Raw genomic sequence first — 115,343 nt, 5'->3', positions numbered from 1 at the left:
AACCTCGACCGCGCCGGCGGTCGGGCCCTGGGCGTGGTGCTGAACCGTGTGCCGACCAAGGGACCGGGCGCCGCGTACTACGGCTACCAGTACTCCGGGGACTACTACGGCTCAGCGAGCGAAGAGTCTGAGCTGCCGGAGGTTCTGCCGGAGCCGCTGTCTCCTGGCGCGGACGAGACGGCACTGCATCCCGATCCCGCACGGCGTGCGTCAGGAGAATGATCGAGCACGGTCCGCTCCCGCGGGCCGGCGAGGGCTGAGCAGGGCACTAGGGCATCCCCTGGTGCACCTGCTCGCCGCGTTGTTGGTCGTCGCCCTGGTGCAGGCCTTCTTCGTCAAGATCTACCAGGTTCCGAGCGTCTCCATGGAGAACACGCTCCTCCCCGGTGATCGGCTGCTCGTCAATCGCCTTGCGTACACGAGCGAGGATCCGCAGGTCGGTGACATCGTGGTATTCGAGCGGCCGGATGAGTGGCGGGGCGACGCTCCGCAACGGGGGACGCTGCGCACCGTCGTCGGCTGGTTCGGCGACATCTTCGGATTCGGCCCGTCCAATAGCGATGCCCTGGTCAAGCGCGTCATAGCGGGGCCGGGGGACACCGTCTCGTGTTGCAGCACGGAGGGAAGTCTCGAGCGCAACGGTCAGCCGATCGAAGAGGACTATCTCGGAAGCGATCTTCCCTTCGAGCCGGGGATCCTCGACTGCGAAGACGGGGAACGATCGCAGCGCTGCTTTGCGCCGCTCACGATCCCGGACGACAACTATCTGATGCTGGGCGACAATCGCGCCAACTCCAGCGACGGGATCAGCCTGTGCCGAGGCGGCGAGGCCGATGACTCGTCGGGCTGCGCGCGCTTGGTGTCGCGCGAGGACATCGTCGGCGAAGTGTTCTTCGTGGTGCTGCCGCTGAGCCGGTGGGGCGCTCCGCAATAGCCGACTGCGATCAGGGCGCGATCACCTCGGCGAGCGCGTCGTCTTGCAGCGCCGTCAGGAACTGACGGACATCGCCGTCGACCTGATGGGGCTCGAGCCCGACGTGAGCCGCCACGGCGTCGACGAGCTTGGACGCCGTTATTCCCCGTGCAGCGGCGAGGATCTCCCAGATGACCGCCGCGGAGTCTTCGAGGGCTACGGGTGCCGGATGGAACAGGTCGGAAAGGGACAAGGCGACGAACCGTTCGCCTGAGTTCGTGACCGCCACGTCGTCACGAACGCGCCAGGCCGGCTCCGTCTCGAGCACGCCCTCGTCGAGAAGCCCTCGGACGGCATCGGAGACCGCGGCTGTCGCGTCCACTCCGTCGGGCGTCCCGTAGGCCGACTCGGCGGCCGCCGTGAGCTGGTCGAGATCCGACCCGTTGGCCGCCAGCCAGAGCGCCGGTCCGATGCCGGCGATCACCCTGAAGGTGGCACCGGCAGGGAGGTCGGGTTGAAGGAGAGCGACGCGGTGGGGGTCGTCGAAGGTCAGCGCGTCGAGGTACGCGCCCCGGTAGTGTCCTGAGACCGATGAAACCGGCGTGGCGTGGAAGCCGGCCGCCGGCAGCGCGACCGGTTTGGCGGCCTGGAACAGTGGCGCGAGCGCGGCGGCCAAGGATCCGGCCTCGCGGTAGGTGATTCGCCGGATGCCGCCCGTGGCGTCGGCGTGAGCCTGAATCCGCCGTAGGGGGTCGGGCAGGTCGGCGATGTAGCTGGTCTGTGCGACGAGCTCCTCCAGCACGTCTCCGAGGTCGCACTGCTCGACAATCGGCTCGGCGGGCCCGTCGGTCCGGCGGTCAAGAAGAACCAGCGCTGCCAGCCTGAGTGGTGCCTGGGGGAGGGGATTCAGTGATAGTTCGGCGGGCGAGCGCTGGGCCTTGACGCAGCCCGCGTCCTCGATCACCGACAACGGCTTGCGGTAGGCGACGACCGTGCCGTCGAGTTCGATCCCGACCGTTTCATCGGAGACGTATCCGTACTCACGAGCCAACGTGCGCGCGGCCGTCGTCTTTCCCTGGCCCGACGGGCCGATGAGCGCCACGACGTTTCCGTTCGAGTCGGCGACGCCGGCGGCGTGCAGCATCCAGAGCGGTCCTCGACGGGCCTCCAGCGCCGCAAAGGTGACGTGCTGCGATAGCACCGACAGCGCGTCCTCGAGCGGGATATTCGAGAGCACCGGCACCGTCAGGTGTGCGACCGGCAGCGGATCTCCTGCCTCGGACCTGGCTCCCGACCACACACGCTCCACCTCTGCCGCGCTCTTCGCGGAGAGGCCCGACGTGTCGATCCGCACAGCGCACCCCAGCGCGTTGAAGAGAGGAGCATCGGTCACGGGGGCAGTCTAGCGGTACCCCCGTGGGTGTCGCCGGTCATCTGCCGACTCGGGGTGCCCGGTCGCGGGGAAAAGGTAGTTCGTGCGGGGTTGGGTGATGATGCTCACGATGGCGATGCCGAGCAGCGCTCCGGAAGTGTTGGCGAGCACATCTATCACTTCCTTCGAACGCGGAAGGAAGAGGCCTTGAATCTGCTCGATGGTGAGCGAGACGAAGAACGCCAGCACCACCCAGACCCATCGGCGGACCCAAGGCCATAGCAAGAGCGCCAGGATCGTCGGCACGGCGAAGAGAACGATGTTGAGGCCCGCCTCGTACCACGTGGGCGTGACGCTCTTCGGAATCCCGAGCCGTTGGCCTGCCCAATGGAACCAGGTCACCACTCGCCACAGCAGGTTGCCGACAGGCAGCAGGACAAGGCCGAAGAGCCCAACGACCGAGATGGCAAGGAGGGCATAGACAAGGTGGCGTCGGCGAAGCCAGGTCATCAGAGGCGATTCCTCGTGTGTGGAACAAGCGACGGGTCGATCCTCGTGGTCTCATCGAAGGAGGCCCCGCCATATCGTCTTTCCCTGGGGTCTGGAAATCACCGACAGCCTATCAGCCGACCCAACCAGCGCCTCGGACGAAAGGCGCCGTCGTAGCCGTTCGAGAGCGGCGGGGCCGCTGGGACCACCCCGACCGTTTCGCCGACGACGGGGTACGGCAGACTTCGCCCATGCGTTGGTTGGCATTGGTGGGTGGAGTCCTGGTTCAGATCGTGCTCGGTGGCGTGTACGCCTGGAGTCTTTTCGGGCGCGCGCTGCAGGCGCCGGAGGCGATGGGACTCAGCCACGTGCTGGCCGCCGTGCCGTTCGAGACGGCCATCGGGATGATCTTCGTCGGGGCATCCATCGGCGGCCGGCTGCAGGATCGCAGCAGTCCGCGGGTGGTCGCCTTGTGCGGCACAGCGATCTACGGGGCGGGCATCCTGCTCGCCTCGCTGGCCCGCGATGCCGGCGACTATTGGCTGCTCGTCGTCGGATACGGCCTTGTCGGAGGCTTCGGCCTTGGCATGGCCTACATCGTTCCGGTCGCGCTGCTGCAGAAGTGGTTTCCGCAGCGTGCTGCTGTGGTCACCGGCCTGGCCGTCGGCGGTTTCGGTTTCGGCGCGACGATCACCTCGCCCGTTGCCCAGCACCTCATCGACCGCGCACCGGAGACTCCGGCCGGCGCGTTCGCCGTTCTCGGAGTCGGCTATCTGGTCGCCGGGCTGCTTGGGTCCGCAATGCTGATCAGCCCGCCGGCCTCAGCCGCAAGGCAGGCGCGCGAGGGCGACTTCACCGCACCGCAAGCGCTGCGCACACCGCAGTGGTATCTCCTCACCGGCATCCTGACCGTCGCCGTGATCGCCGGCATCGCCCTGATCTCGATGATGGCCGGTGCCGCGGTGGACGTGGCGGGTCTGAGTGCGGGGGCGGCCGCCGGTGCCGTCGGAATCCTGGCCCTGTTCAATGGCGGAGGTCGAATCATCTGGGCCGCCGTGGCGCAGCGGGTCGGTCAGCTGCCCGTGCTGACGGCGATCCTCGCCATCGAAGGCGTCGCGCTGCTGGTGCTGCCCCACACCACGGGCGTGTGGTTCCTGGTTCTCTCGGCCCTGGTCTACCTCTGCTACGGCGGTGCGTTCGGGACCATGCCGTCGACGGCCGGCCGCTTCTTCGGACTCACCCATGCGGGCGCGATCTATGGCCTGATGCTGGTGGGCTGGAGCCTCGGCGGCGTCGTCGGCCCGCTGCTGGCGTCGTCGTTGGTCGGGGAGGTGGGCAACTACACCCTGGCCTTCAGCGTGATCGGGGCCCTCGCCGTGGCCGGCGTCGTCCTTCCGCTGGTCACTCGAGCCCCCCGGACGCCCACCGCATAGAACGCGCGGTGAGGCGGTTATCCCTCTGATAGGGCTTTCGGCGTATTGCCGATCGGCCCAACTTTCCGCCACAATATATGGATAATCGGCTATCCCCACCTAGACGAAGGTCTAGGTGGGGATAGCCGATCGGCATAACCGGTGGTTATCCCATAAGGCGAGTATTGGCTTTTCTTTGGGTGAATGAATTCACAGTCGGCATTCTTTCTTCCGGTGGCTGTTCTGTTCGTCGACTATTTATCCTGAATATGGAAAAAAAGGGTTGTGGTGGGCGCTGGTCGCCGTCGGCCTGGTCGGCACGTATCGCTACCAGGTCCCAGATAGTGCCGTTGACAAGGTGTTTTAGTGTGTATGGCCGAGCTGAGGTAGGCGTCTTGCCCTGTGTGGTGAGCGCTTCTGAGCTGGTGAAGCAGCGCCCGACCGCCCGTCGAAACGCCGCCTCGTGGGTATTCGGATGACCTTGGGTCGCTGGCCCCCACGTCGCTTTGTAGTAGTCCGCAGTGTTCGCAAGCACGATTTATTCCGAGCCGTGGTTAATAAAAACCGGACGTTGCACAATTCATTTATCTCAATATGCTGAGCGTCATGAAGTCTTTTGGGGAGTTTTCATGGGGTAGCCGGATCCTTCGGGTCCTGGCGGTCGTTCTTCTAGCCTTTTCGCTGCTGCCGGCGCAGCAGGCCGCTGCGGCGCCCAAGGCGCCGCAGAAGGTCGCGGCCGTCTCGGTGAGCAAGGATGCCCTCGCACTCACCTGGAGCGCGGTCGCGGGGGCGACCAGCTACAAGGTCTCCTACTCCACCTCCTCGTCGATGAAGAGCGCAAAGTCCGTCACGTCGAAGTCGGCCTCGGCTGAGCTGAAGAAGCTGAAGTCGAAGACCACCTACTACGTGACCGTGGTGGCGAACACGAAGAAGGGCAAGAGCGCCACGTCGAAGAAGCTCAAGCTGAAGACGGCGTCCACCAGCGCCGCGAACACCCACCTTTCCCCTGCTGGGCTCAAGGTCACGAGCACCAAGGCTGAGGAAGCGAAGATCAGCTGGACGTCGCGGGGCTCCGGCCTGACCTACCACGTGTCGGTCGCCACGAAGAGCTCCTTCTCGGGCGCGAAGAGCTACTACGTGAAGGGCACCAGCACCACGGTCAAGAAGCTCAAGGGCGATGCCACCCACTACGTGCGGGTTCGGGTCGTCTCCGCCAAGAAGGCGGCGCTCAGCGGGTACTCGTCGTCGGTCAAGGTGAAGGTCAAGGCTGCGGCCAAGCCGAAGCCCGCCCCCGAGGTGAAGGCGCCGGTGGTGCAGGCTCCCGTGGTTCAGGGCCCCGAGGTGATGAGCCCGCCGGTGGACTCCGAGGTGAAGCCCTCCACCCCCGACTCCGTGGGCAACGGTGGCCCCGCTGAGATCACCGTCGCCTCCTACAACGTCGGATCGAAGACCCGTGACGCCGACACCCATCCGTGGGAGCAGCGTCGCGACGCCGTCGCCAGCACCATCAAGAGCCAGGCCCCCGACGTGATCGGCCTGCAGGAGGCCTCTCAGGGCAAGTTCGAGGGCGTGGACCTCAGCCAGGCCGAGGATCTGGTGAACCGGATGGGCTCGCCGTACAAGCTGGCCAACACGGCTCGGTACAACTGCGAGAACGCCAAGTCCCCGTACATGTGCGTGCCGATGTACCGCGGCGCCTCCAACAGCCAGAAGATCGCCTACAACAGCGACACCGTCGAGGTGCTGGGCAAGGGCTCCGTGAAGACCGTCAGCCTGAAGACCCGCTTCGAGGAGGAGCGCTACGTTGAGTGGGCCCTGTTCCGTCACCTCGATTCGGGCAAGCAGTTCTTCTTCGTCAACGTTCACCTGGATCCCGACAAGGATAAGAACACCATCGACATCCGCAAGAAGCAGATGGATCAGATCCTCGCCATGATCGCGGAGAAGAACCCCGGCAAGCTGCCGACCTACATCGTCGGTGACTTCAACTCCCACAAGTGGACCGAGGGAGGCAACCTGCCTTACGACCGGATGCTCTCCTCGGGCTACGTGGACCCGCTGGGCAACTCCTACATGTCCACCAAGACCACCGAGGGCGCCACGGTCAAGAACCGCATCAACACCCAGTTCTCCAGCTTCAACGGTTGGGACCGTATCGCTCCGCAGAAGGCGTTCGTCAACGGCATCTACCTCGACTACATCTTCACCAGCAAGGGCATCGAGGTTCCCGAGTGGGAGACCGTCGTGAACGTCGACAAGAACGGCCGGTTCGTCGGCACGATCCCGTCGGATCACAACATGCTGAGGGCGACCACCGTCATCAAGTAGGCAATCCTCTGCGACCCAGCGGATAAGGGGCGGACGTTCGAACGTCCGCCCCTTCGCCATGCCGCGGTTTGTCGCCCACGGCCTCCCTTTGGGGATAGCGTGGAGTATGGATAAGCCGGAGTTGAGGTTCGCCGTCGCGATGAAGGGCGGAGTCAGTCTGGCGGTCTGGATCGGCGGCGCCTGCCGGGAGCTGACGCTCCTCACCGCGGCCGATCCCGCCTATCGGGAGCTCACCTCGCACCTCGCAGGAGTGAAGGTCGACGTGATCTCCGGCAGCAGCGCGGGCGGACTGAACGGGGTGCTGCTCGCTCAGACCGAGGCCTATGGCGCCGCGTTCGATCACCGCACCCGCAACACCTGGCTCAAACTGGCCGATCTCGGCGCGCTGGCGCGGAAGACCTCTGACGAGGTGCCGTTGTCCCTGCTGCGCGGGGATCACGCCTTCTATCCGCTTCTCGCCGAACAGATGCGCGTTCTGGCGCCGGATGGAGATGGGGGTGGGCACGGCAGGGTGCGCTTGCTCGTCACCACCACGCGCGTGCACGAACGACCGCGGGAGCTGTATCCGACGGTAGGGCCGCCGGTGCACGCGGCGTCCTCCGTCGCGTGGTTCTCCTTCACGTCGCCGATGGGCGGCCCGGCCGCCCAGAGCCATCACATCACGGCCGAGCCGGATTCGATGCGGCGCCTCGCCTACGCCGCGCGGTGCACGTCGTCCTTCCCTGGTGCTTTCGAGCCGGGGAGGATCGATGTCGGTGCCGGGGCGACGCCCTACCCGAGCATGGCGGGCTGCTGTTCCGAGACGGGGGCCGACGACGACGGCCGGGGCACCGTCGAGGTGATGGATGGCGGGGTGCTCGACAACATCCCGATCGCCTGGGCGCTGCGCGGCATCGCCGCCCAGCCGGCATCCGGCCCCGTCGACCGATGGCTGCTCTATCTCGACCCCAGTCCCAGCAGCGACCCGATCCGTCGCGAGCGCACCCCTGCGGAGATGCTGGCGAGCGCCTCGCCTGTGGGTTTCATGCAGCTGATCTCGAGGGCGAAGAAGGTGATGGGAAGCGTCGAGTCGCTTCTCGACGACGGCGCGGAGCTCGCCGCGGCTGGTCGCGCCACACGTGCGGCGGAGGCCGCTCTTCGCGTGGCGACCAGCGTCGGGCCGGCCGATCTCGATGCGGCGTGGCAACGCATCGACGAGTACGCGCTGGAGAACGGCCGAGCGGAGGCCGCCCACGTGCGGAGGCTTCTCCTGAACCCCGAGGGCGTCGCGTCCGGAGACCCACTGCCGGTCCCGCCCCCACTCGCGGGGAACGGACGGGAGAGGATCCCGGCTTTCCTGCGGGCGGCGACCGACGATCAGCACCTGGTGCTCGGCAGGCCGACGGGTGGCTGGGCCTCGTTGGCGGACGTGGGTGCGCTGGCGACCACGCCGCTCGTCGCCGCGCGGGCTCTGACGGTGTTGTTGCGCAGCATCCAGGATGTCGAGGCCGCCGCCGACGACGATGGCCCCGGTTTCCGGGCCGCCAGGCTTCGGCTCTACGCGGTGCGCGACGTGGTGGAGCATGTGGTGGCGCTTCGGGATCGTCATCTGCTCCTCGCCGCGGAGGAGACCACGTCCTTGACCCAAGCCCATGCCCTCGCCACACAGCGGGTGGCGCGCGATCTCTGCCACGCGGTGGACGGCTGTCCGCCGCGGGATCTTCTCGATACGCAATGGTGGCGCGGCCTGCTGGCCCGGCTGCCCAGCAGGGCCGTGGCCGGCAGCCTTGACGCCCCCACATCGGAGGCCCCCTATGGAATCCTCTGGGACGGCGTGCTCGCCTGCCAGGAGAGCGTGATCGCGGTGGCGGTGATGCGCGACCTGGTGGCCGCGACCGCTCACTGGAACGCCGACGTGCTGGGGGCCAGCGAGGTGCTGACCGGGGCGTCGCGTCCCGATCCGTTGTCCAGCCCCAGCGACCCGGCCTTTGCGGTGATCTCTGCCGCCGCGCCGTCGCCGTTGGCGGGCATGTTCTGGGACGATGCTGCGACGCTCGAGCCCGATGACCTGCCGGGTCGGAAGCTCTGCGGCAACGAACTGTTCAACTTCGGCGGATTCCTGTCCGCGCGGTGGCGGCACCACGACTGGATCTGGGGACGGCTCGACGCGATCCCCACAATCATGGCGGCTCTGCATCACAAGCGCCCCGATGCCGACGACCCGTTCGCCGTCGAGGACGGCCGACGGGTGTTCCGTGACGGGTTCGGCGTCTCCCTCGGCGACGAGCTCTGGGTCGCGACCGGTCTGGAGGCGCTCTGGGCAGAGGGTGCGAGCCCGCGCAGGTGTCGCATCGCCGTCTGGGCGGCTCGGCGTCAGCTGGAGATCCTGCGCGAGGAGCGGGCGTTTCGCGTCGATACCGACGAGCCTCCGGCCGACCTGGACTTCGGGCCGGTCGATGCACCTCCGGCGGTGGGCGGCGACACCGCGGACGCGTGGCTGGACCAGACCCGGCGGATGGCGGAGCTGGGAGCCGAGAACCCGATTCATCTTCTGAGCCGCCCGTCCTTGCGCCGCACGCTGTTGCGCTTGGGGCTCGGCGCGTTCCGCGGCCTGACCGGGCTCAAGCCCGTCGATCAGGGGCCGCCGAGCAACCCGGCGCCGCCGTCGGTGAAGACGACAGGGGTGTGGGCGTTCGTGCTGCGCGCGCTGGTGGGCCCGTTCGTCGTGCCGCCGCTGTTGTTCAGCCTGACCTCGCCGGTCCTGGCGCTGGTGGCGACGGTGTTGAGCTACGTCAGTCTGAGCTTCGCGGTGGGAAACTGGGCGACGCCCGTCCATCTGTTGTTCATCCCTGCGCTGGTGCTGGCGGTGGTCGGGATCGTGTTGCGCGGCTATCGGAGCCGACTCACGGCCTTGGCAAAGGGGGTGCAGCGCGCCGCTTGGATCTCGGCCGTCGGTTTCGTCGGGCTGTGGCTGCTCATCCGGGCGGCTCGGCCCGACCTCAGCACGCTCGGGGACGCCGGTCCCTGGGTGGCCGGGCTGCTGGCCACCGTCGCGTTCCTTGCCACTCAGGTCGACGCCGCCGTCGACGCGCTGTCGGGGACGCAGCGAGGGGGAGCCAAGCAGGCCAAGACGCTCGCGGTGCTCTTCAGTGGGGCGCTCGTGACCGGTCTCGCCGTCGCGCTCCTCGCCCTGGTGGGAGCCCCGGCTCTGATCGTCCTGTACGCGGGTCTCGGATCAGCCCTGCTGACGCTCTACTACTGGACCGGTCTCGGCGTCGCCCCGCCGATCGCATACCCGGTTCCGGGAGGCTCGAGAGCTGCGCTCTGAGCACGGACCCGTCTTCGCGGTACGGTGCGGTATGGCCGACATCATGTTGCAGGTACCTGGGCAGGAGCCCCGCGAGGTCAAGCTCAGCAGTCCGGACAAGGTGCTGTGGCCCGCGCACGGCGACGAGGATCCCCTCACCAAGCGCGAGCTGGCGGACTACCTCCTGAGCGTCGCGGAGCCCTTCCTGCGGTTGTCGGGGGACAGGCCGATGACGCTGCAGCGCTTCCCCGACGGGATCGAGGGTGAGGAGTTCTTCTCCAAGCGCCCGCCGCGAGGGGCGCCGTCGTTCCTGCGCACGGTGATGTGCACCTATCCGTCGCGACGACGTCACGACCAGCTGGTCTTCGACGAGCCCGCCGCGCTCGCCTGGGCCGCCCAGATGGGTACCATCACCTTCCACCCGTGGCCCGTGCGCACCGCCGATGTGAACAATCCCGACGAGCTGCGCATCGACCTCGACCCGCAGCCCGGCCGCGACTTCAGCGACGCCGTCACCGCCGCCGTGGCGCTGCGCACGCTCATGGCCGAGCTGGGGCTGACGGCCTTCGCGAAGACCTCCGGCAACCGCGGGGTGCACGTCTACGCCCGGATCCGGCCCACGCACGAGTTCCAGGACGTGCGGCACGCGGTGATCGGCATCGCGCGCGAGCTGGAGCGCCGGCTGCCGGAACTGGTCACCACCTCGTGGTGGAAGGAGGAGCGCGGCGAGCGGGTGTTCGTCGACTTCAACCAGGCCAACCGCGACCGCACCATCGCCGCCGCCTACTCGCCCCGTCCGCTGCCGGGGGCGCCCGTCTCCACACCGCTCACGTGGGAAGAGCTGGCCGACGCCGACCCCCGCCGCTTCACCATCCGCACGGTGCCGACGCTGCTGGCTGAGAGGCCCTGCCCGTGGGCGGAGATGGACGCCGAGCCCGGCGAGATCGGGGCCGCCCTCGCCCTGTGGGAGGCCGATCTGGAGCGCGGCCTGGGAGAGCTGAACTTCCCGCCCGACTATCCCAAGATGCCCAACGAGCCGCCACGGGTGCCGCCCAGCAAACGAAAGGCCGACCGCGCCGAAGACGACTACATGGCACCCAAGGCCGAGCGCGACGCCGAATGGGGCACCGCGATCGCCCCGCCCTTCGGCCCGATGCTGGCCAAGGCCGTGAAGAAGCTGCCTGCCGGCGACTACTTGTTCGAGCCCAAGTGGGACGGCTTCCGCGCCATCGTCTGGCGCTCCGGCGACCAGGTGGAGATCGGCTCGCGCAACACCCGCCCCATGACCCGTTACTTCCCGGAACTGGTGGAGGCCATCGTCGCCAACTTCCCCGACCACTCCGCCATCGACGGCGAGATCGTGATGATCGACCCCGAGACCGGAGACCGGCTGAACTTCGACGCGCTGCAGCAGCGCATCCATCCGGCGGCCTCCCGGATCAAGAAGCTCTCCACCGAGATGCCGGCGAGCTTCGTCGCCTTCGACCTGCTCGCCCTGGGTCAGACAAACTACGCGGAGAAACCGTTCCGTGAGCGCCGGGCCGCGCTGGAGGAGGCGCTCCGCGACGCCAAGCCGCCGGTCTTCCTCACCCAGGCCACCTCCGACGAGGACGAGGCCATGCGGTGGTTCGACAGCTTCGAGGGTGCCGGGCTCGACGGGGTGATCGCCAAACCCCTCGATGAGCCGTACGCCGAGGACAAGCGCGTGATGTACAAGCTCAAGCACGAACGCACAGCGGATTGCGTCGTCGCCGGCTACCGGCTGTACAAGGACGAGACGGACGCCATCGGCTCGCTGCTGCTGGGCCTCTACGACGAGGACGGGCAGCTCAACTCCGTCGGCGTGATCGGAGCCTTCCCGATGGCGCGGCGGCGCGAGTTGTTCGAGGAATTGCAGCCCTTGGTCATGGAACTCGACGAGCACCCCTGGGCTGGGCAGGCGGAGCAGCGCACGCCCACGTCGTCGGCCCATTCCCGCTGGAACGCCAAGAAGGATCTCTCCTTCGTGCCGCTGCGCCCGGAACGCGTCGTCGAGGTGCGCTACGACCACATGGAGGGCATCCGCTTCCGCCACACCGCGCAGTTCGTGCGCTGGCGCCCCGACCGGGAACCGGCGAGTTGCACCTACGCCCAGCTGGAGGAACCGCTGAGCTACGACTTGGCGGAAGTCCTCTCCATCCACGCTCGTTGAGGTGCGGTGCCACCTCACGGGTCTTCGAGGTGCGGTGTCACCTCACGGTCTTCGAGGTGCGGTGTCACCTCACGGTCTTTGAGGTGCGGTGTCACCTCACGGGTCTTCGAGGTGCGGTGTCACCTCAGGGGTCTTCGAGGTGCGGTGTCACCTCACGGTCTTTGAGGTGCGGTGCCACCTCACGGTCTTTGAGGTGCGAGCGCCAGCGAGCCTCGAAAAGACCCAGCCGGCGGCCGAGTGACAGACCCAGCCGCATCTCGCGTCCGCTCTCCTCGAGGCTCAGGCTTGGGGCTCGTCCCTCGCCCTGAGCCTTCGCACCTCGAAGAGCGTGGGGGAGGTGCTGCGTTAGCGGCAGTGGCAGCGTTCTGCCTCGGGGACGCCGGCGAGCGCGTCCTCGATGTGCTCTCCACAGCCTTGCCAGGTGGGCTTGCCGCAGGTGTTACAGGTAACTCGGCTGCACATGTGATCTCCTTCTGCGTGCGGTGTTCCGATGAGTAAAGCGTAGTTGTAGGGATCAGGTGCTAGCGGCCGAACAGGCGCGCGAAGATGCCGCCGCTGGGCTTGGCCGCGTCGATCTGGGCCTGGGTGTGCTTTCCTCCGCACCAGTTTGCGGCAGGCACGCCCGCCTTGACCATGGCGACGTGCTGGCCGCAACCGGCCCAAGTGGTCTTGCCACAGATACGGCAGTTGACGGCTCGGCACATGGGGTGACTCCTCGTGGGTACGGGTGGGTAGGGCGATGCTGTTGAGCATACCCCAGGGGGTATATGTGTGCAAGCGGCGGGCTTCAAGAGGTCCACGCGGTATCCTGAACGGAGGACACGCGAGAGGAGACTCACCCATGAGCCAACCCCAGGATCCGCAGGGGCAGTCGAACGAGGAGTTCGAAGGGTCGGCCAGCCCGTCCTTCGAGGCGCCCGCAGCCAGCCCCAGCGAGCCGTCGTACGGGGCACAGGGCGGGTACGGCGTGCCGTCCGACTACCAGCCCACCGGTGATCCCTACGGCCAGACTCCTCTCGGCTCGCCTCAGCAGCAGCCTTACGGTCAGCCTGCCTACGGTCAGCCTGCGTATGGTCAGGATCCCTACGCGACGCCCGACCCGTCCGCCTACGGTCAGCCCGGCTACGGCCAGGATTCCTATGCCGCGTCGGGGCAGCCCGGCTATGGTCAGGATCCGTACGCTGCGTCGGGGCAGTCCGGCTACGGCCAGCCCGGCTATGGCCAGCCGGGGTACGGCATGGCTCCCAACTACGGCCCCCAGGGCTACTACGGTGGCGCGCTGGCCGAACATCCGCAGGCTCAGACCGTGCTGATCCTCGGTATCGTGGGCATCTTCGTCCCTGTCCTGTCGTTCATCGCGTGGTACATGGGAGGCAAGGCCAAGAAGGAGATCGAGGCTGGTACGCCTTACTCCTGGTCGGGCGGATTGAAGATCGGCTACCTGATCGGCTTGATCGTCAGCATCATCACGCTCGTGAGCATCGTGCTGATGGTTCTGCTGGTGGTCCTCGCGCTCATGGTCGGCCCCTAACCCCGACACTCTGGACGAGTAAAAAGGGAGCGCCCGAATCGGGCGCTCCCTTTTGCGTGTCCGTGTGACGCTCAGGAGAAGAGCTGACGCAGCACCTGGATGACGCCACCTTCGGTGTTCGACGGCGCGGTGTGCCCAGCCGCCTCGAGAACGTCCGGATGGGCGTTGGCCATGGCGTAGGAGTACGGAGTGGTGCTCATCATGCGCAGGTCGTTCAGGAAGTCGCCGAAGACGATGGTCTGGTCGGGGCGGATGCCGTGGCGCTTCTGGAGCTCGCTCACTCCGACCGCCTTGTCGGCGTCCGGATTCATCACGTCCACCCACTGCCAGCTCGAGACCAGCGTCCGGTTGGGCATCGCGTCGCGGATGATCGTCTCCGCGATCTCGTCCACCACCCCGTCGAGCGCGAGGAAGGCGACCTTCAGCGGCTGGCCGTCCAGCTCGAGCAGGCTCTCGACGCTTTCCAGCTTGGCGTAGTAGGGCTCCGCTCCGTACCGGAAGCAGGTGTTGCCCCGCTCGACGTAGGCGCTGTCCTCGCCGCACCAGACCAGGCCGATGTCGTAGTGCTCATCGAGCGCGTGGGCGGTGTGGATCAGTCGCACCGAGGTGTCGCGATCGAGCGGAGTGGTGCTCACAACCTCGCCGTTCTCGACGACGATCGCCCCGTTCTCCGCGATGTAGACCGTTCCGGGCGCGCGCTCCTCGAACATCCGGGCCAACGCAGCCTGCTGACGGCCGCTCGCCACGGCGAACAAGATGCCTCGCTCGCGGCACTGGTCCAGCATTCCCCACAGCTCGTCGGGAATCACGCTGTCGTCGTCGAGGAGGGTGCCGTCCATGTCGCAGACGATGAGGCGGGGATCCGAGGGCAGCGAGAATCTGGGTTCGTGAAGCATCGCAGAACAGTGTAGTGACCGTCGCTGGAACGTGATGCCCAGGCCCTAGCGGACGAAGACGGGGTTCCAGCGGGTGGAGCGGGCCTCGTCGAGGGTGTAGCCGCCGCCGTCGAAGGCGCGGATCTTCGAGACGGAGCGCACTCGATTGCGCACCAGCCAGGCCGCCATCGTCCCGCGAGCGCGTTTGGCGTGGAAGGAGACCACCCGCGGCACGCCGTCGGGGCCGCGATCCTCGAACCGTGGCGTGACGACGGGCACGCCGAGGCGCTCGGTGCGCACGGCGGTGAAGTATTCGGTGGAGGCCAGGTTGACCAGCACTTCGGGGCCGGGGGAGACGGTGAGGTCTTCCTTGAGGAGATCGGTGATGGTCTCGCCCCACCACTCGTACAGATTCTTGCCGCGGGGGGTGACAAGACGCGTGCCCATCTCCAGGCGGTGCGGCTGGATCAGGTCCAGCGGGCGCAGCAGGCCGTAGAGGCCCGAGAGGATGCGCACGGTCTTGCCGGCTTCGGTGAGGTCGCGGGCGTCCAGGCTGCGGGCGTCGAGGCCCTGGTAGACGTCACCGTTGAAGGCGAACACGGCCTGGCGCGAGTTACGCCGCGTGTGCTCGGGGTTGAAGCTGCGATAGCGCGTCGCGTTGAGGTGGGCCAGGTCGTCGGAGATCCCCATCAGAGCTTTGATCTCCTCCGGGGACTTCTCCGCCATGACCTCGATCAGCTGCTGAGACCCGTCCAGCAGCCGTGGCTGGCTGTGCTTGGGAGTGGGAACCCGGGTCTCGAAGTCCAGTGATTTCGCGGGAGACAAGACGACAAGCATGCCTGCCATCGTAGTGGGCTCACGCTCTTTGAGGTGCGAAGGCTCAGGGCGAGGAACGAGCCCCAAAGCCGTAGCCTCGAAAAGGGCGCGACTTGTGGCTGGGACTGTTCTTCGGCCGTCGGCTGGCTCTTTTCGAGGCTCGGCCGCGGGCGGCCTCGCACCTCAAAGAGCGTCATCGGTGCTTCGCGCTCGCCTTGATTGTCGAGGGTCAAAGAGCGTCGACGTGATCAGCCGAGTTGGAGGAGATGCCGGGGGCGCCGTCGTGGATGATCTTGCCGGGGTTCAGGTTGTTGCCCGGGTCGACGCCCTCGAACAGCTTGCGCTGGATGAACACGCCCGCGGGGGAGATGTCCTGGTCGAGCCAGGGGCTGTGCTCCTCGCCGACGCCGTGGTGGTGCGACACCGTCGCATGGTTGTCCATGAACGCCTGCTGGATGGCTCGTTTCACCGCGTCGTAGGTGATCAGGTTCTCCTCGGAGTCGTCCTTGATGGCGAACGTGAAGTACTGGCAGGCGCCCGAGTGGTAGCTGTGGCTGAGGTGACAGAACACCACACCATTGACGCCGCGCTCCTGCATCGCCTTGTGCGCGGCGGCCACGACGTTGGTGTGCAGCTCGGCCGCATAGGCCCAGGGCGTGGTGGTCTCCGACACGTCGGCGACGATGCCCCGGTCGAGCATGAAGTCGCGGATGTAGGGGGTGTCGTACTTCTTCTGGTCGTACAGCGTGCCCGGGCCCTTGCCGACGCCGATGCCGTTGTTGGCCTTGACGATCTTGGCCACCAGGCCCTTCTCGTAGCGCACGTGGTTGGTGGAGCCCTCGTAGCCGACGAACGACAGGCAGATGTTCTCCAGATCCCAGCCCTTCGACTCCATCAGCTTCTGGATCGCCTTGGAGGCCATCGAGCTGATCTTCGACGACTGCTTGCCGTTGGCCATGATGTACTGCGTCTCCAGCGCGTCCGAGACGCGCGCCATCATGACGCTGGCGTCGGACTCGACGATCTGCTGGCAGGCCTTCAGGCCGTCCTCGTAGGTGGCGAAGAAGTAGGCCTGGAGCTCGCGCACCTCGGGAATGCGGTGCACGTTGACCCACGCCTTGGTGATGATGCCGAGGCGCCCCTCGGAGCCCAGCACCATCTCGCGCACGCTCGGGCCCGACGAGTACGACGGCAGCGGGCGCAGTTCCAGCACCTGGCCGGGCATCACCATGGTGAGGCCGCGGGTGATGTCGGCGATGTCGCCGTACTTATCCGACTGCATGCCGGAGCTGCGGGTGGCGATCCAGCCGCCCAGCGTCGACCAGACGAAGGAGTCGGGGTGATGGCCCATGGTCCAGCCGCGGGCGTTGAGCTGAGTCTCCATGTCGGGGCCGAAGACGCCGGCCTCGATCAGAGCCAGGCCGGAGGTCTCGTCGATCTCCAGCAGGTTGCGCATCCGGCCGAGGTTCACCGAGACCACCTGACGGGTCTCGCCAGGCTCAGCCTCCAGCGCGGCGACGATGTTCGAACCGCCGCCGAACGGGATCAGTACGCCGTCGGCCGCGACGACCGCGTCGACCAGCTTGATCACCTCGTCCTCGGTGCCGGGGTAGACCACGACATCGGGCACGCGTCCCAGCTCGCCGCGACGCACGCGCACCAGGTCGCGCACGCCCTTGCCGAAGGCGTGCACCACGCGGGTCTCGTCGTCGGTCTGGACGAAGCGTTCACCGAGGATGGCGTTCAGTTCCGCGCGCAGGCCATCACTCAGCTGGGAGGCAGGAACCTCGAGGGAGCTGAACGGCGGCACCGTGACGGTGGGCTTGGTGATGTCGACGCCGACCTTCTCCAGCACGAACTTGGGGAACTTGGGCTTGTCCTCGTAGTGGTAGGCCTTGCCTTCCTCGCCCCAGCCCCACCATTTCTGCTGCTTCACGCCGTCGATCATCGGGTTTCCTCTTCTTCTGCGTCGGTGCGGGTCTTCTGGGAGCGCGCCGTGCGCTCGATCGCGCTGGTGCGCGCGTACTCCGCCAAGGTCTTCTTGCCGTAGGCGCGGGCTGTCGTGTCGTGCAGCTCGAGCACCTGGCGGCGCATCCGCTCGTTGAACTCGTGGGCGATCTCGCCGGGGAACGGGGTGAGCGGCCGGCCGAACACGACGTGCACCTCCGGTCGGCCCCTCGGCAGGTGCTTCTGCTTCGACGGCCACGCCTCGTAGGCGCCGACCAGCGCCACCGGCAGCGCCGGCACCCCGCGCGAGATGCACAGCGACGCGACGCCCGGCACGAAGGGGCCCATGGCGCCATTGCGGGAGCGCGTGCCCTCGGGGAAGATCAGCAGCGGCACGCCGTCCTCGAGGAGGGTGGCGGACAGGCCGCGCTGCCCCTTGCCGCCCTTGCCGCGGTCGACCGGGAAGCCGTTGATGAACAGCGACATCGCGCCCGACTTCCACCACTTGTCGAAGAAGAAATCGGCGGCGGCCCCGGTGGCCACGAACTTGGACAGCCGGTTGGGCAGCGAGCAGAGGATCAGCGGCGTATCGAGGTGCGACGAATGGTTGCTGAAGACGATGAACGGCGCCTCGACGGTGTCGAGATTGCCCAGCCCGTGCACGTGCACCCGCAACAGCCGCTGCAGGGTGGGCTTGAGCAGCAGGATCTGGGCGGTCTGGCGCGTAGCGGCGCTGGCCTGCGACGTGTAGTGCTTGCGCAGCTTCTGATCGTCGCGGGGCTTGGGTTCCCGCCGCGGCCTCTCCGTGCTGGGCTTGTCGGCCCACCGCTTCTCGACGTCTTTGGCCATCCCCGCTACTTCTTCTTCCGGGAGGCGCTGAGCGCCCGCGAGAAGGCGCGGATGAGGCCGCGTGGGGCATGGACGGACAGGAAGTAGGCGATCTTCCACCTCACCGTCGGCACGGAGACGTATCGTCCCTTCTCGGCATCGGCCAGCGCGCCCTTGACCAGGGTCTCCGGGGAGATCCAGACGATGCCCGGCAGCGAGCTGGCCTTGATGCCCGCGCGCTGGTGGAACTCCGTGCGCACCCAGCCGGGGCAGAGCGCGGTGACGGTGACCCCCTTGTCGCGCAGTTCCAGCCCGAGCCCGTTGGAATAGGTGGTGCACCAGGCCTTCACGGCCGAGTAGTTGCCGGTGTAGATGGTGCCGGCGGTGGACGAGACGTTGATGATCCGGCCTTCGCCGCGCTTCGACATCGCGCGCCCGGCGGCGCCGCCGAGGATCAGCACCGCCAGGCACATCACGTCGAGGGCCTTGGCGTGCAGATCGATGTCGTGGGGGTCCAGCAAGGTGCTGTGCAGACCGAAGCCGGCGTTGTTCACCAGGAGGTCGACGGGGCGGTCGGGATCCTCGACGCGCTGGGCCACCTCCAGCACCTGCGTTCGGTCGGCCAGGTCGGCGGGGAGCACCTCGACGTCGATCCCGTACTCGGCCCGCAGCTCATCGGCGACGCCCTGCAGGCGCTGCTCGTCGCGGGCCACCAGCACCAAATCGGTACCTCTGGAGGCGAGCTCGCGGGCGAAAGCATGCCCGATGCCTGAAGTGCCACCAGTGATCAACGCGGTTGCCATGGGGACTACCGTATCCCTTCGTCGTGCTCCTATAAACCTGTCCACCGATCGCCGACGACCGGTTGGCAGAACTGGACAGCCCGACGCGATCCCCGTTGTGAGTCGGACACAAGGCAGCGTACCGGGCGAGACGGTGCCCCGGTGTATGCCTTAGTGTCGTGCCCGGAAAGGCATGACATGAACTTACGCACCATCCCCCTGTTGGCTTGGATCGGCATGGCCATCGTGCTGGGCATCCTGGTCGGCCCGATCGTGCCGGAATGGCTCGGCAACGTATCGATGACCTACAACTCGATCTTCTCCGGCCTCCTCAGCTTCGTGGTGCCGCTGATCATCCTGGGCCTCGTGATGCCGGCCATCGCGGAGCTCGGCCGTGGCGCCGGCAAATGGCTGGGCATCACCGGCGCGCTCGCCTATGGATCGACGATCCTCGCCGGCCTGCTCGCCTTCTTCGTGAGCACCTGGATCTTCACCCCTGCCTTGCGGGGCACCCAGCTCGCGGCCCTCGGTGAGGGCGATGGATCCGGTTTGACGCCCTACTTTTCGGTGGCATCGTCGCCCACCGGTTCGGCGACCGAGATCGTTCTCGCTCCTGCGATCGACGTGATGTCGGCGCTGATCCTGGCCATCATCCTCGGCATCGGGCTGACCGCCATCCCCAACTCGGTGATGCTGAAGGCGGCACAGGAGTTCCGCACCATCATCGAAGGCGTGATCCGCGCCATCATCGTGCCCGCGCTGCCGATCTTCATCTTCGGTATCTTCCTCGACCTTTCCCGCAGCGGCGAGGCGGTGACCGTGCTCAGCACCTTCCTCGTCGTGGTGATCACCTCCTTCGCGCTCACCCTCGTCGTGCTGATCGTGCAGTACGTGGTGGCTGGAGCCATCGGCGGAGTGAACCCGCTCAAGGCGCTGTGGCGGATGAAGGACGCGTATGCGACGGCGCTCGGCACCTCCTCCTCGGCGGCCACCATCCCGGTGACCCTTGCGTCGGCCAAGAAGAACGGCGTCAGCGAGTCGGTGGCGGGCTTCGTGGTTCCGCTGTGCGCCACCATCCACCTGTCGGGGTCGATGGTGAAGATCACCTGCTTCTCGGTGGCGATCCTGCTGCTGGGCGGCGGGAACGTGTCGTTCGGAGCCTATTTCCCCTTCATCCTGATGCTCGGCGTGATGATGATCGCTGCCCCGGGCGTGCCCGGTGGAGCGATCGCCGCGGCCGCCGGCCTGCTGGTGCAGATGCTCGGCTTCGGTGAGCTGGAGATCGGTCTGATGTTCGCCACCTACATCGCGCTGGACAGCTTCGGCACCGCCACCAACGTCACCGGCGACGGCGCCATCGCGATCATCATGAACAAGCTCACCAAGGGCAAGCTCGCCTTGAAGTCGGACGAGGAACCGACCGCGGTTCCCGCCTGATAGGGCTCCCGGCGCCCTCAGGGACCGGGGTGGGATTCCTGCCCGATTCCGCGCACAACTCGGCCCCTGACACCAGGTGTCAGGGGCCGAGTGCTTGTTGTATCAGGCGCCGATGACGCGGAGGGTCTCCCGTGCCATGGCGAGCTCCTCGTTGGTGGGCACCACCAGGGCGGCCATCGTCGAGTCCTCGGTGGAGATGCGGCGGGGCTGCTTGGAACGGACCTTGTTGGCCTCGGTGTCGATCTTCACGCCGAAGAACGCCAGCCGGTTGACCACGGCCTCGCGGATGAAGCCCGCGTTCTCGCCGACGCCGGCGGTGAAGATCACCGCGTCGCAGCCGCCGAGCACCGCGATGTAGGAACCGATGTAGGTGAGCAGGCGGTGCACGTAGACGTCGCGCGCGGCGGCGGCCACCTCGTTGCCCTCGGCGATCTGGGCCTCCACGTCGCGCATGTCGGTGTAATCGCAGAGGCCGAGCATGCCCGACTTCTTGTTCAGGATCGTGTCGATCTCACCGGCGGAGTAGCCGTAGGTGCTCAGGTAGCGATGCAGACCGGGGTCGACGTCGCCGGAGCGCGTGCCCATCACCAGACCCTGCAGCGGGGTGAGGCCCATGGAGGTCTCCACCGCCACGCCGCCGTCGATCGCGGAGATCGATGCGCCGTTGCCGAGATGGCAGACGATCAGCTTGAGGTCGGCGATGTCGCGGCCAAGGAACTTCGCGGCCTCGGCGGACACGTACTGGTGCGAGGTACCGTGGAAGCCGTACTTGCGGATGGAGTACTTCTCGGCGATCTCGCGGTCGATCGCGTAGGTGTAGGCCTCGGCCGGAAGCTGGGCGAAGAAGGCGGTGTCGAAGATGCCGACGTGCGGCACGTGCGGCAGCACCTCCTGCGCGGCGTTGATGCCGGCGATGGCCGGCGGGTTGTGCAGGGGCGCCAAGGTGGACAGCTTGCGCAGTTCCTCGATGACGGCCTCGTCGATCAGCACCGACTCCACGAAGGAGGAGCCGCCGTGCACGGTGCGGTGACCGACCGCCCGCACATCGTCGAGGCTGGGGCCATGGGTCCGGAACATCTCGACCACCTTGGCCACGGCCTCGGTGTGATTGGCGAACGGCTGCTCGACCTGGAACTCTTCGCCGCCCACCTCATGGGTGATCGTCGACTCGCCCAGCCCGATGCGCTGCACGATGCCGACGGCCAGTGGGCTGACGTGCTCCGGGTCGAGGAGCTGGTACTTGATCGACGAGGAGCCGCAGTTGAGCAGCAGGATGGGCTGGGACACGAGGAATCGCTCTCCTTGTTCGGTGGGATGCGAAAGGCTCAGAGGGTCTGGGCCTGGATCGCGGTGATGGTGATGGTGGAGACGATGTCGTCGACCAGCGCGCCGCGCGACAGGTCGTTGACGGCCTTGTTGAGGCCCTGCAGCATCGGGCCGACGGCCACGGCGCCGGAGTGGCGCTGGACGGCCTTGTAGGTGTTGTTGCCCGTGTTGAGGTCGGGGAAGATGAACACCGTCGCCTTGCCGGCCACCTCGGAGTTGGGCATCTTCTGCCTCGCGACATCCACGTCCACTGCGGCGTCGAACTGGATGGGGCCCTCCACCTTCAGGTGCGGAGCCTTCTCACGAACGATGGCGGTGGCCTCGCGGACCTTGTCGACATCGGCGCCGAAGCCCGAGTTACCCGTCGAGTAGCTCAGCATGGCGACCCGTGGCTCGATGCCGAAGGTCTCCGCCGTCTGGGCGGAGGCGATCGCGATGTCGGCCAGCTGGGCCGGGTTGGGATCGGGATTGACGGCGCAGTCGGCGTAGACCAGCACGCGATCGCTCATGCACATCAGGAACGAGCCCGACACGACGGAGACGCCGGGCTGGGTCTTGATGAACTCCAGCGACGGCCGGATCGTGTTGGCGGTGGTGTTGATCGCGCCGGAGACCATGCCGTCGGCCATGCCCAGGTGCACCATCATGGTGCCGAAGTAGGACAGATCGGCCATCCGCTCGGTGGCCTGCTCGACGGTGACCCCCTTGTGCGAGCGCAGACGCGCGTACTCGTCGGCGAAGCGGGCGAGCAACTCGGGATCCTTGGGGTTGACCACCTCGGCCGTCGACAGGTTGAGGCCCAGCTCTGCCGCGCGACGAGCGATGTGCGGGGCGTCGCCCAGCAGCGTGATGTCGGCGACGCCGCGGTTGAGCACCACGGCCGCGGCCTCCAGCACCCGGTCGTCGGTGGCCTCGGGCAACACGATGCGACGACGGTCGCCGCGCGCCTGCTGCATGATCTGATGCTCGAACATGGTGGGCGTGCGGATCTCGGTGCCGCCAAGATCGATGGCGGACAGCAGCGCGTCCTGATCGACGTAGCTGGAGAACAGCGCCCGGGAGACCTCGATCTTGCGCGCGGAGCCCGTCGAGGTGCCGAAGAGCGTCTGCAGGGTGACGGCGGTGGTGAACGTGTCGAGCGCGGTGCGGGCCACCGGCAGGTCGACCTCGGCGTCGCGGAACAGCACGTCCATCGAGTTGGGGATGTCGAAGCCCCCGGTGAGCACGATGCTGGCGAGCGGTCCGTATTCGGGCGAGCGGTGCGCCATCACGAGGCCCGGCAGCAGATCCAGCCGGTCGGCCGGCATGATCACGGTGGACTCGCGCTTCAGGTAGGGCAGCAGGTTGGGCAGCGTCATGGCGCCAACGATGGTGTGCAGCGACTCGTTCTTGCCGAAGTCCTCGTTGCCCAGCCAATGGCGCGCACCGACGGCCTGGAACTGCTGCTCGATGGACGGCGCGCTCAGCACCTTGTCCTCGGGGATCACGGAGATCGGTACGTCGCGCAGCGCGCGCAGCACCTCGGCGATCTCCTCGCGGCCGCCGGGGTCGGCATGCGTCGCGATGAGCGAGATCACGCGGTTGCTGCGGGCCTCGAACGTCTTCGCGGCGGCGTCGACGAGGCGGCCGACCTCCGCGGGGGAGCGTCCGTCAGCGTTGCAGACGTAGAGCACCGGGCTGTTCAGGTTGGCGGCGATCAGCGCGTTGCGATCGAGCTCGGAAGCCGAGGCGATGTCCTCGAAGTCGGACCCCACCACCACGATGGCGTCGTACTTCTGCTTCAGTTCCGAGTACTTCGCGACGATGGTGTCGATCGCGGCCCCGGCATCGGCCAAGAAGTCGTGGTAGGTGACGCCCAGCGCACTGGACAGGTCTTGGCGCACACCCTTCAAGCTGAGCAGGGCGGAGGTCACCTGGTCTTGGTCGAGGGACTCGACCAGCGGGCGGAACACACCGACCGACCTGACTTGGCGAGAAAACAGATCAACGACGCCCAACGCGATCGACGACTTGGAGACCCGCCGCTCCGATGAGGCAATATAAACGCTCTTGGTCACAGGGGCAGCCTACAATGCCGGACCTCCTTGTGGACGGCAGTCCAACGACTTGCTGTGGCCGTCCTCGGGATCGATTACCGAGTGGAGTCTTCGGCGTCGGCCGGGGCCTGGAGCACCTCGGCGCGCTGCCAGCCGCCGCGTTGCTCGTAGCCGGCCTCGTTCAGATCCTCGGCCAGCTGATCGATCAGCAGATTCTCGTCGGCGATCAGGCCGGAGCGGTACGACGCCCGGGAGATCAGATTGGCCGAGACCGGCGAGGTGGTGAGCTGGAAGAACACGATCAGCACCATGATGCCGAGCGTCCACCAGGTGCGCAGCGCGAACTCGATGCCGAGCACGATGCAGATCAAGCCCAGCACCTGGGGCTTGGTGATCGCGTGCATCTTGCTCAGGGTGTCGGGGAACCGGACCAGCGCGACCCCCGCACCGAGACACAGCAGGGCGCCCACCAGCACCAGGATCGCCCCGATGAGGTCGAAGATCTCGTTCATCACTGCCCCCTCTTGCGGTCGTTCTGCAGGCGGTCGTATTGGCGTCGCTGCACAAGGCGGTCGGAGACCATCCGGGAGATGCCCACGGCCCCCGTGAAGCCGAACATGCTGAGCAGCAGCAGGATGCCGAGCTCGGTGTCGGAGCGGGTGCCGATGATCCAGATGCCGACGGAGGCGATGACCACCGCCACCATCAGGTCGGCGGCGATGCTGCGATCGAGCTGGCTGGGGCCGGCGACGATGCGCCAGATGGCGATCAGGGCGGTGGCGAACAAGGCGGCACCGGCGATGCCGAGGATGATCATCACGGCGAGGCTCACTGCTCCACCTCCCAGTCGTCGGCGGTCTCGTCGGCGCGAGAGGCCGCGAGGCACTTCGCCTCGAACTCGGCCAGCTCCGTCTTGGAGGCGAAGGTGCGCATCACCCGTCGCTCGACGCCGGTGGTCATGGCCTGCACGACGCCGGTCGGGTCGTGCGGATCCATGCCGATCACGTGCAGGTACAGTCTGCGCTTCTTGCGCACCACCTCGACCACGACGGTGCCGGGCACCAGCGAGATCAACGTTGCCACCTGCACTTGGTAGAGGTCGTTGTCGGAGTGGAGATCGACGCGCACGATGCCGGCGCGCAGATCGATCTTCTTCGGCAGCACCATCAGCAGCACCCGGAACGACGAGACCGCCAGGTCGGCGAGCAGGTGTCCGAGCAGCACCAGGAAGTTCAGGGGGCTGAAGCGCCCAGTCCAGAAGATGGGCGGCAGCGGGAAGATCACGGTGACCAGCCAGCCGAGCGCCGCCCCGCCGAGGAAGACCGCGGGACTGAGGCTCGCCCACAGGCAACACCAGATGATGCCCGAGACGATCATGCTCATGGGGCGCGCTCGGAGGCGCCGGCGGACCTTGATCCGACGAGACGGCTCGGCCCCCAGCACGGGGCTGTCGGTGGTGGGGATCTCGCTCATCGCAGCTCCTCCGGAAGGACCGCCGACACGTAGGCATCGCCGTGCAGATACTCGGCGGCGCGCTCGGCGTAGGCGTACAGCGGGCCGGCGAACACCGTCAGGGCGAGGCCGAAGACGACCAGCGCGGTGGTCGCGCCCACCATGAGCGGCGGCATCGGCCGGGTGTCGGCGTCGTCCTCGTCGTCGGCGTCCTTCTCGGCGAACTCGTAGTCCACCTCGTTGACCGCGGTGTCGAGGTCTTTCAGCTCCGACGGGGGAACGCCCCAGAACGCGCGGTTCCACACCTTGGCCATGGCGATCAGGGTGAGCAGGCTGGTGATGATGCCACCCACCATGGTCACCCACACCAGAGGGCCGCCGAAGTCGGCGCCCGCCTGGAGCAGGCCCAGCTTGCCGATGAAGCCGGACAGCGGCGGGATGCCGGCCAGATTCATGGCCGGCACGAAGAACAGCAGCGCCAGCACCGGTGCGGTCTTCAGCAGGCCGCCCAGCCCCTCCAGCGACGAGGTGCCGCCGCGTCGCTCGATGAGGCCGGTGACAAGGAACAGCGTCGCCTGGATGGTGATGTGGTGAGCCGTGTAGAAGATCGTGGCGGCCAGGCCCATCTGGCTGCCGATGGAGATGCCGAAGACCATGTAGCCCAGGTGGGACACCAGGGTGAAGGACAGCATTCGTTTGATCTCCACCTGCGCCACCGCGCCGAGGATGCCGATCACCATGGTGAGCAGCGAGGCCACCATCAGCAGCCCCGTCAGCGGGGACTCGGGGAAGAGGAGCGTCTGCGTGCGGATGATCGCGTAGATGCCCACCTTGGTGAGCAGGCCCGCGAACACGGCCGTCACGGGGGCGGGTGCCGTCGGATAGGAGTCGGGCAGCCAGCTCGACAGCGGGAAGATCGCCGCCTTGATGGAGAACACCATCAGCAGCAGCACCTGGAGCAGCAGCTGCACGGGCTCGGTGAGATCGCCGAGCCGCAACGACAGCTGCGCCAGGTTGATCGTGCCCGTCGCCGAGTAGATCGACGCCAGCGCCAGCAGGAACAGCGACGAGCTCAGCAGGTTCACCACCATGTAGGTGGTGCCGGCGCGGACCCGGTCGGCGGTGCCGCCCAGGGTCAGCAGCACGTAGGAGGCGAACAGGAGGATCTCGAAGCCCACGAACAGGTTGAACAGGTCGCCGGCGAGGAAGGCATTGGAGACGCCGGCGATCAGCAGCAGGAAGGTGGGGTGGAAGATCGAGACGGGGGTCTCGCGCTTCAGCTCGTCGTCGTCCTGGCCGGTGGAGAACACCAGAACCGCCAGCGCTACGACGGAGGCCACCAGCAGCATCAGGGCGCTCAGCCGATCGACCACCAGGGCGATGCCCAACGGGGCGTCCCAGCCGGCCACCCATAGCGTCATCACGTCGTGGTGGTCGGTGTACCAGACGAAGACCGCCGCGATCGCCACCACCGCGGTGAGGGAGAGCACCGAGATCGCGCGCTGCAACCGAGGACGGCGGGGCAGGGCGAGCGCCACCGCCGCACCGAAGATCGACAGCAGCATGGGGAGGGGGAGCAGGTTCGTCATTCGCTCACCACATCCTCGCCCTCGTCGGAGAACTTCGTTTCTTCATAGGATTCGGAGGCCTCGTCGGCCTCGGCCAGGTGGCGGATGCGCGCGTCCTCCACGTCGTCGGCCACCTCGTCGTGCCCATGCAGCTGGAAGCTGCGATAGGCCAGCGTCAGCACGAAGGCCGTGACAGCCAACGTGATCACGATCGCCGTCAGCACCATCGCCTGGGGCAAGGGATCGGACATGTCCCCGGGATCGGTCTTGCCGAGGATCGGGGAGCCGCCACGGGCGCCGCTGGCGATCAGGAACAGCACGTTGACGCCGTTGCTGGTGAGGATCACGCCGATCAGGATGCGGGTCAGCGACCGCTCGAGGAGCAGGTAGATGCCGCACGCGACCAGGACGCCGGCCGCGATGGCGAGGGTCAGGTTGGCGCTCATCGGCGGCCTCCCGGAAGGGCCTTGGCCGAGTTGATCAGGGGCAGCGGGGCGCGCTGCTCGCTGGCCTGCACGTCGATGCCGGAGCCGAGGCTGCGCGCCACGTCCAGCAGCATGCCGACCACCACGAGATAGACGCCGACATCGAAGACGGTGGAGCTCACCAGGTGCAGTTCCCCGAACAGCGGCCAGGTGCTGCCCCACGGCGTCGTCCAGGTGTCCGGGCCGGGGATGTCCAGGTGCCACTCGTAGGTTTGCAGGATCACCCCTCCGAAGAACACCGGCACCACGGCCGTGCCGATCGTCAGCAGGAGGCCGGAGCCCAGCAGGCGACCGGCGTCGAAGGGAGCGGCCTCGTCGAGCTCGTGCCGGCCGGCGGCGAGATAGCGGATCATCAGCGCCATGCCCGCCACCAGGCCACCTGCGAACCCGCCGCCCGGCGCGTTGTGCCCGGCCAGGAGCAGGTAGAACGACACCAGCACCAGGATCGGGAACAGGATGCGGGTGGCCACCTCGAACACCAGGGAACGCACGATCGGCGACAGGGTTTGCCCGCCGCGCAGCCACACCCCCGGGGAACTATCGGCCTGCTGCTCCTGATCCCTGGCGCGTAGGGCTTCGCGGGTGCGAGTCACCTTCCCGGAGCGAGTCTGGATGAAGATCAGCGACGCGACGCCCGTCGCCGCGATCACCAGCACACTGATCTCGCCGAAGGTGTCCCAGGCGCGGATGTCGACCAAGGCCACGTTGACGATGTTCTTGCCATAGCCGAACTCGTAGGCGGCCGTCTTCCAGCCCTCGGAGATGGGCTCGGCGATCCGGGCCCCGGAAGCCACCAGCGCGACGAGCGTGACGGTGAGGCCGGCGGCGGCCGCCACCAGCACCCGCCACCAGCGCGTCGAGGTGAGCGGACGGTTGGTGAAGTAGCGCGGCAGCCTGCGGATCACCAGCACGAAGATGATGAGTGAGACCGTCTCGACGAGCACCTGGGTGAGCGCCAGGTCGGGCGCGCCGGCGATCACGAAGAGCATCGCCAACCCGTATCCCGTGACGCCGGTGAGCAGCACCGCGCGGATCCGGCCGCGCGACTTGGCCGCGGTGAAGGCGGCCGCCATGATCACGATCGCCACCAGCACCTGGGCGGGGGAGTCGGCGGGCCGGTACTGCGGCCACACCCGGATGCGGAGCATCGCGTAGGTGGCCAGCGTGATCAGCGTCACCAGGATGGTGCCGAGGTAGATCGGCAGCGAGCCCCGCTGGGTGCGCGCGGTGGTCTCGACGGCGAGCCGGTCGAGCCCGCGCATGGAGCGGTGGTACATCTCCTCGGCCGCCATCACGTCGGGGAAGGAGGCCTGGGTGCGGGCGATGATGTCGCGGGCGAGGAACAGCCCGATGCCGAGGCCCAGCGCGGTGAGCGACATCACCAGGGGCCAGGTCACGCCGTGCCAGAGGGCCAGGCCGTGGGGCTTGTAGCCCGTGGGAATGGTGGCGGCATAGGGCAACAGCAGATCGGTGAGCTGATGGCCGAGGAAGCCGCCGCCCAGGCTGGCCAGCGTGATCACCGATGGGATGGCCACCATGCCGCGCGCCGGCCGGTGCCAGCTCAGCACCGGACCGCCGTCCTTGGGGGCGAACGCCCCCCCACCACCAGCGCAGGCTGTAGGCGACCGTGAGCATCGCGCCGAACACCAGAGCGAAGGCCAAGGCCGTCGCCCCCAGAGGGGTGATCGTGCCGACGTCGCCCTCCACGAGCAGCACGATCGCCTCGAAGGCCGACTCCTTGGTCACGAAGCCGATCAGCGGCGGCACGCCCGCCATCGAGAGCGCGGCGAGGCCGCCGACGATGGCCAGCCACGGGGCGCGGTAGCCCACCCCGTTCAGCTCCTTGAGGTTCCTGGTGCCGGCCGAATGGTCGATGATGCCGACGCACATGAACAGCGTCGACTTGAACAGCGCGTGCGCCACGACCGTGGCCAGGCCCGCGAGTGCGCCGGCCTTGGTGCCCATGCCGAGCAGCAGCACCATGAAGCCCAATTGGGAGACGGTGCCGTAGGCGAGCAGCAGTTTCAGATCCACCTGACGCAGCGCGCGCCAGCCGCCGACCAGCATGGTGGCGGTGCCCAGCAGCAGCACCGTCGGGCGGAAGTAGGGCACCGTCGCGAACGCGGGTGCCAGCACCGCGACGAGGTAGACGCCAGCCTTCACCATGGCGGCGGCGTGCAGGTAGGCGGAGATGGGCGTCGGTGCGGCCATCGCGCCCGGCAGCCAGAAGTGGAACGGGACGAGAGCCGACTTGCTGAGCGCGCCCACCAGCATCAGCAGCGCGCCAGCGGTGGCGAGCGCTCCGGAGGGTGGGTCGAGCAGCAGCTCGGACAGCGAGTAGGTGCCGGACGTCTCACCCAGTGCGACGATGCCCAGCAGCATCGCCAGGCCGCCGGTGGTGGTGACGATCAACGCCGTCTGGGCCGCACCGCGGTTGGCGCGACGGGTGGGGTCGTGGCCGATCAAGATGTAGGAGAAGACTGTCGTCAACTCCCAGAAGACGAACAAGGCCACCAAGTTGTCGGCGGTCACCAGGCCCACCATGGTGCCCGCGAAGAGGGTCAGGATGGACGCGCTGCGGGTGTGCATCTCGTCGGAGAAATACCAGCGGCAGTACAACAGCACCGCGACGCCGATCCAGGTGACGATCAACCCCAACACCCATTGCACCAGCCCGATGCGCACGTCCAGCGAGACGCCCAGCGCTGGAATCCACTCGACTCTGTCGACGTAAGCCTGCCCCGACGTGATCGTCGAGGTGAGAGTGAGGAGCCAGATCCCGGTGGCCAGAGGGGCCAGCGACAGAACGAAGTAGGCGCGCGCTCCCAGCCAGCGAACAAGAAGGGGCGTCAAGACGCCCAAGATCGCATGGAACGAGATCAGGGCGAAAAGCACGCGCAAAGGCCCTTCCTGTAGGCGGGTCTGGTGGCGCGCCCTAGTTTAGCGGGTGGGCACGACCGTCGTGTTACGGATGGGGTTCGACCACCGCCATCGTGCTCTTCGAGGTGCACCCACCCACGCTCTTCGAGGTGCGAGGCCGTTCGCGGCCGAGCCTCGAGGAGAGCGTGACGGCGCTTGAGGGCTTGTGGTCGGGGACTCTGGTCACGTCCGTCGTGTTCCGGATGGGGTCTGCTCCCGCCCGGCCGCCTCACGGCGCTTCGCGCGTGCTGGACGGCTTTTACGCCCACCACACCCACTCGCAGACCCCATCCTCCACACGACTACGCGTTCGGCTGCCGGTCGCTCTCCTCGAGGCTGCGGCTTCGGGGCTCGTCCGGGTGCTGAGGAGCGAGGTACGAGCGTCTCGAAGTACGCCCCAGCGCCTCCGCACCTCGAAGAGCGTGAAGGCGGACCCCATCCTCCACACAACTTGGCTCTTCGGCTGCCGGTCGCTCTCCTCGAGGCTCCGCTGCGCTCCGCACCTCGAAGAGCGTCATGTGGTCGCGGTCAGGTGGCGGATTTGCGGAGGGCTTCCGGCTGCCAGATGCACGTCGGGTCGGAGGCAAGGGGGTCTCCTGCCATGGCGTAGGCGCGGGCACGAGAGCCGCCGCAGATCCAGTTGAACTCGCATTTTCCGCATTTGCCGGAGTAGCCGGCGGGGTCGCGCAGCGACTTCATCATCGGCGCCTCCGCGTAGATCTCGTGGAAGGGCTGCTCCTTCACCGAGCCGCAGCGCACCGGAAGGAAGCCCGACGGGTAGACGTCGCCGATGTGGTCGACGAAGGCGAAGCCGCGCCCGGAGTTCACTCCGATCGGCGGACGCGGTGGGCGGCGCTCGGTGACCTCTCCCAGCAACTCGTCGGTGGTGCGCATCAGCCAGTCGTGCAGTTCGCCCGTCTTCGGCATGGGCTTCCCAGCGGCGCGGGCGTCGTCGCGCTGGATGGCCACGCGGCGGTAGTTGGGGGCCTCGGTGACCTTGACGGCGATCCGGTCAGAGACGTCGTGCAGCCAGTGCAGCACGTCCTCCATCTCCTCGGGGTTGAGGGGCTCGAGGTTGGAGCCGCGCCCCATCGGCACCAGGAACAGCAGGTACCACATCCACGCGCCCATCTCCTTGACCGTCTTCAGGATGTAGGGCAGCTCGTGCAGGTTGTTCTTGCAGATGGTGGTGTTCACCTGAAAGCGGAAGCCGTGCTTGACCACGAGCTTCGCGGCCTCCATCGAATCGGCGAAGGTGCCGTCGATGCCGCGGAAGGAGTCGTGGGTCTCGGGGGTGGCGCCGTCGAGGGAGATCGAGAAGGCGTTGACGCCGGCCTCGCGCACCGAGGCGAGGCGCTCGTCGGTGAGCAGTGGTGTCACCGACGGGGACAGCGCGATAGGCAGTCCGACCGACTTGCCGTAGGCGATCAATTCCTCCAGGTCGGGGCGCTCGAAGGCGTCGCCGCCGGAGAGGATCACGATGGGACGTGGGGTGCCGTAGGCGGCGAAGTCGTCGAGCAGCGCCTTGCCCTGCTCGGTGGTGAGCTGGCGCGGATCGGCCTTGGTGAACGCGTCGGCGCGGCAGTGCTTGCAGGCCAACTGGCACGCACGGGTGACCTCCCAGACGATGACGTGGGGTCGCTCGCCCGGATCGTGATGCAGAGTGCGCACGACGCCCTTGCGCGCGGTGTGCGGGTGACCGCCCGGATGTCCTCCGGGGTGCCCGCCAGGATGACCACCGGGATGTCCCCCCGGATGCCCGCCAGGGTGCCCCGTCGTGGGGTCGGCGGCTCCGGGATGCGTGGTCGGCTGTGCTGTCATGCCATTGATCCTACGACTTGTCGTAATTCCACCGACGGCACCCCCTGCCTAGTCCTTTCCCTTCTTATCCGTGCACAAATCTGCGTATACGCGAAGGCCTCGCGATATACGGGAGGCCTCAACGCAGGTGCAGATGTGTGCACGTATGCCCAGCGAATGGGCGGGTGGGCACGGAGGGCACTAGGGTCTGAGTGAGAGCTCCCGCCAGTGGGTGACACCTACTGCGGCGCACTGGATGGCGACCTGGCTTCGTTATCGAACTCACTGGCATGTCCAATGGCAGTTTCGTTCTCTGCCTTGCCATGTCATCCATCCAGTACGTCCTCGCTACGGCCCCACCCACTGGCGGGAGCTCTAACAGGATGAAGGGGTACTTGGTGAAGGGCATCACTGTTTTTTCGGGCTCGGCGCATCCGGGGTTCGCGGACGAGATCTGCGCGAAGCTGGGGGTGCCCCGTAGTCCGGTGGCCATCTCGCGGTTCAGCAACGACTGTCTGCAGGCGCAACTGCTGGCCAACTGCCGCCAATCGGATGTTTACATCGTGCAACCGCTGATGCCGCCCACGCAGGAGCACCTGATGGAGCTGTTGCTGATGGTCGACGCGGCTCGCGGGGCGTCGGCCGGCCAGATCACGGCGGTGATCCCGCACTACGCGTATGCGCGCTCGGACAAGAAGGACGCCTCGCGGATCTCCCTGGGCGGGCGTCTGGTGGCGGACCTCCTGTCGACCGCCGGCGTACACCGGGTGCTCACCATGAACCTGCATGCGCCGCAGGTGCACGGCTTCTTCTCGGTGCCGGTGGATCACCTGACGGCGCTGGGCGTGATCGCCGACCACTATCGCAAGCGCGACCTCACCAACCACGTTGTCGTCTCGCCCGATCTTGGCAACGCGAAGCAGGCGACGCTGCTGGCGCGCCTGCTGAACCTGCCCGTCGCGGCGGGTTCCAAGCAGCGCCTAGGCGACGACAAAGTGGTGATCGACAACATCGTCGGCGACGTTCAGGGCAAGAAGGCCATCGTGCTCGACGACGAGATCGCCACCGGTGGCTCGATCCTGGAGATCGTCAACCGGCTGCAGGACTTCGGCTGCGTCGGCACCTCCGTCGCCTGCACCCACGGGCTGTTCACCGGCAACGCGGTGGAGCGGCTCACCGGCAGCGACGCGATCTCCGAAGTGGTGGCCACCAACACGGTTCCCGCCCCCGAGAAGTTCCCTGGCCTGACGGTGCTGTCCGTGGCCGGGCTTTTCGCGGGTGCCATCGATCGCATCCACCGTGGCAAGTCCGTCGCCAAGCTGTTCAAAGGCGTCGATCCCGCCTATTCCGAGCCCCCGGTGCCGGAGGGGCTTTTCTAGTCCCCAGCCCCCGTCCGATTCGAGAGCTACTCCGGCACCGAGTTGCGGAAGACGGCCCGGAACTGGGCTCGGAAGTTGGCCGCCGGGCTGAGCGGCCAGCGGTGCATCACGTACTCCGTGGCCGCGTCGACGGTGAGCTGGCGGCTGCTGTTGCCGAGCCGTGCCCAGAGTTCGGGCGTCGCGGACTTGTTGGGACGGAAATAGGTAGGCGTCGGGCCCGGTGGAGCGGTGACGCGGCAGACATCGGCCGGGGTGCCGTCGGACGAGGGCAGCGTCGTGAACTCGACCTGCACCAGAGCCGCGACGTGCTGGCCGAGGGTGTTGGAGAGCAGGTCGCGCAACCAGAGCTCGTAGCGATCGGCGTCGGGGGCCTTCATCGTGGCGAAGTCCGGCTCGAGGCCCAGGGGTGTGCCGTCGTCGTCGACGCCGATCAGCAGGGTGCCGCCGTCGGTGTTGAGGAAGGCGCACACGGTCTTGGCGATGACCTGCTCCATCCGGTCGTCCTTCTTACCGGTGTGCAGGTTGACGCGTGCGGTGGACTTGAACTCGACGCGGTCGGACTCTCCGGCCTTCAGCAGTTCCGGGACGGAGCCGCGCTGCGGGCGTTGGAAGTGCGTCACGAGCGCGCCGTAGAGCGCGATGCCCAGCAGCGACATGCCCAGCGAGGTCAGCAGTGTCAGCGCGCTCCACAAGGGTGACGTCGTGCCGGTCCAGCTCAGCAGCAACAGGCCCACCGCCATCCCCATCAGACTGATGACGATCGACGTGGAGCCGCGCAGTCGTGCCCGACCGCGCAGGATCCGGTGGGCGACCAGGCTGAGGCCCCAGGCGACGAGCAGTGAGATCAGCAGGAAGACCGCGACGGTTTGGAGAGGGGCGTCCGGTAGCGCTGGTGGGTTCATCGCGGTCCTCGGGATCGGAGAGTAAAGATCGACACCATGATATCATTGCCCCACCCCGGTGTCGCCGCGGCGAGGGCGGTAGATAGGCTCTGGAGTGACTTCCCAGTGTCGGGAGAGGTCGACGACGATCGTCGACCGAACTGCAGCTGACAAGCCTTTTTAAACAAGATTCTGCTTCCGAAATGGATGAGGTGCTTTCCGTGACCGTCACCACTTCTCGTGCCCTTCTCGAAACCGGCAACCTAGCGGGCGTCGAGGCCCTGCGCGCCGTTCTCGGCACCGAGGCGGTGAGCACGCGCGAACTCGACAGGATCGCCCTGGCGGTGGACGCGTCGCACTACCTGCGCGCTCCCGATGCGGTGATGCGGGCGACGTCGGTGAACGATGTGGCCACCGCCATGCTGATCTCCTCCCAGCTCGGCTGGCCGCTCACGCTGCGCTCCGGAGGTACCAGCCTGTCGGGCCAGGTGCTCTCGGAAGGGCTCACCGTCGACGTGCGGCGCCACTTCCGCAGCCTCGAGGTGCTCGACGACGGCGCCCGCGTGCGGGTGCAGCCCGGCATGACCATCCGGCAGGTGAACGTCGCGTTGGCCAGGCATCGCACCAAGCTGGGCCCAGACCCGGCCTCCGAGATCGCATGCACCGTCGGCGGCATGATCGCCAACAACTCCTCGGGCATGACCTGCGGCACGGTGGCCAACGCCTATCGCACCATCGAGTCGATGGTGATCGTGCTGCCCAGCGGCACCGTCGTGGACACCGCCTCGCCCACCGCCGACGTCGACCTGCGCGCCAACGAGCCGCACCTGGTGGAGGTGCTGGAGCGGCTGCGCGAGGAACTGCGTCGCGAACACCACGAGGCCGACATCCGGCGCCGCTACGCCATCAAGAACACCATGGGCTACGGCCTCAACTCGTTCCTCGACTTCGACACCCCGGTCAAGATCCTCGAGCACCTGATGATCGGCTCCGAGGGCACGCTGGGCTTTGTCGCGGAGGCCACCTTCCGGACGGTGAAGGTGCCGGCCCGCACCGCGACTGGCCTGCTGCTGTTCGAGAGCCTCGCTGCGGCCACGACGGCGCTGCCCGCGTTGGTCTACTCGGGCGCGGACGTCGTCGAGCTGATCGACGCCGCCTCCATCCGTGCCATGGGCGAGGATGCCAGAGGCGTGCTGCCCGAGGGCTTTCAGCCCGCCAACGAGGCCTCGCTGCTCGTCGAGTACCAGGCCGACGACGCCGACGGCATCGCCGAGCGGATCCAGACCGGAAACGACGTCTTCGCTGGCCTGGGTGGCCTGGCGTCGTCGCCGGAACTCACCGAGGAAGCGGCGCGCCGCGCCCAGATGTGGGTGATGCGCAAGGGCCTTTACACCAAGGTGGCGCGCAACCGTCCGAAGGGCACGGCCGCGCTGCTCGAGGACGTCGCGGTGCCGATGGAGCAGCTGGGCGGCGTGTGCTCCGAGCTGCACACCTTGTTCGATGCGCACGGCTACGAGGACGCCGTCATCTTCGGTCACGCCAAGGACGGCAACATCCACTTCCTGGTGACCGAGGACTTCGCCGGGCCCGAGTCGCTGAAGCGCTACGACGACTTCACCGAGGACATGGTGGAGCTGGTGCTGAACAACGAGGGCACGCTGAAGGCCGAGCACGGCACCGGCCGGATCATGGCGCCGTTCGTGCAGCGCCAGTACGGCGACGAGCTGTACCAGGCGATGTGGGACGTGAAGAACGCCTGCGATCCCCAGCGCATCCTCAATCCCGGGGCGGTGCTCACCGAGGATCCGCAGCAGCACCTCAGGCACATCAAACCCACGGCGCCCGTGCGCGCGGTGCTCGACGACTGCGTCGAGTGCGGCTACTGCGAGCCCGTCTGCCCCAGCCAGCACCTCACCACCACGCCGCGTCAGCGCATCGTTGTGCAGCGCGCCATCGCCGCGGCCGAGGCGGCGGGGGAGAAGGAACTGGCGGCGTCGCTGAAGAGGCAGGAGGTCTACGACGTGATCCAGACCTGCGCGGTCGACGGCATGTGCTCGACGGCGTGCCCGGTGCAGATCAACACCGGAGACCTGGTGCGCGATCTCCGTCGCGAGAACCAGAACGCGGTCCTGGATGCGGGCTGGAACGTCGCCGCGAAGCACTGGGACACCGTGCTGACGGTGGCGTCGGTGGGGATGAGCGTCACCGAGAAGGTGCCGACGCCGCTGGTGCGCGGTGCGCTGGGCGTCGCCCGGGCGGTAGTGGGCACCGATGTGGTGCCGACGCTGTCCAAGGAATTGCCCGGCGGCGGGCCCGTGCGCCGGCCGGCGCCCGCGGGCGCGGCGGATGCGATCTTCCTGCCGGCGTGCGTCGGCACCATGTTCGGCTCGCAGCACGCCTGCGGCACCGGCGTGGCCGGCGCGGTGCGCCAACTGGCCGAGCGCGCGGGACTGGTGCTCAGCACTCCCGCGGGCGTGTCCGAACTGTGCTGCGGCACCCCGTGGAAGTCGAAGGGCCTGGCCAAGGGCTACGACACCATGAAGACGAAGCTGGTCGCCTGGGTGCGGGAGCACACCCGGGACGGCGCGCTGCCGCTGGTCTGCGACAACGTCTCCTGCACCGAGGGCATCATCGTCGCGCTGAAGAACGCCGGCGTGACGGGAATCCGGGTGCTGGATGCCACCGAATGGGTGGCCGAGCACGTCGCACCGCGGCTGCCTCGGGTATCCAAGGCGCACAAGGCCGTGGTGCATCCCACCTGTTCGTCGACGCAGCTCGGGGTCAACGACGCGCTGTTGTTCCTTGCCGGTTTGGTGGCCGATGAGGCGGTCGTGCCCGACGGATGGCGCTGCTGCGCCTTCGCCGGAGATCGGGGTCTGCTGCACGAGGAGCTCACCGCCACGTCGACGCGCGACGAGGCCGCCTCTGCCCGTCGTGAGGACGCCGAGCTGTACCTCAGCTGCAACCGGACCTGCGAGTTGGGCATGACCCGAGCCACGGGAAAGGTCTACACCCACGTGTTGGAGGAGTTGGCCGCTCGCGTCTTAGGAAAGTCGTAGTCAGGTGCGTAAGGTCGTCCTTATTCGACCCCGCTCGCATGGTGAGACAACGCGTCTGAGATGATGTGTTCAAGCGGGCAGGTAGCGTCCACTACCGGCTCGACAAGGGAAGATCGGCGGTATCCCGGTTTCTTCGCCGATCAGCCCGATGGGAAGAGAACCCGCACCACGCAACGGCGCGAAGGTGCGGGCTCTTTCATGTCCCCTCCAGGCTCTTCGAGGTGCGACGAAGGAGCCTCGAGGAGAGCGAGCGCGACTTTTGGCTGGAAGTGTTCTTCGGCTGCCGGTCGCTCTTTTCGAGGCTACGGCTTCGGGGCTCGTCCGGGTGCTGAGGAGCGAGGTACGAGCGTCTCGAAGTGCGCCCAACGCCTCCGCACCTCAAAGAGCGTGGGGGAGGTGCGGGCTTTTTCGTGGTTACTCGCCGGCGAGGGCGGAGACCCAATCGGGGGTTTCGGCGAGGCCGGTGGCGGGTACTTCGGCGTCGGCGTCGGGGATGGTGCAGTCCGGCTTCACGCCGGGCTCCGGGCCGAACTCGCGACCGTCGAAGACGACATCCTTGACGAAGTCGTAGTAGGCGTCGTGCTCGCCGGTGTCGTAGGGGTTGTCGAGGGCGCAGCGGCCGACGTAGTAGCCGACGGCGTCGGCGAAGGTCTCGGAGTCGTTGTCCGCGTAGCTGCTGAACTTGCCCTCAGCTCGGTAGAGCTTCTTGAAGTCTTGCCAGTAGGCCGGGTTGGAGTGCCGATCGGAGTTCCACACGTGGGCGAACTCATGGGCAACCAGACGCACCAGGCGACCCTCGTCGCCGGCGTCCAGCGCGCGCTGGAACTTGCTGAAGTCGAGGGAGACGTGGTTGCCCTTGGAGAGGCTCCAGTCACCCCAGGCGTAGCCCGAGATGGCGGCGGCGTTGACGCCGACGTTGCCGTCGACCTTCTTCTGCAGCGTCTTGCGGTAGTCCGTGCACTCGACGGCGTCGAAGGTCTCCCACAGGATCTTGATCGAGTGGAGGTTCTTCTTTGTCCACTGATCGCCGGTCAGTTCGAAGCCGAAGTTCTTGGTGAACGCCTTCTTGATCTTCGCGATCGAGGCGTCCTCGGGCCACTCATGCGTCGAAGCGCAGGGTGCGGGAATGCCTTCAAGCGGGGCAACAGGTTCGGGCGCCGTGGGAAGGGCGTGGGCGCTGCTAGCGAACCCGGCGATGGCAAGACCGGCCAGAACGGCCGACAAGAGCTTGCGCACAGGGGGGACTCCAATCGGGGTGGCACTGTCGAGGGGGGAGTGCCGCAGATAAGAATCTCTTAGGAATCTCAGAAATGCAAATCGGTTATCCACAGGAACGCGACCGAGCTCGACAAGGTCCGGAAGAGCGGTGAACGGGGGCGTGGTTCACGGCTCGGATGGTGGAAAACGGAAGCGTACGCGGAGGATTACAGTTGCCCTCATGACCCTCTTTGACGTCCGACGCACCGCTACGCCCACCTCCGACGAAGACCGTCGCAAGGCTCTGGCTGATCCGGCCTTCGGGAGGTACTACGTAGACCACATGGCGATCGTCGACTACACGGAGGGCCTCGGGTGGCAGAACCCCCGGATCGAGCCCATGGCCGACTTCGCGATGCATCCCGCCGCGGCCGTGCTGCACTACGGGCAGGAGATCTTCGAGGGGCTTAAGGCCTATCGTCGCGACGACGACAGCGTCTGGCTGTTCCGTCCCGAGAAGAACGCGGCGCGCTTCGTCCGCTCGGCCCAGCGACTGGGGATGGCACCGCTGCCGGAGGAGACCTTCCTCGCCGCCGTCACTCAGCTGGTGGAGCTGGAGGCCGCCTGGGTGCCGTCGGGGGAGCAGGAGCAGAGCCTCTACATCCGCCCGTTCCAGATCGCCTCCGAGCCGTACCTCGGCGTGCGCGAGGCCAACAACTACCGCTTCGCCGTCATCGCCTCGCCCGCCGGCCCGTACTACTCCGATGCCATGAAGCTGTGGGTCACCCCCAACTTCACCCGTTCCGCCCCCGGCGGAACCGGCACCGCCAAGTGCGGCGGCAACTACGCCGCCAGCCTGATCGCCGCCCAGGAGGCCTACGAGCACGGCTGCGGCCAGGTGCTCTGGACCGACGGTGCGGAGCACAAGTGGCTGGAGGAGTGCGGCACCATGAACGTCGCCATGGTCACCTCCGACGACGAACTGCTCACCCCCGCGCTGGGCACCATTCTCGACGGCGTCACCCGCGACTCGATCCTGAAGCTGGCCCCCGACCACGGCCTCACCGCCGTCGAGCGAGCGATCTCCGTCGACGAACTGCTGGCCGGTCTGGCCAGTGGCTATATCAAGGAGGTGTTCGCCTGCGGCACCGCCGCGGTGGTCACCCCCATCGTCGGCTTCAACACCCCGGATCGCGGCGAGTACGTCGTCGGCAACGGCGCGGTGGGCCCGATGACCCAGGAGATCCGCGCGCACCTGGTCGACATCCAGTTCGGCCGCGCGGAGGACAAGCACGGCTGGACGGTGAAGGTCGCCTGAGGATTAGCCCTTGGCGAGGGCATCCTTCATGGATTCCGGTCCCCAGGACAGGATCTGGGCGCCGTCGGCTGCGTCGAGCAGGACGGCGTTGCCGTGCCCTATCCAGAGCCGGCAGCCCTTCCGCGGGTCCGCGGCGACGGTGTAGCCCGCCTCTTCGGCGCTGTCGGTGATCGCGTCGAGGACGACATGAGGGTCATCCTCGGCGAACATCACGGCGGCTTCGGTGGCACCGGTGATGTCGAGGTCGTCCGGTAGCCGGATGCCGGTGGGAACGAGAACCTTCTGCGCGCCCACTGTCGTCCATTCGACGCTGACCCCTTCGCGCACGAAGTCGGGCGTGGGCGACGGGGAGGCGAGATAGGCGCCGCCCGGACTGGCCGGAGGAACGTTGTCGCCCCGGGGTGCGCACCCGACGACGCCCGCCGCAGCGCACACGACGGCCGCGGCGCCAGCGAGAGGTTTCCAAGCCATGCCGCCAGCCTAGAAACCTCGTTCAAGCCCTCCGGAACACGACGATCTGGATCACGGCTCCCGACCACCAATGGTTCCTGCGGATTCTCGCGTTGGGTCTTTTCGAGGCTCGGCCGCGGACGGCCTCGCACCTCAAAGACCGTGATGGTGACGCCCTCTGAGGTGCGGAGGCGCTGGGCGAGGAACACATGACGCTCTTCGAGGGGCTCGGCCGCGGGTGGCCTCGTACCTCGAGGAGCGTGGTCAGAGGGTCAGGCCGGCGAAGATGTCGGTGGCGGGGCCGTCGGAGGGTGGGAACGGGGTGCCCCAGCCGAGCTGGTAGGCGTCGCCGGCTCCGTCGAGCTCCTGGACGATCTGGTAGAACTGCCAGAACTCGCCCTCGGTGGACACCTGGCTGCGGTAGCTGAACAGGGCGTTCCGGGCCCGGTCGAGGTAGCCGTCGATGGGCACTACCGCCACGATCTCATCCGCCTTCGGGCCGAAGGAGTCCTCGTCGCGCTCCTCGTCCGCCCAGAGCGTGAGCCCGCGCTCCTTGGCGATCGCGAAAGCCTTCGCCCACAGCGGGGTGTTGTGCGAGATGTAGAGCAGCCGACTGGCCTGCCACGGTTCCCCCAACTCGGGACGGTGCACGGGAGAGGCGGCCAGCATCATGGCGTAGACGGTCACCCGATGCGCCTGGATGTGATCGGGATGCCCGTAGTTACCGCGCTCGTCGTAGGTGACGATCACCTGGGGGCGGCGGTCGCGGATGACCTCCACCAGGTGGTTGGCGGCCTCCAGCAGATCCGCGTGCCAGAAGGCACCCTCCGGGATCTCCGACGGGGCGATCGCGTTGCCGAACTCGTCGCGGCCCATGCCGGTGTCGTGGTAGTGGCCGATGCCGCCGAGGTAGACGTGGTCGGTGAGGCCGATGTAGGCCATCGCGTCGACGATCTCCCGGCTGCGGTGCTGCCCCAGCTCGTAGGGGGAGTAGTGCTGCCACTCGGGCACCAGGATCTCGCCCATCTCACCCAGCGTGCAGGTGACCAGCGTCACCTGGGCGCCCTCATCGAGGTAGCGGGCCATGGTCACGCTCGACTGGCTCGACTCGTCGTCGGGATGGGCATGCACGAGTAACAGGCGACGATCATTCACGCCGACAACATTAGGTGCGCTGTCAAGGCGCTTCGTCTCTCTGGGTCGGCGGGTTCCGTGCACAGATCTGCGTATCTGCGAAGGCCTCGCTATAGAGAAGGTCTCGACGCATACGCAGATCTATGCACGGAAGGCAAAGGGTGTGTCGGCGCACGGCACCGGGCAGCCGAAAGCCATGCCACTATTGAGCCCATGGAAATCCGCGCTCTCGAGGAGAGCTCCTGGGGCACGGCCGAATGGCCGCTCGGGGCTCATCCGCACCACGACGGGGTGACTTTCGCCGTATACGCACCCGACGCCACCCGGATCCAGCTCGACATCTACGAGCAGGCCCTCGGCACCGATCCCGTCGCCAGCTACCTGCCGGCGAAGGGCGACGACGGCATCTGGCGTGCCCGGCTCCAGGGCCTCCAGCTGGGCACCATGTACACCTACCGGGCGTGGGGCACGAACTGGACCTACGACGAGGACTGGGAGCCGGGCTCCGAGCTGGGCTTCGTCGCCGACCTCGATGAGGACGGCAACCGCTTCAATCCCAACAAGTCGCTCTTCGACCCGTACGCGCGCGAGATCAGCCACAACGTCTACTCCGACGAGCTGTTCGACTTCGACGTCGACGACGGCGTGTTCGGCACCGGCGGCGACGACTACCACGGTCGTCCGCGCCGTCTCACCGACACCGGCCCCTATGTGCCGAAGGGCATCATCGTCGCCGAACCGCTGCCGCGGAAGCCCCGGCTGGCCCTGCCGCCGCAGGACGCCACCATCTACGAGGTGCAGACCCAGCAGCTCTCCGGCCACCCGTCGACGGCGCGGCTCTCGGAGCTGCTGGCCGACGAGCCTGGCTTCGAGGGTGTGGTGGACATTCCCGAGGAGTACCGGGGCACCTACCGCGGCGCCGGCATGATGGCTCCGTACCTCAAGGGCCTGGGCTTCAACACGGTCGAGTTGCTGCCGGTGCACGAGACCAACACGTCGGAGTCGGCGCGCGCGGGCAAGACCAACTCCTGGGGGTACATGACGCTGGGCTTCTTCGCGCCCAATCGCTCGTACTCGTCGGACACCTCGCCCGGCGGACCCACCCGCGAGTTCCGCGAGATGGTGGACGCGTTCCACGAGCACGGCATCGAGGTGTACCTCGACGTGGTCTACAACCACACGGCCGAGGGCGGCAACTGGAACGGCGACGTGAACACCACCGGGTTCACCAGCCTCGGCGGCTTTGCGACGGCCACCTACTACTCGATGACCTCCGGCCATCTGCTCGTCGACGGCGCCACCGGCACCTCCAACCAGCTTAACTACTCCTCCGAGGCCGCCCGGCGACTGGTGATGGACTCGCTCGAGTACTGGACCACCGACATGCACGTCGACGGCTTCCGCTTCGACCTGGCCACGGTGCTCGGCCGGCTGCCCGGCGACGCGGCCCCCGACGATTGGGACGGGCAGAAGCGCTTCTTCCAGGACCATCCGCTGCTGGTGGAGATCGCCGCCTTCGCGGAGGAGCGGGGCGTCGAGGTGATCGCCGAGGCCTGGGATCTGTGGGGCTACGAGGTGGGCAACTTCCCCCGCGGGTGGGGCGAGTGGAACGGCCGGTACCGCGACGCGGTGCGCCGGTTCACCAAGGGCGACGGCAACGCCGGTTCCTTCCTCGAGCAGTTCAACGGCGACTACCACCACTTCAACGACAACGGCGGCGTGCAGAAGACGATCAACTTCATCGACGCTCACGACGGCTTCAACCTGGTGGATCTGGTGAGCTATCAGACCAAGCAGAACGGCCAGGCCTACCCCTTCGGGCCGTCCGACGGCGGCTCGGATGACAACCTCAGCTGGGACTCGGGCGGCTCCGCCGAGCTTCGACGTCAGCGGGTGCGCAACTTCTGGGCGCTGCTGTTCCTGTCCCGGGGCGTGCCGATGGTGGTGGCCGGCGACGAGTTCGGTCGCACCCAGAACGGCAACAACAACCCGTGGGCGCTGGACTCCATCGCCATGCGCAACAACTACGAGATGATCCCCACCAACGCGCCCAACCGGGTTGCCGTCGGCGGCGACTTCACCGCGGCCTACCACGACAACCTCGGCGAGTTCGAGACGCCGTCGAACGTCAACGGCCTCTTCCGCTTCGCCCGGTTCATGCTGGGGCTGCGACGGCGCCACGAGGCGCTGCGGCAGATGCAGTGGGGCGACCTGGTGGCCGACAACGAGGACGTCTCCTACCTGTTCCGCACGCCGTCGGGCTTCGGCAGCCCGCGCGAGGGCGACCGCGCCGTCGGGGCGTTGATCAACTCTCCCGACGACGACTTCTGGGTGATGATCAACATGGCCGACGTGCCGATCGACTTCACCGCACCCACCTTGGCGCCCGACCGCACCTGGCGCTGGCTGATCGACACCTCCGTCGCGCACGAGTCGCACTTCAACTACTGGCACGAGGGCGACGGCGACCTGACCGGCAACTACGCGACGGTGGCCCCCTGGTCGGTGGCTGTGTGGCATGAGGCGGCGGCTCCGAAGCCGCCGGCCGGAACTCGTTCGGGAGATGCGACGGCCACCAGGGCGCATGTGCAGTGGCACCGGCTGAAGGATGCGGGGGCGGCTCCTCGGAGGGCCCGTCGGTGATCGCGCTCTCGCCGGCCGAGGTCTCTGACGGCGATGCCGTGGTGCAGCGCGAGTGGCTGGTCACCAACGGTATCGGCGGCTACGCGATGGGCACCGTGAACGGCGCTCGTGCGCGCAGCTATCACGGGATGCTGGTGGCCGCGCTGCAGCCTCCGGTGGGTCGATGGCTGATGGCCGGCGGCCTCGACGACAGTGTTTTCGTCGGCGACGACGAGTTCCGGTTCGCCGGCTCGGCCGCCGTCGGTGAGGAGGGATCGATCGAGCGTACGTCGCCCGCCGCGGAGCTGAGCTTCCACGTCGACGGCGGCACGCCCGTCTGGGTGCTCGAGACCCCGCACGCCCGGGTGGAGAAACGGGTGTTCATGGCCCACGGCCGCAACACCAGCTACGCGCGCTACACCGTGGCCCGAGCCGATCAGCCGGTGCGGCTGCGCGGCGCGGCCACCGCGGCCTTCCGCGACCACCACCAGACCAGCCGTCCGGCGGAGGAGGCCGGTCACGCGGAGATGGGGCGCGTGCCGCACGGGGTCCGCGTGCGGCTGAACCCGGAGGCGGCGTTGCAGATTCTTGGCGACGGCGTCTCGGTGCGACCCACCCACCACTGGCGCCGCGGCGAGTATCTGGCCATCGAGGACGAGCGTGGCTTCGACTGCGTGGAGGACGAGCTGGTCGTCGCCGAATACGAGTGCCAGCTCGCGCCCGGCCGGAGCGTCACCGTCGTGTTCAGCGCTGAGGACGCGCCTGAGTTCGACGGCGAGGCCGCCTACGCCGCCCACCGCGAGCGCGAGGCAGGGTTGCTTGAGCAAGCAGAGCTGGAGAGCGCGCCCGACGGCATCCGCCAACTCGTCTTCGCCGCCGACCAGTTCGTCGTGGCCCGCGCCCTTGAGGACGGCACCCAGGGGCACAGCGTGATCGCCGGCTACCCGTGGTTCGGCGACTGGGGACGCGACACCATGATCGCCCTGCCCGGCCTGACCCTGGCCACCGGCCGCGCAGAGATCGCGCGCGGAATCCTCACCACCTTCGCCCGCTACGTCGACCAGGGCATGCTGCCCAACCGCTTCCCCGACAGCGGAGACGCGCCCGAATACAACACCGCCGACGCCACCCTCTGGTACTTCGAGGCGGTCTGCGCCTACCACCGGGCCACCGGCGACCTCGAGACGATCCGCGCGCTCTTCCCGGTGCTGGCCGACATCGTCGTGCATCACCTGGCCGGCACCCGTTACGGCATCGGGGTCGATCCCGCCGACGGCCTGCTGCGGGCGGGCGTGCCCGGCGAGAACCTCACCTGGATGGACGCCAAGGTGGACGGCGTGGTGATGACGCCCCGCCACGGCAAGGCCGTCGAGCTGTCTGCGCTGTGGATCAACGCGCTGGCCGCGATGCGGGACTTCGCCGCCCTGCTCGGCGAACCCGACTCCTACTCGGAGCACCTCGCTCGGGCGTCGGCGAGCTTCGCCCGCTTCTGGGACGACGAGCGCGGCTATCTGCGCGACGTGCTCGACCCCGACGACGCCACTCTGCGTCCGAATCAGCTGATCGCGGCCATGCTCGACGCCGTGCCGCTCACCACCGCGCAGCGGAGGGGCATCGTCGAGGCGTGCCGGGAGGCGCTGTACACGCCCGTCGGCATGCGCACCTTGCGGGCGAGCGACCCCAACTATCGCGGTGTCTTTGCCGGCGACTGGCGCACCCGCGACGCGATGTACCACCAGGGCCCGGCCTGGAGCTGGCTGCTGGGCCCCTTCGTCAGCGCCCACCTGCGCGCCTACGGCGACCCGGTTGCCGCACGCGAGCTGCTCGATGCTGCCCTGGCCGGCCTTTCGGAGGGCTGCGTCGGCAGCGTCAGCGAGCTCTTCGACGGCGATGCCCCGCATCATCCGCGCGCCGCGTCGGCCCAGGCCTGGGGCGTGTCCGAACTGCTGCGCGTGTGGCGCGAGATTGACCGGTACCCGGGAGTAGCGTCCTGAGCCTGGATCCAGGAAGCTGGTCGGCGCGTTTGTAACGGTTTTACAACTTTTCCTGCAAGCCGTTGCGAAACCGATGAAACCTGTTGCTTCTCGTCGAGAAGGATGCCAGACTCCTGCCTGGAGTGAGTCGATACCGGGGCGATCGTCGTCCGGTATCCCTAAACGCCATCTGCCGACAGGGCAGCAGCAACCCCAACGATGCGGGTTGAATTCAACGAAGAAGGGAGCGACGCCGATGCGCATCAGCCGAGCGTCACACACGAAGAAGACGGCGGTCATCGCCGGGCTTGCCGCCATGGGACTCGCGCTGAGCGCGTGTGGTGGCGAGACCACCCCCACCGAGACGCCGTCGGGGGAGTCCACCCCTACGGAGAGCCAGGCCGCGCCCGAGGGTGAAGGCACCGAGTCGCCGGCCCCCGCTACTCGTGATGAGAGCAAGGATCTGGTGATCTGGGCCGATCAGCTCCGTGCCGACGCGCTGCGTCCGTTCGTCGAGCAGTTCGGTGAGGACAACGGCATCGAGGTCCAGGTGCAGTTCGTCAACAACGTGCGAGGCGACTTCAGTGCCGCCTCGCAGTCGGGCACCGGCCCCGACGTCATCGTCGGCGCGCACGACTGGCTGGGCGAGTTCTACCAGAACGGCTCCGTCGCCCCGATCAACATGGGTGCCGAGATGGAGGCCAAGTTCAACCCCGTCGCGCAGGCTGCATCCAAGTTCGCCGGCCAGACCTTCGCCGTTCCTTACGCCATCGAGTCGCTGGCGCTGGTGCGCAACACCGATCTGGTGCCCGACGCTCCGGCCACCATCGAAGAGGCCGTGGAGGTGGGCCAGAAGCTGAAGGAGGATGGCAAGGCGTCCAACGCCCTGCTCGTCCAGGTGGGCCAGGGCGGCGATGCCTACATGGCTTACCCCTTCCTCTCCGCTTTCGGTGGCGGCATGTTCGCGAAGACCGAGACCGGGGATCTCGATCCCACCAAGCCCATCGTGAACAGCGCCGAGACGGTCAAGGGCGCCGAGATCATCGAGAAGCTGGGCAAGGAGGGCGTGCTCTCCGTGAACATCGACGGCGACAACGCCATCCCGCTGTTCACCGAGGGTGACGTGCCGTTCTTCGTCACCGGACCGTGGGCGATCTCCCAGATCCGCGAGGCCGGCATCAACTACGAGATCACCCCGCTGCCCGCCACCGCGGACGGCGGCCAGATGCGCTCCTTCGCGACGATCAACCAGTTCTACGTCTCCGCCAACGCGAAGAACCCCGCCATCGCGGAAGAGTTCGTGCTCAACGTGGTTGGCGATCCCGAGCTGCAGAAGGCCCTCTTCGAGGTGGGCCAGCGGGTGCCCGCGCTGACCGAGGCCGCTGACGCGCTGGCCGGCGACAACCCCGAGCTGACCATCTGGTCCGAGGCCGCCGCGGCCGCCGACATGATGCCGAACATCCCCGAGATGAACGCCGTGTGGGGCCCGGTCGGTCAGGCCACCGCGGACATCGTCAAGGGCTCGCTGAGCGCTCAGGAAGCAATGGACGCCGCTCAGAAGAACATCGAGCAGGCGCTCGGCCTGAGCTAGGGCTGAGACGGGTGCGTGGCCCGGAGCGCGGGATGAAACGTCCCGTCGCTTCGGGCCACGCCCTCACTCGAACCTGCAGAGATAGAGAAACGCTATGAGTCAAACCACTCACACTGGCGCGTCGTCCGGCTCGAAGGCCAAAGGCGACGCTGTTCCCAAGGCGCCCCTCTGGGTGATCGTCGTCAAATGGATCGGCATCGCCATTGCCCTGGGCCTCTCAGCCCTCGCCGTCCAGCGTCTCATCGAGATCGGCTGGTGGCTTGGTGTCGTGATCGTGGGCGCCATCGCCTCGGCCATCCTGGTGGTCTACGGCCGACGCAAGGGCGTCGCCATGAAGTTCGTCCTTCCCGGACTCATCCTGCTGCTGGCGCTTCAGGTGTGGCCCGTCGTCTACACGGCGGCCACCGCCTTCACCAACCAGGGCTACGGCAACATGCTCACCAAGGAGGAGGCGATCGAGACGATCGTGCTCACCTCGGTGCGCGAGGTGCCGGACACGCCGCGCTACGGAATGGCCGTCGCTGTGGAGGAGGGCGCCGCGGTCGAGACCGGCGACCTGGTGCTGCTGCTCACCGACCCCACCACCCAGCAGGTGTACGCCGGCACCGCGGAAGGCATGGCGCCGATCGACTCCGCCGGCATGGAGTTCAAGAACAACGGCGCCGTCAAGTCCGCACCCGGATACACCATGCTGAATGCCAAGCAGGTCAACTCCCGCGAGGACTTCAAGGATCTCGTCGTGCCCACCGAGCGCGGCGCCATCCGCCCACAGGGCCTGAGCCAGGCCTTCGAAGGCGTGGCCACCATGGTCTACGACGATGCCACCGACACGATGACCGACACCACCACCGGTGTTCGCTACATCGAGAAGGACGGCACCTTCGTCCCCGAGGACGGTAACGGTCCCCGGCTCGCGCAGGGCTGGAAGATCAACGTCGGCTTCGCCAACTTCGCCAAGGTGCTGACCGATCCCGTCATCCGGGCCGGCTTCTTCGGCATCTTCCTCTGGAACATCGCCTTCTCGGTGCTCGCCGTGGGTACCACCTTCATCCTGGGCATGCTGTTGGCCATCCTGTTCAACAACCCCGATATGAAGTTCAAGCGGCTCTATCGCTCGCTCCTGGTGCTGCCTTACGCGATTCCGGGCTTCGTGACGGCGCTGGTCTGGAAGTCGATGCTCAACGAGGAATACGGCCTGATCAACAACACGTTGGGACTGTCCGTGAACTGGCTGGGCGATCCTGTGATGGCGAAGGTCGCGGTGCTGCTCACCAACCTGTGGTTGGGCTTCCCGTACATGTTCATCGTGTGCACGGGCGCCTTGCAGTCCATTCCGAGCGAGGTCTACGAGGCCGCCAAGATCGACCGGGTGGGTCCGTTCGGCCAGCTCACGCGGATCACCATGCCGCTGCTGCTGGTCTCCGTCGGCCCGCTGCTGATCTCGTCGTTCTCGTTCAACTTCAACAACTTCGGCCTGATCTTCCTGCTCACCGAGGGCGGTCCGTTCTCTGCAGGCAGTACCCAGATCGGTTCCACCGACCTGCTGATCACCTACGCCTATCGTCTGGCGTTCGCCGGGGCCAATCCCAACTACGGCATGGCGGCGGCCGTGTCGATCCTGATCTTCCTGCTGGTGGCGTCGATCAGCCTCATCGGCTTCAGGAAGACCGCGAGCCTGGAGGATGTGAACTGATGTCTGCGTCAACCATTACCCCTGGCAAGAAGCGCAACGACAGCCGGCGTTCCGGCGGCCAGTGGTGGCGACACCTGCTGGCCCTGGTAGCCGTGTTCTGGGCGCTGTTCCCGATCGTGTTCGTCGTCTCCGCGGCCTTCAACCCCGCGGGCACGCTGTCCACGTCGCGGCTTATCCCGCGCAGCTTCTCGTTGCAGAACTTCGAGACGCTGTTCAACTCGCCCGAGTGGCCCTTCCTGCGCTGGTACGGCAACTCGCTGTACGTGGCGGGCGTCGGCGCGGTGCTCACCCTGCTGATCGGCGCCATGTCGGCCTACGTGTTCTCCCGGATGCGGTTCAAGGGTCGCCGCGTCGGCCTGATGGCGTTGCTGCTGATCCAGATGTTCCCGGCGCTGCTGGCGTTCGTGGCCGTCTACATCACCTTCGACCGGATCGGCCAGGTGGTTCCGCTGCTGGGCCTGAACTCGACCACGGGCCTGATGCTCGCCTACCTGGGCGGGTCCATGGGTGCCAACGTGTGGCTGCTGAAGGGCTACTTCGATACCGTCCCGAAGGCCTTGGACGAGGCCGCCACCATCGACGGTGCGTCGCACGTGAGGATCTTCTTCACCATCATCATCCCGTTGGTTGTGCCGATCCTGGTGACCGTGTTCATGATCGTTTTCGTGGGCTTGTTCTCCGAGTTCATGCTGGCGTCGATCTTCCTGAGAGACGCCAATGCGCAGACCCTCGGCGTCGGCCTCTGGGCGCTGCAGTCAGCCGACAAGAACCGGTTCTTCGGCCAGTTCGCGGCCGGCGCCGTGCTGGCCTCCTTGCCGGTGACGATCATCTACATGAGCCTGCAGAAGCAGCTCATCGGCGGCCTGACCTCGGGCTCCGTCAAGTAATCGCATCCACCGATAGGTGCCGCCTCGCGCGGCGCCTATCGGTGGGCTGCCCCTGAACTTTCTCCCTCTCCGTCCAGATTGGAACGCCCATGACCTTGCTGCCTCATCACGACGGCTCCGCGCTGTATGTGTCGAACCAGAACCCAGAGTTGGGCGAGGCCGTCGAGGTGCGTATCCGGGTGCCGGAGGGCTTCGGGCCGGTCGAGCGCGTTGCGGTGCGCTCCCTGCCTGACACCGAGCAGTGGGTCGATGAGGCCGTCTGCATGGGCACCGTCGATGGTTGGCAGTGGTGGTCGGCGCAGATCGTCGTCGCCAATCCGCGTCACCGGTACCGCTGGCTGATCATCCTCGTCGACGGCACCGTGCTGGAGCTCACCCAGGCCGGGCTGAGCGAGGTGGAGGCGCCCGATGTCTTCGACTTCTCGCTGATCTCCGGCAACCCGCCGCCCGCCTGGATGGCGGATGCCGTGATGTACCAGATCGTGCCCGACCGGTTCGCGCGCTCGTCGCACGCCGACGAGAATCCCGTGCCCTGGTGGGCCATCCCCGCCGAGTGGGACGACCCCGTCGATCCCGTGATGCCGGCCCGCGTCCGCCAGTACTACGGCGGCGATCTCGACGGCGTGGCGGAGAAGCTCGACTACCTCGAGGAACTCGGCGTCAACCTGATCTACCACACCCCGATCTTCCCGGCCGGCTCCAATCACCGCTACGACTCGCGCGACTTCGACACCGTCGATCCCTCGCTGGGCGGCGACGCGGCCTACCGTCGCCTGATCGAGGCCGTGCACGCGCGCGGCATGCGGATCATGGGCGACCTCACCGCCAACCATTCCGGCGACACCCACCAGTGGTTCCAGGCCGCCGTGGCCGATGGGGCTGCGCCCGAGGCCGACTATTACTTCTTCCGCAATGACGACCGCACCGAGTACGAGACGTGGCTGGGCGCCAAGACTCTGCCCAAGTTCGACTGGACGTCGAAGGCGCTGCGGTCGGCGTTCATCGAGGGGCGTGGGTCGGTCGTCGCGAAGTGGCTGGACGAGCCCTACAACACCGACGGGTGGCGGATCGACGTCGCCAACATGACCGGCCGGCTGGGCGCCCAGAACCTCAACGAGGACGTGCGCCGCACCCTGCGCGCCACCATGCAGGAGATCAACCCGGAGACCTTGCTGGTGGCCGAGTACACCAACCTGCATGCCGCCGACTTCACCGGCGACGCGTGGCATGGCGCCATGTCGTACTCGACGTTCACCCGCGCCGTGTGGCACTGGCTGGCCGAGCCTCGCGTCTTCGAGCACGTCAACGCCCAGGGCAAGCTGGTGGCCGACTCCTGGTTCTTCGGTGTGCCCGGAGGACTGCGCGGCTACACCGCGGCCCAGCTCGTGCAGCAGTTGCAGGGCGGCACCGTCGAGCTGCCGTGGCGGGTGCGCGTCGGGTGCATGCAGGCCCTCGACTCCCACGACACCGCCCGCTTCGCCACCTTCACCCCGGAGGAGTTGGTGCCACTGGGGGCAGGCTTGTCCATGACGCTGCCCGGGCTGCCCGTGGTGTTCGCCGGCGACGAGCTGGGCATGACCGGCGTCGACGGCGAGGCCAGCCGCACCCCCATGCCGTGGAACCGTCTGGACGAGCCGGCGATCGCCGAGCGCTTCGCCACCTACCGCGGCCTGATCGGGCTGCGACGGGGTCACGTCGCGCTGCAGCAGGGCGGCCTTCGTTTTGTGCATGCCGGCGTCGACAGCCTTGCCTTCGTGCGCGAGACGGAGGAGGAGTCGGTGCTGGTGGTGGCCTCGCGGGCTGCGGATACCGTCGAGATCCCGGCGGGCCTGCTGATGGGCGTGGCTCAGGTGGAACGGCTGTTCGGCGACGCGGAACTCGTCGTCGACGAGGCGGGTGCCGTGCAGGTCGTCGCTGAGGGGCCTAGTTTCTCGGTGTGGCAGCTGCCGGGCGTCGTCGTGCCAGATGCGCCGGAGATCGACCTGTCGAAGCCGCGCACCCATCGCGATGCCGCTTGGCGCTAGCCGGCGGCGACCCGCCCTTAAGATACTCCCGTGAGCGCGAATCTGAGCACCGTTGCGACCCACGCTGGCGTCAGCGTGGCGACGGTGTCGCGCGTCCTGAACAACCGGGCCGGAGTGTCCGAGGCCACGCGCGCGGCCGTGCTGGCGTCGATCGACGTGCTGGGCTACCAGCGCCCGCCGCAGTTGATCGCGCGCCGCGCAGGGCAGGTGGGACTGATCGTGCCCGAGCTCGACGATCCGGTGGTGCCGCTGTTCGCGCAGATGATCGAGTCGTGTTTGGCGCAGTCGGGTTTCATCCCCGTCCTGTGCTCGCGCACGCCCGGCGGAGCAACCGAGCAGGAGTACATCGAGATGCTCCGCGGCCAAGGCGTGGCCGGCATCATCAGCGTCGCGGGCGCGCACGGCGACTCGACGGCGGACCTGGCGCACTACCACCAGCTCACCGAGAGCGGGCTGCCGCTGGTGCTGATCAACGGCTACACCGCCGAGATCGATGCCGCGTTCATCTCCACCGACGACGGCCTGGCGATGGATCAGGCGGTCCGGCACCTGGCCGACCTGGGCCACACGAAGATCGGATTGGCCGTCGGACCCGACCGTTTCGTCGCGTCGCAGCGCAAGGCCAGCGGGTTCATTCGGGCCTTGACGCGATATCTGGGTTCGAAGCCGGAGACGCACACCGCGATGGGTTTCTCCAGCGTGGAGGGCGGCACGGCCTCGGCTCGACGGCTGCTGGCTGAAGGCTGCACGGCCATCGTCTGCGGGTCCGACCTGATCGCGCTCGGTGCCATCCGGGCCGCCCGCCGGGAAAACCTGTCGGTGCCCGGCGACATCTCGATCATCGGGTACGACGACTCTCGGCTGATGGCCTTCACCGACCCTGCCCTCACCACGATCCGCCAGCCGGTGCTGGCGATGAGCGCGGCCGCCGTCGAGGCCTTGATCAACGAGATCACCGGTCAGTCGCGGCTGCGCGACGAGCTGCTGTTCGCCCCTGAACTGGTGCTGCGCGAGTCCACGGGCAGCGTCGCGGCCGGGGAGCGTCGTCGATAGAACCGGGGTGCCAGGAATAACGCTGGCTGAGCGGGGGTGATCTGTACGTATTGCACAGATCACCCCCGCTCAGCCAGCGTTATTCGGCGGACTTGCTAGGACGCCCGGCGGCTCCGCCTCATCACGAGCGTCGCGACGATGCCAAGCAGCGCCACGCCGCCCACGATGGTGAGCATGAGCAGCGTGTTGCTTCCGGAGTCGTCGGTGTCCTGGGTCCGGCCGCTCACCACATCCTGGTGACGGTCGCGCTGTTCCTTGGGGTCCGTCGTCGACGGGGTCGAGGCGGGGTCTATCGGTGCTGCGATCGTCGTCGGTTCGCCGAAGAGGGCGGTGAGGTCGGTGATCTGTTCCTCGGCGACGGCGCCGGTGCCGTCACACAGGTTGGTGCTCCACGTGCTGCCGTCGCGACGTGCGAACAGCATGATGGTGGTTCCGGGCTCGACACTCTCGATGCCGCACGATGCGCTATCGGCGGCGGAGGTGAACTCGAGCGGTCCGGTGACATCGCCCTTCCATACCTTCGTCGGAGTGAATTGGTAGAGCACGGGATCGGTGCTCGATCCTTCAAGGAGGCGGTCGGCGGAGGTCACGGTGCCTTCGACGATGGCGTCGACCATTTCTGCTTGCTCCTTCACGGAGGAGGCCGCGCAACTGCAGGCCGCAGCGGGCGTCGGGTTCTGCCACGTGAACACGATCACCCCGGCCAAGAGGGCTAGCACCATGAGGAACGGCTTTGTTCTGGGGGACGTTCGCATATTGGCATCCTCGCCTCGAAGCTCGCTAGAGGGAGCCCTCCACGGTCTTCGATACCCGCGACCCTGGTCGACCAACCGAAACGCGGCTTCGCAGCGTCGTTCCCCTGACGGTCGTGGGAGACTTCCCCCATGACCTTCGCCTCGCTGTACGACCACGGATTCGCTCGGATCGCGGCCTGCACCTTGCCTGTCGCGCTGGCCGACCCGGCGACCAACGCCGAGCGGATCGCCGAGCAGGTCCGTCTCTGTCATGAAGAGGGCGTCGCGGTGGCGGTGTTCCCGGAGTTGTCGCTGTCGGGCTATTCGCTCGACGACCTGCTGCTGCAGGACGTGCTGCTGAACGCCGTCGACGATGCGGTGGTGAAGCTGGCCGAGGCGACGGCCGGGCTGGCGCCCGTTGTCGTGGTGGGGGCGCCGTTGTACGTCGACCACTCGCTCTACAACTGCGCTGTGGTGCTGCATCGGGGCAAGGTGCGGGGGGTGGTGCCCAAGTCGTATCTGCCGAACTACCGGGAGTTCTACGAGAAACGGCACTTCGTGGGTGGGGCATCCGCGCACGGGTTCATGAGTCGGCCGAATTGGCCGGGTGCGGACGAGGACGGCGATATTGTCTTCGGCACCGATCTCGTCTTCACGGCGACGGACGTGCCGGGGCTGAGCCTTTTCGTCGAGATCTGTGAAGACCTGTGGGTGCCGGTGCCGCCGTCGTCGAAGGCCGCGCTGGCCGGGGTGAACGTGGTGCTCAATCTCAGCGCCTCTCCGATCACGGTCGGTCGGGCGGACGATCGTGAGCTGATGGTGCGCTCGCAGAGCGCGCGTGCGGCGGTCGCCTACATCTATGCGGCGGCGAGCTTTGGCGAGTCGAGTACGGATCTCTCCTGGGACGGTCAGGCGCTGGCCTACGAGATGGGGGATCGCCTGGGGGCGTCGGAGCGGTTCCCGAGCGGCCCGACCCGGCTCGTCGTGGACGTCGACCTTGATCGGCTGCGACAGGAGAGGGTGCGTCAGAACTCGATCCGGGACACCGCGCTGAACGAGGGCGTGGGGCATGCCGATTACAACCACATCGCGTTCACCCTCGACCTGCCATCGGTTGATCTTGGCCTGCGCCGGCCCCTCGACCGTTTCCCTTTCGTGCCCGACGACGAGGCGCGCCTCAACCAGGACTGCTACGAGGCCTACAACATCCAGGTCTCTGCGCTGGAGCGCCGGATGCTGGCCATCGCCGGCGGCGACGTGGCCCGCGCGCCCAAGATCGTGATCGGCGTCTCCGGCGGTCTTGACTCGACGCACGCCCTGATCGTCGCGGCCAAGGCCTGCGACCGGCTGGGCCTGCCGCGCACCCACATCCTGGCTTTCACCCTTCCCGGATTCGCCACGTCGAGCCACACCAAGAACAACGCGACGCTGCTGGCCGAGGCGCTGGGCGTCACCTTCGAGACCATCGACATCAAGCCGATGGCCACGTCGCTGCTCAAGGCGCTCGGGCACCCGGCGGGCGACGGCGAGCCCGTCTACGACGTCACCTACGAGAACGTCCAGGCGGGCATGCGCACCGACTTCCTGTTCCGCGCGGCCAACCAGCGCGGCGGCATCGTGCTGGGCACCGGCGACCTGTCGGAGCTGGCGCTCGGCTGGTGCACCTACGGCGTGGGTGACCATATGAGCCACTATGGCGTGAATGCCGGCGTGCCCAAGACGCTGATGCAGCACCTGATCCGGTGGGTGATCTCGTCCGGCCAGTTCCCGGAGGAGGGTGTCAACGAGACCCTCGACTCCATCCTGAACACCGAGATCTCGCCCGAGCTGATCCCGGTTGCCGACGGCGCCAAGCCGCAGTCGACGCAGGACTCGATCGGTCCCTACGCGCTGCACGACTTCACGCTCTATTACCTGCTGCGGCACGGCTTCCGTCCCAGCAAGATCGCCTTCCTGGCCTGGCATGCGTGGCATGACGTCGACGCCGGGGCGTGGCCCGTCGGCTACCCGGAGGCCGATCGCACCGCCTACGACCTGCCGACGATCAAGAAGTGGATGGCGGTGTTCCTGCGTCGCTTCTTCGCCAACCAGTTCAAGCGCTCGGCCATCCCGAACGGCCCCAAGGTGCTGGCCGGCGGGTCACTGTCCCCACGTGGCGATTGGCGGATGCCCTCCGATGCCTCCGCTACGGCGTGGCTCGCCGATCTGGACACCGTCCCCGACGCTCCCTGACGCTCGAGCAGCCTCGCCCCGTCCCGCTTTTCGAGGCTCGGCCGCGAGCGGCCTCGCACCTCAAAGACCGTACCCCCGACGCTCTTTGAGGTGCGGAGGCACTGGGCGAGGAACGAGCCCCAGAGCCGTAGCCTCGAAAAGGGCCAGCACAACCCTACGCAGACACCGGCGGCCGGGCTCCTGCGAATCCTCGCGCTGGGTCTTTTCGAGGCTCGGCCGCGAGCGGCCTCACACCTCAAAGACCGTAACCCCGACGTGATCCCGGAGCTGCCTCTCGTGGGGTCTGACCTGAGCCTGCTGGATCTGGTGGTCGTCGCGCGTCCGGAACTGACGCGCTCCGCCGCGCGACGTCTCATCGTCGAGGGTGGCGTTCGAATCAGCGACGTGCAGCACGTCGACCCCGACGCTCCCACGCAGATCGACGCCGGCGACGTGGTGAGGGTCGGCAAACGCCGTTGGTTCCGGCTGAGCACGAAGCACTGAGGTTGAAAACGTCACCGCTTGACCCCGTCTGGGCTTGGCCAGGTTCTGTCCGTCAGCATGCTGACGTTCACAGCCTTGCAAATCCCAGATCGCTGAGAAACTGAACGGAATCAACCTGGCATCAGGTCAGCGGCGTTCGGCACTCATCCAGATCAGGGCGGCTCCAGCGGTCGCGACGATCGTGCCGGCGAGCAGCATGGTGGGGACGCCGGTGTAGTCGATGAGCCAGCCGCCGACGAGGGCGCCGAGCACCGATCCGGCCGAGATGGTCATCGTCATGTACGACTGGCCTCGCACTTGGAGCGCGCGGGGGAGAAGCCGGTTCACATAGTAGACGGTGCCAGGCACGGCGATGGCGAAGCAGCCGAACTGCAGGATCTGCGTCAGATAGATGACGGTGAGGCTGGGGGCGAGCAGCATGGCCAGGTTCTTCACCGCGAACACGATGCCTGCGAACACCAGCATGGTGCCGGCGCTCCAGCGCGTCATGATCTTGTCCCACAGACTCATCGCCGGCAGTTCCGCGACGGCGGCGATGGTCAGCGCGATCCCCATCGAGGCCGCGGTGCCGCCGTGGTGGTCGACGATCTGGAACATGAAGTTGTTGATCAGGCCGTGGCTGGTCATGGCCAAGGTGAGCCCGATGATCAGTAGGACAAGCAACCGTCGGCGCCGGCGGTCGAGCGGGGGATTGTCGGGGATCTCGGTGATTGCGGTGCCGTCGTCGTTGGTGGAGACAGGGCCTGTGCGCAGGACGAACGTGGCAGAGAGGCCCACGAAAATAGCCAGGAAGACGAGCATCATGATCGGCAGCGCATCGACGCTGGTGGCGTCGACGATAGCGCCGGCGGCCAGCGAGACTATGGCGAAGACGAACGACCCGAAGGCCCTGGCCAAGCCGAAGTTGACGCGGAATCCTCGGTCGATGGCGGCCATGCCCAAGGAGTTGGTGAGGGGCTGGATGATCTGGATGGACGTGAGCATCAGCCCATAGACGATGGCGAGCAGCATGCCGCGGCCGAGCGGCAGCACCGCGACCGCAAGCCCGGCCAGCACCACTCCGCCGAGCGCCACCCATAGCCGCAGCGGCGCCTTGGATCGGTCGGCCATGCCGGCGACGATCGGCTGCAGCACCGTCGCCATCGTGCCCGCGACGGCCATCAGCACGCCGATCTGGCTCGTCGTCATCCCCCTGGCGAGCAGGAAGACGTTGGCGAAGCTAATGACGAGGCAGAACGCCGCCCAGTATGAGGATTGGATCGCGGAGTACCGGGCTGTGAGCACGGGGTAAGTCTGGCAGGTCTCTTCGTTTGCTGTTTGTCGGGAGAACTGATGACTAACGCACACTCGGAGCCGTTTTGGGGCGAGGAACAGGGAGTTAGGGGGTCGACTGTGCGGTTTTCATCGTGGAGTCCTCGCAGTGGGTGTCGCCAGTCCCCGGAGCCCCTACGGACGACGGTCGAAGCGCCAGACGGTGATGGCGAAGGCCGTCGGGATCAGGGCGCAGAGCAGCAGGGCGGTGCGCAGGCCGTAGCCGCCGTCGTCGGGCAGCAACTCCGCGACGGACCGGAGCGGACCTTGCGCGGCTTCGGCGAGACCGCCGGCCAGAGCGGGGCCGGCAGCTCCACCCGCGTCGCCGGCCAAGGCGAGGATGGCGAACATCGCGGCGCCGCCCATCGGAAAGCGCGCGGAGGTGAGGGAGAACGTGCCGGGCCACAGCAGGGCGACCATGATCCCGCACAGCGCGGAGGCGAGCAGGCTGATGATCGCGATCGGCGAGGTGGCCGCGATGACGTAGCAGATGGCGGCGCCGATGCTGGAGACCAGCAGCATGCGCCGGAGGTCCAGGCCGTGTCCCCACATGCCGTAGCCGAAGCGACCGACGCCCATGAAGACGGCGAACAGGCCGGGGCCGAGCAGGTCGCCCATCTCCTTGCCCACGCCGATTCCCTTCTCCGCGAAGAAGGACGACCACTGCACCATGGTCAGCTCGGCGGCCCCTCCCGTCATCATCAGCACCAGCGCGGCGAGGAACATGGGGGTTCCGAAGAGGTCGCGCACCGAGGTGCGGTCGTCCTCGGCGACGGTTTCCGGCATGGGAACCCGCAGGAAGACGACGGTGTTGATCAGGGGGACGATGGCCCAGATCGCAGGCAGCCAAGCCCAGTGCTGAGTGCCGACGAGGCTGAGGATGACGGTGGTGCCCACGACGACGGCCAGCTGACCCCAGCAGTAGAACGAATGCAGCAGTGCCATGCCGGAGGCCTTCTGATCGGCCGGTGTCGGCAGGTGCTCGACGATGGGGCTGACCAGCACCTCCAGCAGGCCACCGCCGATGGCGTAGACGATCACGGCGATGCACAGACCCACGAAGGGGCTGGACGTCGTCGCGGGGAGGACGGCCATCAGCAGGAGCCCGACGGCGGAGAACACGTGCGCCAGCACGATCGGCACCCGGTAGCCCACCTTGTCGACGAAGAACATGGCGGCGAAGTCGGTGAGGAGTTGCACGCCGAAGTTCAGCGCCGAGATCAGACCGAGCTGTGCGAGCGGAATGGAGAACTGCGTGTGGAAGACCACGAAGAGCAGGGGCGCCAGGTTGTTGACGATGGCCTGGACCACGTAGCCGGTGTAGCTCGCTCGTTTGGTTCCGGCGTAGTGCTCGGGGCCGAGTGTGAGGTGTGACATGGGCTCTCGGGTGTCTGGCGGTTAGTGTCGGTGAGCGGTGAACCAGTCGGAGGCGTACTCGACGAGGGCTCGCATCGGCATCAGAGTTGCGGTGGCGTCGCCCACCTGGTGGGTGCGCACCAGCCCTGTGTCGTGCGCGAAGGCCTCGGCGACGTCGACGAAGTCGTGGTCGTGCACATCGAGATCCTCCCAGGTGATCCACTGCCGCTGCCCGTCGACGATCATCACGACGCCGTTGGGCTTGGTCTCCTTGCTGGCGTAGGTGGCCCGGTGCTCGGCGAGGTGCAGGGCCGTCACCTTGGCGGCTGTCACGCCGAGGAGGAGGATCCAGGCGTCGAGTTCGACGAGCGCGCCGAGGGGCGACGTCTCCCCGGACGGGGAGTCCAGCGGGTGACTGGCGGTGATCTGAGCCGCCTTCGGTCCGGCGGCGGTGATGGAGCGGTGCGGGTGAGGGCTGCGGAGCGCGCCGGGCGTGGTGCGGAACAGCTCGGCGACGGCGCCCATCGTCTGGCTGGGGGTGACGGCCGGATCGTAGAGGGGCAGGTTCTCGCGGATCGTCGGCCACCACTCCGACGGCGCCTCCTCCAGCATCGCGGGGTCGCAGAGCTGCCACGACTGGGTCGGCATGACGAGTGTCCCCTCGGGGCCGACCGCGTCGCGCAGCGCCTCAAGCACGGTCTGCGGGCCGCCGATCACCCAGCCGAGTGAGCGCAGCGAGGTGTGCACCATCACCGTCGCGCCGGCCGGAAGGCCCAGGGAACGCAGATCGGCAACGAGTTGGCTGCGGGTCACCGGGCTCGGGTGGTGGGGAGATGTCATGGCATCGATCCTTTCACGGGCCAAGGTGGTGTTGCACACGACCCTGACCGCAGCCTCCTGCCCGATCTTGAGTCGCCCTTTTCGAGGCTCGGCCGCAGGCGGCCTCGCACCTCAAAGAGCGTGCGTCAAGAGGCTCCCATCAGGGCGAGCAGGACGCCGCCGGCGACGACGGAGGCCACCTGGCCGGCGGCGTTGGCTCCCATGGCGTGCATCAGCAGGAAGTTGTCGAAGTTCTCGCGCTGGGCCTCCTTCTGCACGACGCGGGCGGCCATCGGGAAGGCCGAGATGCCGGCGGCGCCGATCAGCGGGTTGAAGGTGCCGCGCGAGAACACGTTCATCAGCTTGCCGAACAGCACCCCCATCGCGGTGTCCAGGCAGAAGGCGATCAGGCCGAGCGCCAGGATCATCAGCGTCGAGAGGTTGAGGAAGCTCTTCCCCACCATCGTCGAGCCGATCGCCAGACCGAGGAACAGCGTCACCACGTTGGCCAGCTCGTTCGACGACGCCCCGACCAGGCGCTCCACCACCTTGGATTCGCGCATCAGGTTGCCCAGCATCAGCATGCCGATCAGCGGCGTCGCGAAGGGCACCAGGATGCCCACCACGATGGTGACGACGATCGGGAACAGGATCCGGGTGCGCTGCGAGATCTCCCTGCTGGTGTAGGGCATCACGATCGCGCGTTCCTTCGACGTCGTCAGCGCCCGCATGATCGGCGGCATGATGATCGGCACCAGGCTCATATAGGAGTAGGCGGCGACGGTGATCGGCGCCAGCAGCTCGGGCGCCAGCTTGTTCGACACGTAGATCGACGTGGGTCCGTCGATGGCGCCGATGATGCCGATCGAGGCCGCCTGCTCGTGGGTGAAGCCGAGCACCAGCGCCAGCAGCAGCGTCAGGAAGATGCCGAACTGGCCGGCGGCGCCGAGCAGCACCATCTTGGGGTTCTCCAGTAGCGGCCCGAAGTCGGTCATCGCTCCGATGCCGACGAAGATCAGCAGTGGGAACAGCTCGTTTCCGACGCCCATCTCGTAGAGGATCGTCAGCATCCCGTGCTCGCCGACCATCGGCGACAGCGGCAGATTGGCCAGGATCGCGCCCGCGCCGATGGGCAGCAGGAGCAGCGGCTCGTACTCCTTCTTCACCGCGAGGAAGATCAACACCAGCCCGATGGCGATCATTACCAGCGACTGCCAGGTGAGGTTGGTCAGCCCCTCCATCAAGGACCGCAGGGTGTCAGGACTCATCTGGCGTCCTCGAACCGGATTAGCGTCTCGCCGTACTTCACGGACGCCCCGGTGTCGACGTAGATCTCGGCCACCACGCCGTCGCGCGGCGAGCGCAGTTCGTTGACCATCTTCATCGCCTCGAGTTTGAGCAGCACGTCGCCCCGGCTGACGACGGCGCCCGGCGCGGTCTCGATGGCGAGCACCACGCCCGGCATCGGAGCGATGAGCTTGTTCCGGGTGGCGCCGCTCGTCCCTCCGGCGACGGGCGCGGAGGATGCCCGGGGCGCGGCGGTCGGAGCGGATGGCCGCTGCACAGACGCCGGCGCGGACGACGAGGAGGTGGTCGTCGTGAGCGCCGGGGTGACGGGGGAGTGGGCCAGGTCGACGTGGTCCTCCAGCGTGACGTCGATCAGCCGACCGTCGAGCTGCACCCGGAACAGGTCGGCGCCCACGGCCTCGACGTCCACCACGATGGGCTGGTCGTTGACGGTGATGGTGTAGCGGCGCATCCCTACCTCCTGCGGAAGGGGTTGGTCTGGTGGGCGCGCCCGACGGAGAGCCAGCGGCTGGCGAACAGCTGGCTGCCGGGCGCGTGGGTGCGGGTCTCGGGGGCGGCTTGGCGTCGTCGCTGCTCCGCGTGGGTGAACACGGCGACGGTGATCGCGGCCACCTGGTCGTCGGTGAGGCCGTCGGCGAGGATCCGCACCTCCGGGGCCGACGGTGCGGGCTCGCTAGGCGGGGCATCGGCGGGTGGTGCGGCCTTGCGGTGCCCCCGGGCGGGACGGTCGAGCCGGCCGATCCCGATCAGCAGCAGCATCAGCACGGCGAGCAGCGCGAACACCGCGCCCATGCCCACCGCCATCATGGTGAGCCCCCAGGTGAGATCCGCCGTCGTCATCGTGTCACGCTCACACCGGGAAGAGGCCGTGCTTCTTTGGCACCCCGACGCTCACCTTGGTGCGCAGCACCTCGAGCGCCCGGATCAGCCGGGGCCTGGTCTCGCGAGGCTCGATCACCTCGTCGATCTGGCCGACGTCGGCCGCCTCGTAGGGGTTGAAGAACCGCTCCTTGTAGTCGGCGACGAACCGGGCCTCCTCTTCCGCCGGATCGTCGGCCGCGGCGATCGCGCGCCGATGCAGCAGGCGGGCCGCGCCTTCGGCCCCCATCACCGCGATCTGGGCGGTGGGCCAGGCGTAGGCGACGTCGTTGTTCATCTGCTTGGAGCTGAGTGCGACGTACGAGCCGCCCATCGCCTTGCGGGTCACGATGGAGATCTTGGGCACCGTCGCCTGGCAGTAGGCGTAGATGATCTTGGCGCCGTGCCGGATCACCCCGCGGTGCTCCTGTTCGACGCCGGGCAGGTACCCCGGGCAATCGACGAAGGTGATCAGCGGGATGTTGAACTGGTCGCACAGCGTGATGTGGCGGGCGATCTTGTCGGAGGCGTCGATGTCGAGGCAGCCGGAGAGCACCTGCGGCTGATTCGCGACGAAGCCGACGCTCATGCCGTCGAGGCGGGCGAAGCCCACCAGTGCGTTGGGCGCCCAGTCCTGATGCAGCTCGAAGAGGGATCCGCGGTCGAAGATCAGCTCCAGCATCTGGCGCGCATCGTAGGCCGCCCGGTCGTCGGTGGGGATCAGCGAATTGAGCGCCTCATCCATCCGGTCGGCGGGATCGTAGGGCTCCAGGGGCGGCGGATCCTCGGCATTGTTCTGCGGCAGGTATGCCAGGAGTGCCTTGGTGAGGCTCAGCGCGTGCTGCTCATCGTCGGCGATCAGCTGCGCGACGCCGGACGCCGCGTTGTGTACCTGCGCCCCGCCCAGTTCCTCCGCGGAGACCTCCTCGCCGGTGACCGTCTTGATGATCTCGGGGCCTGTCAGGAACATGTTGGACGTCTGGTCCACCATGATCGTGATGTCGGTGAGGGCGGGGGAGTAGACGGCGCCGCCGGCGCACGGACCCATGATCAGGGAGATCTGCGGGATCACGCCGGAGGCCTTCACATTGCGCATGAACACCTCGCCGTAGGCGGCCAGCGAGCGGATGCCCTCTTGGACGCGGGCGCCGCCGGAGTCGTTCAGCCCGATCAGCGGGATGCCGGCCTCGATGGCCAGATCCTGGATGCGCGAGATCTTGTTCGACTGCACCTCGGAGAACGAGCCGCCCAGCACGGTGAAGTCCTGGGCGTAGACGGCCACCCGGCGCCCTTGGATCTTGCCGAAGCCCGTGATCACGCCGTCGCCGGGATAGCGTCGCTCCGCCATGCCGAAGTCGGTGCTCTGGTGGGTGGCCAGCGCGCCCAGCTCTTGGAAGGAGGCTTCGTCGAGCAGGATCGCCAGTCGTTCCCGTGCCGTCAGCTTGCCCTTGGCGTGCTGTGCGTCGATGCGCGCCGGGCCGCCTCCTTCCAGCGCGCGTTGCCGTTTCTCCCGCAGCTTCGCCAGTTGGTCTTTCATTGCAGCCCTCATCCGGTGACTACTACCAATGGTAGCGGTCGCGGAAGAGGAGGATGCCAAGGGGAGGTATATGGGCGGAACCCGTCGACCCCCTGCCCAGGAGCCGGGCTGCATGTTACTCTCACACCGAGCGCGGCCAGGAGAGCGTCGCCTGCCGGCACAACTCTCCGTGGCTCCGCGCACTCAGGGCTCGCTACTTCCCCAGGTGCCCTGAATCCTGCGAGTAGGAGGAAAGATGACGTCCACCCCCAGCGGAGCGTCGCCGGCGCAACAGATCGTTGACGCCGTAGGCGGCCCCGGAAACATCAGCAGTCTCACCCACTGCGCGACGCGATTGAGGTTCGAACTCAACGACGCGTCCGTCGTCGACCAGAGCGTGGTCGACGCGATCCCTGGCGTGATGGGATCGGTGCCGCAGAGCGGCGACCGCTTCCAGATCATCATCGGCGGTGCCGTGCAGGGCATGTTCACCGACATCCAGAACCTTCCGTCGATGTCCGGTGGCGGCGCCGGCGGCGGTGGCGGCCAGAGCGACGCCGACGTCAAGGCTGCGGCGCGCGCCAAGGCCCGTGGCAAGAACGCCTGGCTCGACGCCTTCTTCGAGTACCTGTCCAACAGCTTCCGGCCCCTCCTTGGCGTGCTGCTGGGCGCGTCGCTGGTGATCGCCTTCATGGCCGTCCTCGACGCCCTGGGCTACATCGACTTCCGCGAGATCAACGAGCCGCTGTCGGCAGGCTGGATCTTCATCAACACCATCTGGCGTTCGGTGTTCTTCTTCCTGCCGCTCGCGGTGGCCTACAACGCTTCGAAGGCCCTCAACATCGATCCCTGGGTGGGATTCAGCGTCATGGCGGCGCTCATGACGCCGGAATTCGTCAGGCTGTCCAACCCCGAGTCGGTGAGCAGCACCGTCTGTGTGCCCAACGTGATCGAGGGCGCGGCGCCGGCCTGTACCGCCACCGTCTTCGGCATCCCGATGCCGTTGAACGACTACTCCGGCGCGGTGTTCGTGCCGCTGCTCATGGTCGCTGTGCTGGCCATCGTCTACAAGCTCGCGCAGCGCATCATCCCCGAGAACGTGCACCTGGTCTTCGTGCCGTTCATCTCGATGGTGGTCATGGTTCCGGTCTCCGCCTTCCTGATCGGCCCGCTGGGCATCTGGATCGGCACCACGCTGGGTCAGGGCTTGTCGTGGCTGAACACCACCGCGCCCTTCATCTTCGCCCTCTTCATCCCCATGCTGTACCCGTTCCTGGTGCCGCTCGGTCTGCACTGGCCGCTCAACGCCATCATGCTGGCCAACATCTCCACCGTCGGCTGGGACTTCATCCAGGGCCCCATGGGCGCATGGAACTTCGCCTGCTTCGGCGCCACCGCGGCCGTCCTGGTGATCTCGATGCGAGAGCGCGACAAGGAAATGCGGCAAACGGCGACGGGTGCGTTGGCAGCCGGCTTGCTGGGCGGCATCTCCGAACCATCCCTCTACGGCATCCACCTGCGCTTCAAGCGGATCTACCCGCGCATGCTGGTGGGCTGCTTCACCGGTGGTCTGATCATCGCCGTCGGCTCCTGGCTGCTGAAGACCGACGGTGTCCTGGCCAACACCTTCGCCTTCACCTCGCTGCTCACCATCCCGATCTTCACGCCGGTGTTCCTGTACGTCATCGCGATCGCCGGGGCGTTCTTCGTGGCGTTCTTCGTCATCCTGTTCAGCGACTACCGCACCGCCGATGAGAAGGCCGCCTTCCGGGCCCAGCGCGATGCCGCCGAGGCTGCCGCTTCCGGTCGGCCGTCCGCTCCGGTTGCCGCTGCTGCTCCGGTGGCAGCCGCCACCGCGACCGCCGCTGCTCCGGCAGCTGCCGCCGTCGCCGTCCTCGATGCCGACCCCACCACGGCGATCGTGTCGCCCATGAACGGCGAGGTCATCTCCCTGGACGACTGCGGCGACGCCGTGTTCGCGTCTCGGGCCCTCGGCCAGGGTGTCGCGGTGAAGCCGACCGATGGAAAGGTCGTCTCGCCGCTGGCGGGCACCCTCACCATGGTGGCGGGTACCGGTCACGCCTTCGGTATCAAGAGCGACGACGGGGTCGAGGTGCTGGTGCACGTCGGCATCGACACCGTGAAGCTCGACGGCAGGGGCTTCACCGTGCACGTCGCCAAGGGCGATCGCGTCGCGGCCGGAGATCCGCTGGTCGACGCCGATCTCGGCATCATCAACGAGGCCGGCTACCCCACCACGACGATCGTCGTGGTGACCAACACCAAGAAGCTCGCCGCCGTGGAGCCGAAGACGGGCCAGAGCGCCTCGATCGGCGACGAGATCGTCGGGATCACCAAGTAGTCCAGTAATAGTCAAGTATCCAAAATCGGGGGTGGCCGGTCACAGGCTTGCCACCCCCGCTAGGCTCACCCTCAGAACCTGACAACAATCGAGGCCAAAGCAGGCCTCAACGTTGAAAGCCCACCGGGGCAACATACCGAAAGGAACACATATGTCCACTCGCACCGCCACCATCGGCTCCTCCGTCGGCCTGCATGCCCGTCCCGCTTCGATCTTCGCCGCTGCTGCCGGCGAGACCGGCCTCGACATCACCATCGCACTGGGCGACGGCGAGGCCGTGGACGCCGCGAGCATCCTCGAGGTCATGACCCTGGGCGCCAAGAACGGCGACGTGGTCACCCTGTCCGCCGAGGGCGAGGGTGCCGACGAGGCTCTCGCGAAGCTCGTCGAGCTGCTCGAGACCGACCTCGACGCCTGATCCGCGTCGATCCGGAGTACTCGATTCATGACTGACAACACCCGCAAGATCCTGCACGGGATCGGCGTCTCGGCCGGCACCGCGTCCGGTCCCGTCGCGGTGGTGCGCTCGGCTCCCGGTGTCGACACCGACGAGCCCGCCACCACTGACGCGGCGGCCGCCGGCGAGCGTGTCGCCGAGGCCACCAAAGCCGTCGTCGCCAACCTCACCGCTCGCGCCGACACCGCGTCGGAGAAAGCCGCGCCTATCCTCAAGGCGACGGCCCAGCTGGCCGGCGACCGTGGCCTGGCCAAGGCGATCAACAAGGAGCTCGCCAAGGGCACCGGTGTCACCAAGGCCGTCCATGAGGCGGTCGGCCAGTACGCCGAGATGATGAAGTCGCTGGGCGGCTACATGGCCGAGCGTGCCACCGACCTGTACGACGTGCGCGATCGCCTGATCTGCGAGCTGCGCGGCGTGCCGGCCCCCGGCGTGCCCGAGTTCAGCGTCCCGACGGTGCTGATCGCTCTCGACCTCGCACCGGACGAGACCGCCACCCTGTCGCCCGACACCTGCCTCGGCATTCTCACCGAGGCCGGCGGCCCGACGAGCCACACCGCGATCCTCGCGGCCCAGCTCGGCATCCCGGCCGCGGTCAAGGTGTCCGGCATCCTCGACTCGGTCGAGGAGGGCACGGTCGTCGCCCTCGACGGCGGCGTCGGCGAGGTCATCGTCCACCCCACCGACGAGGACGTGGAGCAGCTGGCGGAGCGTTCGCGTCGCCGCGCTGCCGCACTGGCCGGTTCTTCCGGCGAGGGCGCCACGCGCGATGGTGTGAAGATCAAGCTGCTCGCCAACATCGGCACTCCCGATGACGCGATCAAGGCAGCCGCCTTCGACCTCGAGGGTTCGGGCCTGTTCCGCACCGAGTTCCTGTTCTTGGAGCGCGACGACGCCCCCAGCCTCGAGGAGCAGACCGAGACCTACACCACCGTGCTGAAGGCCTTCGGCGATCGGCGCGTCGTGGTGCGCACCATGGACGCCGGCGCCGACAAGCCGCTCGCCTTCGCCGATCTCGGCGAAGAGGAGAACCCGGCCCTCGGTATCCGTGGTCTTCGTCTCAACATGGTGCGCGAGGATCTGATCGACACCCAGCTCCAGGCGCTCTCCGCGGCCTACCAGGCCACCGGCGGCACCTCGGATCTTCGTGTGATGGCTCCGATGGTCGCCACCATGGACGAGGCCAACTGGTTCATCGACAAGGCACGGGCCGCCGGCCTGCCGACGGTGGGCATCATGGTGGAGGTGCCGGCCGCCGCGCTGCGCTCCGAGCACCTGCTGTCCGTCGCCGACTTCGCCTCGATCGGCACCAACGACCTGTCGCAGTACACCATGGCGGCCGACCGCATGCAGGGCGAGCTCGCCCCGCTGCTGAGCCCGTGGCAGCCCGCGCTGCTGCAGCTGGTCCGCGAGACCTGCAAGGGCGGCGTCGCGACCGGGAAGCCGGTCGGTGTCTGTGGCGAGGCCGGTGGCGATCCGCTGCTCGCTCTCGTCCTCGTCGGCCTCGGCGTCACGTCGCTGTCGATGGCCCCGACGAAGGTCAACGCCGTGCGTGCCGCCCTGCGGATGCACGACTTCGGCACCTGCCAGCAGATGGCCGCCTACGCTGTCGCCGCACCCACCGCGGCGGACGCGAAGGCTGCGGTCCTGCAGATCGTCGACCCGCTGTTGCTCGACCTGCTCTGAGTAGCACCTGACAAAGAGGGAGGGCCCGGACTCGTCCGGGCCCTCCCTCTTTCGCGCTCGTCGAGGTGCGAGGCCGCTCGCGGCCGAGCCTCGAGGAGAGCGTGACGGAGCCAGGGGACTTGTGGTCGGGAACCATGGCTGCGGTCGTCGTGGTGCGGATGGGGTCCGCTGTGCCACACACCTCAAAGAGCGGGGAGTTCCGGTTCCTTGGCGGCCGGGACGACGAACAGGGCGACGACAGAGATGGCGCCTACGGCCAGCAAGGCGTTCAGCACGCCGATGTGGTCGCCGAGGAAGCCGAGCAGCGGCGGGCCGCCGAGGAAGGCGCCGTAGCCGATGGTGGAGACGACGCTGATCCGCAGGGGCGCGCGGGCGGGGTCGTCGGCGGCGGCGGACATGCCGACGGGGAAGCCGAGGCTGGCTCCGACGCCCCAGATGGCGGCGCCGATGAAGGCCAGCCAGGTGTTTCCGTACACCACCATGAGGCAGCCAATCAGGGACAGCCCGAACATGATGCGCAGCACGATGACCCGGCCGTAGTTGTCCAGCAGCTGGGTGCCGAGGATGCGACCGAGCGTCATGAAGGCGAGGAAGACGGCCAGTCCGACGACGCCCATGGCGTTGTCGACGCCGTGTCCGTCGACGAAGGCGACCGCCATCCAGTCGTTCGCGGTGCCCTCCGCGAAGGCGGCGGCCAGCACCATGAGACCGATCAGGAGCGTGCGGGGCTCCAACCACGCCGAGCCTTGGCCCCGCGAACCCGCGCCTTCGTCGTGGGCTCCGTCGACGGGTTCTCCCGACTGGGAGAGGAAGGTGCTGGTGCCCCAGATGGTCACCGCCACGACGATGACGGCCACTACGGCGATGTGCGTGATGATCGGCACCCGCAGTGCGACGATGCCGGCGCCGATCAGCGCTCCGAGCACGGTGCCGCCGCTGAATGCCGCGTGGAACCACGGCATGATCGCCCGCCCGACGCCGCGCTCGACGATGGTGCCCTCGACGTTCTGCGCCACGTCCCAAGAGCCGTTGCCGAGCCCGACGAGGAACAGCCCTGGGATGGCCAGGTACAACGACGTGCTGAAGGTCACGGCTGCCGCAGCCCAGAGCACGCCAGGGACGAAGAACGCCATGCCCAGCCGGACAGTGTTCTTCGCGCCGATCTTGTTGCAGATCCGCCCGGCGAGCGGAAGGCTGGTGAGGGCGCCCACGGAGATGGACAGCAGCAGCAAGCTCAGCTGTCCGGGAGTGACGTTCAGCGCATCCTTCACGTCGGGGATGCGCGACATCCACGTCGCGAACGCGAACCCGTTGATCGCGAACGCCGCGAACAGTCCATTGCGCGCTTTGATGGCACGCTCTTGCCCGATGGTCTCACTCACGCCGCCCACTCCACTTCTTTTCGAGCCCGAACAATCCTAGGGGTAGTTGACGCTCTTCGAGGTGCGAGGCCGCCTGCGGCCGAGCCTCGAGGAGAGCGGGACGTCGCCTAGCAACCCAGCCATCAGTCCCCAGACACGGTAGCGCTCACTGCCTGGGGACTCGCTCCGGGTGCGGAGGAACGAGGTCCGAGCGCCTCGGCGTGCGCCTCAGTACGTCAGGGAGCGTGATGGGTGAGGATGGTGTCGGCGGCGGCGACATAGTTGGTGGCCAAGGTGACGGCGGCAAGGCGGAGGGCGTCGCGGCGGGGGAGGAACTGGGCATGATGCAGGCCGACTCCGCCTTCTGCTCCCGTGCCGATGAAGCTCATCAGCGACGGCATCACGGTGCTGTACTCGGAGAAGTCGTCGGAGCCGCAGGAGCGGAACGGCGTGGTGGCGACGGGCACGCCCATCCCGACGAGCAGTGCGTCGGAGCGCGATGAGATCGACGCGTCGTTGACCAGGGCAGGCCCGCCACGGACGAACTGGGTGGTAGCCGCCGCCCCACGGGCCAGCGCGGTGCCCTCGGCGAAGCGGGCGATGGCGTCGTGCAGGGCGGTGCGGTCGGACTCGTGATAGGTGCGGATCGAGCCGCGGCACATGGCGTTGTCGGCGATCACGTTGGCGGCGGTGCCGGCGCGGAACATGCCGACCGACACCACCGTCGGATGGATCGGGTTGATCGTGCGGGCTGAGATGTCCCCGAGCCCGGAGACGATGGCCGCCAGCACCTGGATGGGGTCGACGGCGGCGTGCGGGTAGGCGCCGTGCCCGCCGCGTCCGGTGACGGTGATCTCGAAGGAGTCGAAGGCCGCGTTCACAGGCCCTGAGCCATTGGAGACAACGCCCCGCTTCACCTGGGGCTGCACGTGGATGCCCACCATGGCGCGGACGTCCAAGTCGTCCAGCACACCGGAGGCGACGACGTCGGTGGCGCCCGGGGGATTGGATTCCTCGCGCGGCTGGAGCACTGGCACCATCGCGACGGGCAGGTCCAGGCCACGTGCGGCCGACAGCACCGCCCACAGGGCCGCCATGTGCACGTCGTGTCCGCAGGCGTGCATGATGCCGCGCCGCTGGGACGCCCACTCGACGCCGGTGGCCTCGTGGATCGGCAGTGCATCGAGTTCGGCGCGCAGGCCCACGGCGGGACCATCGGGGCCGGTGCGAGCGTAGGCGCCGGTCTCCACCATCGGGATCCAATCGAGCCAGTCGGCCGCCTGGATCATGGCGTCGCGGGTGTCGCCCTCGTCGCCGCTCAGGTGCGGGTCGGCATGGAGCATCCGCCGCAACGACGACGTCTCCGACAACTGCGCATCGATCCGGGACACGAGAGTGTTCAACAGGTCCGCATTCACGCGCCCAACCTACTCTGGTGGATGGGTGGACGGGACTAACGGGACCAGTCGATGGCCGAGTAGGGCAGGCCGAAGGCTTCGGCGACGGGCTGGGAGGTCAGCTGGCCGGCGCGGGTACTGATGCCTCTCGCCAAGGCGGGATCGATGCGGGCGGCGTCGCGCCACCCGTGATCCGCCAGTGCGAGCACATAGCGGAGGGTGGCGTTGGTGAGCGCCGCCGTCGACGTCTTCGGCACCGCGCCCGGGATGTTGGAGACGCAGTAGAACGTCGAGCCGTGCACCGGGAAGGTGGGGTCTGCGTGCGTCGTCGGGTGGCTGCTCTCGAAGCATCCTCCCTGGTCGATGGAGACGTCGACGAGCACGGAGCCCGGCACCATGTTCTGCACCATCTCGTCGGTCACCAGCTTCGGCGCCCGCGCGCCGGGGATCAGGACGGTGCCGATCACCAGGTCGGCTCCCAGCACCTGCTCACGCACCGTCATGGTCGACGATGCCAGAGTGCGCACCAGGCCGCCGTGGCGGGCCTCGACCAGGCGCAACTTGGCGATGTCGGTGTCGAGCAGGGTGACGTCGGCACCCATCCCAGCGGCGACGCGTGCCGCGTCCTGGCCAGCGACTCCGCCGCCCAGGATCACCACCTTGGCGTTCGGCACGCCCGCGATACCGCCCAATAGGAGGCCGGGGCCGCCGGCGGGTTTCATCATCGACTGGGCGCCCACCTGGGGAGCGAGCGCCCCCGCGATCTCCGACATCGGAGCGAGCAGCGGCAGCGACCCGTCCGCCAGTTGCACCGTCTCGTAGGCGATCGACGTCGTGCCCGAGCCCAGCAGGGCGTCGACGAGCGGCCGGTTGGCGGCCAAATGAAGGTAGGTGAAGAGCACCAGATCCTGGCGCAGGTGGCGGTACTCCCCGGCGACGGGCTCCTTCACCTTCACCACCAGGTCGGCGTCGGCCCAGACACGGTCGGAGTCGCCGATGATGGAGGCGCCGGCGTCGCGGTAGTTCTGGTCGGAGATCCCTGCGCCGACGCCTGCTCCCGTCTCGACGCTTACCAGGTGGCCGCGTTTGGCTAACTCCAGCACGCCAGCCGGGGTCAGCCCCACCCGGAACTCGTTGTTCTTTACCTCGCGTGGCACCCCGATGCGCATGAACTCTCCTCGACGTCGATGGATCAGTTCACTCTAGCCTCGAGGACCCCATCCGGAACACGACGGTCGTAACCACCTAACCGACCACAAGCCCCCAGAAACGGTCACGCTCTCCTCGAGGCTCGGCCGCGGGCGGCCTCGCACCTCGAAGAGCGTAGAGAGCGTGGTGCTCAGGCCTCGACGACGGTGTAGTTGCCGGCCTCGGAGACGGCGGCGATCACGGCGTCGAAGGGGATGCGCTCGTCCGACTCGATGACCATCGGGCCCTCGACGGAGACGGAGACGTTCTTCACGCCGTCGATGGCCGAGACCTCTTCGGTCACGTGGTTGGCGCAGTGTCCGCAGGTCATGCCGCTGACGGTGTAGGTGGTCTGCATGAGTGTTTTCCTTATCTCTGTGTGATTACTTGACGAGACGCCGGATGGCCTGGATGGCCTCGTCGATCTTCTCCTCGGCCTCGGCGCCACCCTGGGCGGCGGCGTTGGCCACGCAGTGCGCGAGGTGGTCTTCGAGCAGCCCGAGGGAGACGGCCTTCAAAGCGCTGGTGACCGCGGAGATCTGCGTCAGCACGTCGATGCAGTACTTGTCCTCGTCGACCATGCGGGCGATGCCGCGGGTCTGGCCCTCGATCAGCTTCAGGCGGCGCAGATAGGCCTCCTTGTTCGGCGAGTAGCCGTGGTCGGACGTGTCGTGGCAGTCGGTGTCCGTCGCGGCGGCCGCGATCGTGGTGTCTGTCATGTCGCCCCCTTTCCAGCGCTTCCGCGTCAACTATACCCCCTGGGGGTAGTGGCGACACGCAAGGGGCCGAGGGCGAAGATAACGATTGACCCACAGCATGGGGCTGTGTTCCGGACGGTCTTCCACAGCTCGGCCCGGCGGCGACCCCGTGTTTTCTGCACACTCATGCACAGGTCGTCCACAGCGCTGTCCCCAGGCAAGGGGCGAGTTGTGCACCGAGGGTGAGGTGAGCGTCGTCCGGCGTTGTCGGTAGCGTGTCCTAGGCTCCTGAGGAAGAGTCATGCGGGGCTGGTCGAGCGCCCGTCGGTATCGAGATTCGGAGGTGAGTCAGATGTCACTGAGCGCAGTCCCCGACGCGCCGCCGGAGCTGGATCGCACTCCGCCGCAGGATCTGGCGGCGGAGCAGAGTGTGCTCGGCGCCATGATGATGAGCAAGGACGCCATCTCCGACGTGGTGGAGAACCTGCGCGGCGTCGATTTCTACCGTCCCGCGCACGAGACCATCTTCGACGCTATCCTCAATCTCTACGGCCGTGGCGAGCCCGCAGATCCCATCACGGTCGCCGGCGAGCTGGGCAAGCTGGGAGAGCTGGCCAAGGTGGGCGGCGCCGTCTACCTGCACGATCTGCTGGCCAGCGTCTCCATCGCCGCCAATGCTTCCTATTACGCGGAGCTGGTACGCGAGAAGGCCATCCTGCGCCGCCTGGTCAACGCCTCCATCCGCATCGCCCAGCTCGGCTACCAGGGCCAGGGTGAGGTGGAGCAGATCGTCGACGAGGCCCAGCAGACCCTCTTCGAGGTGACGGAGAAGCGCGCGTCCGAGGACTATCGCTCGCTGGCAGATCTGATGCAGCCCACTTTCGACGAGATCGAGGCCATCGAGGCCTCGGGCGACGCGCTGGCTGGCGTGCCCACGGGCTTCCAGCGGCTGGACAAGATGACCAACGGCCTGCATCCCGGCCAGATGATCATCGTCGCGGCGCGCCCCGGTATCGGCAAGTCCACCTTCGCGCTCGACGTGTGCCGCGCGGCCGCCATCAAGCACAACCTGCCCACGGCGTTCTTCTCTTTGGAGATGAGCCGCACGGAGATCGTGATGAAGGTGCTCTCCGCCGAGTCGTCGGTGTCGCTCGGACGCATCCGCGGCGGAAAGATGGACGAGGCCGACTGGCAGCGCATCACCGACAAGTCGGGCCAGATCGGCGAGGCGCCGTTCTTCATCGACGATTCGCCCAACCTCACCATGATGGAGATCCGGGCCAAGGCGCGCCGGCTGCGACAGAAGCACGACTTGCAGCTGCTCGTCCTCGACTATCTCCAGTTGATGACCTCGGGCAAGAAGGTGGAGTCGCGCCAGGTGGAGGTCTCGGAGTTCTCGCGTCAGATCAAGCTGCTCGCCAAGGAACTCGAGATCCCCGTCATCGCGCTGTCCCAGCTCAGCCGTAACGCCGAGCAGCGCAAGGACGGCGTGCCTCAGCTGGCCGACCTCCGCGAGTCGGGCTCGCTGGAGCAGGACGCCGACATCGTGATCATGCTGCACCGTCCCGAGGCCTTCAATCCCAATCCCACCGACGAGGAGCGGGGCGTGGCGGCCTTCCATGTGCTGAAGCACCGCAACGGCGAGACCGGCAAGGTGGATGCCCTCTTCCAGGGTCATTACAGCCGTTTCACCGATCCCTTTACCCCGTGACGGAGCGCCGTCGATTCAAACTGAAGATTCTTCAGGAATCGTTTGGGATTGGTTAAGGAATGGCTTAGAGTAGTCGCGTCACGTCCTCGACGCTTGGAGCTTCACCCCTATGAGCAAAGTCTGGATCCCGGTTGTCGCCGGAGTCGCCGCCCTCGGAATCGTCGGAACGGTCGGAATCGTCCAGGTGCTGCGCACCCATGATGTCGAACTCACCGTCGACGGTGCCGCGCAGGTGCTGACGGTGCGCGATCGGACCGTGGGCTCGCTCCTCGAGAACCAGGGCATCGAACTCGGCGAGTACGACGTCGTCCTGCCCGGCGTCGACACCAAGATCGTCGAGGGCCTGGAAGTGGACGTGGCCTACGGTCGCCCGCTGGAGCTCACCGTCGACGGCGAGAGCCGCACGGTGTGGACCACGGCCCGCAGCGTCGGCGACGCCCTGCGTCAGCTCGACCTCGACGAGGCCGATTCCAAGCTGTCCGCCACCCGAGCCACCGGCATCACCCGTCGTGGCCTCGACCTCGAAATCATGACGGCCAAGGACGTGACGCTGAAGGCCGCCGGTGAGTCGTCGAAGGTGACCGTCGCCGGCACCGTCGCCGACCTGCTGTCCTACGCCGAGATCGATCCCGACAGCAACGACATCGTGAAGCCCGACGTGGACACCGTGCTGAAGGACGGCATGAAGGTCACCTTCGTCGACGTGACGGTGAAGGAATCCAAGAAGAAGGTCTCGGTTCCCTTCAAGAAGAAGACGGTCAAGTCCAGCAAGATGGACAAGGGCACTTCGAAGGTCACCACCAAGGGTGTCAAGGGCTCCAAGACCGAGACCTACACCGACGTGTACCACGACGGCAAGCTGAAGTCCTCGAAGCTGAAGAGCTCCAAGGTCACCAAGAAGCCGAAGACCCAGGTCACCACCGTCGGCACCCGCAAGGTGGAGAAGAAGTCCAGCAACCTGACGCCCGCCAGTGGCTCCAGCTGCAAGGCCTCTTACTACTGGCAGGGCCAGATGACCGCCAATGGCGAGCGGTTCAACCCCGACGACCTGACCGCCGCGCACAAGACCTTCAAGTTCGGCACCAAGGTGAAGGTGACCAACCCCAAGAACGACAAGACGGTGGTCGTGCGCATCAATGACCGCGGCCCGTACATCTCCGGCCGCTGCCTCGACCTGTCGCGCGCCGCGATGAAGGCGATCGGCGGCACCAGCGCCGGCGTGATCACCGTCAACTACGAGGTGGTCTAGCCACCCTCGGGCATCACGCCCACCACAAGCCCCCGGCTCGTCATCTCCCCCCAGATGACGGGCCGGGTTTGTTTTTCCGGGATGGATTCAGGGGTGCAGGCGCGCCAGGTCGCGGTAGATGCCGAGCATCTCGTCGGCCTGGGACTGAATGGTCCACTGCGAGGCCAGCTCGACGGAGCGACGCGTGGCGGCGGTGCGCCAGGCGGGGTCGTCCATCCGGTCGATGACACGAAGGATGCCGGCCGCCAGCGACGCCGGGGTGGGGCGGGTGATCTCGCCGTTGACGGGAGGATCGATCACCAGGGTGAGCTCGTGATCGACGCTCACGATCGGCAGGCCCGCCAGCGCGGCCTCATGCAGCACCAGCGCCTGGGTGTCGGTCTGGCTGGCGAAGGCGAAGATGTCGGCCATGCCGTAGAACGCGCCCAGGTCGTCGCGCTTCTGCTCGCCGGGCAGGATGAACAGCCCTTGGTCGCGGCCGTTCTGCAGCACCTTGCGGATGCCGGGGTTGTTGTCCCAGTCGCCGACCACCATCAGGCGCGCGTCGGGACGCTGATTGGCGACGAGGTGGAAGGCCTCGGCCAGCAGCGTGATGCCCTTCTCCGGCGCGATGCGTCCCGCGTACAACACGAGCGGGCCGTCGGGGCGCGGGAAGGGCGGTGGGCCGGGAGGCAGCGCGTCGACGCCGTTGGGCACGACGCGCACGTCGATGCCGGGTGCGATCTGCCGGCAATGGGCGGCGGTCTTCGGGGACGGTGTGGTGACCAGTTGCGAGAGTTCCAGCATCTTCGCGCACATGCCGATCATGGAGGCGCCGAAGCCACGGTCCTCGAACTTGATCTGGGCGGCGCGCATCTCGGCCTCGTCGACGAAGGCGCCGTTGCTGAGCTTCACGAAGGCCTTGAGCACCAGGTCCAGCAGCGGGAGCCATTGCTTGTAGTAGTCGGCGTAGGCGTCGAAGTCGGTGTGCCAGGTGAGCAGCAGCGGGATCCCGAGGCGCTGCGCGGCGACCGTGCCGAGCGCGCCCACCGTGCCGAAGCCGTGCACGTGGATCACGGTGGGCTTGAGCGCAGCGACACGTTCGATGGTGCGCTCGAAGTGACGACCGGTGGCCACCCGGGTGGGCAGCCGGGGCACCCACATCGATGGGAGCCGGAACTCGGTGCGGCCGGGCCGGCCCTTGTGGGGATTCGGGCCCTTGGCGGCCGGAGCGACGACGATCACCTCGTGTCCTGCGTCCAGCAGATTGCCCTCCAGCGCCTGAACGGCCACCGTCAGCCCATTGCTGCCCGGACCGTAGTTGTCGGTGAACTGGGCGACGCGCAGCATCTCTGGGGACGGATCGATCACGTCGCCACTCTATCGAAGAGAATCCTCACGCTCTTTGAGGTGTGAGGCCGTTCGCGGCCGAGCCTCGACAATCGGGACGAGCGCGAAGCACCACTGACGCTCTTTGAGGTGTGAGGCCGTTCGCGGCCGAGCCTCGACAATCAGGACGAGCGCGAAGCACCACTGACGCTCTTTGAGGTGCGAGGCCGTTCGCGGCCGAGCCTCGAAAAGAGCCCGCCGGCAGCCGACGATCAGTCCCAGCCGAAAGTCGCGCTGGCTCTCCTCGAGGCTACGGCTTCGGGGCTCGTTCCTCGCCCAGCGCCTCCGCACCTCGAAGAGCGCGGGGGGTTCGCGCGTCAGAGAGCGTGACCGATCGGTCGCATCGGGCGACGAGGCCCTGGTCGTGGGTGATCACCAGGACGGGGAGGCCCTCGGAGGCGGCCCAGACGTCGTCGATGAGGGCGGCGGCGGTGGCGTGGTCGAGGTGCTCGGTGGGTTCGTCGAGGATCAGCAGGTCGCGCGGGCCGGAGAGGATCCTGGCCAGGGCCAAGCGGCGGCGCTCGCCGCCGCTGAGCGTCGATCCGGCCTCGCCGATCAGGCGATCCAGGGGGAGGTCGAGGCCGGCGCGGTGCAGTGCCTGGCGGACCTCGTCGTCGGTGGCGTCCTTGTTGCCGATCCGCACGTTCTCGGCGACCGAGGTGGCGAAGATGTGCGCGTCCTGGGCGAGGTAGCCGACGCGGCCCGCGCGCTCGAGCCGGCCGGTGAGCGGCGGGATGAGGCCCATGATGGTGGCCGCGATGGTGGTCTTGCCGACGCCGGAGGGGCCCACCAGTGCGACCCGCTCGCCCGGAGACACGCGCAGTGTGACGTCGTGCTGCACGGGCGCGCCGCCGGGCCAGCCGACGGTGACGTCATCGAGTTCGAGAGCGGGGGCGCCGTCGCCGGGCACCGCGTCGCCCTCGCCGATCGACGGCGCGGCCAGCTCGTCGGCGATGCGCCCCAGGGCGGCTCGCGAGCGGGTATAGGTCTGGGCGCCCTGGGTGAAGGCGGCGAAGGTCTCGTGCAGGGCGAGCGGGGTGAGCACCAGGACGGCGAAGAAGCGTGGGTCGATGTCGCCCGCGGCGAGGGCCGGACCGCCGATCGCCAGGGCGGCCACCACGGCCACGCCTGCCGCGACGATCTGGCCCGCCGTGGCGATGCCCCGCACCCACGCGGCCTTCTCCTCGTGGGTGCGCAGTTGATCATCGACGGTGAGGAGCCGGTTCAGCGCCTCGGCCTCGGCCCCGTTGGCCACCAGGTCGGCGCCCACGCGGGTGAGTTCGCGCACCTCGTCGGAGAGCCGGCCGCGGGCGTCGATCGTGGCCTCGTCGGCGCGCAGCGACGCGCGCTGCGCCCACCAGGGGAGCAGCACCCCGCCGAGGATCGCGGTGGCCAGCAACACCAGGGCGGAGGGCAGATTGATCAGGCTGAGCAGGACGGTGGTGGTGGCGATCACCAGCGTCGCGGAGGCGATCGGGATGATCACTCGCACCACCAGATCCTGGATGGCCTCCACGTCGGCGACGACGCGGGTGAGCAGGTCGCCGCGACGACGTCCGATCAGCGTGGTGCTCGCGAGCTTGTCGTAGACCTTTAGTCGCAGGGCGCCCTGCATGCGCAGAGCGAGGTCGTGGCCCACCAGGCGCTCCACATAGCGGAATACGCCCCGGGAAATGCCGAAGAACCGCACGCCGACAGCCGGGGCCTGGAGGTAGAGGACAGGCGGGAAGAGCGCGGCCCAGGAGAGCAGGAAGGCGGAGACGCCCATCAGCGCGACTGAAGCGGCCGACGCGGCGAAGGCCAGCAGCACCGCCCCGAGCAGACGCCACCGGCCTCTGGGGATGGAGTCCAGCAGCGCCCGGGTGAAGGAGAATGTGCGCCTCAGGGACCGCCCTTCGAGACGACGCCCGCTGGTTGTGTGTTTATCTTGCGCTTGCCCGGACAGGCGGGCGTCCCTCAGGGATCCGTGGTTGGGTGTGGCGTCGTCGCTGGGCTCGGCGTGGGTTGTGCCGTGTGAGTGGGTCTTTTCCCCGGATCCCTGAGGGATGGCCGCCCTCTCTGTCTGGGGTGAGGCTGCCGGTGAAGTAGCGGACATCGTCTCGAAGGGCGGTCCCTGAGGGATGGCCGCCCGTTCTGTCTGGGGTGGGGTTGCCGGTGAAGTAGCGGACATCGTCTCGAAGGGCGACACAACCCGGTCGGCGGCGGCGAGGACGGCGGGACGGTGGGTGACGATCAGGGCGCCGGCGCCGGAGGAGCGCACGGCGTCGATCACGGTGGCCTCGGTGTCGGCGTCGAGGCCGGCGGTGGGTTCGTCGAGCAGCAGGATGGTGGCGTCGGTGGTGCGGATGCGCAGCAGCGCCCGGGCCAGGGCGACACGGCGACGCTCGCCGGCCGACAGGCCCTCCGCCTCATCGCCGACGGGCTTGGTCGCGTCAAAGCCGGCGCCGGTGTCGCGCAGGGCCTCGGCGATGGCCTCGGCGGAGGCGCCGGGGCTGCCGAGAGCGACGTTGTCGCCGACAGTGCCGTTGACCATGCCCGGCTCCTGCCCCACCCACGCCAGGTGCTGTCGCCAGGAAGCGGGGTCGATCTGGGCCAGGTCCACACCGTCGACGGTGACCCGGCCTGCCGTCGGTCGGAGGTAGCCCGCCAGCAGCGCCAGGATCGTGGATTTGCCGGCACCCGATGGCCCGGCCAGAGCCACCACCTCGCCGGGGGTGAGGGTCAGCGAGAACCCGCTCACGGCGTCGGTCGTGGAACCGGGGTAGCGGTAGGCGACGTCGTGCAGAGCGACGCCGACCGTGCCGGGTTCCTGCCGCCGGTTACGGTGGGTCCTTTCGAGGCTCGGCCGCGGGCGGCCTCGCTCCTCAAGGAGCGTGGTGGGGGCAGCGTCGATGATGGCGAAGGCGGCGTCGGCGGCGGCGACGCCGTCGGCGGAGTCGTGGAAGTGGACTCCCACCTGGCGTACGGGCAGAAAGGCTTCGGGGGCGAGGATCAGCACGAACAGCGCGGTGGTGAAGTCGACGTGTCCGTAGACGACGCGGAAACCGATGGTGACCGCGACCACGGCCACCGACAACGTCGCCAGCAGCTCCAGCGCGAGGCTGGAGATGAAGGAGATCCGCAGCGTGCGCATGGTGGCCGAGCGATGCGCCTCCTCGCCCAGCTCCACTCCTCGTCGTTGGGCCCGAGCTCGGGCGAAGGCCTGCAGCGTGGGCAGGCCGGCGATCAGGTCGGCGAAGTGGTTGGCCAGTCGCTCGGCCTGGGCGAAGCTCTTCGCGGTGGCCGCCTGCGTGGTCCAGCCGATCAACGCCATGAAGATCGGGATCAGCGGCAGTGTGAAGGCGATGATGATCGCCGACGGCCAGTCGGCCAGCAGCACGGCCGCCCCGACGATGAACGGCACCGTGGCCGCCAGGCCCAGCTGGGGGAGGTACTTGGAGAAATAGCCGTCCAGTGCGTCCAAGCCCTGCGTGACGACCCGCATCACCGTCGCCGACGGCGCTCCACCGATGGGAGTGGCCAGCCGGGCGGCCATCACGTCGCGTCGCAGCTCCGACTTCACGGCGGCCGCCGAGCGATGCGCCAGCCAGGCGTTCAGCCAGGCCAGTCCGCCGCGGGCGGCGAAGACCCCCAGCAGAAGCAGCAGTGAGACCGTCCACCCCGGCGGCAGCGCCGCGGTGTCGAAGACGGTGGTGATGGCGTCGGCGATCAGCTTGGCCTGTGCGATCAGCAGGCCGGCGGTGAGCGCCCCGACGAGCACAGAGGCGACCAGGTAGTTCCTGGTCGCCCCTGCGCGTCTGATCAATCGGGGATGAACGGGGCCTGGCATCGGCTCCAGTCTCTCCTACCTGACAAGGTCTTCCTATCCGCCTATCCGCGTCTAGTGGACGGCATGAGCCTCGTCTGGGATGTTCTTGGTGCTGAGGCGCTTGCGGAACACCCAGTAGCTCCACGCCTGGTAGCCCAGCACGATCGGCACGAACACCAGGGCGGCCCACGACATGATGGTGAGGGTGGTGTCCGACGAGGCGGCCGACAGGACGGTCAGGCGCTCGCCGACGGCCACGGCCTCGTCCTGAGCGAAGCCCAGGTTGCCGAACATGCGCAGGAAGGTGCCGATGAACAGCGTCGCGATGGACAGGCCCGTGAAGACGAAGGCCCAGCCATCGCGGCCGCGGCCGACCATCAGCACTCCGGCCAGCAGCGCGACCACCGACACGATGCCCACGATCCACGCGAAGAGGCTGAGATCGCCGAACTCCGAGGTGGCGGGCCAGAAGACGTTCTGCGACACCACGAAGATCGCCAGCAGGATGATGCTCACCCCGCCGGACTTCACACCGAAGGCCTTGGCCCGGTCGTGGATCTCGCCCTTGGTCTTCAGCGCGATGAACGCGGCACCGTGGGTGAGGAAGATCGCCACCAGCAGCACGCCGCCCAGCAGCGCGAACGGGCTGAACAGCCCGAAGAAACTGCCGTTGAACAGCAGGCCGTCGTTGGGCAGCCCGATCACGAAGTTGGCGAAGCCCACGCCGAACACCAGAGTGGTGATGAAGGAACCCCAGGTGGCGAACGCGTCGAGCATCCGCTTGTACTGCGACGTGTGGTGCTTCGAGCGGTACTCGAAGGCCACGCCGCGCAGGATCAGCCCCACCAGCACCAGCAGCAGCGGCAGATAGAGCGCCGAGAACAACGACGCGTACCAGCCGGGGAAGGCCGCGAACATCGCACCGCCCGCCGTCAGCAGCCACACCTCGTTGCCGTCCCAGGTGGGGCCGATGGTGTTGACGACGACCCGGCGGTCCTTGTCGGTCTTGCCGAGCACGGGGATCAGCATGGCGACGCCGAAGTCGAAGCCCTCGAGGAAGAAGAAGCCGATCCAGAGCACGGCCACCAGCAGGAACCACAGCGTGGGCAGGAACGGGACGGAGACGGTTTCAAGAAGAAGATGCATTGGTCGTCGCCTCTCAGTACGCGAAGGTCAGCGGGGCGTCGGGATCTTCGAGCACCACGGGTTCCTCGACCTCTGGGAGGCCGGCCTTCAGGTACTTCATGAACAGCCACACCTCGAGCACGGCGAGGGCGCCGTAGAGGAGGGTGTAGACAATCAGCGAGGTCAGCATCTCGCCGGCCGTCACCGACGGCGAGATACCGGCGGCGGTGGGCATCACGCCCGCCACCAGCCAGGGCTGACGGCCCATCTCGGTGAAGATCCAGCCGAAGGAGTTGGCGAACAGCGGGCCGAGGGGCACCACCCACATCAGTCCGGTCCACCACCAGGCCGGCCTGACGGCGGCCGTCGACTTCTCGTTGCGCAAGCGGAGCAGGATCAGGGCGGCCACAGCCATGCCGGCCATGCCGAGGCCGATCATGATCCGGAACGACCAGTAGGAGACCACCACCGGCGGCACGTAGTCGATCTGAGCGAACGCCTGAGCCATGTCGGGGCTGAGCTGCCCGTCGTTGATTGCTTGGGCGATCTGCTCCTGCAGCGGCAGGCGGGTGCCGTCGTTGCGGCTGAACCCGTTGGCCTTGTACTCGGCCTCCAGGTCGTTGAAGCCGTGCACATGGTCGTGGCCGGAGAGCATGCTCAGCAGACCCGGAACCTTGAGGGCGAACACCTCGCTACGGCCGTCGAGGGTGCCGACGGTCAGGATCGAGAACGGGGCGTTGTCGGTGGACTCGAACAGACCCTCCGCGGCCGCCATCTTCATGGGCTGCACCTCGGTCATCACCTTCGACTGCATGTCGCCGGAGACGAACACACCCACCGACGCGATCAGCAGCACCCAGGCGCCGAGCTTCGCGGCCCAACGCCAGGTGGCGCGCTCCTCCGCGCCCTTCTCCGCCGAGAGTTCGCCGCTCGCGATGCGCTTGTTCGTCTTGGCCAGATGCCACGTGCTGACGCCGGCGACGACGCCGCCGCCCACCATGTAGGCGGCGGTGATGGTGTGGATGAAGGTGGCGATGAACACCGGGTTGGAGAGCAGCGCGAGGAAGCCGGACACGCCGTCGAGCTCCGCGCGGCCGTTCTCGAAGCTGAGCACCGAGCCGACGGGGTTCTGCATCCACGAGTTCGCGGCCAGGATGAAGCTCGCCGACAGGATGGTTCCGATCGCCGCGAGGTAGATCGCCGCGAGATGCACCTTCTTGGGCAGCCTGTCCCATCCGAAGATCCACAGTCCGATGAAGGTGGACTCCAGGAAGAACGCCAGCAGCGCCTCGAGCGCCAACGGGGCGCCGAAGATATCACCAACGAATCGTGAATATTCGCTCCAGTTCATTCCGAACTGGAACTCCTGGACGATTCCGGTGACCACGCCCAGCGCGAAATTAATGAGGAAGAGCTTGCCGAAGAACTTGGTGAGTTGGAGGTATCGCTGCTTGCCAGTGCGCACCCAGGCGGTCTGGATGATCGCCACCAGCATCGACATCGCGATGGTGATAGGTACGAACAAATAGTGGTAGACCGTGGTAATCCCGAATTGCCACCGGCCTATTGCGACAGGGTCCATGCCGCGACAGTACTACGTCGCGTCGGGCCCTTCCAACGGATGCGGCCGTGCCTCTTGGATTCGGGCGTGATGGCGCCGCTCGGAGCGGCCTCCGGAAGGCTCTACTACGTCGGGGCGGACAAATCCACCCAGGCAGTAGGCGAACCTCACTAGGATGTCCGCATGACGACCAGGGGTGAGCTCGAGAAGCGCGTGATGGAAGTGCTGTGGCAGGCCGACGCGCCGCAAACCGTTGCCGACGTGCACGCCGAGCTCAACCTGGAACGGGAGCTGGCCTACACCACCGTGATGACGGTGCTCGACAGGTTGGCGAAGAAGCATCGGGTCACCCGCACCATGGCGGGCCGGGCGTGGCAGTACGTGCCCAGCACTCCCCGGGCCACCTACGTCGCCAGCCGCATGCTGGCGTCCCTCAGTGAGCTGAGCCCAGAAGATCGTGCCGAGGCGCTGCGGCAGTTCTTCGTGGTTCTCCCCGCCGACGATCGCGCGCTGCTGGGCGACGCGCCGGCGACGGCTTAGCCACCGTCAGCCCCCTGGCGCTCGTCGAGCAAGAAGCGCTTCTGGTCGACGGTGAGCGCCAGATCGGCGGCGAACCAGCGTCGCGCCGCCGCCAGGTCGTTCTTGGCCTCCGCGTGGGCCGCCTCCGAGGTATCGCCGTAGCTCATCCGCGCGGCCTCCTCGCGCACCAGCAGACTGGTGGTGTTCGCCTTGTCCACCAGCTCCGTCGTGTCGTCGAGGGAGGCCTGCAAGGACTCCGTGGACATCGTCGCCGCGAGCCCGGCCCGCTGCTCGGCCACGTCGTAGCCGGGCTCCGGCCAGCGCAGGCCCATGCCGCTCATCGCGCGGGTCAGGATCTCCGTGATCGCGAGCCGCGGGTACCACTTCTTGTCCGCCGGCAGCACGTGCCACGGCGCGTACTCGGTGGAGGTGAGACGGAACACGTCGGCGTAGGCCTCCTGGTAGGCGTCCCACTTGGAGCGCGTCGGGAGGTCGGACATCGAGTACTTCCAGCGCTTGTCGGGCCGGTCCAGCCGCTCCATCAGACGTCGGCCCTGTTCCTCGTAGGAGACCATCATGGCGAACTTCAGCACCACGATGCCCGCATCGACCAGGCCCTTCTCGAAGGCGTTGATCTCGTCGTAGCGTGCCCGCCACACCTCGTCGGGAACCAACTTGTCGACGCGTGCCACCAGCACGTCCTCGTAGTGCGAGCGATCGAACAAGCCGATCTTGCCGTAGGGCGGCAGCGCCTGGTGGATCCGCCACAGGAAGTGGTGGGAGCGCTCCTCGGCGCTCGGCGGACCGAAGCTACGCAGCGCCACGCCCTGCGGATCGACCATGCCCATGACGTGTCGGGCGACGCCTCCCTTGCCGGCGGTGTCCAGCCCCTGCACGACGCAGAGCACCGCCCGACGGCCACCGCTGCGCCCCTCGGCGTACATCCGTTCCTGAAGCTCGGCCAGCAGCTCTCCGCGTTCGGCCATCAGTCGTTCCGCGGACTTCTTCTTGCCCGCCCAGCCGGGCGTGCTGCCGCGGTCCATGGCGGCCAGGTCGAAGTCGGGGGTGGCCCGCAGCGCTATGCGGGGATCGGCGGCCCAGTCGTCTTTCATGGCAGCGCCCTTCCGGTCGGTGATGGAGATCTCCCTCCCGTTCCTACCAGGTCAGACTGGCGAGAAGACACGCTCGTGCAGAATTTTCCGCCGAGAGGTCTGGTTTTCGGGAGGGTCGGGGAGTAGCGTGAACAACGTCCTATCCGATGACCGAAAGGAGACCGCATGGCTTTAGGAGACGAGTTGAAGGCAAAGGCCGAACAAGCGGTTGGTGAGGTCAAGGAAGGCGTCGGAGACGCCGTCGGTGACGATCAACTGAAGGCCGAAGGCAAGGCAGACCAGATTTCCGGCGCCATCAAGGAGAAGCTCCAAGGTGCCGCTGACAAGGTCAAAGATGCCGCCGAGGCCGCATCGGACAAACTGGAAGACGCCGTTGAAGGCATCAAGGACAAGTTCACCAAGGGCTGAGTCCACAGTTGACCGAGTTCGGTCTTAGAAACCAACGGGCCGGGACGATATTGTCCCGGCCCGTTGTGCGTCCTGACGCTACGCGATCTTGGCCTTGGCGGTTGTGGACAACGTGTTGTAGGCCTTGTCGCCGGCATAGCGCACCGTGAATGTGTGATTGCCCTTCTTGAGCTTTGACAGGCTCACCGTGGCCTTGCCGCTCTTGAGTGCGACGGTCTTGATCAGCTTCGTGCCGTCGTAGATCTTCACTTTCGCCGTCACCGACTTCGCTGCCGTTCCGGGCAGCGTGAGGGTCGTGGTGAGCTTGGCCTTGCCCTTGGAGCCCGGCTTGGCGGTGAGCGCGATCTTCGGGGTGGCTTTGCCCACCTTGACCGTCTTCGACGTCACCTTCTGGGTCTTCGTGCCGCTCTTGGAGGCGGTGACCCGGATGCTGAGCTTCTTGGCCGCGTCTGCCGGAGTGGCGGTGTAGGTGGACTTGGTGGCGCCCTTGATGGTCTTGCCGTCGCGCAGCCACTGGTAGCTCACCTTGTAGGCGGACTTCCATGAGCCGAGTTTGGCCGTTAGCGTGCCGCCGACTTTCACTGACTTCCCGATGGTCGGGGTGGTCACCTTCGGTGCGGGCTTGGCCGAGGGGGTCGGCGTCACGCTGGGAGTGACCGTCTGGGTCGGTGTCGGGGTGACCGTCGGAGCTGCGGTCGGCGTGGGAGACGCGGTCGGCGTCGGAGACGAAGTGGGGCTGGGCGTCGGCGAGGGTGCGGGCGACGCGATCTCGTCGTTCCTCACCGCGAAGACGTATCGGCCGAGTTGGTCCGAGTCGCGTCGAGAGGTGGTCAGCGCGTGGGGGCCGCCGTCCAGTAAAGCTCCGCTGGTCTGCGAGCCGGGGAGTTGGAGGAAGGTGCCGGCGACGCCGGTGCCCGCGGAGAAGCCCGCCACGGCGGCTGAACTCGACGATGAGCCGGAGTCCCACTGAATCTGGTCGTAGTTGAAGGTGATGTCGAAATCTCCCGTCGCCCGCCCGGACGAACCGGTGCGCGTCGTGAGGATCAACTGGAAGGTGTTGTTCCTCCCCGACGACTGGGCGCCGTTGTAGGGCTCGACGTCGGCCCAGGTCGCGCAGAAGCGGGTGCCATCCGAGGAGACGCCGTAGGTGACCACGTCGGACTCGAAGACATCGCGGGTGTCCACGTCGGCGAGGAACGGGGCGATGATCGGGACAGAGGACTGTGCCAGCGGCGCCGAGGCGACTCCGGACAGGGGCGCGTCGAAGCTGACGTTGCCGTTGTTGTTCACGTACAACCGGTCATGACTCTTCCCGAAGAAGCTCACGGGGAAGGGCAGGACGATCGGGCCGCTGGAGTCGTCGTCGGAGGGGAGGAGCTGGTTGGCGAAGCAGAAGTCGAGTTTCTGGCCGGCTCGGGTTCCGAGCGTCGATGCGCGCGCGGTCAGCGCCAGATCCTTGCCGCTGATGCTCGTGCCCCGGGCGATGGTGAAGCTGTTCTGGGCGTTCGGCCGTGCGGAGAGCCCGGCGCCGTTTCCGAGGAAGCCGACGTTGTGCCGAGCGCCCGTCGCCTGCAGGGTGTAGGTGCCGTCGGGGACTCTGCGCAGGCGGTAGGCGCCGGCTGCGTCGGTCGTGGAGCGTTGGCCGGTGTCGAACCAGGTCTGCTCGTCGGCGTCCCAGACGTACAGTTGGACGGTAGCGGCCTCCAGCGGGCCGGACGGGCCGGTGACCGTGCCGGTGATGCTGTTCGCCTGCGGTGGGGTGATGGGCGCGGGGACGAAGGAGCCCGCAGAGACCACGACGCTGTTGCTCGACGTGGGACCGGAGGGCGGCGTCGTGGATCCACCGAGGAAGTATGCGCCGCCGACACGAATCGTGTACGTGCCTTCGGGGAGCTGGCGACGGTAGGCGCCGTCGTCGTCGGTATAGGCCTCGTCCTGCCACAGCCAACTGTTGCTCTGCGTGCTCCAGAGCAAGAACTCCAGGTACTCGCCGACCACCGGGTTCCCGTCGTCGAGCACGGTGCCGGCGATGCCGCCGGGGTGGGGAAGTCTCAGGTCGGGGAGTCGTCCGTACGGCGGGTTGGTGGCGGTGAATGCCACCGTGCTGTCGTCGTCGGCATGAAGCGTGCCGCCGAGGAAGCGCGGCGCGTGGTCCTCCGCCCATGCCCGGACGGTGTAGGCGTCGTCGTAGATCTGGTCGAAGCTGTATCTGCCGGCGGCGTCGGTCAGAACGTGTTCGCCCGTGTAGAACCAGCCCTCGGCGTCGTCGTCCCAATGGAACAGTTCGACCTGAGCGTTGCTCAGTGGGCCGTCCGGGCCGGTGATTCTGCCCGTCACCGTCGCCTGGTAGGCGTGGGCGGGTGTGACAAAGCTCAGCAGCAGCGCCAAGGCGGCGACGAGCGCCATTGTCGTTCGTTTCAGCATCAGGAGTCCCTCTAGGCCGACGTGGTACGCGGCGGAGACCGCCGCACATGGCTACCCACACCGGCGCCGTGGCGCCGTCCCCTGATTTCCCCTGCAAGAAGAGTACGCAGAACGGGCGCCAGAGAGAAGCCAGGAACGCCGCGGAACCTGTTCACGCCGCGAGGGCTCCCACCTTGTGTGGTAGAAGCCCTCGCGGTCGGGTGTAGAGAACGGAGCTACTCGATGGCTCCCGCGAACTGCGACTGGTAAAGGTCGTAGTAGGCGCCCTTGGCCTCGAGCAGCTCGTGGTGCGATCCCTGTTCGACGATGCTGCCCTGGTTCATCACCAGGATCAGGTCGGCGTCGCGGATGGTGGAGAGCCGGTGGGCGATCACGAACGACGTGCGCCCGGTGCGCAGCGCCGACATGGCCTTCTGCAGCAGTAGCTCGGTGCGGGTATCGACGGAGCTGGTGGCCTCGTCGAGGATCAGCAGCGACGGGTCGGAAAGGAAGGCCCTTGCGATCGTGATCAGCTGCTTCTCGCCCGCCGAGATGTTCGAGCCCTCCTCATCGATGACGGTGTCGTAGCCGTCCGGAAGCGAGTGCACGAAACGATCGACGAAGGTCGCGCGGGCGGCCTCCATGATCTCCTCCTCGGAGGCGCCGAGCTTGCCGTAGGCGATGTTGTCGCGGATCGTGCCGCCGAACAGCCACGTGTCCTGCAGCACCATGCCGATGTTGCCGCGCACCTCGCCGCGCGATACCGACGCGATGTCGACGCCGTCGAGCGTGATCCGGCCGCCGCCCAGGTCGTAGAAGCGCATGATCAGGTTGACCAGCGTCGTCTTGCCCGCGCCGGTGGGACCGACGATGGCGACGGTGCTGCCCGGCTTGGCGGTGAGGTTCAGGCCCTCGATCAGCGGCTGGTCGGGGGAGTAGGAGAAGTCGACGTCCTCGAACGCGATCTCGCCCTGCAGATCGGCGGGCAGCGTGCCCTTGGGCTCGTCGGTCATCTCTTCAGCGTCGAGCAGCTCGAACACCCGCTCGGCCGAGGCGACGCCCGACTGCAGCAGGTTGGCCATCGACGCCACCTGGGTGAGCGGCTGGGTGAACTGGCGCGAGTACTGGATGAAGGCCTGCACGTCGCCGAGGTTCATCTGCCCGGACGCCACGCGCAGGCCGCCGACGACGGCGATCACCACGTAGTTCAGGTTCCCCACCAGGAACATCACCGGCATGATGATGCCCGAGATGAACTGGGCGCCGAAGCCGGCCCGGTAGAGATCCTCGTTCTTGGCGGCGAACGCCGCCTCCACCTCGCGCTGGCGGCCGAACACCTTGACCAGGGCATGGCCGGTGTAGGCCTCCTCGATCACGGCGTTCAGTTCGCCCGTCGACTTCCAGTTCTGCGCGAACAGGGTCTGCGAGCGCTTGCCGATCATGGAGACGAAGATCATGGCGATCGGCACGCTGACCAGCGCGACGACAGCCAGCAGCGGCGAGATCCAGAACATCATGATCAGCACGCCGATCAGCAGCAGCAACGAGTTCAGCAGCTGCGAGAGCGTCTGCTGCAGCGACTGCGACACGTTGTCGATGTCGTTGGTGACGCGGCTCAGCAGCTCGCCGCGGGCCTGCTTGTCGAAGTAGGACAGCGGGAGCCGGTCGAGCTTCGCGGAGACCTGCTGGCGCCACTGGTACACCGTGCGCTGCACTGCGGTGTTGAGCACCCAGCCCTGGGCGTAGCTGAGCGCGAACGACGCCAGGTACAGCGCCAGGACGCTCAGCAGTACGACGCCGATGGCGTGGAAGTCCATGCCCTGGCCTGGCACGAAGTCGAGCCGGCGCAGAATGTCGGCCATCTGCGTCTCGCCGGCGGCGACCATTCCCTCGATCACCTGATCCTTGGTGAGCCCGGGCGCCAGGTCGCGGCCGAACCAGCCGGCCATCATCAGGTCGGTCGCGCGGCCCAGCATCTTCGGGCCGACGACGCCGAGCGCCACCGAGATGATGCCGAAGACGATGGCGACGGTCACCCGGGTGCGCTGCGGGCGCAGCGTCCGGATCAGGCGACGCACGGACACGCCGAAGTTGGCCGCCTTCTCGGGGGAGGGCTCCGCGCCCGGCCCGTGTCCCCGTCGGGCGGGGGCGTGTTCGGGCCGCTCGTTGGCCTTCACCGGGACGGTGCCGTCGGCCTTGGTGACGGTCGCGTCGGTGGTGGTGTCGTCGGTGGTGGGAGTCTCGCTCATGCCGCCTCCTCGATGCTCAGCTGGGAGGTGACGATCTCCCGGTAGGTGTCGTTGCTGGCCAATAGTTCTTCGTGGGTGCCGCGGCCGACGATCTCGCCGTCCTCCAGCACCAGGATGAGGTCGGCCTCGGTGATGGTGGAGACGCGCTGCGCCACCACGAGCACCGCGGCGTCAGCCGTTTCCGGACGCAGTGCGGCGCGCAGCCGGGCGTCGGTGGCCACGTCGAGGGCGGAGAAGGAGTCGTCGAAGACGTAGACCTCGGGCTTCTTGACGAGCGCCCGCGCGATGGCCAGGCGCTGGCGCTGGCCACCGGAGACGTTGGTGCCGCCCTGCGCGATGTGCGAGTCGAGCTGGTCGTCCATGTCGGAGACGAAGTCGCGCGCCTGGGCGATGGCCAGGGCCTCCCAGAGTTCGGCCTCGTCGGCGTCGGGCTTGCCGTAGCGAAGGTTGCTCGCCACGGTGCCGGTGAACAGGTACGGCCGCTGGGGCACGATCGCGATGCGCGCCCAGAGCTCGTCGGGCTCGAGGTCGCGGACATCGACCCCGTCGACGATCACCGAGCCCTCGGTGGCGTCGAACAGGCGGGGAATCAGGTTGACCAGGGTGGACTTGCCCGAGCCGGTCGAGCCGATCACGGCCGTCGTGGTGCCGGGCGTGAGCTCGAAGCTCAGATTCTTCAGCACCGGGTATTCGGCGCCGGGGTAGGAGAAGCTGACGTTGTCGAAGACGACGTGGCCGTGAGTGCGGCCCGGCTGCACCGGCGTGGCGGGCGGCGCCACCGACGACTCGGTGTCGAGCACCTCCATCACGCGCTCGGCGCAGACGGCGGCGCGGGGCGCCATCATCATCAGGAACGTCGTCATCATCACCGAGATCAGGATCTGCACCAGGTAGGCGAGGAACGCGGTGAGCTGGCCCACCTGGATGTCGTTCGACTCGATCCGGTGGGCCCCGAACCACATCACGCCGACGCTGGAGAGGTTCATCACCAGCCCGACGAACGGGAACAGGAGGGCCATCAGCTTTCCGACCTCGGTGCTGGTCCACACCAGATCGGAGTTGGTGCGTTCGAAGCGCTCGGCCTCATGCGGCTCGCGCACGAAAGCGCGCACCACCCGGATGCCGGTGATCTGCTCGCGCAGCACCCGGTTGAGCTCGTCGATGCGGTTCTGCATCTGCTGGTAGAGCTTGCCCATCCGGGGGAAGAGCAAGCCGATGCCCACGCCCAGCAGGACGACGGCGGCGAGGATCGTCCACGACAGGCCGGCGTCCTCCTTGAGGGCCATGAACACGCCGCCCACCATGGTGATCGGGGCGCCGACCAGCATGATGCACGTCATCAGCACCAGCGTCTGCACCTGCATCACGTCGTTGGTGCTGCGCGTGATCAGCGACGGGGCGCCGAACTGGTTCAGCTCCTTCGTCGAGAACGACAGCGCCCGGGTGAAGATGCCGGCACGCATGTCGCGCCCGAGCACCATCGCGAGGTTGGCGGCGGCCCAGACCGTGCCGATCTGGGCGGCGGCCTGCACGGCCGACAGGGCCAGCATGATGCCGCCGGCGCCCCAGATGTAGTCGGTGTCGCCCAGCGCGACGCCCTGATCGATGATGCGGGCGTTCATGGTGGGCAGGTAGAGCGACATGACCGTCGCGATCACCTGCAGCACCACGACGATGGCCAACAGCCACCAGTAGGGGCGCAGGTAGCGGCCGATCAACCGCAGCAGTGAGCGAATCACAGGGTTTCCTTCCGCAACGCCCCGTTGAGGGCGAAGTCGATGAGCTCGTCGCGGCTGATGGCCACGATCTGCGGGGTGAATTGGGTCTCGAGGCCGACGGTGAGCAGTTCGAGCAGCTTGGCGAACTGGCCGGGAGCGAGGGCGAGTTCGGCCTGGTGCGGCGCGAACTTCGACTCGAGGAAGGCGAACAGCTCGCCTTGGCGCTGCGTCATCTCGTCGCGGGCGCAGCGCATGATCACGTGGTCGCCCCTCGAATGTCCGAGGTGGATCAGCGTCTTGACCGTGTTGACGTAGGACGACATCAGCTCGACGGCGGCCAGGCAGTCGTCGCGGAGCTCGCCCGTGAATCGTGCCGCGGCCATGGTGCGCCGCAGGCGATCGGGGGAGAGCACCTCCATCACGGTGGCCTGCAGCACGTCGTCGAGGGAGTCGAAGGCCCGGAAGACGGTGCCCTCGGCGATGCCCGCTGCCTCGGCGATCTGTCTGGAGGTGAGGCTATGGCCGTGTTCCCGCAGGAGGGGAATCGTCGCCTCGACGATGGCCGCCCTGCGCTGTTCCCTGGGTAGTGGAGCCGCACGAGTCACGTCGCCCCACTCTAGTGAGTGAACACTCACTCCTCAAGTGTCATCTTCACGCTCTTCGAGGTGCGAGGCCGCCCGCGGCCGAGCCTCGAGGAGAGCGTGACGGTGTCTGGGGTCTGGTGGTTGGGTTCGTCGTGTTCCGGATGGGGTCGCGGTTGCTGAGGTGCGAGCGAAGCGAGCCATCACGGTCTTTGAGGTGCGAGCGCTAGCGAGCCTCGAAAAGACCCAGCGTGAGAGTCCGCAGGAACGCGATCACAGTGGTGGGGTGGGCGCCCGGCCGTCCGTCGCTCTCCTCGAGGCTCCGCTGCGCTCCGCACCTCGAAGAGCGTGGTCTCTCCACACGACTCAGCCTCTGCGGCCGAGCCTCGAGGTGAGCGCGACGGGGCCCTGGGGTGATCAGCCGACGTAGTCGGCCAGGTGTTGGCCGGTGAGCGTCGACCTTGCCGCGACGAGGTCCGCCGGGGTGCCCTCGAACACCAGCTGACCGCCGGCGTGACCGGCGCCGGGGCCGAGGTCGATGAGCCAGTCGGCGTGGGCCATCACGGCCTGGTGGTGCTCGATCACGATCACGGACTTGCCGGCGTCGACCAGACGGTCCAGCAGCTTCAGCAGGTTCTCGACGTCGGCCAGGTGCAAGCCGGTGGTGGGCTCGTCGAGCACGTAGATGCCGCCCTTGTCGCCCATCCGGGTGGCCAGCTTGAGGCGCTGGCGCTCGCCGCCGGACAAGGTGGTGAGCGGCTGGCCGAGCGTCAGGTAGCCCAGGCCCACGTCGACCATCCGCTTCAGGATGGTGTGCGCGGCCGGGGTTCGGGCCTCTCCGTCGGCGAAGAAGGCCTCGGCCTGCTCGACGGGCATGCCGAGTACCTCAGCGATGTTCTTGTCCCCCAGCGTGTACTCCAGCACCTCCGCCATGAAGCGCTTGCCCTCGCAGTCCTCGCAGCGGGTGGTGACGCCGGTCATCATCGCCAGGTCGGTGTAGATCACGCCGGCGCCATTGCACGTGGGGCAGGCGCCCTCGGAGTTGGCGGAGAACAGCGCGGGCTTGACGCCGTTGGCCTTGGCGAAGGCCTTGCGGATGGGCTCCAGCACGCCGGTGTAGGTGGCGGGGTTGGAGCGGCGCGAGCCCTTGATCATGCCCTGGTCGATGGTGAGCACGCCGGCGTCGGTGGGCATCGAGCCGTGGATCAGGGACGTCTTGCCGGAGCCGGCGACGCCCGTCACGACGCACAGCACGCCGAGCGGCACGTCCACGTCGACATTCTTCAGGTTGTGCTTGGAGGCGCCACGGATCTCGATGGCGCCGGTGGGGGTGCGCACCTCGTCCTTCAAGCGGGCCTTGTACTCCAGGTGCCGGCCGGTGAGGGTGTCGCTGGCCAGCAGCCCGGCGTAGTCGCCCTCGTAGCGGATCTCGCCACCAGCGGTGCCGGCAAGGGGGCCGATGTCGACGACGTGGTCGGCGATCGCGATCGTCTCCGGCTTGTGCTCCACCACCAGCACGGTGTTGCCCTTGTCGCGCAGCTGGAGCAGCAGGTTGTTCATCCGCTGCACGTCATGCGGGTGCAGGCCGATGGTGGGCTCGTCGAAGACGTAGGTGACGTCGGTGAGCGATGAGCCCAGGTGCCGGATCATCTTGGTGCGCTGCGCCTCGCCGCCCGACAGGGTGCCCGACGAGCGCGCCAGTGACAGGTAGCCCAGCCCGATCTGGACGAAGGAGTCCAGGGTGTGCAGCAGCTTGGCCCTCAGCGGGGCGACGGCGGCGTCGTCGATGCCGCGTACCCATTCGGCCAGGTCGCTGATCTGCATGGCGCAGGCATCGCCGATGTGGATGCCCTTGATCTTCGACGAGCGCGCCCCCTCGTTGAGGCGGGTGCCGCCGCAGTCGGGGCAGGCGCGGAACACGATGGCGCGGTCGACGAAGGCCCCGATGTGGGGCTGCATCGCCTCGCGATCCTTGGCGAGGAAGGACTTGCGGATGCGCGGGATCAGGCCCTCGTAGGTGACGTTGATGCCCTCCACCTTGATCCGGGTGGGCTCCTTGTAGAGCAGGGCGTCGAGTTCCTTCTCGGTGAACTCGCGGATGGGTTTGTCGGGGTCGAAGTAGCCGCAGTCGCGGAAGATCCGGCCGTACCAGCCGTCCGTCGAGTAGTTGGGCACCAGCAGGGCGCCCTCGCTGAGCGATTTGTTCTCGTCGTAGAGCTGGGTGAGGTCGAAGTCGGAGATGTTGCCCAGGCCCTCGCAGCGCTCGCACATGCCGCCGGTGACCGTGAAGCGTCGTACCTCCTTGATCTGCCGGCCGCCCTTGGTGGTGGTCACCGCGCCCCCGCCGCTGGCCGTCGCGACGTTGAACGAGTAGGCCTTCGATGAGCCGAGGCTCGGCGTGCCCAGCCGGCTGAACAGGATGCGCAGCATGGCGTTGGCGTCGGTGGCGGTGCCCACCGTCGAGCGGGGGTTGGCGCCCATCGGCTCCTGGTCGACGATGATCGCCGTGGTCAGTCCCTCCAGCACGTCCACGTCGGGCCGGCCGAGGTTGGGCATGAAGCCCTGCACGAAAGTGGAGTAGGTCTCGTTGATCAGACGCTGCGACTCCGCCGCGATGGTGCCGAACACCAGGGAGCTCTTGCCGGAACCGGAGACCCCGGTGAAGACGGTGAGCCGCCGTTTGGGCAGGTCGACGGAGATGTCGCGCAGGTTGTTCTCGCGGGCCCCTTGGACCCTGATGATCGTGTGCGTGTCGGCGGGGTGCAGGTCGGGCATTGTCGAGACTCCGTCCAAGAGGTACGCAGCCCGGGTCTGCCCGGGCAGCCTTTAGATTGAACACCCCTCAGGGGTCCAAACCAAGGCACTGGCGAAAATAAAACTGGCTATCTGGCGTGGCCTGTACCTATTTCACACACCGAGCCACATAGCCAGCTCTATCAACCGGACCTCAGTCGTCAAGCCCTGCAGACTGCCACGCACAGTGGTCGAGCATTTCGTCAGCGAGTCGACGGGAAGCAGCGACGTCCTCGGGATCGTTGCGCAAGTGCTCGGCTTCGGCTTTCATCCGTGCTCGGCACTCCGCACGCCCCAGGTCCGGGGAGGAAGGGGCCGATGCTGGTGAGGAGGAGGAAGGGACGGTCATGATTCGTCGAGGGCCTTCGAGGTGTACTCCGGGAGGAACCAACTGGCGATCATGGCCATGGCGAACATGGCGCCGAAGACGGAGAACAGCAGTCCAAGGCCGGCGGAGCTGAGCAGCGGCACCAGCAGGGGAGCAGCCATGGCGGCGATCCGGCCGAAGGCGGTGGCCGCTCCGGCGCCGCCGGCGCGCATCGTCGTCGGGTAGACCTCGGGCGTGATGGCGTACAGCGCGCCCCAGGCACCAAGGTTGAAGAACGACAGGGTGCAGCCGGCGCCCAGCGTCAGCCAGTAAGCGACGCTGTCCGAGCCGGGAGCGACCGCCGCCGACAGCTGCGGGGCGAAACCGAACAGCAGCGCGCCGACGGCGGAACCGCCGAGGAAGGTGATCAGAGTGGGACGGCGGCCCCACGTCTCGACCAGGATCGCGGCCACCAGATACCCCGGCAGTTGGGCCAGCGTGATGTAGAGCGTGAACTCGAACGACTTCACCAGCGTCATGCCCGTGTTGAACAGCAGGGTGGGCAGCCAGATGAAGGCGCCGTAGTAGGCGAAGTTGATGCCGAACCAGGTGAGCCACAATGAGACGGTGCGGGTGCGGAAGCGCGGACCCCAGAGTTCGCGGCGGGCGGCCTTGGGATCGACGGCGGCCGCCGTCGCCGGGGTGTCGGTCTTCTGCTCGTCGGGCGTGACGATGCCCGCGCCGGCCTCGAAGTCGGTGACGACCCGCTCAGCGTCGGCATGGCGGCCCTTGCTCTCCAGGAAACGCACCGACTCCGGCAGCCCGTAGCGCACGATCAGTGAGTAGGCGGCGGGCACGGCTCCCAGGGCGAGAGCCCAGCGCCAGCCGTTGTCGGAGGCCGGCACCAGGAAGTAGCCGAGGCAGGCGGCGGCGAGCCAGCCCACCGCCCAGAACGACTCCAGCGCCACCACCACTCGGCCGCGGATCTTCTGCGGCGAGAACTCGCTGACCAGCGTCGACGCCACCGGCAGTTCCGCTCCCAGCCCGAGGCCGACGACGAAGCGCAACGCCAGCAGCATCACCAGTCCGGTGGAGAGCGCCGACAGTCCGGTGGCGATGCCGTAGATCAGCAGCGTCAGGGCGAAGACGGAGCGTCGGCCGATCCGGTCGGCCAGCAGCCCACCGAGCGACGCGCCCACGGCCATGCCGATGAACCCGATCGATCCGAGCAGGGAGAGCTGGCCCGAACTCAGCTGCCACTGGGCCGCGAGCGCGGCCATGATGAACGAGATCAGGCCGATGTCCATGGCGTCGAGGGCCCAGCCGATGCCGGAGCCGAACAGCAGCTTGTTGTGCGCTCGCGTGTACGGCAGCCGGTCCAGCCGCTCGGTGCGGGTCAATGTCTTCGACATGCCTCGAACAGTAGGCCCCGCCCAGGTTCGCCGGAAAGTCGCGTCTCGAAGGCTGACGCGAGGCGCTCGCTCACGGGACCGCCCCCACCCCCTCCCCAACCAAGCCTCAACCTCACAAGCCTCAACCACGCAAGCCTCAACCACGCAAGCCTCAACCACGCAAGCCTCAATCAGGGAAAATCGGCCAATGGCCGATTTTCGGCGATAGACACCGCAAAATCGGCCATTGGCCGATTTTCCTTGATTGGCGGAGGGGTGGGGGTGGGGGAGTGGGCAGAGAGGGGATGGGGCGGGCAAGATAGGGGCATGTCAGCAGTACCCCTCAGTGGACTCGTCGTCTCTTTGCCCGATGCCTCGGTCGACCACTTGGTCGGCGTGGTGGAGGTGCTCGTGCAGGAGGGCATCGGCACCTTCGCCGTGCCGGTCCACGCGGAAGCCCTCGAAGTGCTGCCTCCCATCTTCGGTGCGCGCGCCCGGATCGGCGCGGCGTCGGTGCGGTCCGCCGACGACGCACGCCGCGCCATCGAGCTCGGCGCGGGCTTCATCCTGGCCGACCTCGTCGACGACGGCGTGATCACCACCGCCAACGACGCGGCCATCGCCCACTACGCCCCCGCGATGACCCCGACGGAGGTGCGCGCGGTGCTGGCCCGCCCCATCACCGGCGTGGCGCTGACCCCCGCCGACGTCGTGGGCCATGCCATGGCCGCCCACCTCAGGGATCTCGGGATCGTCGACAGGGTTGTGCCCATCGGCGGCATCGGCGCCTACGCCGCAGGCGAATGGATGAAGGCCGGTGCGCCGGCGGCCGCCGTCGGATCCACGCTGCTCGGGGACTCGCCGACGGGCGGCGACCTCGCCAAACTGCGCGACCGCTGCGGCTCCTTCCGCAATGCGGTGCCGAAAGAGCAACGCGAGCCCGAGTGACATGGCGCGAGATCCGATCCGCGAGCACTGCGAGTCCGAGTGATGCGGCGCGACGCCGGATCGGTGAGCACCCCCGAGTCTGAGCGATGAGGGCACGCGCCGGGCGTTCGATGCCGTCCGTGGCCGAGTGACACCGGAGGATGCCATGCCCAAGAACCAACCCACCTCCGAGAGACGGTTGACTTGCGCTTAGGCTAGGGACATGAATTCACCGGTTGATGCCACTGCCACCGAAGCCTGGGCCGAACTGACCGTGCTCAAGGAGTCCCTGAAGCCCGACCTGCGGGCCTGGTTCGCCTCCGACCCGAACCGCGTCCCGAACCTCACCTTCGACGTCGCCGACCTCCGCGTCGACCTCTCCAAGAACCTGATCAACGGCGCCGTCGTCAGGGCGTTGCTGCGCCTGGCGGATCAGGTCAACCTGCCCGGGCGTCGCGAGGCGATGTTCACCGGCGAGCGGATCAACGTCACCGAGGACCGGTCCGTCCTGCACACCGCGCTGCGGCTGCCGGCCGACGCCGAGCTGGTCGTCGGCGATCAGAACGTCGTGGCCGACGTGCACGAGGTGCTGAACAAGATGTACGCCTTCGCCGACCGGGTGCGCTCCGGCGAATGGGTGGGCGTCACCGGCAAGCGGATCGAGACGGTGATCAACATCGGCATCGGCGGTTCGGATCTCGGCCCCGTGATGGTCTACGAGGCGCTGAAGCCCTACAAGCACGAGGCCATCGAGTGCCGCTTCGTCTCCAACATCGATCCCACCGACATCTACGAGAAGACGGCCGACCTCGATCCCGAGACCACGCTGTTCATCGTCGCCTCCAAGACCTTCACCACGCTCGAGACGCTCACCAACGCGCGCCTCGCCAAGGCCTGGGTGCTGGAGAAGCTGGCCGCGCAGGGCGCCATCGACGGCTCCCACTCGAGCCAGGGCGACGCCATCGCCAAGCACTTCGTCGCCGTCTCCACGGCGCTGGACCGGGTCGCCGAGTTCGGCATCGACCCGGTCAACGCGTTCGGCTTCTGGAACTGGGTGGGCGGCCGCTACTCCGTCGACTCCGCCGTCGGCCTGCCCCTGGTGATCGCCTTCGGCCAGCAGGGCTTTGAGGAGTTCCTCGGCGGCTTCCGCGCCGTCGACGAGCACTTCCGTACCGCGCCCGCCGAAGAGAACGTGCCCCTGCTGATGGGCATGCTCAACATCTGGTACGTCAACTTCCTCGGCGCCGAGAGCCATGCGGTGCTGCCGTACGCGCAGTACCTGCACCGCTTCGCCGCCTACCTGCAGCAGCTCACCATGGAGTCCAACGGCAAGTCGGTGCGCTGGGACGGCTCGCCCGTCACTTCTGACACCGGCGAGATCTTCTGGGGCGAGCCCGGCACCAACGGCCAGCACGCCTTCTACCAGCTGATCCATCAGGGCACCCGGATCATCCCTGCCGACTTCATCGCCGTCGCCAACCCCGCGCGCCCGCTCAAGGACGGCGACACCGACGTGCACGGCCTGTTCCTCGCCAACTTCTTCGCGCAGACCGCCGCCCTGGCCTTCGGCAAGACGGCCGACGATGTGCGCGCCGAGGGCACCCCCGAGGCGATCGTCCCGGCCCGCGTGTTCCAGGGCAACAACCCGACGACGTCGATCATGGCGCCTGCGCTGACGCCGTCGGTGGTGGGCCAGCTGATCGCGCTGTACGAGCACATCACCTTCGTGCAGGGCATCGTCTGGGGCATCGATTCTTTCGATCAGTGGGGCGTCGAGCTGGGCAAGAAGCTGGCCATGGAGATCGCGCCCGCGGTCTTCGGCGACGAGGAGGCCCTGGTGAAGCAGGACGCCTCCACCCAGTCGCTGGTCAGCTGGTATCTGGAGAACAGGAACTGACGCCGGAGTCGGCGTGAGCGACACGACGACGCGCCCGCGGACCGCATGGAAGCGGGCGCTCATCGCGGCGGGCGTCGCCCTGTTGGTCGGGGTGGCGGCCGTCGGCGGGTCGGCGGCGCATGTCGCGACGCTGTCGTCGGGGCGGGTGTACTCCGTCGACGACGTGCCCGAGCGGGGCGTCGGCCTGGTGCTGGGCGCCCGCACCCATCCCGACCGCCCGTCGGCCTTCCTCGCCGCCCGGCTCGACGTGGCCCTCCGGCTGTTCGAGAGCGGCAAGGTGCGTGTGCTGCTGGTCAGCGGCGACAACCTCGCGCGCTCGAACCACGAGACCACGACGATGCGCCGCTACCTGGAGGAGCGCGGCGTGCCGTCGGAGCGCATCTTCGAGGACGAGGCCGGCTTCGACACCTACGACTCCTGCGTGCGGGCCCGCGACGTCTTCGGCGTCGCCGAGCTGACGATCGTCACCCAGGACTACCATCTGGACCGCGCGATCGCGATCTGCGAGCAGGTGGGCGTCGATGCCGTCGGCGTGCCGGACGAGTCGGCCCGCGAGCGCTTCCCCGCCGTCTGGGCGAAGGGCCGGGGCCGGGAATGGCTCGCCAACCTGAAGATGGAATGGGACACCCTCACCGCGCGAGAACCCCAGCAGGATCCCTTCGACGGCTCCCTCCTCGAGGCCCTCGACGAGTAGCCACGCAAAGACGCCGGCCTCCTAAAGGAGACCGGCGCCTTCTTGTTGCGGGGGAGGAAGATCACCCCTTCTCGGCGCCCTCCGTCGTCGACATGATCCGGCGCTGGAAGATGAAGAACAGGATCGCGACGGGGATCGTCATCAGCACGGCGGCGGCGAGCTTCAGCGGGAACTGATTGCCCGAGCCGAGCTGACCCGAGACCAGAGCGCCGACGCCCGTGGTGAGCGTGTGCAGCTCCGGGCTCTGCCGGGAGATGATGAAGTGCGCGAACTCGTTCCACGAGCCCTGGAAGGACAGGATCGTCAGCGTGATCAGCGCCGGCGTCGCCATCGGCAGCGTCACCGACCAGAAGCGACGGAACACGCCCGCACCGTCGATCTTCGCGGCCTCCTCGATGGAGACCGGGATGGAGTCGAAGAACTGCTTCATGATGAAGATGCCCGCGGCGTCCACCAGCAGCGGCAGGATCATGCCGAAGTAGGTGTCGAACATGCCGAGCTGCTTGATCACCAGGAAGCGCGGCACCATCAGCACCACCGACGGCACGGCCAGCACCGCGATGAACACGGCGAAGACGATCGAGCGACCGCGGAACGGCAGCCGCGACAGCGCGTAGCCGGCCAGGGAGTTGAAGAACACCCGCGACGCGGTGACGACGATCGCGATGAACACCGAGTTCAGCGCCCACCGGGGCAGATCCGTGCCGAAGAACAGCCGTTCGTAGGCGGCCATCGTGAACGGCGACGGGATCAGCGCGAGCGGGTTGTTGGTGGCCTCCGCGTCGGTCTTGAACGACCCCATCACGGCGATCAGGAACGGGTAGATGTACATCGCGGCCAGCGCGATCAGGACCACGTAGCCGGCGATCAGTCCGCCGGTGACTCGCTGCTTCATCGCTTGCCTCCCCGCTTCTTGGAACGCCCGAAGCCCGACGGGTCGCGCTCGGCGAGCGCGAAACGCTGGATGAGCGTCATGACGATGATGATCAGGAACAGCACGAACGCGATCGCGGCGGCGACGCCGGGCCGGTTGCTGCTGAAGGCCTGGTCGTAGGCCAGGAAGGCCGGGCTGGTCAGCGTCGGTGCGGCCGGGGTGCCGCGGGTCAGGTAGACCTGGTCGAACACCTGCCAGGTGCCGATCAGGCCCAGCGTCAGCACGGTGAACAGGGTGGGGCGCAGCATGGGCAGCGTGACGTGCCAGAAGGTGCGCCACGGGGTGGCGCCGTCCATGACCGCCGCCTCGCCCACCTCAGCGCCGATGTTCTGCAGGCCCGCAAGGAACAGCAGCATGAAGGTACCCGACGTGGTGAACACGGCCATCAGGATCAGCACGCTCTGTGCCACGGACGGTCCGCCCAGCCAGTCCCACGTCGTGACGCCGAGGAAGCCGGGCTGGTCCCAGCCGGCCGGGGCGGACGTCACGCCGAAGAGGCCGTACAGCTTGTGCAGCACGCCGCTGGGGTCGGCGAACCAGTTGGGGCCGTTGATCGAGAACCAGCCGAGCACCGCGTTGACGGCACCCGAGGCCTGGAACAGGAACAGGAAGACGCCCGTGATCGCGATCGACGAGGTCACCGACGGGAAGTAGAAGGCCGTGCGGAAGAATCCCTTCGCGCGCAGCAGGCGCCGGTTCACCTGGATCGCCAAGAACAGCGCGAGCGCCGTCTGCAGCGGCACCACGAACAGCACGTAGTAGACGTTGTTGCGGATCGAGCGGCCGAACAGCTCGCGCAGTAGTCCGTCCTCGGTGGTGATCTTCGCGTAGTTCTCCAGGCCGATGAAGTCGACCTTCGGATTGTTGATCGGCGAGAACCGGCCGTTCCAGTCGGTGAAGGACACCCAGAGCGCCAGCAGGATCGGCGCGATCAGGAAGGTGCCGATGATCACGATGGCGGGTGCGACGAACAGCCAGCCCGCCGCGCCCTCTTTCTTGGTGAGGCTCCCGCGACGGCTGTGTGTCGCGGGAGCCACGGGTGTTGCGGACATCAGCCCTGGGCCGCCTGGTAAGCAGACTCGAGCTGGGTCTGGACCTTGTCGAGGATGGTCTTCGAGTCGTTCGAGGCCAGCGTGGTGATGGCGTTGTTGAACTCGCTCACCACGTCGGACGCGCCCTTGAAGGACACCGGGGTAGTGGCGTATTCGGCGCCGGCGACGAAGGCCTGGTTCTCCGGGAACTTCTCGGCGTAGGTTGCCGCGGCGCCCGTCGTCGACGGGATGACACCGAAGGCATCGGAGAAGGCCAGCTGCTGCTCATCGGAGGTCAGGAACTCGACCAGCTTCTGGGCGGTGGCGGTCGTCTCCTGGCCCTCGGGGATGCCCCAGCAGTTGGAGAAGGTGAAGGTGCCCTTGCCGACCGGGCCCGCGGGGAGCTCGATCACCTGGTACTTCACGTCGGGGAAGTCCTTCTTCAGGGCTCCCGAGATCCACGGGCCCTCGATCACCATGGCCGCCTTGGCGTTGCCGAAGGCCTCGCCGCCCCAGCCGGCGCCCAGATCCGCGGGCCACTTGAGCGAGCCCTCGTCCAGCAGCCCCTTGAGGTAGTCGAGAGCTGCGACGTTCTCGGCCGAGTTGGCGGTCACCTGACCGTCCTTCATCAGGCCGCCGCCGGCCTGAGCCATGAAGACGCCGGCGCGCGCGTACTCGGCGCCCATCGACAGGCCGACGGTGTCGCCGGAGGTCAGCTTGGCGGAGACGGCCTTCAGATCGTCCCAGGTCTTCGGCAGATCGGCGTCGGTGAGGCCTGCCGCGGCCCAGAGATCGGTGTTGACGATCAGGCCGAGGGTGGAGAAGTCCTTCGGTGCGCAGATGAACTCGCCGTCGAAGGTGAAGGTGTCCTTCAGGGATTGGTAGAAGTCACCCGCGTTGGTCAGGCTGCCCGCGTAGTTCTGCAGGTAGTCGTCGCTCGCGTAGGTCTGGAACTGGTCCCAGCCCATGTAGAACAGGTCGGGGGCCGAGTCGCCGGCGAAGCCCTGAGCGAGCTCCTGGTTGAGGTCGGAGGCCGGCACCACCTTGACGGCGACGCCCTCGGTCTGACCCCAGGCGTCCGCTGCCGCCTGGACGGCGTTGGTCTCGGCGTCGCCGGAGGAGCCGATCAGGATGGTCAGCGACTCGGCCGTGCCCGAGGCCTCCGGTGCTCCGGAATCGCTGCCGCTGGGCGCGGGCTCGGTTCCGCCGCCACAGGCGGCGAGGCTCAGCGCGACGGCGCCGGCGAGGCTCGCCGTGACGAGCGTCTTCTTGATGGTCATGGGACGTCCTTTCGGTTGCGGGCCGTTGCCCTGTGGGGTGCGGTGGGGAAGCCCCAGCGCGGGTCGTGCCTGATGATCAGGCGGGTGGGAATGAGGCCCCGATGGGTCTCGTCAGGGGTGGCGAGCGCGGCCAGGATGCGCTGGGCCACGCGCGCGAGATCCTGGTCGACGCTGCTGAAGCCGAAGCTCGCGGCCAGGGGGGTGTTGTCGAAGCCGACGATGGGCACCGTCGCGCCGCTGGTGCGGATGGCGGCGACCATGCCGACGGCCAGGGAGTCCGATGCGCAGACGACGGCGTCCGCGCCGGCGGTGAGCAGCGCGGGGGCGGCGTCGATGGCCGAGGAGATGTGGTCCTCCGATTCGGCGTTGAGGGCCTGGAGATCGGCGTCGGTGTAGCCGAGTTCGGTGGTGACCACGCCCGCCCAGCCGCCGCGCCGGTCGTCGCCGGTGGCCGATCCCTCGGGCCAGCCGAAGAAGCCGATCCGCCGGAAGCCGAGTTCGATCAGCGCGAGGGTTGCCTCTGCGGTGCCGCCGCGCCCGTCGACGTCCACCCATGAGTGCGGCGCGGTGTCCTCGCTGCCCCAGGGACGGCCGAACGCGACGAAGCGCAGGTTCTGGGCGGAGAGATCCTCGATCCGGTGGTCATCGGGGTGGGTGTCGGTGAGCACGAATTCGTCGACGAGGCTCTGCGCCGCCAGTTTCTCGATGGTCTGCACCTCCTCCTCGTCGGTGGCGGCCGACAGCAGCAGCACGTGCTTGTCGTAGGCGGCGGCCTGGGCGCTGAGTTCGTGCAGCAAGCGGTCGATGAGGACACCGGCGACGTTGTCGTCGGTGGGGCGGATCCGCAGGCCGATGTTGCCGCTGCGCTGCTGGCGCAGCATGCGGGCGCGCATGTTGGGGGTGTAGCCCAGCTCGTCGATGGCCGCCTTCACGCGGGTCAGCGTGGTGTCCTTCACCACCGAGGGGTTGCTGATGGTGTTGCTCACCGTCTGGGTGGATACGCCGGCGAGCGCGGCGACCTGGGCGAGAGTGGCTGCCATGGCACCTCCTTCGACTCTTCCTTGGATCGATAAAAACTTTCGACCGATTGCCTCTTTGATCGATCTAAGAAGCACGGTAGCGTAAAGCCCACCCAAAGTGAACCCCACAGGAGAAACCGAGTGACATGAGCGCTTCCGGAGCCGGCCAGCAGCCCTTCCTCAATGAGGAGACCGTCGTCATCGTCGCGCCCACCCAGGTGTGGTCGGCCCGGAGCGGCGACTACTGGTCGAGCCCCATCCACGGCCTCTACCATGCCGACTGGCGCCTGATCCGCTCCGGTGAGCTGCGCGTCGACGGCCGGCCGATCGAGCTGGCCGGTGTGGCGTCGGGGCCCGGCAGCCTCACGGTGCGCGGGCTCGCGCGCAGCCTCGACGACGACACCCCCGACCCTCGCGTCCTCATCGAATGGCACCGCACCGTCGCCGCGGGGGCGGTCGAGGAGCGGGTGCGCGTCGTCAACGGCCTGGCGCATGCGGTGCGGGTGCCGATCGAGCTGGCCTTCGAGATCGAGTTCGCCGAGATGCAGACCATCAAGGCCGGCCGGCATGTGCCCGCGCCGATTGCGGTGGAGATGATCGACGACGAGGTGGTCGCCACCGACGGCCCCCGCGTGCTGCGGCTGCGGGCTCGTGGCGGGCAGTTGTCGCTGAGGGAGCGCCGGGTGTCGGCGTCCGTGGTGCTCGAGGTGCCGGCCAGAGGCACTGCCGAGACCGCCGTGGCCATCGAGGTGGCCGACGCGGATGCCGTCGTCGGAGCGGGGGAGGGGACGATCGCGGATCTGCCCCCGAGCGGAGACGCCGCCCTCGATCGCTGGGCCGCACAGGCGCTGGCCGATTGCCGGGCGCTGCTGCTGGACGCCGGCCAGGGCCCCTTCGTCGCGGCCGGCACGCCGTGGTTCCTCACCCTCTTCGGCCGCGACTCGCTGATCACGGCGCGCTTCCTGCTGCCGGTCTCGACGCAGATCGCCGGCGCCACCCTGCGCACGCTCGCGGCCCGGCAGGGCACCGTCGTCGACTCGAACACCGCCGAGCAGCCGGGCAAGATCCTGCACGAGGTGCGGGCGGGCGTGCTCGAGGTCGGCGATGGCGTCTCGCTGCCGCCCGTCTACTACGGCACCATCGACGCCACCGGGCTCTGGGTGATCCTGCTCCACGACGCCTGGCGCGCCGGCTTGCCCGACGACGAGGTGCGCGCGCTGCTGCCGGCCCTGCACGCGGCGCTCGGCTGGCTGCGCGACGACGGCTGCCCCGACGAGTCGGGTTTCCTCAAGTACCTCGACGCCACCGGCCACGGGCTGGCAAACCAGGGCTGGAAGGACTCCGGCGACTCCATCCGGTTCCGCGACGGCAGCATCGCCGAGGGGCCCATCGCGCTGGCCGAGGTGCAGGCTCAGGCCTGCCTCGCCGCCGAATGCGGGGCGGTGCTGCTCGATGCCTTCGGTGGCGACGGCGCCCCCTGGCGCGACTGGGCGGAGGCCATGCGAAGCCGGTTCCGCGAGCGGTTCTGGGTGGAGCAGGGCGGCGTGCGCTTTCCGGCCATCGCCCTCGACGGGCAGGGGCGCCCCGTGGATTCCAAGACCTCCAACATCGGCCAGCTGATCGGCACCACCCTGCTCAGCCCCGACGAGGAGGCCGCGTTGGCCGACCTGCTCGTCGACCCCGTCTTCGCCTCCGGCTTCGGGCTGCGCACCATGGCCTCCGATGAGGGCGGCTTCTGGCCGCTGTCCTATCACTGCGGCAGCGTCTGGACCCATGACACGGCCGTCGCGATCGAGGGCCTGCTCAAAGCCGGCCTGCGGGATCAGGCGAAGGTGCTGGCCGGTCAGCTGCTGCGCGCCGCCGACGCGTTCGGTTCGCGGGCGCCGGAGCTCTTCGCGGGGTTGAGTGCCGACGAGGCGTCGTCGCCGGTCGCGTACCCGGCGTCGTGCCGTCCTCAGGGGTGGTCCGCCGCCGCCGTCGTCCCGGTGTATCAGGCGCTCACGACGTAGCGGACCCCTGCGTCTTGCCGGAGGTCTGAGCCGGCAGGGGCATCGACGGCCAGCGGGCCTGGAGCGCGTTGCGCAGGTCGCGACCGCTGAGCGTCGTGACGTAGTTGACCACCATCGCCGCCGCGAACAGCAGCAGACCCGCGGTGATCGTCGTGCGGAAAGTACCCAGCAACGGGCCGAAGATCGCGTTCGCGTCGCGATAGATGCCGGCGAAGCTCGCGACATCCCAGGTGGCCAGGGCGATCCCCGTCGTTCCGAGGCAGAGGGCCGCCCCTGACAGCGCCGCGAGCGCCTGGGCGGCGAGGGCCGGTGCGATCGACGAGTGACGACGAAGGACGGCCTCGACCGGACGTTCGGCGGCGGGATCGTTCACGGCCGACCAGAGCATGCGCTGCTCGCGGGTGTGCGCCACCGCGCGAAGGATCGTGCCGAGCAGGCCCATCGCGACGCCGAGGACCACGAGCACCGCGGCCCAGAGCACCAGCTGATCGACGAAGACCTCCGTCCCGGCGGAAAGATCCCCTCGGTCACCGAGACGACCACCGGGCCACGTCTGGGCATGAGGGTGGCTGATCAGCAGAGCGCCGTAGATGAACAGCGCGCCGACCCCCGCCACCGGAGCGCTCGCTCCGATCAGCGCGCCGGCCGTCCTCGCCACGACGCTGCGTCCGCTTCCCCGCTCGCCTCGTCGGTGGGCCGCCTTGGCGCCCGCGCTCTGGGCCGTGCGCGCGATCTCCTCCGCCTGGCTGCGGTGACGCGAGGGCCAATGGGTCAGAATCTGATTGCGCCGGACCTCCTGGGGCGGCGCGACGAAGGCCGTCAGGGCCCAGTACCCCGCGAGCAGGACGGCGATCCAGGCCGCCGGAACCGCGATGACGAGCCAGCCATGCTCGAAGTAGTTGAGCGCCAGCACGGGCAGCCCGATCACGACGAAGAGCCCGAGGACGGCGCTGTGGGACAGCGCGAGCCACCGATAGATCGAACCGGGAGGAGAGGTCACCTGAGCGAGCTGGTCCGGATGCGGAACCCGGTCCTTGGGGGCGCCGGAGTCGGCGGCGCGCACCAGAGCGCGTCCCGTCGCCACTTGTGCCATCACCTGGATCGCGGCCACCAGCAGCCAGGCGGCCAACCCGCCGAGGACGAGAGGCACCATCGCGAAGCGGAAGAAGAGGTCGAGCGCCTTGGTGAGTTCCCGGCTCGGGATGACCCCCTCCTCGCCGACCAGGCCGATCGCGAGAATCAGGGCGAACAGGATGCCGACGCCGGCCAGCATGGGCAACAGGGTCCGGGTGAGCGCGATGGTCAACTCGCCGGGAACGCTCAGCGGATACTCCACCCAGTGCGGGTGCTCCTCCCGTGCGGGCGGCGTCGTGGGACTGCTCACAGAGCGTCTCGATCAGCGATGCCGAACCGCTACGCCCCGACCTCCATCGGGTCGGAGCCGATGCGCACGCCGGTGTTGGCCGCGTCGATGGCCGCCCGCTGCGCAGGCGTGAGCGTGAAGCCGAACACGTCGAGGTTCTGGCGCTGGCGATCCGGGTTCACCGACTTGGGCAGGGGAATGAACCCGCGGTCGAGATGCCAGCGCAGGATCACCTGGGCCGGAGTGACGCCGTGCTCGGCGGCGATCGCGACGACGTCGGGATGCGCGAGATCCTGGCTGTGGCCCAGGGGGCTCCAGGCCTCGATGGCGATGCCATGGTCGGCGCACTGCGAGATCAGGTCGTGGGGCTGGAAGGTGGGATGCAGCTCGATCTGATTGACGGCGGGCACGATGCCGGTGTCGTCGATGATCGCGTCCAGGTGGTCCGGCAGGAAGTTGGAAACGCCGATGCTGTGGGTGAGGCCCTCGCTGCGGAAGTCGATCAGCGAGCCCCACGCGTCGAGGTACTCGAAGCCGCGCGCGGGCGCGGGCCAGTGGATCAGGTAGAGGTCGACGTAGTCCAGGCCCAGCTTGGTGAGGCTGGCCTCGATCGCCGCGCGGGCGGCGGTGCGCGTCAACGAGTCGAACCACAGCTTGGTGGTCACGAAGATCTCCTCGCGAGGGATGCCCGACGCCGCGATCGCGCGCCCGACTCCCGCCTCGTTGCCGTAGATGAAGGCGTCGTCGAGGTGCCGGTAGCCGGCCTCGAGCCCCGCGAGCGTGACGGCCTCGGCCTCGTTGTCGCCCACCTGCCACAGCCCCAGCCCGATCTGCGGGATGGCGTAGCCGTCGTTGAGGGTGATCTGGGGCACTGCGTTCATCTTCTTCTCACACCTTCCATCGCGTGTGTGCCCCATTCAACACCCTTTGTCAGACATGAAAGAATGATGCCCATGCTGTCTTTGCCCGCTCTGCTGGACTCGCGTGTGCGCGCCGTCACCGGCGTCGACCCCGAGATGCGTCCGGCCACCAAGCCCCAGTTCGGCCACTTCCAGTCCAACGTCGCGCTCCGCCTGGCGAAGGACGCGGGCAAGCCGCCGCGCGTGGTGGCGCAGGAGATCGTCGAGCAGCTCGATATCACCGATCTGTGCGAGCCGCTGGAGATCGCCGGCCCGGGCTTCATCAACTTCCGGCTCAAGCCGGAGGTGCTGGCGGGCGCCGCCACGGCGCTGCTGGAGGATCCGCACGGCGGCATCAACCCGGCGGCCTATCCGCAGCGCGTGGTGATCGACTACTCGTGCCCCAACGTGGCCAAGCAGATGCACGTCGGGCATCTCCGCACCACCATCATCGGCGACTGCTTCAACCGGGTGCTCTCCGCGATCGGTCATACCGTCGTGCCGCAGAACCACATCGGCGACTGGGGCACCCAGTTCGGCATGCTGATCGAGGAGGTGCTCGACGAGGGCATCGACGCCGGTGCCCTGACGCTGGCCGACGCGGATGCGCTGTACAAGCGCGCCGCCGCGCGGTTCCGCGAGGACGAGGAGTTCGCCACCCGCGCCCGGGCCCGCGTCGCGCTGTTCCAGGGCGGCGACGAGCAGTCGCTGGGCATCTGGCGCCAGCTCGTCGAGATCTCCAAGCCCGCCTTCAACGAGGCCTACCGCCGGCTCGGTGTGCTGCTCACCGACGATGACATCGCCGGCGAGTCCACCTACAACGACGACCTGCCGGTGCTCACCAAGGAACTCGAGGACTCGGGCGTCGCCGTCGAGGACAACGGTGCGCTCTGCGTCTTCGTCGAGGGCTTCGAGGCGCCGCTGATCGTGCGCAAGTCCGACGGCGGCTACGGCTACGCCACCACCGACCTGGCCGCGATTCGCCGTCGGGTCGGTCAGCTGCACGCCGACCGCATCATCTACGTGACCGACGCCCGCCAGGCCGGCCACTTCGCCCAGGTCTTCGCGGCCGCACGCAAGGCCGGCTTCCTGCCCGACGACGTGGTGGCCCAGCACGTCGGCTACGGCATGGTGCTCGGCCGCGACGGCAAGCCCTTCAAGACCCGGGATGGTTCGGCCGCGACGCTCGAGTCGCTGCTGGACGCCGCGGAGGAGGAGGCCGCGCCCAACATCGCGCTGGCCGCCATCAAGTACGCCGACCTCTCGACGGGCCTGCAGAAGGACTACGTCTTCGACGCCGAGCGCATGGTGCAGACCACCGGAGACACCGGCCCCTATCTGCAGTACGCGCACGCCCGCGCCAGCCAGATCCTGCGCAAGGCCGAGGCCGAGAAGATCGGCTACGGCTCCGTCGTCGTGCTCGCCGAGCCCGCCGAGCAGAACCTGGCGCTGATGCTCAGCCGCTTCGGCGAGGTGGTCGATGAGGTGGCGCACACTCTGCAGCCCCACAAGCTCTGCGGCTACCTGTACGACCTAGCGGTGGCTCTGTCCGCCTTCTACGAGGCCTGCCCGGTGCTGAAGTCCGAGGGCGAGGTGCGTTCCTCCCGCCTGGCCCTCTGCGCCGCCACCAAGCAGGTTCTGTCCAAGGGCCTGTACCTGCTAGGAATCGACGCCCCGGAGCGGATGTAGTCCCTCACGCTCCCACGCTCGTCGGCCGCCGGTCGCTCACCTCGAGGCTACGGCTCTGGGCTCGTTCCGGGTGCTCATACGAAAGTCTCCTCTTTCCCGCCCCACGGCGTCCGCGAAGCAGCCCGCAAGCTGAGGAGCGAGGTACGAGCGTCTCGAAGTACGCCCCAGCGCCTCCGCACCTCGAAGAGCGTGGGGAATCACGCTCTTCGAGGTGCGAGGCCGTTCGCGGCCGAGCCTCGAGGAGAGCCAGGCCTCAGCTCTGGGCGATCGCGGAGGTGTAGGACGGGGTGGTCGGGAGATCCTGCATCCAGGCGGCCTGGTAGGCGTGGTAGGCGTCGGGCTTTCCGGGCCAGGTGTCGAACTGGACCTCGTTCGTGACGCCCAACTCGTGGTGCCAAGAGCCGCGCTCGTGATCGATCAGGTAGCGGTCGGCGTAGTCCCACCAGCGCTCCAGGTCTTCCGCATGGCGCTCGTCGTCGGTGACGCGATGCAGCACCTCGGAGGTGTTGATCGCCTCGCACAGCACCCAGTGCATCCGCGCCCCGACCACGGGCTTGCCCTGCCAGTCGGTGGTGTAGACAAAACCGTCGGCGCCGTCGGCGTGCCAGCCGTCGGCGACCGCCCGCTCGGTCAGTGCGACGGCGGCCTCGACCAGTCCTTCGGGGGCCTCGTCGCCCAGGCTCTCGTGCACCGCGACCAGCAGACGAGCCCACTCCAGGCCATGGCCGACGGTGGCGCCGTACGGCTGGAAGGGGTGCGCGGGCTCGTCGGCGTGGAACTCGAGCATGGGCTCCCAGCTCGACGTGAAGTGCTCGGGGATGCGCCACTCGTTGCCGCGCGCCCAGCCGGCCACCGTCGCAGCGATCCGGCCGGCGCGACGGTGCCACAGCTTGTCACCCGTGACGTCGCCCGCCGCCAGGTAGCACTCGACGGTGTGCATGTTGGAGTTCACGCCGCGGTAGGTGCTGAGCTCGCTCCAGGTGGCATCCCATTCCTCGACGGACAGCCCCACTTCCTCGTCCCAGAACCGCTCGCTCTGGGTGGACAGCGCCAGCTCCAGCAGCTCGTCGGCGCGATCAAGCCCGGCGACCTTGGCGCTGGTGGCAGCCAGGATCACGAAGGCATGCGCGTAGGCCATCTTGGTGGACAGCAGCGAACCATCGGGGTTCACTCCCGCGAACCAGCCGCCGTTGACGGTGTCGCGCAGCGGCCCGTCGAGCAGGGCATCGACGCCGTGCTGGGCGAGCGCCCGCAGCGCGTCCGCGTCGGGACCACTTTCGGCGGGAGCCTCCCCGGCCAGCAGGCCCATCGCGAACACGTGCGTCATCCGGCAGCTGATCCACAGCTCCACCGGACGCTCAGGCGTGATCCGCCCTTCCTCGTCCAGATAGCCGAACCCGGCCTCGTGTCGGGAGCCCGCCGCGAAGCGCAGCAGGTCGGCTCGTTGGGCAATGCGGTATGCGGAGTCTCCAGGCGTCATGAGCCACATCCTAGAACCCATGCGCGTCCGAGAAGCCGTCTTGCGCAACTCCGCTGCCCACGAGGCCGGTGGAGGGATCAGCCGGCGGGGAAGCTGATCATCCACTCCAAGCCGTAGCGGTCCATGCAGATGCCGAACTCGTCGCCCCACACCTGCTTCGCCAGCGGCATGCCGACGGAGCCGCCGTCGGAGGAGAGCTTCTCGAACCAGCTGGTGAGCTTCTCCCGGTCTTCGGCCTCGCCGGTCACCGACAGGTAGTTGCGGGTTCCGCCCCACGTCGTCTCCGCTCCCGGCATGGCGTCGGAGGCCATGAGCGAGAACGACGAGGTGGCGAGATGCGCGTGCATCACGCCGTCGGCGGGCATGTCGTCGCCCATTCCGTACTCGCCGAAGGTGGAGATGGTGAGCTCGCCGCCGAAGATCGACTGGTAGAACTCCATCGCCTCGCGGGTGTTGCCGGCGAAGTTCAGGTAGGGGTCCAAGCTGATGGTCATTGTGGTTCCTTTCGTCCGCTGATCACGCTACGCGGAGGGTCTGACCATTTCGCCGACAGTCGGCGTGAGTCAGCCTTGGCTAGGGCGCAACAGCGGGTAGAGGATCGTCTCGCGGATGCCGACTCCGGTCAGCAGCATCACCAGGCGGTCGATGCCGAGGCCCATGCCGCCCATCGGGGGGACGCCGTATTCGAGGGCCTCGATGAAGTCGTGGTCGAGCTGCATCGCCTCGGGATCGCCGGCGGCGGCCTTCAGTGACTGCGCCACCAGCACGTCGCGCTGCACGACGGGGTCGATCAGCTCGGTGAAGCCGGTGCCGCACTCCATGCCGCCGATGATCAGATCCCAGGCCTCCACCTTGCCGGCCTCCGTGCGATGCGGCCGGGCCAGCGGCTGGGCCAGCGACGGGTAGTCGCAGACGAAGGTGGGCTGGATCAGCGTCGGCTCGACGATCTCGCCGAACAGCTCCATGGCCATCTTGCCGGCGTCCCACTGGGGGTTGTATTCGATCTCCCGCTCGTCAGCCAGCTCGCGCAGCCGCTCGACAGGCGTTTCGACGGTGATCTCCTCGCCGACGGCGTCAGACAGACCGGGGTAGAAGGACAGCCACGGCCATTCGCCGTCAAGGTTCACCTCGCCCTTGGCCGTGCTCACCTGGCGGGAGCCCATCGCGTCGGCCGCTGCGACGACGATGTCCTGGGTGAGGCGGGCGATGGTGCTCTGATCGCCCCACGCCTGGTAGGCCTCGAGCATGGTGAACTCGGGGGAGTGCGACGAGTCGATGCCCTCGTTGCGGAACACCCGGCCCATCTCGAAGACGCGGTCGGCGCCGCCGACCATGGTGCGCTTCAGGTGCAGCTCCAGCGCGATACGCAGCGACATGTCGATGTCGAAGGCGTTGAGGTGCGTCTCGAACGGGCGCGCCGCGGCGCCGCCGTGCACCAGCTGCAGGATGGGGGTCTCCACCTCGAGGTAGTCCTGGCCGTAGAGCGTCTGCCGGATCGACTGCGTGATCGCCGAGCGCGTGCGGATCATCTGGCGGGCCTCGTCGCGCACGATGAGGTCGACGTAGCGACGACGCACGCGGGCCTCCTCGGAGAGGTCCTTGTGCAGCACGGGCAGGGGGCGCAGCGCCTTCGACGCCATCCGCCACGACGAGGCCATGACGGACAACTCGCCTCGCTTGGAGCGGATCACGCGACCCTCGACCCAGACGTGGTCGCCCAGGTCGACGTCGGACTTCCAGGCCGCCAGCGCCTCGTCGCCCACCTCGGCCAGCGACAGCATCACCTGCAGGCGCTCGCCGTTGTCTTGCGGAGTGAAGGCATCCTGCAGCGTGGCGAAGGCCAGCTTTCCGGTGTTGCGGATGAACACGACTCGGCCGCCGATGGAGACGACGTCCTGGCTCTCGTCGCCGGGCTCGGGCAGCTTGGCGTCCCACCCGGAGCGCACCTCGCTCAGCCGGTGCGTGCGCACCAGATCAGCCGGGTAGGCCTCGGTGCCGCTCGCCAGCAGGCGGGCGCGCTTCTCTTTGCGGACGGCTGTCTGCTCGGAGTCGGTGGGGAGGAGGGCGTCGTCAGTCACGCACGGCATCATACCGGCGACCATCGGGCTGTCCGAAAGCCGAAGGACCGCGCTCGCCGGCCCGTCGTATGGGGCAGTGGCCGATTTCCGGCATCAGACACCGAAAAATCGGCCATTGGCCGATTTTCCTGGAATGAGCCGGGGAGGGCGGGGGGGGGGGAGCCAGGCGGGTAGTGGCCGATTCTCGGCACTAGACACCGCAAAATCGGCCATTGGCCGATTTTCCTGGTTTGGGTCGGAAGAGAGTTCCGAGGGTGGGGGAGGGAGGGGGGTGGGGTTACTTCCACTGGGTGAACAGGCCCATGCTCACCACGACCAGTCCCATGGCGATGCCGATGTTCCAGTTGCCGAGCGCGCGCATGAAGCCGATGTCCTGGCCGGCCAACTGCGAGACCACGAGCCACACCACACCGAGCAGGGCCACCACACTGGCGACGACGGGAACCCAGCCGCGATCCGAGGAGGCCAGCTTCACGCTGTTCTCCTGATGCTTCTCGCCAGCATCGTGGATTCGCTTCTGCTTCTTCTTGTCGGACGCGGTCTTCCGCGCCTTCGATTCCGGCACTGATCCTCCTAGAGTCGCGCACAAGCATAACCCGACCTCCTGAGAAAGCTATTCGCCGAGGATCCTGGCGAGAGCGGGGAGGGCACCACCTATCCGCAGGACCGCCTAGGCTGGGGGAATGGCTGGCATGGTGGAGCGGATCCGGGAGCGGCTTGCGCCCACCTCCGTCCAAGAACGGCGCCGGACGGTGCGCGGGCGGATCACGACGGTGGCGGTGTGCGTCGTCGCGGGGGTCATGATTACGGTCTCCGCCATCGCCGCACGCGGGTACGACCTGCGCGGCGACCGCGCCTCAGACCTTCGCGCCCTCGCCGAGACCCAGCATCACCGAGTGGCCGAACTGCGGGACGAGGCC

The 115,343-nt window shown here is 67.7% G+C and carries 90 protein-coding genes and 2 pseudogenes (2 of these 92 cut by a window edge); 35 read left to right on the top strand and 57 right to left on the bottom strand.

What is annotated here, in order from left to right:
- Both P0D62_RS03180 and lepB read left to right on the top strand, forming a co-directional pair.
- Positions 1–222, top strand: the end of a protein-coding gene (locus tag P0D62_RS03180) for a polysaccharide biosynthesis tyrosine autokinase (RefSeq protein WP_275701169.1). The gene continues 1,290 nt to the left of window position 1, outside the view; 222 of the gene's 1,512 nt are visible here — the last part of the coding sequence; its start codon lies beyond the left edge, outside the window; its stop codon occupies positions 220–222.
- 61 nt (positions 223–283) lie between these two features.
- Positions 284–934 carry a signal peptidase I gene (gene lepB / locus P0D62_RS03175; protein ID WP_275701168.1) on the top strand — a complete coding sequence of 217 codons (651 nt, stop codon included), beginning with the start codon at positions 284–286 and terminating at the stop codon, positions 932–934.
- Between the two features lie 10 nt (positions 935–944).
- Here lepB and P0D62_RS03170 read toward each other — a convergent pair whose 3' ends face one another.
- Together P0D62_RS03170 and P0D62_RS03165 are read right to left on the bottom strand one after the other, a co-directional pair.
- Positions 945–2,306, bottom strand: coding sequence for a PqqD family peptide modification chaperone (locus P0D62_RS03170; protein WP_275701167.1), 1,362 nt, complete (start codon positions 2,304–2,306; stop codon positions 945–947).
- A 9-nt stretch (positions 2,307–2,315) separates the two neighbouring features.
- Complete coding sequence (locus P0D62_RS03165) at positions 2,316–2,795, bottom strand: VanZ family protein (protein ID WP_275701166.1); 480 nt, start codon at positions 2,793–2,795, stop codon at positions 2,316–2,318.
- A gap of 230 nt (positions 2,796–3,025) precedes the next feature.
- Between P0D62_RS03165 and P0D62_RS03160 the strand changes: the two genes are divergently transcribed.
- The 4 genes from P0D62_RS03160 (at position 3,026) to P0D62_RS19090 (ending at position 11,991) form a co-directional block, all read left to right on the top strand.
- Positions 3,026–4,207, top strand: a complete 1,182-nt coding sequence (locus P0D62_RS03160; RefSeq protein WP_275701165.1) for an L-lactate MFS transporter — start codon at positions 3,026–3,028, stop codon at positions 4,205–4,207.
- Between the two features lie 585 nt (positions 4,208–4,792).
- Positions 4,793–6,514, top strand: coding sequence for an endonuclease/exonuclease/phosphatase family protein (locus tag P0D62_RS03155; protein ID WP_275701164.1), 1,722 nt, complete (start codon positions 4,793–4,795; stop codon positions 6,512–6,514).
- A 106-nt stretch (positions 6,515–6,620) separates the two neighbouring features.
- Complete coding sequence (locus P0D62_RS03150) at positions 6,621–9,821, top strand: DUF3376 domain-containing protein (protein ID WP_275701163.1); 3,201 nt, start codon at positions 6,621–6,623, stop codon at positions 9,819–9,821.
- A 31-nt stretch (positions 9,822–9,852) separates the two neighbouring features.
- Positions 9,853–11,991, top strand: a complete 2,139-nt coding sequence (locus P0D62_RS19090) for an ATP-dependent DNA ligase (RefSeq protein ID WP_319946978.1) — start codon at positions 9,853–9,855, stop codon at positions 11,989–11,991.
- A gap of 521 nt (positions 11,992–12,512) precedes the next feature.
- On the opposite strand, the gene P0D62_RS03135 is transcribed toward P0D62_RS19090, so the two are convergent.
- Positions 12,513–12,695, bottom strand: a complete 183-nt coding sequence (locus P0D62_RS03135) for a hypothetical protein (protein ID WP_275701162.1) — start codon at positions 12,693–12,695, stop codon at positions 12,513–12,515.
- Between the two features lie 137 nt (positions 12,696–12,832).
- Here P0D62_RS03135 and P0D62_RS03130 point away from each other — a divergent pair, with 137 nt between their 5' ends.
- Complete coding sequence (locus tag P0D62_RS03130; RefSeq protein WP_275701161.1) at positions 12,833–13,522, top strand: chromosomal replication initiator protein DnaA; 690 nt, start codon at positions 12,833–12,835, stop codon at positions 13,520–13,522.
- A 71-nt stretch (positions 13,523–13,593) separates the two neighbouring features.
- Here P0D62_RS03130 and P0D62_RS03125 read toward each other — a convergent pair whose 3' ends face one another.
- The 5 genes from P0D62_RS03125 to P0D62_RS03105 form a co-directional block, all read right to left on the bottom strand.
- Complete coding sequence (locus P0D62_RS03125; RefSeq protein ID WP_275701160.1) at positions 13,594–14,418, bottom strand: HAD family hydrolase; 825 nt, start codon at positions 14,416–14,418, stop codon at positions 13,594–13,596.
- 45 nt (positions 14,419–14,463) lie between these two features.
- Positions 14,464–15,234: a peroxide stress protein YaaA gene (gene yaaA / locus P0D62_RS03120; protein WP_275701159.1), complete on the bottom strand. Its 771-nt coding sequence runs from the start codon at positions 15,232–15,234 to the stop codon at positions 14,464–14,466.
- 208 nt (positions 15,235–15,442) lie between these two features.
- A complete protein-coding gene (locus P0D62_RS03115; RefSeq protein WP_275701158.1) occupies positions 15,443–17,161 on the bottom strand; it encodes an FAD-binding oxidoreductase in 1,719 nt (572 codons plus the stop codon).
- Complete coding sequence (locus P0D62_RS03110) at positions 17,158–18,009, bottom strand: lysophospholipid acyltransferase family protein (protein WP_275701157.1); 852 nt, start codon at positions 18,007–18,009, stop codon at positions 17,158–17,160. The genes P0D62_RS03115 and P0D62_RS03110 overlap by 4 nt, the downstream gene beginning before the upstream one ends.
- A 5-nt stretch (positions 18,010–18,014) precedes the next feature.
- A complete protein-coding gene (locus tag P0D62_RS03105) occupies positions 18,015–18,791 on the bottom strand; it encodes an SDR family NAD(P)-dependent oxidoreductase (protein ID WP_275701156.1) in 777 nt (258 codons plus the stop codon).
- Between the two features lie 177 nt (positions 18,792–18,968).
- Between P0D62_RS03105 and P0D62_RS03100 the strand changes: the two genes are divergently transcribed.
- On the top strand, positions 18,969–20,207 hold the full coding sequence (locus P0D62_RS03100; protein ID WP_275701155.1) for a dicarboxylate/amino acid:cation symporter: 1,239 nt from the start codon (positions 18,969–18,971) through the stop codon (positions 20,205–20,207).
- Between the two features lie 102 nt (positions 20,208–20,309).
- Here the strand turns inward: P0D62_RS03100 and P0D62_RS03095 are convergent, their stop codons facing one another.
- From P0D62_RS03095 to mbhE, 8 genes are all read right to left on the bottom strand, one after another.
- Positions 20,310–21,494: an acetate/propionate family kinase gene (locus tag P0D62_RS03095; protein WP_275701154.1), complete on the bottom strand. Its 1,185-nt coding sequence runs from the start codon at positions 21,492–21,494 to the stop codon at positions 20,310–20,312.
- Positions 21,495–21,532: 38 nt separating this feature from the next.
- Positions 21,533–23,590: a phosphate acetyltransferase gene (gene pta, locus P0D62_RS03090; RefSeq protein WP_275701153.1), complete on the bottom strand. Its 2,058-nt coding sequence runs from the start codon at positions 23,588–23,590 to the stop codon at positions 21,533–21,535.
- Between the two features lie 74 nt (positions 23,591–23,664).
- The gene (mnhG, locus tag P0D62_RS03085; protein ID WP_275701152.1) at positions 23,665–24,081 is read right to left on the bottom strand and encodes a monovalent cation/H(+) antiporter subunit G; all 417 of its coding nucleotides are present in this window, start codon (positions 24,079–24,081) and stop codon (positions 23,665–23,667) included.
- Positions 24,081–24,401, bottom strand: a complete 321-nt coding sequence (locus P0D62_RS03080) for a monovalent cation/H+ antiporter complex subunit F (protein WP_275701151.1) — start codon at positions 24,399–24,401, stop codon at positions 24,081–24,083. The genes mnhG and P0D62_RS03080 overlap by 1 nt, the downstream gene beginning before the upstream one ends.
- Positions 24,398–25,042, bottom strand: a complete 645-nt coding sequence (locus P0D62_RS03075) for a Na+/H+ antiporter subunit E (RefSeq protein ID WP_275701150.1) — start codon at positions 25,040–25,042, stop codon at positions 24,398–24,400. The genes P0D62_RS03080 and P0D62_RS03075 overlap by 4 nt, the downstream gene beginning before the upstream one ends.
- The gene (locus P0D62_RS03070; RefSeq protein WP_275701149.1) at positions 25,039–26,610 is read right to left on the bottom strand and encodes a Na+/H+ antiporter subunit D; all 1,572 of its coding nucleotides are present in this window, start codon (positions 26,608–26,610) and stop codon (positions 25,039–25,041) included. The genes P0D62_RS03075 and P0D62_RS03070 overlap by 4 nt, the downstream gene beginning before the upstream one ends.
- Positions 26,607–27,035, bottom strand: a complete 429-nt coding sequence (locus P0D62_RS03065) for a Na(+)/H(+) antiporter subunit C (protein ID WP_275701148.1) — start codon at positions 27,033–27,035, stop codon at positions 26,607–26,609. Before P0D62_RS03065 ends, P0D62_RS03070 begins: the two co-directional genes overlap by 4 nt.
- A complete protein-coding gene (gene mbhE / locus P0D62_RS03060) occupies positions 27,032–28,642 on the bottom strand; it encodes a hydrogen gas-evolving membrane-bound hydrogenase subunit E (protein ID WP_275701147.1) in 1,611 nt (536 codons plus the stop codon). The genes P0D62_RS03065 and mbhE overlap by 4 nt, the downstream gene beginning before the upstream one ends.
- 59 nt (positions 28,643–28,701) lie before the next feature.
- Here mbhE and P0D62_RS03055 point away from each other — a divergent pair, with 59 nt between their 5' ends.
- Complete coding sequence (locus P0D62_RS03055) at positions 28,702–28,899, top strand: hypothetical protein (protein ID WP_275701146.1); 198 nt, start codon at positions 28,702–28,704, stop codon at positions 28,897–28,899.
- Here P0D62_RS03055 and P0D62_RS19140 read toward each other — a convergent pair.
- Positions 28,848–29,618 (bottom strand): annotated as a pseudogene (locus tag P0D62_RS19140) (proton-conducting transporter transmembrane domain-containing protein); the annotation flags it as partial. The gene P0D62_RS03055 and the pseudogene P0D62_RS19140 sit on opposite strands and share 52 nt — an antisense overlap.
- Here P0D62_RS19140 and P0D62_RS03045 point away from each other — a divergent pair.
- The gene (locus tag P0D62_RS03045; protein WP_275701144.1) at positions 29,593–29,808 is read left to right on the top strand and encodes a hypothetical protein; all 216 of its coding nucleotides are present in this window, start codon (positions 29,593–29,595) and stop codon (positions 29,806–29,808) included. The pseudogene P0D62_RS19140 and the gene P0D62_RS03045 overlap by 26 nt on opposite strands.
- A 713-nt stretch (positions 29,809–30,521) precedes the next feature.
- Here P0D62_RS03045 and P0D62_RS03040 read toward each other — a convergent pair.
- The gene (locus tag P0D62_RS03040; RefSeq protein WP_275701143.1) at positions 30,522–31,814 is read right to left on the bottom strand and encodes a TIGR04053 family radical SAM/SPASM domain-containing protein; all 1,293 of its coding nucleotides are present in this window, start codon (positions 31,812–31,814) and stop codon (positions 30,522–30,524) included.
- Positions 31,815–32,191: 377 nt separating this feature from the next.
- Here P0D62_RS03040 and P0D62_RS03035 point away from each other — a divergent pair, with 377 nt between their 5' ends.
- Entirely contained in the window at positions 32,192–33,172 is a 981-nt protein-coding gene (locus P0D62_RS03035; protein ID WP_275701142.1) for a ribose-phosphate diphosphokinase, read from the top strand.
- A gap of 26 nt (positions 33,173–33,198) precedes the next feature.
- On the opposite strand, the gene P0D62_RS03030 is transcribed toward P0D62_RS03035, so the two are convergent.
- Entirely contained in the window at positions 33,199–34,074 is an 876-nt protein-coding gene (locus P0D62_RS03030) for an AlbA family DNA-binding domain-containing protein (RefSeq protein ID WP_275701141.1), read from the bottom strand.
- 200 nt (positions 34,075–34,274) lie between these two features.
- Between P0D62_RS03030 and P0D62_RS03025 the strand changes: the two genes are divergently transcribed.
- Positions 34,275–37,112: an FAD-binding and (Fe-S)-binding domain-containing protein gene (locus tag P0D62_RS03025; RefSeq protein ID WP_275701140.1), complete on the top strand. Its 2,838-nt coding sequence runs from the start codon at positions 34,275–34,277 to the stop codon at positions 37,110–37,112.
- Positions 37,113–37,526: 414 nt separating this feature from the next.
- Here P0D62_RS03025 and P0D62_RS03020 read toward each other — a convergent pair whose 3' ends face one another.
- Positions 37,527–38,348 (bottom strand): hypothetical protein, encoded by an 822-nt coding sequence (locus P0D62_RS03020; protein WP_275701139.1) that lies wholly within the window; start codon positions 38,346–38,348, stop codon positions 37,527–37,529.
- Between the two features lie 202 nt (positions 38,349–38,550).
- Here P0D62_RS03020 and P0D62_RS03015 point away from each other — a divergent pair, with 202 nt between their 5' ends.
- Positions 38,551–39,627: a branched-chain amino acid aminotransferase gene (locus tag P0D62_RS03015; RefSeq protein WP_275701138.1), complete on the top strand. Its 1,077-nt coding sequence runs from the start codon at positions 38,551–38,553 to the stop codon at positions 39,625–39,627.
- Between the two features lie 3 nt (positions 39,628–39,630).
- On the opposite strand, the gene P0D62_RS03010 is transcribed toward P0D62_RS03015, so the two are convergent.
- Together P0D62_RS03010 and mshB are read right to left on the bottom strand one after the other, a co-directional pair.
- Positions 39,631–40,098, bottom strand: coding sequence for a hypothetical protein (locus tag P0D62_RS03010; RefSeq protein WP_275701137.1), 468 nt, complete (start codon positions 40,096–40,098; stop codon positions 39,631–39,633).
- Between the two features lie 243 nt (positions 40,099–40,341).
- A complete protein-coding gene (mshB, locus tag P0D62_RS03005; protein WP_275701136.1) occupies positions 40,342–41,232 on the bottom strand; it encodes an N-acetyl-1-D-myo-inositol-2-amino-2-deoxy-alpha-D-glucopyranoside deacetylase in 891 nt (296 codons plus the stop codon).
- Positions 41,233–41,424: 192 nt separating this feature from the next.
- Between mshB and P0D62_RS03000 the strand changes: the two genes are divergently transcribed.
- From P0D62_RS03000 to P0D62_RS02970, 7 genes are all read left to right on the top strand, one after another.
- A complete protein-coding gene (locus P0D62_RS03000) occupies positions 41,425–43,854 on the top strand; it encodes a glycogen debranching protein (RefSeq protein ID WP_275701135.1) in 2,430 nt (809 codons plus the stop codon).
- The gene (locus P0D62_RS02995; RefSeq protein ID WP_275701134.1) at positions 43,803–45,827 is read left to right on the top strand and encodes an amylo-alpha-1,6-glucosidase; all 2,025 of its coding nucleotides are present in this window, start codon (positions 43,803–43,805) and stop codon (positions 45,825–45,827) included. Before P0D62_RS03000 ends, P0D62_RS02995 begins: the two co-directional genes overlap by 52 nt.
- 235 nt (positions 45,828–46,062) lie before the next feature.
- Complete coding sequence (locus tag P0D62_RS02990; RefSeq protein ID WP_275701133.1) at positions 46,063–47,397, top strand: sugar ABC transporter substrate-binding protein; 1,335 nt, start codon at positions 46,063–46,065, stop codon at positions 47,395–47,397.
- Between the two features lie 94 nt (positions 47,398–47,491).
- Positions 47,492–49,090 (top strand): ABC transporter permease subunit, encoded by a 1,599-nt coding sequence (locus tag P0D62_RS02985; protein ID WP_275701132.1) that lies wholly within the window; start codon positions 47,492–47,494, stop codon positions 49,088–49,090.
- Positions 49,090–49,977 carry a sugar ABC transporter permease gene (locus P0D62_RS02980; protein WP_275701131.1) on the top strand — a complete coding sequence of 296 codons (888 nt, stop codon included), beginning with the start codon at positions 49,090–49,092 and terminating at the stop codon, positions 49,975–49,977. Before P0D62_RS02985 ends, P0D62_RS02980 begins: the two co-directional genes overlap by 1 nt.
- Before the next feature lie 89 nt (positions 49,978–50,066).
- Entirely contained in the window at positions 50,067–52,001 is a 1,935-nt protein-coding gene (locus tag P0D62_RS02975) for a glycoside hydrolase family 13 protein (RefSeq protein WP_275701130.1), read from the top strand.
- A gap of 30 nt (positions 52,002–52,031) precedes the next feature.
- Positions 52,032–53,054 (top strand): LacI family DNA-binding transcriptional regulator, encoded by a 1,023-nt coding sequence (locus P0D62_RS02970; RefSeq protein WP_275701129.1) that lies wholly within the window; start codon positions 52,032–52,034, stop codon positions 53,052–53,054.
- A gap of 95 nt (positions 53,055–53,149) precedes the next feature.
- On the opposite strand, the gene P0D62_RS02965 is transcribed toward P0D62_RS02970, so the two are convergent.
- Complete coding sequence (locus P0D62_RS02965) at positions 53,150–53,776, bottom strand: hypothetical protein (RefSeq protein ID WP_275701128.1); 627 nt, start codon at positions 53,774–53,776, stop codon at positions 53,150–53,152.
- A gap of 162 nt (positions 53,777–53,938) precedes the next feature.
- On the opposite strand from P0D62_RS02965, the gene P0D62_RS02960 reads away from it, so the two are divergent.
- Both P0D62_RS02960 and P0D62_RS02955 read left to right on the top strand, forming a co-directional pair.
- Positions 53,939–56,020 (top strand): NAD(+) synthase, encoded by a 2,082-nt coding sequence (locus P0D62_RS02960; protein ID WP_275701127.1) that lies wholly within the window; start codon positions 53,939–53,941, stop codon positions 56,018–56,020.
- Between the two features lie 276 nt (positions 56,021–56,296).
- Positions 56,297–56,503, top strand: a complete 207-nt coding sequence (locus P0D62_RS02955) for a hypothetical protein (RefSeq protein ID WP_275701126.1) — start codon at positions 56,297–56,299, stop codon at positions 56,501–56,503.
- A gap of 126 nt (positions 56,504–56,629) precedes the next feature.
- Here P0D62_RS02955 and P0D62_RS02950 read toward each other — a convergent pair whose 3' ends face one another.
- The 7 genes from P0D62_RS02950 to P0D62_RS02920 all read right to left on the bottom strand — a co-directional run bounded on the left by P0D62_RS02950 (position 56,630) and on the right by P0D62_RS02920 (position 63,692).
- Entirely contained in the window at positions 56,630–57,787 is a 1,158-nt protein-coding gene (locus P0D62_RS02950; protein WP_275701125.1) for an MFS transporter, read from the bottom strand.
- 162 nt (positions 57,788–57,949) lie between these two features.
- Positions 57,950–59,191: an MFS transporter gene (locus tag P0D62_RS02945; RefSeq protein WP_275701124.1), complete on the bottom strand. Its 1,242-nt coding sequence runs from the start codon at positions 59,189–59,191 to the stop codon at positions 57,950–57,952.
- Between the two features lie 21 nt (positions 59,192–59,212).
- Positions 59,213–60,010 (bottom strand): aminoglycoside N(3)-acetyltransferase, encoded by a 798-nt coding sequence (locus P0D62_RS02940; RefSeq protein ID WP_275701123.1) that lies wholly within the window; start codon positions 60,008–60,010, stop codon positions 59,213–59,215.
- A 125-nt stretch (positions 60,011–60,135) separates the two neighbouring features.
- Positions 60,136–61,257 (bottom strand): sodium ion-translocating decarboxylase subunit beta, encoded by a 1,122-nt coding sequence (locus tag P0D62_RS02935; protein ID WP_275701122.1) that lies wholly within the window; start codon positions 61,255–61,257, stop codon positions 60,136–60,138.
- The gene (locus tag P0D62_RS02930) at positions 61,254–61,748 is read right to left on the bottom strand and encodes a biotin/lipoyl-containing protein (RefSeq protein WP_275701121.1); all 495 of its coding nucleotides are present in this window, start codon (positions 61,746–61,748) and stop codon (positions 61,254–61,256) included. The genes P0D62_RS02935 and P0D62_RS02930 overlap by 4 nt, the downstream gene beginning before the upstream one ends.
- 2 nt (positions 61,749–61,750) lie before the next feature.
- Positions 61,751–62,137, bottom strand: a complete 387-nt coding sequence (locus P0D62_RS02925) for an OadG family transporter subunit (RefSeq protein WP_275701120.1) — start codon at positions 62,135–62,137, stop codon at positions 61,751–61,753.
- 10 nt (positions 62,138–62,147) lie between these two features.
- Entirely contained in the window at positions 62,148–63,692 is a 1,545-nt protein-coding gene (locus P0D62_RS02920; protein WP_275701119.1) for an acyl-CoA carboxylase subunit beta, read from the bottom strand.
- Between the two features lie 235 nt (positions 63,693–63,927).
- On the opposite strand from P0D62_RS02920, the gene P0D62_RS02915 reads away from it, so the two are divergent.
- The 3 genes from P0D62_RS02915 to ptsP all read left to right on the top strand — a co-directional run bounded on the left by P0D62_RS02915 (position 63,928) and on the right by ptsP (position 68,176).
- Positions 63,928–66,033, top strand: coding sequence for a glucose PTS transporter subunit IIA (locus P0D62_RS02915; protein ID WP_275701118.1), 2,106 nt, complete (start codon positions 63,928–63,930; stop codon positions 66,031–66,033).
- A 151-nt stretch (positions 66,034–66,184) separates the two neighbouring features.
- On the top strand, positions 66,185–66,451 hold the full coding sequence (locus P0D62_RS02910) for an HPr family phosphocarrier protein (protein ID WP_275701117.1): 267 nt from the start codon (positions 66,185–66,187) through the stop codon (positions 66,449–66,451).
- Positions 66,452–66,478: 27 nt separating this feature from the next.
- Positions 66,479–68,176 carry a phosphoenolpyruvate--protein phosphotransferase gene (ptsP, locus tag P0D62_RS02905; RefSeq protein ID WP_275701116.1) on the top strand — a complete coding sequence of 566 codons (1,698 nt, stop codon included), beginning with the start codon at positions 66,479–66,481 and terminating at the stop codon, positions 68,174–68,176.
- A 182-nt stretch (positions 68,177–68,358) separates the two neighbouring features.
- On the opposite strand, the gene P0D62_RS02900 is transcribed toward ptsP, so the two are convergent.
- The 5 genes from P0D62_RS02900 to P0D62_RS02880 form a co-directional block, all read right to left on the bottom strand.
- Positions 68,359–69,558: an MFS transporter gene (locus P0D62_RS02900; RefSeq protein ID WP_275701115.1), complete on the bottom strand. Its 1,200-nt coding sequence runs from the start codon at positions 69,556–69,558 to the stop codon at positions 68,359–68,361.
- A 215-nt stretch (positions 69,559–69,773) separates the two neighbouring features.
- Positions 69,774–70,955: a M20 metallopeptidase family protein gene (locus P0D62_RS02895; protein ID WP_275701114.1), complete on the bottom strand. Its 1,182-nt coding sequence runs from the start codon at positions 70,953–70,955 to the stop codon at positions 69,774–69,776.
- 35 nt (positions 70,956–70,990) lie between these two features.
- On the bottom strand, positions 70,991–72,103 hold the full coding sequence (gene ald / locus P0D62_RS02890) for an alanine dehydrogenase (protein ID WP_275701113.1): 1,113 nt from the start codon (positions 72,101–72,103) through the stop codon (positions 70,991–70,993).
- 170 nt (positions 72,104–72,273) lie between these two features.
- On the bottom strand, positions 72,274–72,480 hold the full coding sequence (locus P0D62_RS02885) for a heavy-metal-associated domain-containing protein (protein ID WP_406708212.1): 207 nt from the start codon (positions 72,478–72,480) through the stop codon (positions 72,274–72,276).
- Positions 72,481–72,505: 25 nt separating this feature from the next.
- Positions 72,506–72,841, bottom strand: coding sequence for a metal-sensitive transcriptional regulator (locus P0D62_RS02880; protein ID WP_275701112.1), 336 nt, complete (start codon positions 72,839–72,841; stop codon positions 72,506–72,508).
- Positions 72,842–73,178: 337 nt separating this feature from the next.
- Between P0D62_RS02880 and dnaB the strand changes: the two genes are divergently transcribed.
- Positions 73,179–74,531, top strand: coding sequence for a replicative DNA helicase (dnaB, locus tag P0D62_RS02875; protein ID WP_275701233.1), 1,353 nt, complete (start codon positions 73,179–73,181; stop codon positions 74,529–74,531).
- A gap of 109 nt (positions 74,532–74,640) precedes the next feature.
- Complete coding sequence (locus P0D62_RS02870; protein ID WP_275701111.1) at positions 74,641–75,780, top strand: septal ring lytic transglycosylase RlpA family protein; 1,140 nt, start codon at positions 74,641–74,643, stop codon at positions 75,778–75,780.
- Between the two features lie 87 nt (positions 75,781–75,867).
- On the opposite strand, the gene P0D62_RS02865 is transcribed toward P0D62_RS02870, so the two are convergent.
- From P0D62_RS02865 to P0D62_RS02845, 5 genes and pseudogenes are all read right to left on the bottom strand, one after another.
- Positions 75,868–77,130, bottom strand: coding sequence for a glycosyltransferase (locus P0D62_RS02865; RefSeq protein ID WP_275701110.1), 1,263 nt, complete (start codon positions 77,128–77,130; stop codon positions 75,868–75,870).
- A 268-nt stretch (positions 77,131–77,398) separates the two neighbouring features.
- The gene (gene cydC / locus P0D62_RS02860) at positions 77,399–79,033 is read right to left on the bottom strand and encodes a thiol reductant ABC exporter subunit CydC (protein ID WP_275701232.1); all 1,635 of its coding nucleotides are present in this window, start codon (positions 79,031–79,033) and stop codon (positions 77,399–77,401) included.
- A 300-nt stretch (positions 79,034–79,333) separates the two neighbouring features.
- Positions 79,334–80,977, bottom strand: a pseudogene (gene cydD / locus P0D62_RS02855) (thiol reductant ABC exporter subunit CydD); the annotation flags it as partial.
- A 51-nt stretch (positions 80,978–81,028) separates the two neighbouring features.
- Positions 81,029–82,102 (bottom strand): cytochrome d ubiquinol oxidase subunit II, encoded by a 1,074-nt coding sequence (cydB, locus tag P0D62_RS02850; protein WP_275701109.1) that lies wholly within the window; start codon positions 82,100–82,102, stop codon positions 81,029–81,031.
- 13 nt (positions 82,103–82,115) lie between these two features.
- Positions 82,116–83,663, bottom strand: a complete 1,548-nt coding sequence (locus P0D62_RS02845; protein WP_275701108.1) for a cytochrome ubiquinol oxidase subunit I — start codon at positions 83,661–83,663, stop codon at positions 82,116–82,118.
- A gap of 162 nt (positions 83,664–83,825) precedes the next feature.
- On the opposite strand from P0D62_RS02845, the gene P0D62_RS02840 reads away from it, so the two are divergent.
- Entirely contained in the window at positions 83,826–84,182 is a 357-nt protein-coding gene (locus tag P0D62_RS02840) for a BlaI/MecI/CopY family transcriptional regulator (protein WP_275701107.1), read from the top strand.
- On the opposite strand, the gene P0D62_RS02835 is transcribed toward P0D62_RS02840, so the two are convergent.
- The gene (locus tag P0D62_RS02835) at positions 84,179–85,273 is read right to left on the bottom strand and encodes a PPK2 family polyphosphate kinase (RefSeq protein WP_275701106.1); all 1,095 of its coding nucleotides are present in this window, start codon (positions 85,271–85,273) and stop codon (positions 84,179–84,181) included. The two genes, P0D62_RS02840 and P0D62_RS02835, sit on opposite strands and share 4 nt — an antisense overlap.
- 165 nt (positions 85,274–85,438) lie before the next feature.
- Here P0D62_RS02835 and P0D62_RS02830 point away from each other — a divergent pair, with 165 nt between their 5' ends.
- Positions 85,439–85,681, top strand: coding sequence for a CsbD family protein (locus P0D62_RS02830; RefSeq protein WP_275701105.1), 243 nt, complete (start codon positions 85,439–85,441; stop codon positions 85,679–85,681).
- A 78-nt stretch (positions 85,682–85,759) separates the two neighbouring features.
- Here P0D62_RS02830 and P0D62_RS02825 read toward each other — a convergent pair whose 3' ends face one another.
- The 6 genes from P0D62_RS02825 to P0D62_RS02800 all read right to left on the bottom strand — a co-directional run bounded on the left by P0D62_RS02825 (position 85,760) and on the right by P0D62_RS02800 (position 97,144).
- Positions 85,760–88,105, bottom strand: a complete 2,346-nt coding sequence (locus P0D62_RS02825; RefSeq protein WP_275701104.1) for a carboxypeptidase regulatory-like domain-containing protein — start codon at positions 88,103–88,105, stop codon at positions 85,760–85,762.
- A gap of 215 nt (positions 88,106–88,320) precedes the next feature.
- Entirely contained in the window at positions 88,321–90,333 is a 2,013-nt protein-coding gene (locus P0D62_RS02820) for an ABC transporter ATP-binding protein (RefSeq protein WP_275701103.1), read from the bottom strand.
- Complete coding sequence (locus P0D62_RS02815) at positions 90,330–92,072, bottom strand: ABC transporter ATP-binding protein (protein WP_275701102.1); 1,743 nt, start codon at positions 92,070–92,072, stop codon at positions 90,330–90,332. The genes P0D62_RS02820 and P0D62_RS02815 overlap by 4 nt, the downstream gene beginning before the upstream one ends.
- Positions 92,069–92,656 (bottom strand): TetR/AcrR family transcriptional regulator, encoded by a 588-nt coding sequence (locus P0D62_RS02810; RefSeq protein WP_275701101.1) that lies wholly within the window; start codon positions 92,654–92,656, stop codon positions 92,069–92,071. The genes P0D62_RS02815 and P0D62_RS02810 overlap by 4 nt, the downstream gene beginning before the upstream one ends.
- A 393-nt stretch (positions 92,657–93,049) precedes the next feature.
- The gene (locus P0D62_RS02805) at positions 93,050–95,407 is read right to left on the bottom strand and encodes an excinuclease ABC subunit UvrA (RefSeq protein ID WP_275701100.1); all 2,358 of its coding nucleotides are present in this window, start codon (positions 95,405–95,407) and stop codon (positions 93,050–93,052) included.
- Between the two features lie 363 nt (positions 95,408–95,770).
- Entirely contained in the window at positions 95,771–97,144 is a 1,374-nt protein-coding gene (locus P0D62_RS02800; protein ID WP_275701099.1) for an MFS transporter, read from the bottom strand.
- Positions 97,145–97,450: 306 nt separating this feature from the next.
- On the opposite strand from P0D62_RS02800, the gene P0D62_RS02795 reads away from it, so the two are divergent.
- The 3 genes from P0D62_RS02795 (at position 97,451) to P0D62_RS02785 (ending at position 100,641) form a co-directional block, all read left to right on the top strand.
- The gene (locus P0D62_RS02795; protein WP_275701098.1) at positions 97,451–98,071 is read left to right on the top strand and encodes a bifunctional 4-hydroxy-2-oxoglutarate aldolase/2-dehydro-3-deoxy-phosphogluconate aldolase; all 621 of its coding nucleotides are present in this window, start codon (positions 97,451–97,453) and stop codon (positions 98,069–98,071) included.
- Positions 98,072–98,273: 202 nt separating this feature from the next.
- On the top strand, positions 98,274–99,947 hold the full coding sequence (pgi, locus tag P0D62_RS02790) for a glucose-6-phosphate isomerase (protein WP_275701097.1): 1,674 nt from the start codon (positions 98,274–98,276) through the stop codon (positions 99,945–99,947).
- 13 nt (positions 99,948–99,960) lie between these two features.
- Positions 99,961–100,641 (top strand): SanA/YdcF family protein, encoded by a 681-nt coding sequence (locus P0D62_RS02785; protein WP_275701096.1) that lies wholly within the window; start codon positions 99,961–99,963, stop codon positions 100,639–100,641.
- 61 nt (positions 100,642–100,702) lie between these two features.
- Here the strand turns inward: P0D62_RS02785 and P0D62_RS02780 are convergent, their stop codons facing one another.
- Genes P0D62_RS02780 through P0D62_RS02765 form a run of 4 tightly spaced genes read right to left on the bottom strand, consistent with a single transcriptional unit; the run spans position 100,703 to position 104,926 of the window.
- A complete protein-coding gene (locus P0D62_RS02780; RefSeq protein ID WP_275701095.1) occupies positions 100,703–101,536 on the bottom strand; it encodes a carbohydrate ABC transporter permease in 834 nt (277 codons plus the stop codon).
- Positions 101,533–102,627 carry a carbohydrate ABC transporter permease gene (locus tag P0D62_RS02775; protein WP_275701094.1) on the bottom strand — a complete coding sequence of 365 codons (1,095 nt, stop codon included), beginning with the start codon at positions 102,625–102,627 and terminating at the stop codon, positions 101,533–101,535. The genes P0D62_RS02780 and P0D62_RS02775 overlap by 4 nt, the downstream gene beginning before the upstream one ends.
- Positions 102,627–103,886, bottom strand: coding sequence for a sugar ABC transporter substrate-binding protein (locus tag P0D62_RS02770; RefSeq protein ID WP_275701093.1), 1,260 nt, complete (start codon positions 103,884–103,886; stop codon positions 102,627–102,629). Before P0D62_RS02770 ends, P0D62_RS02775 begins: the two co-directional genes overlap by 1 nt.
- Positions 103,883–104,926 (bottom strand): LacI family DNA-binding transcriptional regulator, encoded by a 1,044-nt coding sequence (locus P0D62_RS02765; protein ID WP_275701092.1) that lies wholly within the window; start codon positions 104,924–104,926, stop codon positions 103,883–103,885. Before P0D62_RS02765 ends, P0D62_RS02770 begins: the two co-directional genes overlap by 4 nt.
- Positions 104,927–105,051: 125 nt before the next feature.
- On the opposite strand from P0D62_RS02765, the gene P0D62_RS02760 reads away from it, so the two are divergent.
- Complete coding sequence (locus P0D62_RS02760) at positions 105,052–106,914, top strand: glycogen debranching N-terminal domain-containing protein (RefSeq protein WP_275701091.1); 1,863 nt, start codon at positions 105,052–105,054, stop codon at positions 106,912–106,914.
- On the opposite strand, the gene P0D62_RS02755 is transcribed toward P0D62_RS02760, so the two are convergent.
- Both P0D62_RS02755 and P0D62_RS02750 read right to left on the bottom strand, forming a co-directional pair.
- Complete coding sequence (locus P0D62_RS02755) at positions 106,904–108,298, bottom strand: hypothetical protein (protein ID WP_275701090.1); 1,395 nt, start codon at positions 108,296–108,298, stop codon at positions 106,904–106,906. The genes P0D62_RS02760 and P0D62_RS02755 overlap by 11 nt on opposite strands.
- 29 nt (positions 108,299–108,327) lie before the next feature.
- Positions 108,328–109,158 (bottom strand): aldo/keto reductase, encoded by an 831-nt coding sequence (locus P0D62_RS02750; RefSeq protein WP_275701089.1) that lies wholly within the window; start codon positions 109,156–109,158, stop codon positions 108,328–108,330.
- Positions 109,159–109,230: 72 nt separating this feature from the next.
- Here P0D62_RS02750 and argS point away from each other — a divergent pair, with 72 nt between their 5' ends.
- Complete coding sequence (argS, locus tag P0D62_RS02745) at positions 109,231–110,865, top strand: arginine--tRNA ligase (RefSeq protein WP_275701088.1); 1,635 nt, start codon at positions 109,231–109,233, stop codon at positions 110,863–110,865.
- A 253-nt stretch (positions 110,866–111,118) separates the two neighbouring features.
- Here the strand turns inward: argS and P0D62_RS02740 are convergent, their stop codons facing one another.
- The 4 genes from P0D62_RS02740 to P0D62_RS02725 all read right to left on the bottom strand — a co-directional run bounded on the left by P0D62_RS02740 (position 111,119) and on the right by P0D62_RS02725 (position 114,988).
- Positions 111,119–112,345: an AGE family epimerase/isomerase gene (locus tag P0D62_RS02740; protein ID WP_275701087.1), complete on the bottom strand. Its 1,227-nt coding sequence runs from the start codon at positions 112,343–112,345 to the stop codon at positions 111,119–111,121.
- Between the two features lie 77 nt (positions 112,346–112,422).
- On the bottom strand, positions 112,423–112,839 hold the full coding sequence (locus tag P0D62_RS02735) for a VOC family protein (protein WP_275701086.1): 417 nt from the start codon (positions 112,837–112,839) through the stop codon (positions 112,423–112,425).
- A 69-nt stretch (positions 112,840–112,908) separates the two neighbouring features.
- Complete coding sequence (gene lysS, locus P0D62_RS02730; protein ID WP_275701085.1) at positions 112,909–114,423, bottom strand: lysine--tRNA ligase; 1,515 nt, start codon at positions 114,421–114,423, stop codon at positions 112,909–112,911.
- A gap of 277 nt (positions 114,424–114,700) precedes the next feature.
- Entirely contained in the window at positions 114,701–114,988 is a 288-nt protein-coding gene (locus P0D62_RS02725; protein ID WP_275701084.1) for a cell division protein CrgA, read from the bottom strand.
- Positions 114,989–115,106: 118 nt separating this feature from the next.
- Between P0D62_RS02725 and P0D62_RS02720 the strand changes: the two genes are divergently transcribed.
- A protein-coding gene (locus tag P0D62_RS02720) for a DUF881 domain-containing protein (protein ID WP_275701083.1) crosses the window boundary here: on the top strand, positions 115,107–115,343 show its start. 534 nt of this gene lie beyond the right edge of the window; the window shows 237 of its 771 coding nt (coding positions 1–237); it begins with the start codon at positions 115,107–115,109; its stop codon lies off the right edge, out of view.

Origin of the sequence: Tessaracoccus caeni, from assembly GCF_029211185.1 — a bacterium.
GTDB classification, from domain to species: domain Bacteria; phylum Actinomycetota; class Actinomycetes; order Propionibacteriales; family Propionibacteriaceae; genus Arachnia; species Arachnia caeni.
Note: the sequence above shows the minus strand (reverse complement) of the source record. Positions and strands in the feature narration are given on the sequence as shown.

Bases quoted from the DNA above. Each gene is read 5' to 3' on its own strand.
- P0D62_RS02925 (WP_275701120.1), bottom strand. From the start codon at position 62,137: ATGACGACGGCGGATCTCACCTGGGGGCTCACCATGATGGCGGTGGGC.
- P0D62_RS02940 (WP_275701123.1), bottom strand. From the start codon at position 60,010: ATGACATCTCCCCACCACCCGAGCCCGGTGACCCGCAGCCAACTCGTT.
- P0D62_RS02820 (WP_275701103.1), bottom strand. From the start codon at position 90,333: ATGAGCGAGACTCCCACCACCGACGACACCACCACCGACGCGACCGTC.
- P0D62_RS02780 (WP_275701095.1), bottom strand. From the start codon at position 101,536: ATGAAGCAGCGAGTCACCGGCGGACTGATCGCCGGCTACGTGGTCCTG.
- P0D62_RS02800 (WP_275701099.1), bottom strand. From the start codon at position 97,144: ATGTCGAAGACATTGACCCGCACCGAGCGGCTGGACCGGCTGCCGTAC.
- P0D62_RS02835 (WP_275701106.1), bottom strand. From the start codon at position 85,273: ATGAAAGACGACTGGGCCGCCGATCCCCGCATAGCGCTGCGGGCCACC.
- P0D62_RS02750 (WP_275701089.1), bottom strand. From the start codon at position 109,158: ATGAACGCAGTGCCCCAGATCACCCTCAACGACGGCTACGCCATCCCG.
- P0D62_RS02760 (WP_275701091.1), top strand. From the start codon at position 105,052: ATGAGCGCTTCCGGAGCCGGCCAGCAGCCCTTCCTCAATGAGGAGACC.
- P0D62_RS03135 (WP_275701162.1), bottom strand. From the start codon at position 12,695: ATGTGCCGAGCCGTCAACTGCCGTATCTGTGGCAAGACCACTTGGGCC.
- P0D62_RS03015 (WP_275701138.1), top strand. From the start codon at position 38,551: ATGACCCTCTTTGACGTCCGACGCACCGCTACGCCCACCTCCGACGAA.
- P0D62_RS03125 (WP_275701160.1), bottom strand. From the start codon at position 14,418: ATGCTTCACGAACCCAGATTCTCGCTGCCCTCGGATCCCCGCCTCATC.
- P0D62_RS02840 (WP_275701107.1), top strand. From the start codon at position 83,826: ATGACGACCAGGGGTGAGCTCGAGAAGCGCGTGATGGAAGTGCTGTGG.
- P0D62_RS02935 (WP_275701122.1), bottom strand. From the start codon at position 61,257: ATGAGTCCTGACACCCTGCGGTCCTTGATGGAGGGGCTGACCAACCTC.
- P0D62_RS03130 (WP_275701161.1), top strand. From the start codon at position 12,833: ATGAGCCAACCCCAGGATCCGCAGGGGCAGTCGAACGAGGAGTTCGAA.
- P0D62_RS02735 (WP_275701086.1), bottom strand. From the start codon at position 112,839: ATGACCATCAGCTTGGACCCCTACCTGAACTTCGCCGGCAACACCCGC.
- P0D62_RS02845 (WP_275701108.1), bottom strand. From the start codon at position 83,663: ATGGACCCTGTCGCAATAGGCCGGTGGCAATTCGGGATTACCACGGTC.
- P0D62_RS02960 (WP_275701127.1), top strand. From the start codon at position 53,939: ATGACCTTCGCCTCGCTGTACGACCACGGATTCGCTCGGATCGCGGCC.
- cydB (WP_275701109.1), bottom strand. From the start codon at position 82,102: ATGCATCTTCTTCTTGAAACCGTCTCCGTCCCGTTCCTGCCCACGCTG.
- P0D62_RS02945 (WP_275701124.1), bottom strand. From the start codon at position 59,191: ATGTCACACCTCACACTCGGCCCCGAGCACTACGCCGGAACCAAACGA.
- P0D62_RS03100 (WP_275701155.1), top strand. From the start codon at position 18,969: ATGAACTTACGCACCATCCCCCTGTTGGCTTGGATCGGCATGGCCATC.
- P0D62_RS02915 (WP_275701118.1), top strand. From the start codon at position 63,928: ATGACGTCCACCCCCAGCGGAGCGTCGCCGGCGCAACAGATCGTTGAC.
- P0D62_RS03030 (WP_275701141.1), bottom strand. From the start codon at position 34,074: ATGAACCCACCAGCGCTACCGGACGCCCCTCTCCAAACCGTCGCGGTC.
- P0D62_RS02765 (WP_275701092.1), bottom strand. From the start codon at position 104,926: ATGGCAGCCACTCTCGCCCAGGTCGCCGCGCTCGCCGGCGTATCCACC.
- P0D62_RS02990 (WP_275701133.1), top strand. From the start codon at position 46,063: ATGCGCATCAGCCGAGCGTCACACACGAAGAAGACGGCGGTCATCGCC.
- P0D62_RS02975 (WP_275701130.1), top strand. From the start codon at position 50,067: ATGACCTTGCTGCCTCATCACGACGGCTCCGCGCTGTATGTGTCGAAC.
- P0D62_RS02930 (WP_275701121.1), bottom strand. From the start codon at position 61,748: ATGCGCCGCTACACCATCACCGTCAACGACCAGCCCATCGTGGTGGAC.
- P0D62_RS02920 (WP_275701119.1), bottom strand. From the start codon at position 63,692: ATGAAAGACCAACTGGCGAAGCTGCGGGAGAAACGGCAACGCGCGCTG.
- ald (WP_275701113.1), bottom strand. From the start codon at position 72,103: ATGCGCATCGGGGTGCCACGCGAGGTAAAGAACAACGAGTTCCGGGTG.
- P0D62_RS02880 (WP_275701112.1), bottom strand. From the start codon at position 72,841: ATGACAGACACCACGATCGCGGCCGCCGCGACGGACACCGACTGCCAC.
- ptsP (WP_275701116.1), top strand. From the start codon at position 66,479: ATGACTGACAACACCCGCAAGATCCTGCACGGGATCGGCGTCTCGGCC.
- P0D62_RS03150 (WP_275701163.1), top strand. From the start codon at position 6,621: ATGGATAAGCCGGAGTTGAGGTTCGCCGTCGCGATGAAGGGCGGAGTC.
- P0D62_RS03010 (WP_275701137.1), bottom strand. From the start codon at position 40,098: ATGGCTTGGAAACCTCTCGCTGGCGCCGCGGCCGTCGTGTGCGCTGCG.
- P0D62_RS03000 (WP_275701135.1), top strand. From the start codon at position 41,425: ATGGAAATCCGCGCTCTCGAGGAGAGCTCCTGGGGCACGGCCGAATGG.
- P0D62_RS02775 (WP_275701094.1), bottom strand. From the start codon at position 102,627: ATGTCCGCAACACCCGTGGCTCCCGCGACACACAGCCGTCGCGGGAGC.
- P0D62_RS03115 (WP_275701158.1), bottom strand. From the start codon at position 17,161: ATGATCGACGGCGTGAAGCAGCAGAAATGGTGGGGCTGGGGCGAGGAA.
- P0D62_RS02910 (WP_275701117.1), top strand. From the start codon at position 66,185: ATGTCCACTCGCACCGCCACCATCGGCTCCTCCGTCGGCCTGCATGCC.
- P0D62_RS03040 (WP_275701143.1), bottom strand. From the start codon at position 31,814: ATGACAGCACAGCCGACCACGCATCCCGGAGCCGCCGACCCCACGACG.
- yaaA (WP_275701159.1), bottom strand. From the start codon at position 15,234: ATGCTTGTCGTCTTGTCTCCCGCGAAATCACTGGACTTCGAGACCCGG.
- P0D62_RS02985 (WP_275701132.1), top strand. From the start codon at position 47,492: ATGAGTCAAACCACTCACACTGGCGCGTCGTCCGGCTCGAAGGCCAAA.
- P0D62_RS02830 (WP_275701105.1), top strand. From the start codon at position 85,439: ATGGCTTTAGGAGACGAGTTGAAGGCAAAGGCCGAACAAGCGGTTGGT.
- P0D62_RS02795 (WP_275701098.1), top strand. From the start codon at position 97,451: ATGTCAGCAGTACCCCTCAGTGGACTCGTCGTCTCTTTGCCCGATGCC.
- P0D62_RS03075 (WP_275701150.1), bottom strand. From the start codon at position 25,042: ATGAGCGAGATCCCCACCACCGACAGCCCCGTGCTGGGGGCCGAGCCG.
- pgi (WP_275701097.1), top strand. From the start codon at position 98,274: ATGAATTCACCGGTTGATGCCACTGCCACCGAAGCCTGGGCCGAACTG.
- P0D62_RS03070 (WP_275701149.1), bottom strand. From the start codon at position 26,610: ATGACGAACCTGCTCCCCCTCCCCATGCTGCTGTCGATCTTCGGTGCG.
- P0D62_RS03165 (WP_275701166.1), bottom strand. From the start codon at position 2,795: ATGACCTGGCTTCGCCGACGCCACCTTGTCTATGCCCTCCTTGCCATC.
- P0D62_RS03110 (WP_275701157.1), bottom strand. From the start codon at position 18,009: ATGGCCAAAGACGTCGAGAAGCGGTGGGCCGACAAGCCCAGCACGGAG.
- P0D62_RS02825 (WP_275701104.1), bottom strand. From the start codon at position 88,105: ATGCTGAAACGAACGACAATGGCGCTCGTCGCCGCCTTGGCGCTGCTG.
- P0D62_RS02805 (WP_275701100.1), bottom strand. From the start codon at position 95,407: ATGCCCGACCTGCACCCCGCCGACACGCACACGATCATCAGGGTCCAA.
- P0D62_RS03160 (WP_275701165.1), top strand. From the start codon at position 3,026: ATGCGTTGGTTGGCATTGGTGGGTGGAGTCCTGGTTCAGATCGTGCTC.
- P0D62_RS03065 (WP_275701148.1), bottom strand. From the start codon at position 27,035: ATGAGCGCCAACCTGACCCTCGCCATCGCGGCCGGCGTCCTGGTCGCG.
- P0D62_RS02740 (WP_275701087.1), bottom strand. From the start codon at position 112,345: ATGACGCCTGGAGACTCCGCATACCGCATTGCCCAACGAGCCGACCTG.
- P0D62_RS19090 (WP_319946978.1), top strand. From the start codon at position 9,853: ATGGCCGACATCATGTTGCAGGTACCTGGGCAGGAGCCCCGCGAGGTC.
- P0D62_RS03155 (WP_275701164.1), top strand. From the start codon at position 4,793: ATGAAGTCTTTTGGGGAGTTTTCATGGGGTAGCCGGATCCTTCGGGTC.
- argS (WP_275701088.1), top strand. From the start codon at position 109,231: ATGCTGTCTTTGCCCGCTCTGCTGGACTCGCGTGTGCGCGCCGTCACC.
- P0D62_RS03105 (WP_275701156.1), bottom strand. From the start codon at position 18,791: ATGGCAACCGCGTTGATCACTGGTGGCACTTCAGGCATCGGGCATGCT.
- P0D62_RS02885 (WP_406708212.1), bottom strand. From the start codon at position 72,480: ATGCAGACCACCTACACCGTCAGCGGCATGACCTGCGGACACTGCGCC.
- P0D62_RS02770 (WP_275701093.1), bottom strand. From the start codon at position 103,886: ATGACCATCAAGAAGACGCTCGTCACGGCGAGCCTCGCCGGCGCCGTC.
- P0D62_RS02980 (WP_275701131.1), top strand. From the start codon at position 49,090: ATGTCTGCGTCAACCATTACCCCTGGCAAGAAGCGCAACGACAGCCGG.
- P0D62_RS02965 (WP_275701128.1), bottom strand. From the start codon at position 53,776: ATGGTGCTAGCCCTCTTGGCCGGGGTGATCGTGTTCACGTGGCAGAAC.
- mnhG (WP_275701152.1), bottom strand. From the start codon at position 24,081: ATGAACGAGATCTTCGACCTCATCGGGGCGATCCTGGTGCTGGTGGGC.
- P0D62_RS02870 (WP_275701111.1), top strand. From the start codon at position 74,641: ATGAGCAAAGTCTGGATCCCGGTTGTCGCCGGAGTCGCCGCCCTCGGA.